This is a genomic window from Nocardia sp. NBC_01388 (assembly GCF_045040085.1).
In the GTDB taxonomy this organism is placed as follows: Bacteria; Actinomycetota; Actinomycetes; order Mycobacteriales; family Mycobacteriaceae; genus Nocardia.
Genome location: NZ_CP109553.1, coordinates 4,324,443 through 4,438,658, shown reverse-complemented (window position 1 = coordinate 4,438,658; position 114,216 = coordinate 4,324,443). Strand labels below are relative to the sequence as shown.

Sequence of the window (114,216 nt, the reverse complement as noted above, 5' to 3'; positions counted from 1 at the left end):
TGGACGAGCCCGCGGCGGGCCTGGACCTGGGCGGCCGCGAGGAACTGGTCGAGCGCCTGGGCGATCTGGCGGCTGATGCGGACGCCCCCGCGACCGTGCTGGTCACCCATCACGTGGAGGAGATCCCGCCCGGCTTCACGCACGGCCTGCTGCTCAATGAGGGCAGTGTGGTGGCGCAGGGTCTGCTCGAGGATGTCCTCACCGCCGAGAATCTGAGCGACGCGTTCCGGCAGTCGATTGCGCTGGATCGAATCGACGGCCGCTATTTCGCACGCCGCGCTCAGCGTTTCGGACGGCACCGCAACCGCTGACACCAATCTCGACTGCTGAATTTCCGTATCCGCGCACGACTTCCGCGTGCTGCCGTTGCATCGGTTGTATTCGACGGGCAAACTATCAGCAACGCTGTCAGTATCGAACTGATCTGGCATGGAAGCGCAATAGCTGATTATTTGTCGAATTCCGGCGAATATTCGGCATGGGGCGGTGGCGCGGGTGGTTCCACCGCGGACGGAGGGAGCAGGGGATGGGTCGCATATCCGGTGTCGTGGCGCTCGTGGCCGTCGCACTGTCCGCAGCCGGTTGTGTCGCCGATCCGGCGCCGCCGCACAAGGTTTCGGCCTCCGAATCCGCCGTGGGGATGAGCGCCACCGGTCTTCCGGCGGATCTGCACGGCAAAAGCGTGCTGCTGAGCTACGACAGCGGTTCGGGTGGGACCGCGACCTTCGCCGACGACGGCCGCACCATCACCTATATCGCCGCCGACACCGGCCGCAAGACCACCTCGCCCGTCGTGGTCGAGCCACTCGATACCGGCATCTTCCTGGTTACCTGGACCGATGAGGGGACAGGCGCGGTGGTCAGCCAGGTGCAGGACTATCGCACCGGCAAGGTGCAGGGCACCTGGTCCCGCCACTCCGATACCGCGGCGGCCCCGGCCATCGAAACCCGCACGGGTTCGGTCCACCTGGCGGACTGACACCGGACCGGGTTCTGTCCCTGTGCCCTAGCAACCGTTAGGGTGCGAAATGTGAGTGAGACAGTTGCCCAGCCCGATTCCCAGCCTGCCTTCGCGCCCGTGAAGGATGCCTCCACGGTCATGCTGGTGCGCGACGGAGCGCGTGGGCCCGAGGTGTTCCTGCAGCGCCGCGTGGTCGAAATGGCCTTCGCCGCCGGAATGACGGTCTTCCCCGGCGGCGGCGTGGACCGCTCCGACGCCGCCGTCACCCTCGACTGGGCCGGACCCGAACCCGCCTGGTGGGCCGAGCGTTTCGGCACCGATGCCGCGCGCGCCCAGACCCTGGTCTGCGCCGCTGTCCGGGAAACCTTCGAGGAGTGCGGCGTCCTGCTTGCCGGACCGACCGCCGATACCGTCGTCTCCGACACCTCGATCTACGCCGAGGCGCGCGGGCAGCTGGAACGCCGCGAACTGTCCTTCGCCGAATTCCTCACCCGCGAGAACCTGGTCCTGCGGGCCGATCTGCTGCGCCCGTGGGACAACTGGATCACCCCCGAGGTCGAGCCGCGCCGCTACGACACCCGCTTCTTCGTGGCGGTGCTCCCGGCGGGTCAGCTCGCCGACGGCGCCACCTCCGAGGCCGATGTGGTCACCTGGTCCACTCCCGCCGAGGCGATCGCCCGCTGGCAGCAGGGCCTGGACGTGCTGCTGCCGCCGACCTGGACCCAGCTCGACGCCCTCCGCGAATTCGGCTCGACCGCAGAGATTCTCGCGGCCACCCGCACCATCGACCCGATCATGCCCATCTACAACCCGGACGGGCATCCGGCCCTGGCCTTCCCCCTCGCGGACCGCTACTTCGCCGATCTCCCCAAGGACGCCCGGCTCCGCGGCTCCCAGCGCCCCGAGTAGCCGTCCACCGGCCTCGGTGATCACGCTGCCACCGAGTTCGGTGCACCCGCTCAGTTTCTGGCCGCCTGCAGGAGGGGCACCGTCGGCGCTCATTGCTATGCCGTCCGGGGTGCCGTCGCCTAGCGGATGAGAGAGCCGGGCCAGACCGGTGCTGTCCTCCTCAGCGGGTCGGCTGCTGCAGCAGGCTGTCTGACGGAATGCGCTCGAACCACGGCCGGGCGCTTTCGATTTCGGCCGCCAGCTGCAGGAGCAGGTATTCACTGGAGGGCGGGCCGACGAACTGGGTGCCCAGGGGCAGGCCTGTCTCGGTCCAGTAGCTGGGGATGCTCATCGCCGGACGGCCGGTGATATTGGCCAGCTGTGTGAACGGCACGGCCGACAGATTCGCGGTGATCAGGTCCACATAGAAGTCGGTGCGGGACAGCAGCTTTCCCGCGCCGAGCCGGAGCAGCGGCGGCAGCAGCGTGTCCGCGATGGCGGGCGTGCGGTTCTGGCCGATGCGCAGCGGCGGTTCCGCCAGGGTCGGGGTCAGCAGCAGGTCGTAGGCGGAGTGGAATTCGCCGAGGGATCGGGTGTAGGTGTTCCAGCGCCCGTGTGCGGTCATCAGATCCGTGGCGGAGACGGCACGGCCGACCGCCGCGAGCACCTGGGTATCGATATCGAAATCGCTGGGCGAGGCCCCCGTTATCCGGCAGGCCTGTGCCAGTTCGGCTGCCGCCGAGGCCGTCCAGACGGTCATGAAGTCCAGCGCCAGCTGCTTGCCGTCGATCACGGGTGCGGCGGGTTCGACTGTGTGGCCGAGGCTTTCGAGCAGGTGCGCCATATCCTCGACTGCCCGCACCGCGTCGGCGTCGACCGGTGTGCCCTGGGGCGATTCATGGGTGAAGCCGATGCGCAGCCGGCGCGGCGGTTCGCTGACGGCCTCGCGGAAGGGGCGATCGGGGCGCGCCACCGCGAAGGGACCGCCCGGATCCGGCGGGCTGAGGATGTCGAGCATGACCGCGGTATCGCGCACACTGCGGGAGATGACACCCTCCGACACCGCGCCGAACAGTGGATCGCCGGACAGCGGCCCGCTCGAGACCAGCCCGCGGCCCGCCTTGAGACCGAACAGGCCGGTGCAGCCCGCCGGGATTCGAATGGATCCGCCGCCATCGCTGGCGCCTGCCATGGGGACGATGCCCGCGGCGACGGCGGCCGCCGAACCGCCCGACGACCCGCCCGGGGTGCGGCTCGGATCCCACGGATTTCGAGTCGCCCCGAATGTCCGGGTCTCGGTGATCCCCTTGCTGCCGAATTCCGGTGTGGTCGTCTTGCCGAAGATCACCAGACCGGCCTCGAGCCAGCGCTGGACATTGATGCTGTGCCGCTCGGCGCGCACCGCGCGCAGCGGTCCGGTACCTCCGGAGGTCGGGTAACCGGCGTAATCCTGGCCGAGATCCTTGATGAGGAAGGGCACACCCGCGAGCGGTCCGGCGCCGGGCCGCTCGGCGAGCTCCTTGCCGACCTCCGGCATCAGCAGGCTCACCAGATCGAGTACCGGATCGACTTCGGCGCAGCGGTCGAGCGCGAGTTGCAGCAGTTCGGCCGCATGCACCTCGCCCCGGGCGACCAGCTCGGCCAATCCGACCGCGTCCTGGGCGCGGTACTCGTCGAACCTCATCATTGCCTCCTCACGCCGGGTCACCGATTCGACCCGCACCTTCGAAGAATAGCCGTACCAATCGGTTACGTAACCGCTCGGAACGGTAAAATTTCGCCATGCGTGTACCCGATAAGCTGCCTGCGGTGACCGCGAAGAAGATCGACGGCCGGACGCTGCGATTTCAGCATCGCCGTCCGGAGCTGCTGGCCGCCGCCACCGAATACGTGCTCGACAACGGCATTCACGATCTCTCCCTCCGCCCGGTCGCGCAGGCCCTCGGAGTCAGTCACGCCACCCTGATCCGGCACTTCGACACCAAGGATGCGCTGCTGGTCGAAATCCTGGACCGGATCCGGACCGATTTCGAGGAGCGACTGCTGTCGGAGGAGATTCGCCGCGTCGATTCGGCCGCCGACCTGTTGCGCGCGGCCTGGCGGCATCTGTGCCGGCCACGCGAACAGCGCCAGTTCCTGATCCTGTTCGAACTGGTCGCCACCGCCGCGCGCACTCCCGACCACCCGGCCTCCCGGCTGGTCACCGATTGGCTCACGGTGATCGAGCGCGAACTGGTGCGCTACCACTGGCCTGCCGAAACCACTTCCCGCACAGCTACTTTCATCCTCGCGCAGATCCGCGGTCTACAGCTGGATCTCATCACCACCGGCGATCGTGTCCGCGTGGACGAGGCCTTCGAGACCACCGTCGAATTGCTGACCGGCGGGTAGTACGGGCAGCAGAGGTGTAGCCCCCTGCCGCATCCCGCTAGGGTGACGCCCGTGGCCGAATTCGTAACCGTGGACCGGGGTGTGGCGGAGGGCGTTGCCGTTCTCCGGATCGCCCGCCCGCCGATGAATCTGATCGATCTGCAGGTGGCCCTGGAGGTTCAGGCTGCCGCGGTGGAGATCGCGGCGGACCCGGCCATCGCGGCCGTGGTCGTCTACGGCGATGAGCGGGTGTTCTCGGCCGGCGATGAAATGGCTGAATTGGCACGCTTCACGCCCGAGCAGGCGCAGGCCGTTGTCGCGGATCTGCAGGCGGCCCTGAGCAGTCTGGCCAAGCTGCCGCAGCCGACCGTCGCGGCCATCAGCGGTTATGCGCTGGGCGCGGGACTGGAACTGGCCCTGGGCGCGGACCGTCGCATTATCGGCGACAACGTGAAACTGGGCCTGCCGCAGATCGAGGCGGGACTGATTCCGGTCGCCGGAATCCGCCGGTTGAGTCTGCTCATCGGCCCCTCGCAGGCGAAGGACCTGGTCTACAGCGGTCGCTTCGTGGATGCGAAGGAAGCCGCGAAGATCGGTCTGGTCGACGAGGTGGTCGCACCCGACGATGTGTTGCAGGCGGCCCTGCGCTGGGCCCGGCAGTTCACCGGCGGTCCGGCTCTCGCGCTCGCCGCGGCCAAGCGCGTCTTCGAGGCCGGAACACACGGTCATGATCGCGCCCGTACCGAATGGGTTGCGCTGTTCGGCACCGAAGATCAGCAGGTTGGAACAAGTTCTTATTTGGCGGACGGCCCGGGCTCGGCCCGATTCGTGGGCCGATAAGCGGCCCCACCGGGGCGTTCATTAGGCTGCCCTGTTATGACCGTTCGTCCTGAAGACCCCGCGCCCAACCCGCACGCCACCGAGGCGCAGGTCCAGGCCGCGTATTCCGACAACAAGCTCGCGCAGGTCCTCTACCACGACTGGGAAGCGGAGACCTACGACGACAAATGGTCCATCTCCTATGACGAGCGTTGTATCGAGTACGCGCGCGGTCGCTTCGACGCGGTGGTGCCGGATGCGCAGCTGCCGTACGAGCGGGCCCTCGAACTCGGCTGCGGCACCGGCTTCTTCCTGCTGAATCTCATGCAGGGCGGCGTCGCCAAGCGGGGTTCCGTCACCGACCTGTCCCCGGGCATGGTCAAGGTCGCCACCCGCAATGGCCAGAACCTGGGCCTGGATGTGGACGGCCGGGTCGCCGACGCCGAGACCATCCCGTACGAGGACGACACCTTCGACCTTGTTGTCGGGCACGCGGTGCTGCACCACATTCCCGATGTGGAACTGGCGCTCAAGGAATGCCTGCGCGTGCTCAAGCCCGGCGGCCGTTTCGTCTTCGCCGGCGAGCCGACCACCATCGGCAATATCTACGCGCGCCGCCTGGGCCAGGCCACCTGGAAGGTGACCACCGAGATCACCAAGCTGCCGTTCCTGTCCGATTGGCGTCGCCCGCAGTCGGAGCTGGACGAGTCCTCCCGCGCCGCCGCGCTCGAGGCCGTCGTGGATCTGCACACCTTCGATCCCTCCGACCTGGAGTCGATGGCTCGCAGTGCGGGTGCGGTCGAGGTCAAGGCCGAGACCGAGGAATTCGCCGCCGCCCTCTGGGGCTGGCCGGTGCGCACTTTCGAGGCCGCCGTGCCCGAGGAGAAGCTGACCGTCCGCTACCGGATGGCGCAGTACAGGGCGTGGCTGGGTCTGAGCTGGCTGGACGAGAAGGTCATGCGCCATGTCGTGCCGCGCCAGTTCTTCTACAACGCCATGATCACCGGCGTGAAGCCCGGCAATTCCGCCAAGTAAGAGTGGGCTACGCCTTCTCACGTGACGATATCGCCTACCTGGGCAGCGCGGCCGCGACGGCCGCGCTGACCGAGGTCGGCGCCTTCGCTCTCACCCCCGCGTCGCTGCTGGCGGATCTGGACAAGGTCCGCCGCACGCACGGTGACCGGACCGCGGCCCTGGTCGAGACCGTCCGGCTGCGTCGCCGCGCCGCCGCCAAACTGGCGGGCGCGGGGGAGTGGCTGTTCACCGATGACGCGCTCCAGCAGGCGACACCCTCCGCCGTGGCCCGGCATCGCGCTACTCGTCTGGCCGGTCGGACCGTGCACGACGTAACCTGTTCCATCGGTGCGGAACTCGCGGAATTGGCGCGGGTCTGCCCGGCTGTCATCGGCAGCGACCTGGATGATGTTCGGCTCGCGATTGCCGCGCACAACCTCGGTGTGGCCGCGCTGGGTTCCGGCACCCGCACCGCCGTGCCGACTGATGCCGGTGGCCCACAGGGGCGAAATGTGTTGCTGGTCAAGGCGGATGCCCTGCGGCCGTGCAGTACCGCCGAAGTGGTCATCGCCGATCCCGCCCGCCGGGCCGACGGCCGCCGCACCCACGATCCGGCAAAACTGCAACCGCCGCTGCCGGATCTGCTGTCCGCCTATGCCGGTCGCGATCTGGCCGTGAAGTGCGCTCCCGGAGTGGATTTCGACAAGCTGGGCTGGGCGGGCGAGATCGAGGTGGCCTCGCTCGACGGTGCGGTGCGGGAGGCCTGCCTGTGGTCGCCCGGGCTGGCGGAGTCCGGCGTGACCCGCCGTGCCACGGTGCTGTCCTCCACTCGCGCACCCGAAATCCTCACCGATGCCGATCCCGGCGAGATTCCGGTGCGGGAGCCGGGTGAATTCATCGTCGACCCCGACGGTGCGATCGTCCGCGCCGGTCTGGTTCGGCACTACGCCGCGAAACACGGCCTGTGGCAACTGGATCCGCGCATCGCCTACCTGACCGGCGACACCGTCCCCGAAGGCGTCCGTGGCTTCCGCATCCTCGATCGTATGGAGTTCCGCGAGAAGCCGTTACGCGCCGAGCTGCACCGGCGCGAGTGTGGCCCGCTCGAAATCCTCACCCGTGGCGTAGATCTCGACCCGGATGCGCTGCGCGCCCGCCTCAAGCCCCGCGGTAAACAGCCGCACACGCTGGTTGTCACCCGCATCGGCAGCACAGCCACGGTCTTCCTCTGCGCCACACCCTGATTCGCCGCTAGATACCGTCCACAGCAGCCACGGTGAAGGGCGCGGGAGTCCCGGCGCCATAGGGCCCGTTCTTGTCGAACTGCGAGATGGACACCAGCGCATGGTCTCCCACGTGCACGATGGATGTGGGGATGTCCAGCGCCGGTAGACCGCGCCGTCGAGGAAGGAGCTGACATAGATCGCCCCGCTCCGCGCATCCGCCGCAATGCTTTCCGGGTATGCCTGCGTATCGGGCAGTTCATAGGCGGTGCCGATGCCGCCACCCGCCTCGACTCGACCCGCCCGGAGTAGTGGGGGTTACCGGGTCGGCGGTGCCGCGGTTCGCGTATCAGGGCAGTAGTTCCTGCACCATTTGCACGGCTTCGTGGAGTTCGCGGCGGTTTTGGTGGCGGCTGAAGTGGATGCCGTCGGGGGTGATGAGGGATTTTGCGCCGAGGTGGGTGGTGAAGAGGCGGACATGGTCGAGGGGGTCGGGGGTGAGGACCGGGTCGTCGATGGCTACGAGGACGCGGAATTGTTTGGCGGCATTGCGGATTCGGGGCCAGTCGAAGCCGTTGTCGAAGAAGGGGGCGAGGGCTTCGTAGCCGACCTCGTGTGCCATGGAGGCGACCAGGACGACGCCCGCGAAGGGGGCGCCCTCGTGCTGTTGCAGTAGGCGGAGCAGGTTGACGCCGCCGAGGCTGTGTCCGACGAGCACGGTGTCGGCGGGGGCGCTTACTTCCGCGGCGACCGCGCGCAGCCACGGCTCCGGTTCCGGTGCTTCGGGATTCGGCATCTGCGGTACTCGCACGTCGTGTGCGCCCAGTGCGGTGGCGAGGTGCTCGTACCAGGCCTGGTCGGGGCTGCTGGCGTATTCGTGCGAGACGACGACGGTGCTCATGACGTTCTCCAAACAATTCGATACGTTGCGTTTCGATTGAAAAGTAGGCTACCGTCATCGGCATGTCAACCGAGCGTCGTGGCGGACGCACCCGCAGCCCCGAAGCGCACGATGCCGTGCTTGCCGCCGCGGCGCAACTGCTGGAGGAGCACGGCTATCGCGATCTCACCATGGAGCGGATCGCGGCCCGCTCCGGTGTCGCCAAGAGCACCATCTATCGCTGGTGGCGCTCCCGCCCCGAACTGGTGATGGAGGCCTACGCCCGCACCGTCGCCCAGCGCATGCCGGAACCCGATACCGGCACGGCCGCAGGCGATCTCGTCGAATTCATCACCCGCCTCTACGGCGTGGTCGACCACCCGATCCGGGTGCGCTCACTGCGCGGCATGATGGCCGACGCTCAACTGGACCCCGACTTTCGCACCGCATTCCGCGGCTGGATCGATACCCGCCGTGCGGTCGTCGCCGACCTCCTTCGGCGCGGCATCGACCGTGGCGAACTCGACCCGGATCTGGATCTCGACCACGCCGTCGATCTGGTCTTCGGCCCGTTCTGGTACCGCCTGCTCACCGATCACGCTCCGTTGGGCCCGGACGAAGCGGGAAGCCACACTGCTCGCCTGCTCACAGGATTTCGGCTGCGCTAGAAGCAGTCTCGAACGGGCGGCTGGGGGCAGTCTCGAACGCACTGTCACCTGCCCGGCTTCGATCCGCCCGCAATAGCTCTCCCTGCAACGCAGTTCGGCCCCCGAGTTGCTCCGGGGGGCCGAATCTGCCGCTGTGCGTTTACTTCTTGGTGGGCTTGAAGACGAACAGTTCGCCGATGCGGGTGGCGACGACGATCTGGCCGTCGGGGCCGACGGTGGTGCCGGCGGTGCTGCCCTGGGCGCCGGGGAGTACGTGGGAGTCGACGGTTGCGCCGGATTGGGTGTCGAAGGTGACGAGGTTGAGGTTGTCGCCGATGGGGGCGACGGTGTAGCCGGTGCCGCCGGCGGTTTGGACGGGGTGGCCGCGGAGGGCGAGATCCTTGCGTTCCCAAGCGATTTCGGCACTGTCGCCCTTGTCGCGGATGGCCATCAGGTGGCCGTCGTCACCGGCGGGGATGAGCAGGCCGTCGGCGGCGGATATGGCGCCGCGGGCCGGGAAGCCGAGGTCCTGAACCCATTTGGTGCGGCCGTTCGAGGTGTCCACGGCCAGTAGACGGTTGGTGTTGTCGCCGACATAGAGGGTGGAGCCGTCGGGGGAGAGGGTGGGGCTGGTGGCGCTGCCTCCGGTGAGCATTTCGGCGCTCCAGTCGCGCCGGATCTCCTTACCACTGTAGGTCAGCGCGACCAGATCGGCGGTGCCCTCACCGGGACGCCAGACGGTGGCGTAGAACCGCCCCGACTTCTCGTCCACCGCCGAGACATTCGCGACCGGACACTGCGGTCCGCCGGTGGCGCAGTCGTCGAGGCCGGAGAAGTCCGGCGGCCGGGGCAGATCCGGGTGGGCCAGGAAATCGGGTTCGCCGAGCAGCTGGAAGGTGGAGACCTGGCGATTGCCGGTCTGCCGGCTCAGCACGTCGATCTGTCCGAACTGGGTCACCGACAGCACATTTCCGTCACCGGTGAACTGCACCGATACCGGCACCCCGGCGGCCTGGGTCCGCCAGCGCGGCTGTCCGAGATTATTGAACGCGTTCACACCGCCGTCGTCGCCGACGTAGATATTGGTGGCGCCGTCCACGGCCACCCCGCCCTGGATGGCGCTGATCCCCATGGGATTACAGAACCGCTTGCGCCCGGTCGGCATGAGGAACGAGAAGATATCGCAGGAATCGGTGCGGGTGGTGACCACCACCTGCCCCTCCGGGCCGACCATGGCCGGCTGGGCCAGCGGTCCGCCGACCGGTCGCGACCAGCTCAGCGTGAGCGCCCGGGATCCGGTGACCGGACTGGTCGCGCTATTGCGGGCATCGTGGAAGGCGACCGGCCAGCCCCGGCCCGATCCGACCTTGATGTCGTCGACCGTGGTGCTGCCACAGGCGCTCAGCGCGAGCGCTCCGGCCGCCGCCAGCGCGAAGACTCGCGACACCGAGCGCGGCCAGGACGGCGCGCGACGATCCCGGGTATGACCGATGCGCGGTCCCTGCTGGTCACGTCCGGTCTGCCGCCTGCCGCTTCGCACCTGCTGGTGTCCCTTCTGCCAGTACGGAGTCTCTCGTATGCCGTGGTGGCTGAGGCAGCCAAGTGGTGGGGCTGACGCAGCCGGAGCACAGCCTACTTTCGACGTCGGCGGCCGGGACCGATACCCCGTGCGGAGCATCGTTTCGCGGGTTGCGCCGGGCGGGCGCGCAGGGTGCCGAGCACGTCGGCGGGAGCACGCGCGGGGGCTTCGGGATGCGCTATCGCGGTGGGGTCCGGTCGGTTCGGTGCGCGTACACGGCGAGCCGCACGCGGTTGTCGCAACCGGTCTTCTCCATGAGATTGCCGATATGGGTTTTGACGGTGGTGACGCCCAGATGCAGGGCGCCGGCGATCTCCTGATTGCTGAGTCCGTCGCCGACCAGCGCCAGCACCTCCCGTTCGCGCGGCGTCAGATCCGCTTGCGCGGGAACGGGTTCCACCGCCTCCCGGGTGGTGACGACTCGATCGACCAGACGCCGCAGCAGCGGCGGGGAGAACAGCATGTCGCCCTCGGCGGTGCGCCGGATGGCGGTCAGCAGATCGGCCGGTTCGGTGTCCTTGACGAGGTATCCGGTCGCGCCCGCCGCCAGCGCGGGGAACAGATGATCATCGTCATCGAAGGTGGTGAGCACCAGGATGTTCGCGCGGGACCCGGCGCGCACAAGGGCCTCGGTCGCGGCGACACCGTCGAGACCGGGCATGCGCAAATCCATCAGGATCAGATCCGGCACGAGTTCGGCCGCGAGGCGAATGGCCTCGACACCATTGGCGGCCTCGCCGACCACGCTCAGATCCTCGGTGGATTCGATGAGCATGCGCAGTCCGGCGCGCACCAGCCGCTGATCGTCGACCAGCAATACGGTGATCATGCGCGATTCTCCCCGTTCGGCAGCCAGGCATCGACGATCCACTCCGAGCCGGTGGCGCCGGCGGTGACTCGGCCGCCTGCGAGCTGCGCCCGTTCCCGCATGCCGATGATGCCGTGCCCGGCCTGCGGATTCGCGGCTCGACCGGCTGCGGCGCTGCGCACCCGCACCGCGATGCCACCGTCCACGCTGTCGATGGTGAGCAGGACGGGCACGCCGGGCTGCGCGTGTTTCATTACATTGGTCAGCGATTCCTGCACCAGCCGCAGCAGCGTGAGCCGCCCGATGGCATCCAATCCGCCCACCCCGGTGCGGATTTCGGCCGTGACGTCGAACCCGGCCGCCCGCACCCGCTCCACCGCCGCCTCCATCTCGGTGCGCGCCGCGTCCGAATCCACCAGTGCGACTTCACCGAGCGCCGGATCCCGCAGCGCGGTCAGCAGCCGCCGAATATCGGCGAGCGCGTCCGAGGCGGTGCCGTGCACATCGTCCAGCACCGCCCGCACCCGCGGATCGGCCTCGGCCACCACATGCCGTGCGACGCCGATGCGCAGCACGATCGAGGCCATATGGTGCGCGACCAGATCATGCAGTTCCCGTGCCAGCGCACCGCGTTCGATGAGTCGGGTGCGCTGTTCGGCTTCGGCGCGCCGGGTTTCGGCATCGGCGGCGCGCAGGGCCAGATTGGCCGCCAGCTGCCGCTGCCCGCGCAGATACAACCCGAGCAGCAGCGGTAGCCCGACATAGGTGCTCACCTCGAGAACCAGCGAAGCCCGCGACAGCGTGGGATCGTGCTGACTCCAGCGCCCGAACCCCACCGCGCCCGCCCAGCACGCGGTGGCGAGCACCACCGCCGCGGTGCGATGCGTGCGGCGCACGACGTCCACCAGTGCGATCGCCCCGAGGAACGGCACCAGCCCCGACAGTCCCCACGCGGGAATCCGGAACATGGGCGTCGCCAGCGCCGACATCGCGAGCGACGTCGGCAGCGGCCACCTGGCGCCGAGCGCGAACACCAGGCTGGCGGCCATGGCCAATACCCAGTAAATCCAGGGCACCCGGTACTCGCCGGGAAAGGTGCTCGCCGCCAGCAGCAGTGGGACCAGAACCAGCGGCAGGCAGCGCACCACCGTCTCCAAGTGCTGCCGCGTCCGGATCTCGTTCACGCCCCAACGGTAGGGGACGAGGACTGCGGCACGGTCCGGGGGAGGGCGAGGCGCGCCGGTAAAACCGCTGGTTAGCACGTTTCGATCGGCTCCGCCTCCTCCGCTGGGAGGAGGCGGGCCGGATCGGTCTCGGACCTTTGGGAGGAGCGAAAGCAACCGGTCGGCAAACGAAGCTGGAGAGGTATCGATCGAAGGAGTGCGCTGTGGTCTCGAGACGAGGCTTTCTCACCGGATTCGCCGTGGCATCGGTGGCTCTCACCGCCGGGTGCACCCGGTCCGGGTCCTCGGCCCCCGCGACCGCCGGGGGCTCGCGACCGCTGCCGATCCCGCCGCTGGCCCCGTCCACGGTGGGCACCGACGGTGTTCGCCGCTTCAGCCTGCGGGCGCAGGCGGGCAAAACCGAGATCCTCGCCGGAAAGTCCACGCCCACCTGGGGATTCAACGGTTCCATACTGGGCCCGACCCTGCGTGCCAAGCGCGGCGAGACGGTGGCCTTCACCGTGCACAATGCGCTGCCGGAGGCGACCACCGTGCACTGGCACGGCATGCATGTCCCCGCGAGCTGCGATGGCGGCCCGCATCAGACGATCCAGCCCGGCGGCACCTGGCAGCCCAGCTGGACGGTGGATCAACCGGCCGCGACGCTCTGGTATCACCCGCATCCGCACGGGGCCACCGAGAAGCACGTCTATCGCGGGCTCGCGGGCATATTCCTCATCGACGACGAGTCCTCGGCCCTGGACCTGCCCGAAGACTATGGCGTGGACGATATCCCGCTCATCATCCAGGACCGTCGCCTCACTCCCGACGGCGCGCTCGACGAATCCGATCCCTCCGATATCGGCCTGCTCGGCAAGACCATTCTCACCAATGGCATTGCCGGAGCGCATCTTCCGGTCCGCACCGAGCGGGTGCGTCTGCGCATTCTCAACGGTTCCTCCGGTCGCATCTACCGCCTGGCGTTCTCCGACAGTCGGGAATTCCAGATGATCGCCAGCGACGGTGGCCTGCTCATCGCGCCGATCCCCTTGCGCACCATCCAGATCAGCCCCGGCGAGCGCGTCGAAATCGTCGTGAGCCTGCGCGGAGGAGACCCCGTCACCCTGCGTTCCCTGCCGATCGAACAGCGCGCGGGCATCAGCAAGGCCGCCGCCTTCGGCTTCGACGACACCTTCGACATCCTGAGTCTGGAACCGGACCAGAAGCTGAAACCCGCTGCACCCCTACCCGCTTCGCTGGCCGCCATCCCCGCCCTGGTAGCCCCCGGCACCCCCGCGACCCGCACCTTCGACCTGCGCTGGCACATGATCAACAACCAGCGCATGGACATGAACCGCATAGACATGACCATCCCCGTCGACACCACCGAAGTCTGGTCCGTCCGCAACAGCGACAACTGGCCCCACAACTTCCACGTCCACGACGTCCAATTCCAGATCACCTCCATCGACGGCCAAGCCCCACCCCCGGAACTCGCCGGCTGGAAAGACACCGTCTACACCACTCCCGGCCCCACCTACCTGCTGGCCATGCGCTTCGCCGGCCACACCGACCCCACCTACCCGTACATGTTCCATTGCCATCTGCTGCTTCATGAGGATCAGGGCATGATGGGGCAGTTTTTGGTCCTCGCCCCAGGTCAGCAACCCGCACCTATGCAGATGGATATGCCCGGCATGGAAGGTCACGGCGCACACGGTTCCTGAAGCACCATGCCCACCGCATCCCGGCAAGCCCCCACCGTCGATGAACTGCCCGCAGGTCGTGGTGACCGCGCAGGTCTCACGGAACATCTCGTAGCGGTCCGCGGCCAGGCACTCCGCCGGACTGCGCTGCCCGGTCTCGTCGATCCGAATGCGATACCCCTGCGTCCGGCTGCCCGGGCTCGAATCCCTCTCATGGATATCGAAGGCGATCCCGTGCCGTCGCAGCCCCTGACCCACACAGAGCCCGCCCAGCCCCGCACCGATGATGGCAATTCGCAACACAACCAAGGCCTCGATCTCCCCATGGGGCTCTACAGCAACACGAACCGTGCACCCTCACCCTGGTGGCGCGCGCTCGCACATGGCTTGCGCGCCGCTGTCGCACCCGCAAGCTCTGCGAGGTATTCCGGGCGGGTATCAATCCCCGCGTCGTCTGCCCTATGAGCGAAGTCATATGGTGGACGCTGAGATCGCCCGCCCCGCCCGATCGGAGCGGTGGGCCGACCAGCGAAAAACAGGAGTAGTTCGTGACGAGCATGTGGGGCGCGCCGTTGAGTGCGCGTTGGCGCGGGTCGCGTCGCCAGGATCCGGAGCAGGCGCGTTTCCTGACGGTGGCCTCGGCCAAGTGGGTGCTCGCCAATCGGGCCTACACGCCCTGGTACATCGTGCGGTACTACCGGCTGTGGAAGTTCAAGATGGCCAATCCGCATATCGTGCTGCGCGGCATGGTCTTCCTGGGTCGCAATGTCGAGGTGCACTGCACACCGGATCTGGCCCGCCTGGAAATCGGCCGCTGGGTGCACATCGGCGACGGCAATGCCATTCGCTGCCACGAGGGTTCGCTGCGCATCGGCGACAAGGTGGTGTTCGGCAAGGACAATGTCGTCAATACCTACCTCGATATCGAAATCGGCGAATCCACCCTGGTCGCGGACTGGTGCTACATCTGCGATTTCGACCATGTCACCGATGACATCAATCTGCCCATCAAGGATCAGGGCATTGTGAAGTCCCCGGTCCGCATCGGTCCCGACACCTGGATTGCCGCCAAGGTGACCGTCCTGCGCAGCACCCGCGTCGGCCGCGGCTGCGTGCTCGGCGCGCATGCCGTCGTCAAGGGCGACGTCCCCGACTACGGCATTGCCGTCGGCGCCCCCGCCCGTGTGGTCAAGAACCGCAAGGACGCCTGGGACGCCGCCGCCGAAGCCCGCGCCGCCCATATGGCCGCCCTCGCCGACATCGAACGCAAGAAGAACGGCGTCACCGCATAGCGCAGTGCCTGTGACAGGGCAGCGCCGCTGACGAATGGCCGGGCCCGGATGCCCGGCCACTGTCGTATCCGCCCGGTACGGTCGGCGGCATGAGTCGCTACGCCGCTTTCCTGCGCGGGATCATGCCGAGCAATCCGAATATGAAGAACGACAAGCTGCGCGGCGTATTCGAGGGGCTCGGATTCGACGAGGTGAGCCCGCTGCTCTCCAGCGGCAATCTGGTGTTCTCCAGCGATGAAACAGATATGCCCGCACTGGAAGACCGGATTCAGCAGGCGCTACAGGCCGAGCTCGGCATCGGCGGCGGGACCTTGATTCGCAGTCGTGAGCAGCTGCAGGCGCTGGTGGATCTCGACCCTTTCACCGGCCTGACCCATTGCCGCGAAACGTATTTGACGGTCACCTTCGTCAAGGACGCCGCAGCGGGCCCGCCCGGCGCGAATACGGAGGAGACCGTTCGCGTCCTCGGCTACGACAAGCCCGCCGCGGCCATCCTCTCGGTCATCGACAACACACATCCGAACACCACGAACTTCATGGCGTGGCTGGAGAAGAAATACGGCAAGGACATCACCACCCGCACCTTCCTGACCGTGCAGAAGACCTTGAAGAAGTTGGGCTGACTCACTCCCTGGCGTGCAAACCAATCCAGGAATGCGCGGTGCGTGCCCACGGCGGTCCGGCGGCGGCTGGAATCGACGATGAGCGCGGGGCGGGTGTATCCGCGTGCCAGGAAATGGCTCATGGCGCACTCCACCGCGCTGCCACGGTCCAGCGAAACCGTTGCCACATCCTGTCTTTCGGTGTCCCCACTGATCAGGACGACGGGGAGGCCGCGGTCGGCGAGTGCGGTGACCAGTCCGTCGTCGGGATCGGGATCGACGAGCAGAACACCGTCCACCGTGCGGTTCTGCACCCAATTCTGTTGATCCGAAGGCGGAACGAGGGTGAGTGCGTATCCCTGCGCGAGGCTCTCGGCGGCCGCGGCGACTGCGGTGCGCATGTACCAGTCGAGCCGGCTGTCACGATCGGCGCTCTCATCGGACATGAGCGAGGCGACAATGGCGAGGGTATTGCCCGCGCCGGTGCGCAGTGCGCGGGCTCGGGGGTCGGCCTGATAGCCGAGGTCAGCGGTCGCCGCTACCCGACTTCTACATCGGAGCGCATGCGGCGATTGCCGGTTATCGACTGCTCAACAGAGATGCCCGCCGATTTCGCACCTATTTTCCCACGCTGACCCTGATTGCGCCGGAGACGTGGGCCCGGTGCGGCCGATCGGACTCGACGTCGTTGTCAGACGCGAAGCGCCGCGACTGTTTCCGGTGGCTCGATTGTGGAGAGCTGCCTTGAATTAGAACACGTTCCAATTCAAGGCAGACGGGTGTCCCTCACGAACCGCTACCGGTTCGGCGTGTCGGTTCAGTACGGCTGGTTCGGATCCCGTTCCGGCAGTGGACGTTCCACGATGACCGGGCGGCCCATCGGGTTGCGGACGCCGCGTTTGGCGGACTGGTAGACCAGGGCGGTCTCCTGCGCCACCACATCCCAGGCGAAATCGGCGGTGAGGCGTTCGCGGGCGGCCCAGGCGCGATCCTGTGCGGCGGCGGGATCATCGAGGACGGTGCGGACCGCATCGACGATGCCGTTCACGTCGGCGGGCTCGAAGGAGGCGCCGGTGACGCCGTCGGTGACCAGATCGCCGAGACCACCGGCGGTGGAGGTGACCAGGGGAGTGCCCGCGGCGGCGGCTTCCAGGGCCACAATGCCGAAGGGCTCGTAGCGGCTGGGCAGCACGATCGCATCTGCGCTGTGCAACCAGCCGAGCAGATCCGTGTGGTCCAGGCGGCCGACAAAATTCACGGCCCGCGCGACGCGGTGAGCGCGGGCGCGCTCCCGCAGCCAGTCGATCTGGGTGCCGATACCGGCAATGGTGAGGGTCGCGCCCGGATGCGCCTTGCGAATGCGCGGCAGCGCGGCGATCGCGTCCTGCACACCCTTCTCGTATTCGAGCCTGCCGACATACAGCAGCCGCGGCGGACCCGAGCGGGGCGCGCGTTCGCGGAAGGTCCAGGAACTCACGTCGATGCCATTGCGAATCACCGTGACCGGCGTCCGCTCCGGCGTGTAGAGCCGCTCGACCTCATCCTTCATGGATGCCGAACAGGTGATGAGCGCATCGGAATCGTGCGCCAGCCACCACTCGACCGAATGCACCTGCTTGTTCACCCGGCCGGACACCCAGCCGCTGTGCCGTCCGGCCTCGGTGGCGTGAATGGTCGAGACCAGCGGAACGTCGTAGTGCTCGGCCAGCGTGATGCCCGGATGCGCGACCAGCCAGTCGTGCGCGTGCACCACATCCGGCGTCCAGCCCTCGCCGATGCCCGGCTTGTTGAGCGCGATTCCGGCCCGCACCATGGCGTGACCCATGGCCAGGGTCCAGGCCAGCATGTCCGCGCCGAAATCGAAGCACGGCGGGTCCTCGGCGACCGCGACCACCAGCACCCCGTCCTCGATGAACGAGTGCGTCGGGTGCGTGGTGGCATCGCTGCCCATGGGGCGCCGGGCCAGCACGACCACTTCGTGTCCGGCGGCGGCCAGTTCCGTGGCCAGGTGATGGACGTGGCGGCCCAGCCCACCGACTACGACGGGTGGGTACTCCCACGACACCATCAAGATCTTCATTGGGGTCCTTCTGTATCGATGCGGCGTCCGCGGGCCCCTACGTGGATACGCAAGCTGCCTCCTTCGGGTCCGTCGCGGCCGCCGTGGCAGGGCCGAGCCGGCGCGCATCGAGCGCTGGGAAGAATCCGTCGGCCGCGTACCATCCTGCCGCCAACTGCTCTGCTTTGGCGAGTTGTCCACCGGCGACCGCGGCTGCGATCTCGCGTACCGCATGGGCGTGTTCATGGGCTCGGTCACGGGCGTAGCCGGCGGCCGAATCCTTCGACACCATGAAGGCCCAGTCGCTGGAGACGGTCAGAATCGCCTCGCGCAGCAGCTGATCGGCGACTCGGTTGCGCAGCCCGCCGACCACGAATTCTCCACTGCCGGAACCGGTTTCGACATGCATCTTGTCCAGGGTGTCCAGCGCCAGCCGGACGATCTCGGCATTGAGCTCGACCAGATCGGACACCTGATCCCCGGCCCACACCCGCCAATCCTTGCCCGAACCCCAGGACGAGTCGCTGAGCTGCACGGATTCTCCGACATACCCATTGGCCCGGGCATCGGCGAGCGTGCCTACGGTGATGCCCGCCTCGGGCAGCGCACGCAGCACCTGCTCCAGCCACTGCGGTCCCTCGTGCCACCAGTGCCCGAAGAGTTCGGTGTCGAATGCCGCTACGACCAGGGCGCCCCGGCCGATTCGCGCGGACTCGGCGATGAGCCGCTCGCGCACGGTCGCCACGAAGTCGGCGACATCCTGCCGCACGGCCGCGGCGGCGAGCTGCGGATCGTAGGGCGCCTTGTCCGCACCCTCGACGGTCTTGCCGGTCACCCGCGACGGTTTGAGGCCCGTGGCGTGATCATAGTGATGGAAATCACGGTAGGCGGCATGCCCCGGATACCCGGATTTCGGCGACCACACCCGATAACTGACCTGCAGATCGCGTCCGAACGCCACCACATCGGAATCCCACACCGGCCGCCCGAGGGTGGTGTCGCCGCGCAGTGCCGGACCGTCCACCATGAAATGAGTCACACCGGCGGCGGCATAATCATGTTCCATTCCGGGCGTGAATCCGCATTCGGGCGCCCAGATTCCGGTGGGCGTGGTGCCCCAGCGCTGCTGCGCGTCGGCCAGTCCCTCGCGGAGCTGATAGCTGCGCAGCCGCTCGTCCAGCAGCGGCTGGAACGGATGCGCCAGCGGTCCGCCGAGCAATTCGATGGCCCCGGCATCGATGAGCTCACGCCACACCGGTGACGCACCGTGCCGCCATCGGGTTTCGAAGTCGCTGATTGCTTCACCGGCCAGCCGATGCTCGTGGCTGCCCAGCGCGACATTGCCCGACATGGAGGCCTCGTCGGCCCGCAGCTGCCAATTGCCCAGCCAGTGGTGCATGGCCGAGAGGCTGTGCGGATCATCCAGCTGCGCCGCGAGCACCGGCGTGATGCCCAGGCTCAGCAGGTGCGAACGTCCCTCGGCCGCAAGGGTTCTCAGCACCTTGGCTACGGGAAGGTATGACGCTGCCCAGGATTGGTAGAGCCACTCCTCACCGACCGGCCAGCGCCCGTGATGCGCCAGCCACGGCAGATGGGAGTGCAGGACCAGGGTGAACTGGCCTGGCACGGAGCTTGCGGAGTGCCCGTCGGGCGCAGCACCGGATTCCTTCCCACTCACGGTTTCACCGCGATGGCGACCAGATCGAGGCTGGCGTCGATATCGGATTCGCTGTCCGCGAGCAGTGCGAAATCATCGGTGCGCACGGCGGCGACATCGGCGGTCAGATCGGCGGGCCACGGCTCACCCGCGAGCGCGCGCTCGATCTGCGCGTCGATGATCGAGCCGCCCCACTTCTCGTCCAGCGCGACCAGTGCCGCGCCGTGGAAGACGCCGGCCATCAGTTCCACCTGGAAACCGGCCTCGACACAGAGTTCGGTGAGTTCGGCGGCATTGAGCTCGCGGGTGTGGAACGGGTTGAGCGGGGTGTCGCGGCCGGGGGAGAAGGTGATCCGGTTCGGCGTGCTGATCAGCAGCTTGCCGCCCGGCTTCAGCACCCGCAGGCATTCGCGAACGAACTGCGCCTGATCCCAAAGATGTTCGATGACCTGGAAATTCACCACGACATCGACGGATTCGTCGTCGAGCGGCAGCGCGGCCAGATTGCCCTGGATCATTTCCACGGCAGGGTACTTGGAGCGCACGTGTGCCACGGCGCTGTCGTCGTAGTCGAGGCCGATCACCCGCGCGGCGACACCGGCGATCATATTGGCGCCGTAGCCTTCTCCGGATCCGGCTTCCAGCACGGTCTTTCCGGCGCAGCGCTCCAGCAGGCGCACATAGGCGATCTCGTGCCGACGGAACCAGTAGTTCTCCTCGGCGATTCCGGGCACCGTCCGTTCACCGGTCAAAGGCAGGGGATCGGTGTGGTTTTCGGTGGGTATCACGGCCTCGCTCATTGGATCGACGTTAGCGGTTGCCCATATCACAGCAGCAGCCGGATCTGTCGATGGAGAAGATCACAGCCTAAGTTACCGGTGAGTAACTTAACGTAGGGTAATCTCCATCGCGAGCTACTTGTGGACGTACGGCCAGTCGATCGTGCGACCGCCACACCCGTGCCATCAGAACAGGAGGTCGACGAAGACCCATGCCTAACATCGTCGTACTGATCAAGCAGGTTCCTGACACCTGGTCCGAGCGCAAGCTGACCGATGGTGACTACACCCTGGACCGCGAGGCCGCCGATGCCATCCTCGACGAGATCAACGAGCGCGCTGTCGAAGAGGCGCTGCTGATCAAGGAGGCCCAGGGCGGCGAGGTGACCGTGCTGGCCATGGGCCCGCAGCGTGCCACCGAGGCCATTCGCAAGGCGCTGTCGATGGGTGCCGACAAGGCCATCCACATCAACGATGCCGCCATCCACGGCTCCGACGCCGTGCAGACCGCCTACGTGCTGGCCGCCGCTCTCGGCCAGATCGAGGGCATCGAACTGGTCATCGCCGGCAATGAGGCCACCGACGGTCGCTCCGGCGCCGTGCCGGCCATCATCGCCGAGTACCTCGGTCTGCCGCAGCTGACCCACCTGCGCAAGCTGGTTGTCGACGGCGAGCGCATCACCGGTGAGCGCGAGACCGACGAAGGCGTTTTCAAGCTCGAGGCCACGCTCCCGGCCATCGTCTCGGTCACCGAGAAGATCAACGAGCCGCGCTTCCCCTCCTTCAAGGGCATCATGGCCGCGAAGAAGAAGGAAGTTCAGACCTTCACGCTGGCCGATCTGGGCGTCGACCCGGAGACCGTCGGTGTTGCGAACGCCGGCACCCAGGTGACCGGTGTGACCCCGAAGCCGGCGCGCACAGCGGGCGAGAAGATCGTCGACGAGGGTGAGGGCGGCCAGCAGATCGCCACCTACCTGGTCGGCCAGAAGATCATCTAAAGCCTCTCGAGCCCAACTGCCGGGGCGCAGTGCTTGCAGCTCGCCCCCATGGACACAGCAGGAGAAAGAACAATGGCAGAAGTACTGGTGCTCGTGGAGCACGCTGACGGTGCACCCAAGAAGGTGACCACCGAACTCATCACCGCCGCCCGCGGCCTCGGCACCCCGGCCGCAGTCGTCGTTGCCACCCCCGGCACTGCCGACAAGCTGGCCGACGCGCTGGCCGCTGCCGGCGCCGAGAAGATCTACGTCGCGGAATCCGATGAGGCCGAAGGCTTCCTGGTGACCCCGAAGGTCGATGTGCTGGCCGCGCTGTCCGAGTCCGCGACTCCGGCCGCGATCCTGGTCGCCGCCACCGCCGACGGCAAGGAGGTGTCGGGCCGCCTTGCCGCCCGCATCGGCTCCGGCCTGCTCGTGGATGTCATCGCGATCGACGCCGATGGCACCGCGCAGCACTCCATCTTCGGTGGCGCGTTCACCGTGGCCGCCAAGTCCACCGGCGATGTGCCGGTCATCTCGGTGCGCCCCGGCGCCATCGAGGCGGCCCCGCAGGCCGGCGCCGGCGAGAAGGTCGTTGTCGAGGTGCCCGCCCAGGAAGAGGGCGTCACCAAGGTCGTCTCGCGGGAGCCGAACGCCGGCGGCGATCGTCCCGAGCTGACCGAGGCCGCGATCGTGGTCTCCGGTGGCCGTGGCGTCGGCTCGGCCGACAACTTCGGCAAGGTCATCGAGCCGCTGGCCGATGCGCTGGGTGCCGCTGTCGGCGCCTCGCGCGCCGCTGTCGACTCGGGTTACTACCCGGGCCAGTTCCAGGTCGGTCAGACCGGTAAGACGGTCTCCCCGCAGCTGTACCTCGCCCTCGGCATCTCGGGCGCGATCCAGCACCGCGCCGGCATGCAGACCTCGAAGACCATCGTCGCTGTCAACAAGGACGAGGAAGCCCCCATCTTCGAGATCAGCGATTACGGCATCGTCGGCGACCTGTTCAATGTCGCCCCGCAGCTGACCGAGGCGGTCAAGGCCCACAAGGGCTGAAACACCTCGCGCTGAGCGCAATTCGGTGGCCCCGGCTGGAAACAGCCGGGGCCACTGGCGTTCTGCCCCCACTGTCGGGGGCACCGGGTCGGTGACATGTGAAATGAATATGTTCTAGATTTGAGCGATCACGTACCCGGCGTGATTGATCGAAAGTCCTCTTATGCGTTCTCTGGTTGTCGCTGTCGGTACCGCGGGTCTGTTGATGTCCGGCGTCGGGGTGGCCGCTGCCGCACCCGTTTCGCTCGGTTCACCGGCTCTCGTCGCCGATTCCAACAGCTCCTCCTCCACCCCCGACAGCGGTTCCGCCACTTCGGTCCTCACCGGTTCGGGAGGTCTGCTCGCCGTGCCGATCTGGCTGCTGAGCTGCTCGCTTTCGGCGCAGTGCCAGTTGCCGATCTAGGCTCTCGGTGTGGGCCGATCGGCCCGCAGAAATCGAGATTGCCGGTATGTCTTCCATTCCCGACGTGACCGACGTGGTCGCCGCCCTGCACTGGGACCTGGCCGAGTGGCTGGGGTCCGATGCGCTGCCCAAGGTCTTCGACCGGATCGGCATCGCGCTGGACAACCAGTTCTCGTCGGTGGTGACCACCGGTCAGGCCGTGGACCGGGAGACCTTCCTGGCCGGTATCTGGTCGGCGCGAAATGTGCAGCCGGGGTTGGAGATCGAGGTCTCCGACGTGCAGGAGCTCGCGCGCAGCGGCAATCTCATCATCGTCCGATTCGTCGCCGAGAATGTGGTCGGCGAGGTGCGGTCCGGACGCCTCGTGACCGCCGTGCTGATGACGGACGGCCGTACCTATCAGTGGCGATCGGTGCACGAGACCGCAGCGCCGGCCGCCTCCTGACGTCCTCGTTCAGGAGGATTCGGGTACGCCCACGCAGGTCAGGGTGAAGTAGGAGTACGGGCTGGGGTGCCGCCAGGAGTCGTGGGTGACCTCGCCGGGTGATTCGAAACCGAAGTGCCGCAGGAAGATCGCGGTCAGTTGCGCGGCCTCGGTGATGGCGGTGGGGTCGGCGGTGTAGTCGCGGGCCTGGACACCGTCGCCATAGGGCTTGAAACCCTTGGCGGTCAGCTCGTCCTGCCAGTCGTCGCCATCGCTGACCAGCAGCAGCAGCGTGTCGGGGTACAGCACGATCTGCACCTTGAGATCGCTGTCGACGGTGCTCGCGTCCCGGTCCTCGTCGTCCTGTTCGTCTTCCTCGTCGAGGTCCGTATCGGCCTGCAGTGTGATCACCAGCCGATCGGGCCCGAGTTCGGGATCGGGATCGGCGGTGCCCAGCGCCCACATGCCCAATTGCACGTCGAGCAGGGTGTTCTTCAGTGCTTCGGCGACATCGTCCCAGTTCGAGACGACCTTCTCGCCCATGGCGAACCCGTCCATCCCGGGCCCGTCCTTATCGCCCATCCAGGTGAAGGGCACCTCGGTGAGGTCGTCCTCGAAATCCCAGGCGCGATAGTCCCATTCCTCGAACACCTCGGTGGAGGCCGCGCGCAGATTGATCTCGCCGGAGTGGTCCATGGACAGCTCGCGGAAGGTCACCTTGTCGCGCCACCGCACGAAGACATTGCGGCTGCCGCCGAACATCGACGGCTCACCCCACACCTCGATCGCGGCGGCCAGATAGGTCGGGAACTGATCGGGCTCGGCGTGTCCCACGTACATGCCGACCGCATCGTATTCGGGTGCGCCCGGATCGGTCCGGTGGTCGTTGTCCGACATCCAGCCGCCGCGTTCGGCCCCTGGGATATCGGCGATCTCGTCGTCATCGTCTACGGTCCAGCCCGCTGTGGTGCAGGCCGTGACCACGGCGGCGCGATCCCACGCGCCGAAGTCGGCGGCCAGCCCCGTCAGTGCGGCGTGAAACTGCTGATCTGTCATCCCTTGCACGGGCGGACCCTATCGCGTCGATCCGGCTGTGCCGCCGAGGCAGCGCCTTGTGTACAACACCGGATTGCTCGGCCGGTGCGTTTTCGGGCAGGCTGGTTCGATGTCGATCACACTGCCGCCGGAGGTCTCCGACAATATTGCCACGGCATTCGGGGCGCGCGGTCGTGAGTGGTTGCGGGACTTGCCCGCGGTTGTGGCGCAGCGATGTGCGGCTTGGGAGCTCGAGGTAGTGGGCGATGGATTCGGCGGCGGGACGCATTCCTATGTCGCGCCGGTCCGGCGGGCCGACGGATCGGTCGCGGTACTGAAGGTGCCGGTGGTGGACGAGGAGAACCTCGGCGAAGCGGCCGGAATGTTCTGCTATCGCGGTGCGGGTGCGGTCCGGTTGTACGAATTCGATTCCGCCAGTGGCTCTTTACTGCTGGAGTGGGCGCGGCCCGGCACACCGCTGCTCGAGCAGCCGGGGTTTCCGAGCCTGGAGGGCCGGGCCGAGAATATCGGGAAGGTCGAGTTCGCCTGCGAGCTGTACCGGCGATTGCGCCGGGAACCGGAAGCGGTCCCCGAAGGGTATCCCGCCCTGCCCACGGCGGCGGGCATGGTGCAGCAGTGGAGCGAAATGTTCATGGACCCCGAAGCCGCTGTATCGCAGGTGATTCCGGACCGGCTGCTGGCGCGGGCCGCTGAATGGTGCGGCGAGCTGGCGGCGCCCGACGGCCCGCTGCTCATCGTTAATCGGGATACCCATCTCGGCAATATCGTTGCGGCGGAACGTGAGCCGTGGTTGCTGATCGATCCCAAGGCCTATCTGGGTGAAGCCGCGTTCGATGCGGGATTCCTGGTGATGATCCAGGTGCAGAGCATCCCGGTGGCCGAACACGCACGCACGGTGCTGCACCGGACCGCAGCGGCCCTGGACGTCTCCGCGAACCGTGCACACGGCTGGGCCTTCATGCGGTCGATGGAGGAGATCGTCTGGGCCATCCAGGACGACGAGCCCGGGGACCTGCGCCTGCACCTGGCGGTAGCGACCGCCCTGGCGTAACCCTCAGTGCCGGTGCTGTTCCCGCGCCTGCTCGGTCCGGCTGTTGTCCCGCCCGACAACAATGCCGATGGTGCTCGGAATGAGCAGCGCCAGCCCCCACGGCACCGCCACCCAGAACGGCCAGAAATACCCCGCACCGGTCGCCAGCCAGATGACCAGGCACAGAATATTCACGAAGACCCACGGGATCCACATGATGATCACCCAGGTCGGCAGCCCACCCCTGCCGGTCCCGCCACTCGCACTCGACCGGGAAACCCGTTGCACGGGAAGGTCGGACAGCACCGGCGCCAGCTCGCCATAGGTCTTGGCGGCGTACACCTGCTGGAGTCGCTCATCGAATTCATGCAGATCGATCCTGCCGTCATCCATGGCCGTCCGTAACTTCGCGACGATCTGTTCCCGATCGGCATTCGACGCCCGCATGTGCTCCTGGCTCACGCCAGCCAGGGTAAGTCGCTTCCGGCTCCGCTGTCGGCTCAATGGCGCGTGATCTGATCGGCCTGCGCGATGTACTCGATCTCGGGGATGCGATGGAACAGATAGCCTGTGATCCCCTCGGGCGCGAAGTGCGCACCGCTGTGCGGGTCGTACGCGAGATGATCACGCCCGCAGTAGGCGAGCGTTTCCCACAGCGCCGCACGCTGTCCGGCGCGCTGCCATCCTTGCTGCGTCGGTGTATCCGCGGCGGTGGCGGCCTCGTCGAGTCTCTGGGCGATCAGCCTGGCGAGTGGAACCACCAGGACCCACGCGACCGTCGGCAGGAAAATCCAGGAGACCAGAAAGTCGAGGGATCCGCCGTCCGTGGTCGCATAACTCAGCAGCCCGACGAGGACGGGTATCGCCCAAGCACCCAAAACCAAAAGCGTACTGGCCCGACGGCGGGTCAATCCGGCATGTCGTGAGTCGAGGAACATGGTTCCGGCGAGAGTTCCGGCCAGCACGCTGCCCTCGATTCCGTGCTGAACGATCGAACCGCGCACCGACGTCGTGGCGCGCCCGTGCTGGCTGGGGAACAGGTCACCGGCTCGTGTCACGGTGAAGCGCTGTCCGGCACGGAGATTGACACTTCCCACCGACGTGCTGTGCCGGATGTCGTTCTGCAGAATCGCGCGTAGACCGCGCACTTGATCGAGCATGCCGCAGCGCGGACACGGTCTCATGGCTCCCCCTACCTCCGGGCCACTCCCCGCGGCCCGTTCCGACGGAACGACGATAGCCGACGAATGCTGTTCCGCCGCTCCGTTTTCAGGCGCTCCGTTTCAGGCGCAGTGCAGGGCGGCGAGGAGGGTGGTGAGGATGGGGGAGGGGCGGAGGTCGCTGCGGATGACGGCGGAGACCGGGATGCGGAGGGGGTTGCCGGTGAGGCGGAGGATGGCTATGCCTTCGGTTTGGCTGTCGGCGTAGAGGATGGTCCAGGCGTCCGGGCGGTTGATGAGCTCCATGGTGGCGGTGTGGTCCGGGGGGATGGGGGGACCGTAGGCGGGGCCGGTGGGTAGATCGGCGAAGGCGGCGCGGACGACATTGTGCAGCAGCACCTGATCGAGTTCGGGCGGTAGTAGTAATGGGTACGCGCCGAGATCGGCGAGGGTGGCGTCGGCGCGACCGGCGAGGGGGTGCGCGGTGGAGGTGGCGATGACCAAGTCCTCCACCCAGAGCTTCTCCACGGTCAGTCCGGGCTGATCCACGCTGCCCCGGATGAGAGCGAGATCACAGTCACCGTCGGCTACCGCCTGAATGCGCTGGCGGAAGGGCTTGATGACGAATTCGATCTCCGCACCCGGATGCGCCTCGCGTGCTCCGGCGATGGCGGACAGCGATCTTGTTGCGAAGGACATATTGGCTGCCAGGCGAATCCGCGGCCCGGAGGCCCTTACAGCTGCGCGAATGGCGGATTCCAGGCTCAGCATTTGCTTCGCAAGGGGAAGTAGCCGAGTGGTCGCGTCGGTCGGTACGACCGACCGGGTGGACCGCTCGAAGAGGGGCACGCCGAGGTCGCGTTCCAGCCGCGCGATCTGGTGGCTGATGGCCGACTGCGAAATGAAGCAGCGCGTGGCCGCGCGGCTGAAGCTGAGCTCCTCGCAGACGGCGACGAAGTAGGCCAGCTGTCGCAGCTCCACGGCATTTCTCCCATTCATGATCGATCTAGATAAGAGTCATATTGATTATGCGCCCTGACCCCTGGAACAACTGCGTTCCGAATTACGGTTAGTCATGAGAGAAGGAGGCTGTCATGCAGAGTGTGGACGCGGGTATCGAGACCGTCGAGGTCGTCATTGTTGGTTCGGGGTTCGGTGGGCTGTCTGCCGCCAAGCAACTCAATAAGTCGGGAGTTCCGTACGTCCTTATTTCGAGTACCCCCGAACACCTCTTCCAGCCTCTGCTCTACCAAGTTGCGACGGGTGTGCTGGCCTCCGATGAGATCGCGCCGCCCATCAAGAACATCCTGAAACACCACAAGAACGGTCAGACCCGCGTCGGCAAGGTGGTCGCCATCGACGCCGAGGCCGCGGTGCTGACCTACGAAACCGCCGAGGGACAGCGCAAGATCCGCTACGGCTCGCTGATCGCGGCGACCGGCGCCAGCCAGTCCTATTTCGGCCGTGACGATTTCGCCGAGAAGACGTATTCGCTCAAGACCATCGACGATGCCCGGGACCTGCGCGCACAGATCGACCGCGTGTTCACCGAGGCCAAGGACGCCGATCCGGAAACCCGCCGCCGGCTGCTCAGCTTTGTCGTGGTCGGCGCCGGCGCCACCGGTGTCGAGGTCGCCGGTCAGCTCAAGGAACTCGCGAAAAGGTACTACCACCAGGATGATTCGGTCATCCTGGTCGAGGGCGCCGGTGTGGTGCTGCCCCCGTTCGGCGGCGGCCTGTCGGAGTACACCAAGAAGTCGCTCACCAAGAGCGGCGTCGAGGTGCTGGTCGATACCTTCGTCACCGATATCGACGAGGGCAAGGTGACCGTCAAGAGCAAGGACGGTGTGGAGCGCGGCATTGCCGCCGAGACCGTGGTGTGGTCGGCGGGTGTCGCGGTGGGTGGATTCGCGCAGCTGCTGGCCGAGGCCACCGGTTGCGAAACCGACAGGGCCGGACGCCTTCTCATCAATCCGGACTGCACCGTCGGCGGACATGCCGATATCTACGCCATCGGCGATATGACCTCCCTCAAGGGCTACCCCGGTCAGTCGCCGGTCGCCATGCAGGAGGGCCGCCACGTCGCGGACATCATTCGCGGCAAGAAGCACGCCGCCACCGAGTTCAATTACTGGGACAAGGGCAGCATGGCGGTGATCAGCCGTTTCAGCGCCGTCACCAAGCTGAACGACAAGATCAAGTTCACCGGCGCCCTCGCCTGGTTCACCTGGCTGGCGGTGCACCTGTTCTACCTCGTCGGCTTCCGCAACCGCTTCGCGGCCGTCTTCTCCTGGCTGGTCGCCTTCATCGGCACCGGCCGCCCCGGCTTCAACGAGGTCCAGAAGACCTCGGCGGCAAAGGATCAGGCCCAGCCCCGAGCCGCCTGACCCAGCCTCGAAATGAGCCGCCCGGCAGTCCCCGCCGGGCGGCTCGTTCGTGTCGGCCCCGTTGGTCTTCTTGACCTGAACTGAGGTTCAGGTTTCACGATGGAGTCATGACGAAGAACAGAAGAGCCCTGATCACGGGCGCCTCGGCGGGATTCGGCCGCGCCGTCGCGCTCGCCCTCGCCGAACAGGGGTGGGAATTGATCCTCACCGCGCGCGGCGGCGATGCGCTGGACAAGGTCCGCGCAGCAACGGGAGCCCGCGTCGTGGTGGGCGATATCGCCGATCCCGCGCGCCGGGACGAACTGGCCGCCGCGCTCGGCTCCGCCCCGCTGGACCTGCTGATCAACAATGCCAGCGCCCTCGGCCCCAGTCCGCTGCCGCCGCTGGACCGCTATCCGATCGATGAGCTCGCGGCCGTGCTGAACACCAATGTGGTCGCGCCCCTGGCAGTGCTGCAATGTGCGCTTCCTGCGGTGCGCGCCGCGGACGGCACCGTGGTGAACATCAGCTCCGATGCCGCGGTGGGCGCATATCCGGGCTGGGGTGGCTACGGCGCCTCCAAGGCCGCCCTGGATCAGCTCACGGCCGTACTGGCCGCCGAGAATCCGGACCTGCGGATCTACGCCTTCGATCCGGGGGATATGCGCACCGCCATGCATCAGGCCGCATTCCCCGGTACGGACATCTCCGACCGGCCCGAGCCGGAAACCGTTGTGCCCGCACTGCTCCACCTCCTCGGGACCAGGCCGCCGAGCGGCCGCTATCTGGCCTCGGAACTACCGGTGGCGTCATGACGGTGGGGGCGGAGGCGGTGGAGTTCCTGCTGCCCGACGAGCTGTCGGCGACCAGTCCGCCGGAGGCGCGCGGACTGGCACGGGACGAGGTGCGGCTCATGGTGTGCGAGGACGGTGCGGTGACCCACGCCCGATTCCGGGAACTACCGGGCTTCCTGCACCCCGGAGACCTTGTGGTGGTGAACAATTCGGCCATGGTCACTGCGGCCGTACCGGCTCGGTACGGCAGGCAGGAAGCGGTGCTGCACTTCTCGGCGCCGCTCGACGACGGCCGCTGGGTGGTCGAGCTGCGCGATCCGGACGGCACGCCCTGGCGGGGAACCGACCTGGAACCCGGTGCCCACGTGCGGCTTGCGGACGGACACAGCGCAGTTCTGCGCGCGCCGTGGCTGCCGGACGCCGAGCGCCTGTGGACCGCCGATATCGATACCGACGTGCCGCGACTGCTGGCCGAGCGTGGGCGCCCGATCACGTATTCGTATGTCCGCGAACGCTGGTCTGCCTCCTACTATCACACCGTCTTCGGCAAGGAACCGGGCAGTGCGGAAATGCCCAGCGCCGGAAGGCCGTTCACCGATGCCCTGGTGACCGAGTTGGTCGCGAGCGGTGTAGGCCTGACGTCGATCACCCTGCACACGGGTGTTTCCTCACCGGAATCGGGTGAGCCGCCGAGTCCGGAGCGCTTCGCGGTTCCCGAGTTGACCGCCCGGCTGGCGAATCTCACCCGGGATGCGGGTGGACGCGTGGTGGCGGTGGGCACCACGGTGACGCGGGCCCTCGAATCCGCTGTCGGCGCTGATGATCTGGTCCATCCGGTATCGGGCTGGACCGATCTGGTGCTCGGTGGTGACCGCCGGACCCGCGTGGTCGACGGACTGATCACCGGCTGGCATGCGCCGGGTGCCTCGCATCTGCATCTGCTCGAGGCGGTGGCCGGGGCCGAGGTGGTGCGGCAGGCGTATCGAGCCGCGCTCGACGGCGGTTATCTCTGGCACGAATTCGGCGATACGGCCCTGCTTCTGCGTTCCCGACCCGGCGCGAACACGGGGCGCGCGGTGGCGTAGCCTTCCGTAATTCGCCCTGTGCGGCGGGCTCGCCCGGTGCCTCGGAAGGGCGATCCGCGGTGGCGAAAACCCCGCCTGTACCCAGTCAGGATACGAGCGTTTATCCTGGTAGAGAACGTTCAGCGGCCCCGCGATGAACTCCGGGTGTGGTGTGCGTCGCGTTCACCGGACTGGCATCGAGCCGCCATCTGACCGTCGCTCCAGCGCATTCTGAGCCTCGTTTGATCAACCGTATGACCACCATGGCAGCGTCGAGCTCCAGCCGGCTCACACCCGCGTCATATGTCACTCCGGAGCCGCTGCGCACGTCGGGCCGCTCCCAGTACTCACTGGTTGTGTCCTCCGATGCGGAGCATCGCGAGGCCGCGCAGCGCCTGCGCTACCAGGTCTTCGCCAATGAGCCGGGATTCACCATCCCGGTCAACGAGAACGGTCTGGACGCAGACCGTTTCGACGACCACTGCGACCACCTGCTGGTGCGAGACGATCTCACCGATCAGTTCGTCGGCTGCTACCGGATGCTGCCGCCCGATAAGGTGACCGCCGCCGGCGGTTACTACACCGCCACCGAATTCGACCTCACCGCAATGGATCCCGCCGGGAACCGGATGGTCGAAATGGGTCGTGCCTGCGTGGTGCCCGATCACCGCAACGGTTCCACGCTGACCCTCATGTGGGCGGGCATCCTGCACTACATCCAGCTCACCGGTTACGAATGGATCATGGGCTGCGTTTCGGTGCCCATGCAGACCACTCCCGAGGAAGCACCCGGCCGGAATGTGCGGGCCGTGCGTGACCAGCTGCTCAGCAGGTACGCGCTGGAGCCGGAACGTCATGTGCGCCCGTACAACCCGGTGGTCGTCGACGGTCTGCCCCTCGACGAGCTGGACGCCCCGGCCCGCCCGAAGCTCCCGCCGCTCATGAGCGGCTACCTGCGCCTGGGTGCGCAGATCTGTGGCGAGCCCGCACACGATCCCGACTTCGCAGTAGCCGACTTCGTTGCGCTGCTGGGCCTTTCGACCATCAACACTCGCTACCTGGAGCGCCTGCAGGGCGCGGTGGCCACTCTCGAGCGGTGATGAATCATGATGCCTGCCTTCCTTTCCCCCGGCGTGGGTTCGCTGCCGTGTCCCCCGGCCGCACCCGCCGCCCATGCCTGGATGCCGTCCAGCCCGTGCGGCCCGGACTGCGTCGAAACCGCCCCTGAGGCCGGAAACCTGCTGGTCGCCGCCCGCGCCCTCGGCGTGGGTGCGGTGCTGGTGAGTTTTCCCGTCGCGCACCTGGCCACACCGCGTCGCTGGCGGACCGCCCTGCACAAGCGGTACGCCCGAACGCTGCTGCACTGCTGCGGAATTCGCCTGCGCATCGTCGACAATCGCGAGGCGGGCGTTGTCATCACCGAGCAGGCTGTGCCTGATTCTGCTGTGGCACAGGGTGATACCGCTGTGCCCGCCCCGCCGGGCCGCCTCATGGTGGCCGGGCATATCGGCTGGACCGATATCTTCGCGCTGTCCGCCGTCGAGTCCATGGGTTTCGTGGCCCGTGCCGATATGGTCGATTGGCCGCTGGTCGGCGATATCGCGCGACTGGTGCGGGTGATCCCCATCGAGCGGGAGCGGCTGCGCGCCCTTCCCGGCGTTGTGAACCAGATTGCCGAGCGGCTGGCGGCAGGCGAGCGGGTCGGCCTCTTCCCGGAGGGCACCACCTGGTGCGGCCGTGCCCGTGGTCGCCTGCGCCCCGCGCTCTTCCAGGCGGCCATCGATACCGGCACCCCCGTGCAGCCGATCCGGCTGCGCTACCTGGACGCGCACGGCCGGGTATCCACCGTCCCGGGTTTCGTGGGTGTCGACACCATGGGCGATTCGGTTCGCCGCGTGCTGCGTTCGCGCGGGATCGTCGCGGAGATCGTGCTGCAACCGCTCGAACCTCCCGGCGCCGATCGCCGTGAACTGGCCCGCCGCTGTGAGCGCGCCATCCACGGTGACGCCGTGGACCGCGCCTTCGCCGGCATCGTCCGCCGCGCGGAAGAGGGTGCCGTCCTGCTGGATTCGGACCGGCACCCCGAACTCCATACCGAGGTAAAGCTCCCCGCCCGCGTGTGAATTCACGTCGGCAGCGCCGATCCGCCGTCTTCCCCCGGCGGGTCGGCGCTGTTGTCTGTCCGGCGGCGCGTGGCGTCTACGCGGGTGGGCCTGCGATGCGGGACAGGTAGTCGTTGAGCTGTTCGGCGATATCGCCCTCTGTCGTGAGACCGATGTTGCCGTCCGGGCGCACCAGAAAGACGACTTTGTCGTCGGCAGTCACGTCGTATGTGGACCGCAGGATATCCATGGTCGCCGGTGAATCCCGGCCGGTGTCGCGATCGGCCGGCGCTCCTGCCCGACCGGCGGGGTCCGAGTGGCCCGTTCGGTCCGGACTACAGCATCCAGACCGAGATCGACGACCTTGTCGCCCTGCTGTCGGTGTTCTCCACGCTGCTCTGCGACGCCCTGCTGCTCGGTGGCAGCCGGAGCGCCCGGTTATCTGCGTGTCGCATTGCGGAGGCTTGCGTCAAACCTTCCGAATGCCCGATCTGTCACGCTGCCCGGTGTCGGCCACACCGCGACCTTCAATGACGAAAAACCCCAGCTCGTCGCCGCCGAACTTCGCGAGTTCTGCTGAGCGGCCACGGTGTTGATAGGAGGTCTGCATGAAACCCTCCGGTCCTGGCGCGTGGCGGGCTAGCCTGTCCACGTAGGTGTGTGGCCGGTCGATCGAAGTGGTGATGGGATGGAAAAGGTTATGCCACTGGATCTGCCGCACACTTCGCGCATATACGACTATTTCCTCGGCGGTAAAGACAACTACGAGGCCGATCGCAAGGCCGCACAGGAGATCTTGAAGGCGTGGCCCGATATTCGGACCGCGGCGCGGGTGAATCGGCAGTTCATGCAGCGCAGTACGCGGTTCCTGGCCGAGGCCGGGATCAGGCAGTTCCTCGATATCGGGACCGGGATTCCGACCGAGCCGAATCTGCATCAGATCGCCCAGCGGGCCGCCCCCGATGCGCGGGTGGTCTACGTGGACAACGATCCGGTGGTGCTGGCGCACGCGCGGGCGTTGATGCCCGGAGGAACGGCGGGGGCGACGACCTACATCCAAGGCGATGTCACCGATCCGCTGTCGATCCTGGCGGCCATGTCCAGGGTGCTGGATCTGTCGGAGCCGGTCGGTTTGAGCATGATCGCATTGCTGCATTTCGTGGAGGCGAGCATCCCGCTGATCGTCTCGACGTTCCTGGACGCGCTGGCGCCGGGGTCGTTCCTGGTAATCTGCACGATCACCGCTGACTTCGCCCCGGAGCAGGTGGTCGCCGCGCAGGATGTGTACCGGGTGCGGAAGTTGCCGGCGCAGGTGCGCACCCGTGATGAGGTGACCGGGTGGTTCTCGGGTTTGGAGTTGGTCGAGCCGGGTGTGGTGCCGCCGCATCGGTGGGGTTTGGCGGAGACGACGGAGATCTCCGCGTCCTTCGATGCCAAGGTGTCCTGCTACTGCGGTGTAGGCCGCAAACCCTGATCGCACGCGGCGCGCCGACCGAGGGAATAACCGACAGCCATCGGCCTGTTGCCGAAACCGTGCGCAGAATCGTTGGGAAATCGTAGACCGCCCGGGGATACCCCAAGGAAGCGCAGGTCAACGATGGGATAGGCTTTGTCGGTCATGAAGTCGGTTTTCCCGGGTCCGGTCGGTGCCCAGACGGTCTACCTCGATCACGCGGCCACAACACCCATGTTCCCGGTCGCTGTCGAGGCGATGAGTGCCGTCCTGGGGTCGGCGGGCAATGCCTCGTCGCTGCATGCCTCCGGGCGCGCCGCACGGCGGCTGCTCGAGGAGGCTCGGGAGTCGATCGCGGCGGGGCTGGGGGCGCGGCCCTCCGAGGTCATCTTCACCTCCGGCGGGACCGAGAGCGACAATCTCGCCGTCAAGGGCATCTACTGGGCGCGCCGTGACGCCGATCCGAAGCGTACCCGGATTCTGGTGAGCTCGGTCGAGCATCATGCGGTGCTCGATGCCGTCGAGTGGCTCGAGCAGCACGAGGGTGCGCAGATCACCTGGCTGGATCCGGATGCCGAAGGTGTCATTTCGCCCCGCACTCTGCGCGACGCGCTGGCCGCACATGCCGGCGATACCGCGCTGGTGAGCGTCATGTGGGCCAATAACGAGGTCGGCGCCATCCAGCCCATTGCCGAATTGGCCGCGGTGGCACAGGAATTCGATGTGCCCATGCACAGTGATGCGGTGCAGGCGGGTGCGCAGCTGCCCATCGCCTTCGGCCGGAGTGGTTTGGCGGCAGCGAGTTTCGCGGGCCACAAGGTCGGCGGGCCGCACGGTGTCGGCGTACTGCTGCTGGGTCGTCAGGTGCCCGCGGTGCCCATGCTGCACGGCGGCGGGCACGAGCGGGATCTGCGCTCCGGTACCTCGGATGTGCCCGGCGCGGCCGGTCTGGCCGCCGCCATCCGCGAGACCGTCGCCGGAATGCATACGCGCACACTCGAATTGAACAGACTGCGGGATCGTCTCATCGACGGCGTATTCGCCGAGGTGCCGGAGGCGATCCTCAACGGACCCACCGGCGACCGACGGCTGCCCGGCAATGTCCACTTCACGTTTCCCGGTTGTGAGGGCGATTCGCTGCTCATGCTGCTCGACGCCGCCGGGATCGAATGCTCGACCGGATCGGCCTGCAATGCCGGTGTCGCCGGACCCAGCCATGTGCTGCTCGCCATGGGTGTGGATCCGGGACTGGCACGCGGGTCGCTGCGATTCACCCTGGGACACAACTCGACCGACGCCGATGTCGATGCCCTGCTGGCAGTGTTGCCGCAGGTGGTCGAGCGTGCGAAGGCGGCCGGAATGGCCGGCGCGAAAGGAGGCTTCTAGATGCGAGTACTTGCCGCGATGAGTGGTGGTGTGGATTCCGCGGTAGCGGCCGCGCGCGCCGTTGCCGCCGGACACGATGTGGTCGGGGTGCACCTGGCGCTGTCCGCGTCACCGGGCACGCTGCGCACCGGATCGCGCGGTTGCTGCTCCAAGGAGGACGCCGGTGATGCCCGGCGCGCCGCGGACATGCTCGGAATCCCGTTCTACGTCTGGGATTTCGCCGATCGCTTCAAGGAAGACGTGATCGACGACTTCGTCGCCGCATACGCCGCGGGGGAAACGCCCAATCCGTGCCTGCGCTGCAACGAGAAGATCAAGTTCTCGGCGCTCGCGGATCGCGCGGTGGCACTGGGCTTCGACGCCGTGGCCACCGGCCACTACGCGCGCCTCGAGGACGGCGTGCTGCGCCGTGCCGTGGACGCCGACAAGGATCAGTCCTATGTGCTCGCGGTGCTCACCGCCGAGCAGCTCTCGCGCGCCATGTTCCCCATCGGCGACACCCCGAAGCCGCAGATTCGCGAGGAGGCCGCCGAGCGCGGCCTGGCCGTCGCGGATAAGCCGGACAGCCACGACATCTGCTTCATCCCCTCCGGTGACACTCAGGCCTTCCTGGGCGCCAGGATCGGTATCCGCCCGGGTGCGCTGCGCGATGCCGACGGCACCAAGCTCGGCGATCACAAGGGTGTGCACGAGTTCACCATCGGCCAGCGCAAGGGCCTCGGCCTGCCCGGCCCGGCGGCCGACGGCAAGCCCCGCTACGTCACCGGCATCGATCCCGACTCGGGCGATGTCCACGTCGGCTCCGCCAAGGACCTCGAGGTGTGGACGGTCCTGGCCGCCCGCGCCATCTGGACCTCCGGCGCAACCCCCGACGGCCCGATCGAATGCGTGGCCCAGGTCCGCGCCCACGGCGGCACCGCCCCCGCGGTCGCCGAGGCCGTAGGCGACGGCCTCATCGTCCGCCTCCGCGAACCCCTCACCGGCGTGGCCCGCGGCCAGGCCGTGGTCCTCTACCGCCCGGACACCGCCGGCGACGAGGTCATCGGCAGCGGCACCATCTCCGGCACCGAACGCGAACCCCACTCCTACGCAAACGAATTGGTCGCGGACACCGCGCAGTGACACTGGCTCGGTCGTCCTTCGGCCCGTCACCCGGCCCCGTCATTCCGGCGCGCCCTCGGCCGGAATCCACTGGCACAGCCCGGGCGCTGTGCCAGTGGACCTCGGCCAAAACATGCCGGGACGACGGTTGATGACGGTTAGCGAGATCTCTCGGTGGCGTATTGGGGTGACGGTTAGCGAGATTCATCGGTGGGTGCTGGTATGACGGATGGCGAGGTTCCTCCGTAGGGTGCCGGGGAGACGGTTAGCGATCTCTCGGTGGCGTGCCGGGACGGTGGATGGCGGGGGCCGTGGTGATAGCCGTGGGCGGCGGGTTGACGGGGCGTCGGTGGAAGTCGAGCGCCGGTGTAGCCTCCGGCGTGCCGCGATGTCGTCCAGTTCCGGTGGGCGGTGCGGAGTGGTTGTGTGAGTGCGGGATCTGGATGGCCGAGTGATGCGGAGTGGCGCGGATGAGTGACATCGAGACTGGTGCCGGGGTTTTGCGCGGCGGGATCGCGACGGGGGTCGGGTCGTGGCCCGGTACCGAGTCGCGGGAGGCTGCGGCGACCGTGGTGGGGGAGCTGGGGGAGCTGCCGCATCTGGTGGAATTGCCGGGGCGCGGGGTGGGTGCGGACATGGTCGGGCGGGTGTCGGCGCTGCTGGTCGATATGCGGTTCGACAGCACCACGCGCGGGTATCGGCTGGCCGTGCGACCGGGGGCGGTGGCGCGGCGGGCGCGCGATTTCCTGCACGCGGATCTCGATGCGCTCGAAGAGGCTTGGGAGACAGCCGGTCTCATGGGATCCGGTCGGCCGATCAAGGTTCAGGTCACCGGGCCGCTGACGCTCGCCGCCGAGGTGGAATTGCCGCTCGGGCACCGGGTGATCACCGATTCCGGTGCGCTGCGCGATCTTTCGGAATCCCTCGCCGAGGGGCTGGCGACCCATGTGGCCGAGGTCGGTAAGCGGCTGGCCACAGACGTGCTGGTGCAGTTGGACGAACCACTGCTGACCGATGTGCTGGAGGGCTCGCTGAGCGGTGTCAGCATGCTCAATACCGTGCGCGCCATGCCGGAGCCGGAAGCGCTGCACGTACTCGATACGGTGATCGGCGCGCAGTCGGGGCCGGTGCTGGTGCACAGTTGCGCCGCCAAGCCCCCGCTCGGCTTCCTGCGCCGGAGTGGCGCTGCCGCAGTCGGTTTCGACATCTCCACCATTCATACGGCAGATCTCGATCGCATCGGCGAATTGCTGGACGACGGCAGGTATCTGGTACTCGGGCTGGTGCCGACCGCAGCTCCGGACAAGCCCGTCACCTGGCGTGAGATCGCCGAACCCGGTGTGCGGCTGATCGATCGGCTGGGTTTCCGGCGCCGCCTGCTGGCCGAGCAGATTCTGGTCTCCCCGGCCTGCGGCCTGGCGGGCGCACCGCTGTCCTGGGCACGGCAGGCGCTGAGCCTCGCGGCCGAGACCGCGCGTGTCTATGCGGACGAGCCGGAGTCGATCAACTTCGAATAATCCGGCACGGCACCGGTATTCACATATCGGCGAGAATGCCCGAGGCGATGCGGGCGGCGGCCGCATTGCACTGCTCGTCGGTGAGTTCGAGGTCGCTCATCATGGTGATGCTCCAGCTGATGGCCAGCAGCGCCTGGCGAGCGTGGAATACGGCCAGTGCCGCATCGTCCGGGGCGGCCATCAGATCTGCCAGCACCCGGAACTGATAGCGCAGGCCGACCCCGAACCCTAGTTGCCGGAAGGCGGGCTGGTTTTCGTGCCAGAACCGCATCATGTCCTTGCCCAGGCTGTGCAGCAGCGTGCCGTAGCGGGTGAGGATTTCCTGCGCCCGTTCCCGGCCGGGCGGCGCGGCCTCGGCCCAGGTGACGATGTCGTCGATGCCGCTGCGCAGATCGTCGGACAGACTGGCGACAATGTCTTCCTTGGTCCGGAAGTGGTAGTACAGCGCGGCTTTGGTGACGCCGAGCTGTTCGGCGATCTCGCGCAGTGAGGTCTTCTCGTATCCGTGCTCGCCGAACAGCTCCATGGCCACGGCGCGGATGCGCTCCCGCGTATCGCTGCGACGCCCGTCCATGGGTCCCTCCAGTCGTATTCGGCTTCCGGTGGCTTGACGACCGGCAAGGGAGCAGCCTAGCGTCGTCGGCAAGCTCGAATAACTAGTCGGGCGGCAAGCTAATGGTACGGGGAGATTCGATATGACCGAGGCAGGGCAAGTACCCGTTGCCGGCGTGGCCATGACCGCGATCGGGGTCGCCGTCATCCGGGCCAGGGAGTCGCAGCGACCGGATCGGCTCTACGACGATCCTTTCGCACAGCTTTTCGCCGACGCCGCGAAACCGTTCTTCGGACAGCGCTGGGATCGGCTGCTGCCGCTGGTCGACATGTTCTTCGACGGACGCACCATCGGGGTGCGGCTGGTCGACGATCATGTCGAAGATGCTGTCCGCCAGGGTAATCGGCAGGTTGTCATCGTGGGCGCCGGGCTCGATACCCGGGCGTTCCGAATGGATCTGCCCGCGGAAACCCGCTTCTTCGAACTCGATCTCCCGGTCACCTTCGACTTCAAGGAACCGGTGCTCGAACGCGCCGGTGTGACCCCGCGCTACGAAAGACATGTACTGCCGGTCGATCTCCGCGAGGAGTGGGCCGAACCGCTACTGGCACAGGGCTTCCGGCCCGAGGAGCCGACGCACTGGGTGGACGAGGGCGTACTCGGCTACCTGACTCGCCCCGATGCGCAGCGGGTGGTCGAGAAGATCACCGAATTGTCCGCGCCGGGAAGTCGATTCGGCGTCGCGAAGTTCGCGGTGGACGCGGATACCGGGCCATATCCGGAACTGCGCCGACTCGTCTCGGGCGATGACGCCGCTCCCGGCGAGCTGGGCGGCTTGGGCCCCGATATCGGGGACTGGCTGATCGCCAACGGCTGGGACACCGAATTCCGCGCCTGGGACGATATGGTCGCCGGATACGACCGCCCCGGCGTCACGGGCGACCCCACCAACGGCACCATCTTCGCCGTCCGTCGCTGACCGATTCGCGCACGAGCCTGCCCGCCGCGCTGAGCTTGTTCGTCGCGCTGAGCTTGTTCGTCGCGTCGAGCTTGTCTGTCGCGTCGAGCTTGTCTGTCGCGTCGAGCTTGTCTGTCGCGCCGAGCCTGCCCGTCGCGCCAAGCTTGCCCGTCGCGCCAAGCTTGCCCGCTGTGCCTGGGCTTGCCCGTGCGCGGACGAGATTGCGCGGGGCGCGAATACGTGCGCGGCGACGCCGTCAGTTGCGCTGGTCGCGCTGGCGGGAGCCGAAGTAGGGGCGTGCGCCGGGGTGCCCGAGCTGCCAGCGGTCGGGCTTGCCCGCGGGGTAGGCCACAGGGATCTGCTCGCCGATGGATGGCCACTGGTTCACATCCCAGGCGAAGCGGCCGTAGACCTCGTGTGCGACCACCGACGGCCCGGAGATGCTGCCGCTGAGTGTCACGTACTGCTCGCCGGTAGCGTCCGGGCGCGGGCTGACCCCGGTCACGTACAGCGTGCCGGATTCCGGAGCGACCATCTGACCGCCGCCGCCCCGGCCCCGCCGGAAGGCCATGATGGTCGCCACCAGCGCGCCGCCGATCAATACGATGAACGTGAGCTGCATGAGCATGACCCCATGCTAGGCGGGCCGCGCGCACAGTGGGTCGATGTGGATGCTGACAAGTTGCTATCGGCTTGCCGCGCGGCCGTTCGGGTGACAGCGCGGTGCTGCCCGGATGCTTCGGGGTCGGGGATATGGCTGGTTCTACCCCAGCGACGGGTTTGGCCCGGTCCGGCCCACGGTGATGGGTTTGGCCCGGTCCGGCCCACGGTGATGGGTTTGGCCCGGTCCAGCTCACGGTGATGGGTTTGGCCGGTTCAGCCCGCGGTGATCGCCGCGATGGCCCCCGCCGGTAGCGATGTGGTGGTGCCCGCCGGCAGTGCGGGGCGATCGGCGGGGGTGAGCTCCGAGGTCCCGGCCAGGGTGCGCCGCACCCCCCAGACGATGGTGCGCTTGGACTGCGACCGCCCGTTGCCGCGATCGATCAGCATGCGGTTGGCGGTGGTGAAGACCAATTGCGCACCGTGCGTATTGGTTTCGGGGTTCTGGAAGAGCTGGATCAGGCTGTCGGCCGTCTCCGGGGCGAGATGTTCGTCGATATCGTCGACCATGAGCACACCGCCGGCGTCGAGCGCGTCCAGCATGGGCGGGAGCAGTCGCAGCATGGCCAGGGTGGCGCTGGACTCGTCGGTGATATCGAAGGCGGTGTCGATGCCCTCGTGCGCCAGCCCGAGGCCGACGCCCCGCCGCGCGACCATGCGGGAGTAGAGGGCATCACGCGCACCGAACAGATTCGACAGCTCACGCTGCAGCAGGGTGATGGTGATGCCGTGCTCGAGGAACAGCTCCTCCGCATAGCTGGAGGAGGTGGTGCAGGACTCGATTTCCTTTGTGGTGCTGGCGATATCGGTGTCGAGGTCGTGCAGGTAGTCGGCGTACATGGGATCGTCGCTGGGCAGCAGCAGATCGGTGATGCCCAGATCGGCCGAGCGCAGCACCGTCAGCAGGCGTACCGCATGCTCGGTGGAGCGGGAGATGTGACTGCCCACCCGCTGTGCGATATCGGCCGGATCCGGTTGTCCACACTGCACTTCCAGCAGCGACTGGAACCAGCGGTAGGCCGGCACCAGGGGTTCGGCGTACAGCTGCCCGGACAGGCTGAGCAGCAGGGCATTCGGGCGTACCAGCGGCACCACCGCGCCGAGTCCGTAGCGAGCGGCTTCGAACATCGGCCCGATGCGAATATCCTCCCCCGCGCGCTCGAACACGATGCGCTTGCGATTGTGCGGGTACGAATGCAGCCATTCGGCGCTCACATCGGCATTGTCGAGCCGGAACCCGTAGGTGTACGGGCACCCCTCGGCGACGAAGTGCGCCACGAATGTCGAAGGGCGGTCCGCGAATCCGAGGTGCGGAGTGCGCACCGGTCCGGAGAAGGGATCCCAGCCGGTGACCGAGTTCAGTACCGCGTCACGCATGCGGTCCAGTGCACCGACAAGACTGGATTTGCCCGAGGCGGCGGCGCCGTACACCGCGGTGACCGGAGCAGCGACAGGACCATTGCCGCGGGTGAGCCGCAACTCCTGCGGCTCGGCGAGGGATCGGTGGTTCGCCACCTGAAAACTGCGCAACACCCTGGTCATCCTGCCGGTCGGCGCGCGTTAAAGCCATCCGCCCGTATCGGACACGTGTCGCGCGAACCGATTTCATCGACGCCGCGGTCGACGCGAGCATTGACAGGCAACCGAACGGCTGCCTATTCTGGTAGTGCAACCAATAGGTTGCATATGGTGAGAAAATAGACAGAGGTGCAGGTGGACGAGGTTTTCAAGGCACTGGCCGACCCCAGTCGCCGCCGCCTGCTCGACAGCCTGAACGAGCGCACCGGCCAGACCCTGCGGGAGTTGTGCACCGGCCTGGAATTGTCCCGGCAGGCGGTCAGTAAGCATCTGGCCGTCCTGGAGGCGGCCAACCTGGTCACCACCCTGTGGCGCGGCCGCGAAAAGCTGCACTACCTCAATGCCGCACCCGTCAACGCCATCGCCGAGCGCTGGATCAATCGATACGACCGCGGCCGGGTGCACGCCCTCGCCGACCTCAAAACCGCATTGGAGAGCGCCACCATGAGTGAGGAATTCGTCTACACCACCTACATCAGGACCACGCCCGAGAAACTCTGGCAGGCCCTGACCGACCCCGCCTTCACCAAGCGCTACTGGGGCGCCACCTTCGAAACCGATTGGCAGCCCGGCTCGCCCATGGTCTGGGAGCAATCCGGCTGGATCGGCAAGGACCCCGAACAAGTCGTAGTAACCGCCGACCTATACCGCACCCTGTCCTACACCTGGCACACCGTAGACCAGGCTTTCGCCGACCAGTTCGGCTTCAGCCCAGAGGATTTCGCCCAACTGGCCGGCGAACCCCGCTCCACCGTCACCTTCGACCTCGCCCCCCTGCGAGAAATGGTCAAACTAACCGTCATCCACAACGGCTTCGGCCCCGAAAGCCTCATGCTCTCCGGCATCCGCGAAGGCTGGCCCGCCATCCTCGCCAACCTCAAAACCTTGCTCGAGACCGGAGAAACATTGCCCGAGCCCGAGCTCGCGCCATAACTGGAGCCAGTGATCAGGAGAAGTCCTCGTCTTTTCGTGTCTTGTTCTCGAGAACGGGACCACAGCCGGTCGACCCCGCCGGTACCGCAGGTACCTCTACCCACTGCGGAAGGTCAACCGGGTACCCCTCCCCACGTGCCCAGCACGGCCCTCTCGGGCTTTGCCCGCACCCCCTGCCAGATCAACCCTGCCCGGGAGGCAAGAAACCCAGGTGGACCGACCGTTTCGGCATAGAAGCCGTCGGCTCCTGGGGACTGAACGGCGGGTGTCTCAGCGGCACAGCGGTTATCGGGTTTGTGCCGTGTGGACGCCTGCTGTGCGGCCGTCGAGAAGGGGTGTGTGGTGCCCGCTCCGGGTGGATTCGAGGCCGAGATGAGCCGGTGTACCTGGGTTGTTTCCGTCGAGGGGCGGTGTTGGATCCCGGGGTGCGGGCAGGGCCCGAGATGGCCGTGCTGGTGGCGTCAGGAGGGGTACCCGGTTGACCTTCCGCGGTCACGAGGGAAGCTGCGGTACCGGCCGGAAGACTGGTTGTGGTCCGGTTTCAGAGATAAAACACGAAAAGACAAAACCCGAAAGACCAAGGGCCGCCTGGAGAGAAGGGATCGAAGAGAAAGAGCCTGAAAGACCCGGGCTGGCAACGTTCGTGGTGTTCGTCGGATCGGCGCTGGTGGTGGTGGTGGGGTAGCGCGAGGTTCCGGAGCGGGCGGTGGGCGATGGCACGGGGTGCGCGGTGATTCGGCACGAGTGTCGCATCGGCATGATCAATGTGATGGTGTTTGCGGTGTGAGGCCTGCTGTGTGGGTGGGGTTTTGGGTGGAGGGTGGACTCACGGGGGCGCGAGCCACGCCTGCTGCTGGTCCATCCGGTGCGGGTTCCGTTGTGGTCGTTCACGGCGGCGGCCTGCGTCTGTGGAAACGGGTGGGCAGTATCTTTGGCACCGCTGGTATACGCTGCTGCGGTCTGCGGTTGTCGAGTCGGTGGGGAGGGTGAGGATCGGCCCGGGCTGCCGCTGTTGTCGCCGTTCCCGGTTCTGGATGGTAGGGGTCGGCGGCCATGAAACCTTGGTGGACAAGGGCCTTGTCGTGGCACCGTCAGGATCGACTTGACGATGTCTGCGCCGGTGGCCAGGTTTTCAAGGGGCGCTGACAGGGGTTCCGCTATTCGCGGGTGGGATGGCGTGTGGGCATCGCGTCCCCGCCTGCCGTCCCCGCCTGCCGTCCCCGCCTATTGTTGGCGCCTGCAGCTCCGCTCGGCACGGGTTCCGCTGTGCTCGTTCGCCTCTCGAGGCCCACTGCCCGCGGAGCCTTGGTAGGCAGCGGGTTGTGACACCGTCAGGATCAGCCTGACGGTGTCAACAAGGGGGTGTGGTCCGCTATTCGCGGGTGGGGGTGGTTGTGCTGCCGCTCCGCACGGTCCGGGTTCGGTTGCGCTTGTTCGTCTCGGCGGCGCCCGTGCAACCTTGGTGGGCAACGGGTTGTGACACCGTCAGGACCGGCCTGACGGTGTCAACAAGGGGGTGTGGTCCGCTATTCGCGGGTGGGGTGGTTGTGCTGCCGCTCCGCACGGTCCGGGTTCCGCTGTGCTCGTTCGCCTCTCGAGGCCCACTGCCCGTGGAACCTTGGTAGGCAACGGGTTGTGACACCGTCAGGACCAACCTGACGGTGTCAACAAGGGGCGCGGTCCCACTATTCGCGGGTGGGGGTGGTTGTGCGGGCATCGAGCCATGCCCGCCGTCGCTCGCGTTGCGACCGTTCCCGGGCCCGGATCTCGTTCAGGGCACCGGCCATCAGCTCACCGGTGTGGTGCAGGTGATTGACCTGCGGGGTGCCGGTGGGGTCGATGTGGGGTGGGGCGATCCACCCGGTCCGGCCCGGGAACTGGGTATCCTCGCCCATGACAATGGTTTTCCAGCCCCCGGGCCCGTCGTGGATCATCGCGTGGCACCCATCGCAGGCGAGGGTGAGGTTGTCGATGTCGGTGGGGCCGCCTTCTGCCCATCCGGTGACGTGATGGGCCGCCGCCAGGCTCGCGGGCGCACTGCACCCGGGTCGGGTACACCCCTTGTCGGAAGCGATCAACGCCAGTCGTTGTGCGGGCGTGGCCAACCGGTCTCGCCCGCGCCCCAAATACAGGGGCAGCCCGGCCTTGTTCAACACCACCAACAACGGTCGGGTTCCGGCGGCCAGTTCCAGGGCTTGCGGGATGGTCAGGGTGCCCCCGGTCGCGGTGGTCGCGATCCCCGCACCCCGCTCGAGGTCCTCCACACGCATGGTGATGATCGCTTCCACGGGCAAACCCCGGTGGGAGCCGAGCTTGGGGCGGTCGAGCTGAAACCGCAGCACCGCCAACACCGCATCATGGTTGCGTTGCGCGGGCGAGCGGGTATCACGTTCGGCGGCGGCTTTCAGTTTCTGGCGGTCGAGGGTGCGGTCGGCGACCTTCGGGCTGTGCGGATCGGCGGGGTTGCACATGCCGGGGCGGGCGAATTTGGCCAGCAACGGCTCCAGGACTTCCCGCAACGGCTCGGTGATCTCCCCGATCAGCGGCGACATCCCGTCCGCACGCTTGCGCCCGAGGGTGAGCCCGCGCATGCGTTCGCGGTCTTTGTCCTGGGTGAGGGTGCCGTCGGGGTCGATGTTCGCCAGGATGACCTCCCCCAGATCGACCAGTTTGTCGGGGCTGCCGGTGCGGGCGTAGGTGGTCAAAACGTCTTGGGCCAGGTCTTTCTGGCCGGGGTCGGCGGCACACGGGATGCGCTTGAGGACCTGCGTGATCCGCCGCACATGATCGACGGAGATGTCTCCGGCGCGTTGGGCTTCGGCGACATACGCCAATTCAGGTTCCAGGTCCCCGCCGAGCGCCGGTTGCGGGCTCAACTGTTTGGCGGCGTTGACCCGCGAGACCGCATCAGCGTGGCTCAATCGCAGGGTCTGTTCCAAGAATTTGACCGGGGACGCCGATCCGGCACGCGCGGCGAGGGAGCGGGTGCAGGTTTCGGTGACGAACCGGTGTTTGACGGCTTCGAGTTTGCGCATGCTGGTCTCGACTTCACGCATCACTGCGATGAATTCCTCGTCCAGCAAGGGTGTGAGGGAGGCATCGAGGAGGTTTTCCACGGCGGTATCGAGTGCGTGTGCACTCGATGCGATGGTGGTTGCTCCCCCCGGATTCATGCCTCTATTCTACCGCCGCAGAAGAACCCCGGAAAGGCGAATCACGTTGTGATATAAGGATATTCAGACTGGCGGACCGTCCAGCCTCTTTCGCATCCTAGTTCTTTGCCGGTTTCTCCCTTCTTGTCCAGGCGTCCTTTTCTTTCTTCCTTTTGTCGCCTATTTCCAAGACCGCAGTGTGCGAAAATTCCTACAGTCGAGGAACCAACCAATGGGAGAATCCAATGACTGGATACGTAGCTACCGCAGAAACCGACATCAACGCCTCTCCTAAGCAGGTATGGGCCGTCTTGACCGATCCCGAGCAGATCCGCAAATTCATGTTCGGGGCCGACGTGAGCACTGACTGGCAGGTGAACAGCCCCATTACTTGGAAGGGTGTCTACGAGGGGCGCCAGTACGAGGACAAGGGCGAGTTGCTCGCGGTCGAGCCTGATCTGCTCCTGAAGATGACCCACTACAGCCCGCTCAGCGGCCAGCCGGATGTTCCGGAGAACTATCACACGCTCACCTACGAGCTGACCGGCAATGGCGAGACGACGCACCTGTCGCTGAGTCAGGACAACAATGCCAGTGAGGCCGAGGCCGAGCACTCCCGCGGCATGTGGCAGATGCTCGTAACCGGTGTCAAGGAAGCCGCTGAAAACGGCTAACCCGCTGCGAGATCGGCGAATTCGTCGATGAGCGGGCTGCGGCGGACACTGTCCCAGACCAGGTTCACCTCGCCGGGGGACAGGTCCGAGACCGCGATGTAGGTGATGTCCGGGCGGGTGTAGAAGGTGGCCACCGAGAGGGGTAGGAAGGCGATGCCTCGGCCTACCGCGACATGTTCGAGCTTCTCTTCGACACTGTGGAAGACCGGGACGGGTCGGCTCTGTGCGCGCGGATCTGTTGCGGCAGCACGCCATTCGGGGAACATGTCCGGATCTTGCAGTAGATGATCGTCCGCCAGATCGGCCAGCGCGACGGATTCCTTGCCGGCCAGCGGGTGGTCGGTGGACACCAGGACGACTCGGGGCTCGGTGTAGAGCGGACGGGTGCGCAGGCCCTCCGAATCGATCGGCGGGCGGACGAAGCTGATGTCGACGCGGCCGTCGCGCACGACGGTGGTCTGATCGTCCCAGGTTGTGCGCACCAGTTCGACAGTGAGTTCAGGGTGCCGGGCGGCCATGGCGCGTACGGGGGCGGACACGATGAGGCCGGGCATGAAGCCGACCGTGAAGGTGTCGGTGCCGTGGGCGGCGCGAACGGCCCTGCGGTGCAACGCTTGTGCGCCTTCCAGCAGCGGCCGGGCATCGAGCAGCAATTGCTCGCCCGCGGCGGTGAGGGCGGTGCCGCGGCGATCACGTTCGAACAGCTGTACCCCGAGCTCGTCCTCCAGCGCCCGAATCTGCCGGGACAGCACCGGCTGGGCGATGTAGAGCTGTTCGGCTGCCCGCCCGAAATGCATGTGCTCGGCCACGGCGACGAAGTATCGCAACTTGCGGAGATCGAGATCGGTCATGATGCCCTCAGGGTATTACAGCGGACGGTTTAGGTCTTGGACGTGTGTGACCTGCGGAAGCGAAAGTAGGAGAGCAGTTTCCGACAGCACGAAAGGCTCTCCAATGTCCCTCGCAGGCCAGCATGTAGTAGTTCTCGGTGGCACCTCCGGCATCGGTTTCGCGGTCGCGGCATCCGCCGCGGAGCGGGGTGCGAAGGTCACCGTGGTTTCCAGCAGTCGCGCCAATATCGATCGCACTTTGGCCGAATTGCCCTCGGGCAGTACCGGTTACGTCGTCGATCTGACTGACGGCGATCGGGTGCGCGCATTGTTCGAGGAAATCGGCGCACTCGATCACCTGGTGTACACCGCCGGTGAGGCGCTGCTGCTGTCGCCGCTCGCCGATCTGGATCTCGCCGAGGCGCGAAAGTTCTTCGAGCTCCGCTACTTCGGCGTTCTTGCGGCGGTTCAGGCGGCTGTGCCACAGCTGCGGCCGGACGGTTCGATCACGCTGACCACCGGTACCGCCGGCCCGCGTCCGGTGCCGGGTTCCACGGTCACCTCCAGCCTCTGCGGCGCGGTGGAGACGCTGTCCCGTGCGCTCGCCGTCGAGCTCGCGCCGATCCGGGTCAATGCCGTCATGCCGGGCGTGGTCCGGTCCCCGCTCTGGGCTTTCCCCGAAGACGTGCGCGAGCAGTTCTACGCTGATACCGCCGCTGGCACGCCGCTGCGGCGGATCGCCGAGGTCGAGGACATCGCGCAGGCGTTCCTGTTCTTCCTCACGCAGCCGCATGCGACCGGCACCGTGCTGACGCTGGACGGCGGGGCCGTGCTCGCCTGATCAACGCACCAATCCATAGGCGTGCGAGGGCCTGATCCGGACGACCGCGCGGCGGTCGGCGACCATGGCCCGGCGGTAATCGTTCCAATCGGGATGCTCGCCGGTGAGTGTGCGGTAGTAGGACACCAGTTCCTCCACCGTCGCATCGCCCGGATCGGCCGCCACCGGCGAGACCTCGGCCGTACCTTCGAGCACCGCATAGGACCAGAAATCGGCACTGCTCACATGCAGGGCCGCCCACGGCTCCCGGAGCAGATTGAAATATTTGGCCCGATCGGCCGTGATCGAGATGCGAATGATCCCGTCATCGCCGGTCCAGTGCAGCACATTCGAGAGCTGCGGGCGACCGTCCTTGCGGATGGTGGTGAGCACCGACTTGCTGTGCGAGCGCGCGAATTCGACCGCTGTGGCGATGTCCATGACCGGTCCAACCCGCACTGCGGCGGTGATGTTCCCCGGGGTGGATCGATCCGGCGGTGATCGCCGCGCAACCCGCGCGACGTGCGGGAATGTCGCACGAAGGTGTCGGCCGGACCCGCTAATGTGCCTGTTGTGAGCGAATCGGGTATCGAAATCACCCCGGCGGATGGGGACGAGCGCACCGCGGCGAGTGGGGACGAACGGGTCGAGTGGCAGCAACTGGCCGAGCTCGTGCGCGACCACCAGTTCCGGTACTACGTGCGGGACGCGGCGATCATCACCGACGGTGAGTTCGATGAGCTGTTCCAGCGGCTGGTGGCGCTGGAGGAGGCGCATCCGGACCTACGCACGCCCGATTCACCGACCCAGGTGGTCGGCGGTGGGTTCACCACCGAATTCGCGCCGGTCGATCATCTGGAGCGGATGTACTCGCTCGACAATGTGTTCAACGAGGAGGAGATGCGGGTCTGGATCAGCCGCATCGAAACCGAGACGGGGGCGGATACGTACTTCGTCTGCGAGGTCAAGATCGACGGTGTCGCGCTCAATCTCGTCTACGAGGACGGGAAGCTGGTACGCGGCGCCACCCGCGGCGACGGGCGCACCGGTGAGAACGTCACCCTCAATGCCCGCACCATCGACGATATCCCGCACGAGCTGATCGGCACCGACGAGTTCCCGGTGCCGAAGCTGCTCGAGGTGCGCGGTGAGGCGTATATGACCCTCGCCGATTTCGAGGCGCTCAATGCCTCGATCGTCGCGGAAGGTAAAGCGCCGTACGCGAATCCGCGTAATACCGCGGCTGGTTCACTGCGGCAGAAGGATCCGGCGGTCACCGCGCGGCGCAGGCTGCACATGATCTGCCACGGCTTCGGCCGAACCGAAGGCTTCAGCGCCGCATCACAATACGAGGCATACCGGGCCCTGGCCGCCTGGGGACTGCCGGTGTCCGCGCACACCGTGCGGGTGCAGGGTGTGCAGGCCGTGCTCGATCGTGTCGCCTACTGGGGCGAGCACCGCCACGATATCGAGCACGAGATCGACGGCCAGGTGATCAAGGTCGACGATTTCGCGCTGCAGCGCCGGCTGGGCGCCACCTCCCGAGCCCCGCGCTGGGCCATCGCCTACAAGTATCCGCCCGAGGAAGCCACCACCAAGCTGCTCGATATCCAGGTGAATGTCGGTCGTACCGGCCGGGTTACGCCGTTCGCGGTCATGGCGCCGGTCAGTATCGCGGGCTCCACGGTCGCGATGGCCACCCTGCACAATGCGTCCGAGGTGAAGCGCAAGGGTGTGCTCATCGGCGATACCGTCACCATTCGCAAGGCCGGTGATGTCATTCCCGAGGTGCTCGGTCCCGTGGTAGACGCCCGCACCGGCGAGGAACGCGAGTTCGTCATGCCGACCCACTGCCCGGAATGCGGCACCGAGCTGGCGCCCGCCAAGGAGGGCGACGCCGATATTCGCTGCCCCAATCAGCAGTACTGCCCGGCGCAGTTGCGGGAGCGGGTCTTTCACGTCGCGGGGCGGGGCGCCTTCGATATCGAAGCGCTCGGCTACGAGGCGGCCATCGACTTGCTCAAGTCCGGCGCCATCAGCGATGAGGGCGAACTGTTCGCCCTCGACGAGGACACGCTGCTCACCACCACACTTTTCACGAACAAGGACGGCACCCTCTCCGCCAATGGCAAACGCCTGCTGCAGAATCTGGACGCCGCCAAGGATCGCCCGCTCTGGCGGGTGCTGGTGGCATTGTCCATCCGGCACGTAGGCCCCACGGCCGCACGGGCTTTGGCCACCGCCTTCGGCAGTATGGACCGGATTCGGGAAGCCTCCGATGACGAATTGGCCGCCGTCGACGGTGTCGGCCCGACCATTGCCGCCGCACTGCGGGAATGGTTCACCGTGCCGTGGCATATCGACATCGTCGACCGGTGGGCCGCGGCCGGAGTGCGCATGGAGGACGAGCGGGACGAATCCATCGAGCGCAATCTCGAGGGTCTCTCGATCGTGGTAACCGGCTCGCTGCAAAGGTTTACCCGCGACGGCGCCAAGGAGGCCATCCTGATCCGGGGCGGCAAGGCGGCCGGATCGGTCTCCAAGAAGACGGCCTTCGTGGTCATCGGCGAGTCTCCCGGTTCCAAGGCGGAGAAGGCCGAGGAGCTCGGGGTCCCGATCCTGGACGAGGATGCCTTCGAGCGGCTGCTGGAGGGCGGGCCGGACGCCGTCTCCTGACGGAGTACGGGCCGGTGCGGACGCCGGACGTCCGCACCGGCTCGTGGGGAAGGGCCACCGATTGTGCTGGGGGACCGTTGCTGAGGATGGAGTTGTGGTGATGAGTGATGTGCGGATCCGGGATGCCGAGCCCGGTGATTACGCGGCGATCGGCGCATTGACGGTCGACGTCTATGTGGGTGAGGGCTATGTGATGCCCGAAAGCCCCTATGTGGCAGAGCTTGCCGATACCGTGACCCGTGCCGCGGCGGCCGAGATTCTGGTGGCCGTGCAGGACGATACGGTCATCGGCTCGCTGACCATGGCGCGACCCGGGACGCCGTTCGCCGATATCGCCCGGCCGGGCGAACTGGAATTCCGCATGCTCGCCACGGCCAAGCAGGCCCGCGGATCCGGTGTCGGTACGGCACTGGTGCGCTATGTCGTCGAGGCCGCGCGCACCGAGGGATTTGCGGCCGTGGTGCTCACCACCATGCCCGATATGGTCGACGCCCGGCGGATGTACGAGCGACTGGGCTTCATCCCGGTGCCCGAACGCGGCTGGAACACCATGGCGGGCCTGCCCTTGACCGTCATGCGGCTGCCTCTGACCTAGCACGCAGCCGCGCCGGATCGACCCGCGCTCGGATCTGCGAGGCCGGGCAACTTACATCAAACTGCCGTCGTAGCAGAGGCTTCCGGTACGCCAGGTGGGGTCCGGCCGCGCGGAATCGAACTGCCACTGCGAGATCGGTGCGGCGGCCTTCCACATCATCGTGCCGTCGCCCGCCCGGACGACCTGGTACACATCGTCGGTGCCGGGGATGAGCTGATTGGTGACGCAGTAGTCGTTGTAGCTGGTGCCGGGTTGCCGTGCGCCCGTGCTGAATTGACCGGCGGGCGCGGTGACGGCCCCGGGGTTGCGCACGGTGCTCGCCTTGCCGGTGGAGCCCTCGGCGAACCAGTGCGGCGCATTCCGATCGGTGCCGCAGCGGTAGGCGCCGCCGCCCGCGATGACCGTGGCGCCGGACGGATAGGCGTCCCCGGCCCACAGGCAGGCCGCGCCGGGGCGCGTCTTACGCTCCTCGGCCTCCGCGATGCCCGCGCCGAAAGTCATTCCGGCAGTGGCTAATACGGCGACAGCGACCGGTGTGAACGCGGTGCGGCGCAGGTTACGAGTGGTCGGGGTATCGGTCACGGTAGTCATCAGCACCAACTTGCTCGAGGGCGGCAGACGGACCAGCCGGCGCCGTCCGGATTGTCGATTGCGTTCCAGGTGCTATTGGTATTACCGCCGCCGTTGCCGGTCCGCGGGGGAGTCTGCGGCAATGAGCCGAGCTCGCGCCGATTCTGCCAATGTTCGTTCTGCCGTTGCGGATTCGCATCGGTGTGGTGGTAGCCGAGCGGATCGCCGTGATGGGCGCCGGAGGTATCACCCTGGGAGTTGGAGCGGCCCGGTCCCGGCGATTCGCCGCGCGAATAGGATTCCGCGGCAGCGGGTCCCGCCGCGATGGTGGCGGCAGCGGTGGCGCCGACCAGTTGCGCCACTGTGACGGATATCCGCCGGGCCCGTGATTTCGGTGTCGATCGGTAATTGAGCAAGGCGACTCTGCCTCTCTGTTCGCAGGTGCGCCGCGTGATCGGCGGCTTTTCTACGTAGCTACATAGTAGATGACCTACTGAGCTGAACAGTAGATAAAACCTGAGAATATGAGGCAGAGCAGGGGTGACGGCAGGAAAACCCCTGCCCGGCAAACGATTCGCGCCGGTGCGAGAGAGCTCACACCGGCGCGAAAGAGTAGAAAATCAGCCCAGGACGGTGGCGACTATCCCCGCCAGATAACCCAGGCGCGCCACCTCGGAGGGGCGGAAATCCGGGCCGCCCGGGCGGCCCAGCATGAGCACCTTGCCGGTATTGCCCAGCGGTGCGGCGGCCAGCTTGGTGTCCATGTCCTTCCACAGCTCAGGCACCCAATCGCCCTCACCGTCCAGGATGGCCGGCTTCTCGAGCGGCATCCACGGCGCGGAGGACGCCTGCGTGGACGGGGCGCTCTGGCTGCCCACCACGCGGTAGGCGCCCTGCGGGCCCATATCCAGAACCGTGCTCCAGCCGACCCGTAGCACCCGCGGTACGCCGTCGACCAGCACCTGCAGCCGGTCGTCGCGTGCATTGGCGACCTGGTCGATGAGCTCGAGTTCGCGATGGGTGTCGAGCATGCCCGAGTACGGGCGCAGCGAATCGACCTGTACGTCGTGTACGGATTCCGCTGCGGTGATGAGGGTGTCCGGAAGTGCGCCCGTCGGAACCTCGACCACTATGTCGTCGATCGCAAAACCGTCACCGCGGTCGACGACATCCAGCGAGAGGATATCGGCGCCTACGGAACCGAGCGCGAGAGCGAGCGAACCGAGACTGCCTGGACGATCCGGAAGTTGCACGCGAAGCAGGTATGACACGTGCCTTCCTTTCTTTCCTGTGCGACCGAGACTTTCGGACGGGTACCCGAGTCCCGCAATATTTACACCCTCCGGTGCGGGTTATCGAATCGAAGCCGTGGGTGTGACCTAGGCCACTTACCGGTCGGTCACGTATCTATGCGAGTGGGTGTCCAACCAAGGTATCGCGGGCGCTGATTCGGCGCCCGATGGCACCTGCCACGGCGGTCCCGGTGCACCCCGCTAGGCTGTCGGATGCCGAATCTTCATGCTCGAACCAGCCGAAAGGGGTCCCGCGGTGCCCGCCATCTCCAGGGACGAGGTCGCACATCTCGCCCGGTTGTCCCGGCTCGCTTTGACCGATGACGAACTCGATCTGTACGCCGGTCAGTTGGATTCCATCCTGACCTACGTCGCGCAGATTTCCGAGGTCGCCGCGGCCGATGTCCCCGCCACCGCCTCCCCGAACCCCGCGACCAATGTGACGCGCCCGGATGTGGAGCAGCCCTGCCTCACGCCTGAGCAGGCGCTCTCCGGCGCGCCCGCGGCCGAGGACCAGCGGTTCCTGGTTCCGCAGATTCTGGGAGAGGGTGCATGAGCGAGCGTAGCGAGCGAACAATGGGCGCAGCCGACCTGACCAAGCTTTCCGCCGCGGAGCTCGCCGACAAGATCCACGCCCGCGAGGTTTCCTCGGTTGAGGTCACCGAGGCGCACATTCAGCGCATCGGCGAGGTCGACGGTGAGATCAATGCCTTCCTGCACGTCGCGGGTGAGCAGGCGCTGCTGACCGCCGCCGAGGTGGATCGCGCGATCGCCGCCGGCACCGTCGCCTCGCCGCTGGCCGGTGTTCCCTTGGCGCTCAAGGACGTTTTCACCACCACCGATATGCCGACCACCTGTGGATCGAAGATCCTCGAGGGCTGGGTCTCGCCGTACGACGCGACGCTGACCACGCGGCTGCGGCAGGCGGGCATCCCGATTCTGGGCAAGACGAATATGGACGAGTTCGCCATGGGCTCCTCCACCGAGAACTCGGCGTACGGCCCGACCCGGAACCCGTGGGATACCACCAGGATTCCGGGCGGTTCCGGCGGTGGTTCGGCGGCGGCGCTCGCCTCGTATCAGGCCCCGCTGGCCATCGGCACCGATACCGGCGGTTCCATTCGCCAGCCCGCCGCGGTCACCGCGACCGTGGGCACCAAGCCCACCTACGGCACCGTCTCCCGGTACGGCCTGATCGCCTGTGCGTCGTCGCTGGATCAGGGTGGGCCGTGTGGTCGCACGGTGCTGGATACCGCGCTGCTGCACGAGGTTATCGCCGGGTACGACCCGCGCGATTCCACCTCGCGCAATGTGCCGGTGCCGCCGGTGGTCGCCGCCGCCCGCGAGGGCGCCAAGGGCGATCTGACCGGTGTGAAGGTCGGTGTGGTGCGGGAACTGCACTCCGACAGCTACCAGCCGGGTGTCATCAATTCCTTCGATGCCGCTGTGGCGCAGTTGAAGGAGCTCGGCGCCGAGGTGCTGGAGGTGTCCTGCCCGAACTTCGTGCACGCGCTGGCCGCCTACTACCTCATCCTGCCGTCCGAGGTGTCCTCGAACCTGGCGCGCTTCGATTCCATGCGGTACGGGGTGCGCGTCGGTGACGACGGGTCGCACAGTGCGGATCAGGTCATGTCGCTCAGCCGTGCGGCCGGATTCGGCCCGGAGGTCAAGCGCCGCATCATGATCGGCACCTATGCGCTGTCGGCCGGTTACTACGACGCCTACTACGGGCAGGCGCTGAAGGTCCGCACGCTCATCGCGCGCGACTTCGACCGGGCGTATGAGTCGGTCGATGTGCTGGTCTCGCCGACCAGTCCGTTCACGCCCTGGAAGCTGGGCGAGAAGGTCAACGATCCGCTGGCCATGTACCTCTCCGATCTGTGCACGCTGCCGACCAACCTGGCCGGGCACTGCGGTATGTCGGTGCCGTCCGGGCTGAGCAAGGACGACGGTATGCCGGTGGGCTTGCAGATCATGGCACCGGCGCTGGCCGACGACCGGCTCTACCGTGTCGGCGCGGCCTACGAGGCGGCGCGCGGCCCGGTCGCTTGAGATCGAGTCCGATCATCTGATCGGACAGGCTGATTCGGCTCCCGGCTGGTTGTAACCGGCCGGGAGCTGTTTCTTTTTGCGCTGAGCCGCTCCGGGTCAGCAGCTGCCCAGCGCCGTACCTTGATCGGTGCCGTAGCGGTGGCCGTGGCCGGAGGGGGCGTCGAGGGCGCCGAGGAGGTCCGCGCTGGTCTGGATGAAGCTGACGAACGGAATCCATTCGGGGACAGGGGCATCCGGGCGGGTGCCGGTGAGATTCGGTGCGCGCCACAGCAGGGCCGGAGACCAGCGGACCACGGGATCGGAGGCATTCGCGAGAATTGTTGCGCCGCTGCGGTGTACCGCACCGGCAGGTGGTCCGGCCCACAGCACCGCGCAGGTGCGGCGTGCCTGGTCAGCATCGTCGGTGAAGATCGCGCTGCCGCCCAGTGCGCCGAGGCTCTGACCGTAGACGTACAACTTCGGCGGGTACGGCAGCGTCGAAATCCGTTGTTCGACAGCGTCGAACAGGGCGCGGGCAGACTGTTCGGCGGCCTTGCGGCCGAAGACGAAGGTCGCCCAGCTGGGCGCCTCCGAATACTGCAGTCCGACCAGCGCCACATCGCCGCCGAAGCGCTGATCGAGACCGGCGGCCGCTTCACCGTCGATCCAGCCGGATCCGGTCGGCACGGTGACCACCAGATTGCCGCGCTGCAGTCCGCCCGAACGTTCCAGCTCTCGAATGACAAGCGCCACCCGCGCATTCAGATCCGGCGCGGAGTTCAACCCCACATACACCCGCACCGCCTGCGCCGGAGCCCCGGTCACGAACTTGCGGCCCTGCGCACCCAGTGACGGCCAGCTCGCCGCCGACACCGGGCTACCCGACCTCGACGACGAAATCGGTTGTGACAGGCCCGGATCGACAAACGCATTCGCCGACGCGTAGGCGGCTTTCCGCCAGTCGACAACGGTGGGCACCACCACGAACTGTGCCGCCACCCCGGCCCCCAGCAGTAGCGCGAGGCTGCGCACCCGACCCAATCGCCGCACCACCCAGCGGATTCCGAGAACGCCGCCGCCGACCACCCCGGTGATCAGCGCCGACCCGATCGCCCACTGCGCCCAGTACCAGGGTCCGACAGCCGACACCCCCATCGCACCCCGCAGCCGGTTCTGCCAATCCTGCGCCTGCGCCATCGCGACGAGCACCGCCGCCCCGGCCATCACCAGCGCCGCTCCCCGCCACCGCGCCGGCACCCCACCGAACCCCTTCCGCCGCACCACAACCCGCCCGAGCCCCACCGCGGTCAGTCCGAGCAACACCAGCACCGCGGTCACCACCGCCTGCGCAGTCGGAGTCCGCGGCAACAACCCCGGCGCCAGCGAAGCCAGCACCCCGAACCCCACCCCCACCGTGGTCCCCACCCGAGGCAGCCCGACTCTCACACGCGTACCCCTGGATTTGTGCGCCCCGTCAGCGTCGCCATCCGCACCGATGCGGCCCGGCGCAGATCGGGGAGCGGCGGTCGGCCCGCCCTGAAAGGCCGTGTGGTTGCCGCGCAGGCGCTTCGAGCGCGCCCTCGGCGCAGTGGTCACGTCCGAGTTCGGACGCTCGGCGACGGTCGGGTTATCGCGTTGAGGCGAAGCAGCTCGCGGGCCAGGTTCCGCGCGTGGGGGTGCGGCCACCGGTTCCCGGAATTCGTCACGGTGTTCTTCGGCGATGGCGGGGGGCGAGATCCGAGGTCCGAGATCTGTTGTGCCGCTCGTGGTTGCCGCACAGTCGAACTCGTCGCCCCGCCCGTTCGCGGGGCTCGTCGGCGCAGGGCTGTGATTGTTCATTACGCCACCGCCATCACGCGCGGGCGGCCGGTGGAGGTGCGGGCTGCACGGCGGAATGTCACTGCGGCTGCGATGGATCCGATTGTCAGGACGGCGATTCCGGCGGGGAGGAGGGAGTGGGAGGGGCCGAAGGCGTTGTCGAGGGCCGGTTCGTGGACGGGGACGCCGTAGTGCTGGCGGATGGAGTTGAGGTCTACGAAGGTGCTGGCTACGCCTGCCATTATCTGGCATTCGGCGCGGGATACGGGGTTGGTGCGGGAATCGCAGGAGGCGAACATGCGCTGTTCCAGTGCGGCGTCGGCGGTTTGGCGGGCCCAGGGGCCGAGGGGGTGGCCCCGGTTGTCGGCGTAGCGGAGCAGGTCGTAGCCGAGATCGTGGGCCTTGCAGGCGAGGTCGAACTCCCGGGGGAGGGGGATGGGGGAGGAGCAGTCGCCGTGCGGATCGACCAGCATGCCTGCCTCGATGACCGGGCGGTATCCGGCTTCGGCGACAAAGGTCTCGGGGATATCGGACGGGTTGGGTTGTGCGGCAGCTGATTCGAGGATTCCGGCGCGTGCACCGGCATCTTCCGCGATGACCGGTGCGTCTGCGGCGGCGCTCGCCGAAGGCGCGAAAGCCACTGCGACAGAGAACAGTACGGACACGGCCGTCGCGAGCATGCCGTAGCGGTGCAGGCGACCTGCCGTCGACGGTGCACTCGGCACGAGCGGCGGGTCCTGGTCGGTGCGAGTGGATACCGGCTCTGTCGCGCGGTGACTGGATACCGGCTCTGTCGCGCGATGATCGGATACCGACGCTGCCGTGCGGTGGTCGTCGTGGGAGGTCCGATTGTTGATGCGGCCACTGCGATCGGCACCGGTCGCCAGGGGCGGGGACACGGTGTCGGCGGGCAGGGCCCGGGGGGCGTCACTCGCGAGCGGAGTGGAGTGGGGCGCGGTGACCGGGTCGGACGGGAACGCTCTCATGTGGAATGACGCTAGAAATCAGGGCGATATCCGGGCTTCACGCTGGGGGGCTGTTCCCGCATGGGCGGGGTGGGGGAGCCGCGCGGGGACCGGCAGTACTGCGGTATGGGGTGCTAGATCACTCGGGGGTATGACGTGCCGGGCCGCGGAGTTCTCTACCGTCGAGAGCATGGTCGGTAAATTGGCGAAGAGTGGGCGCTCGCCGGCGTCACGGCAGCGGGCGCGGCAGTGGTTCGACGGATTCACGGTGCTTGTCGCGATCATCTTCATCGCGGTCGCCTGGCCGACGCTGCACATCACCCATCAGGTGCCAGCGGCGGCGCAGCCCTTCATCGCCGGGTTCGCGGCCTTCCCGATTCTGCTCATGCGGGTGAATCCCGCTCTGGGATGGGCGGTTTCGGCCGGATCTGCGCTGCTCATCTCGCTCGCCGTGCCGCATCAGCACGGGAACGATCTGCCGATCCAGGTGGTGCACATCCTGTGCCTGTTCGCGCTGGTGTTCGCGGTGGCGGTGCGCTCACCTATGCAGATCGTAGGTGTGGCGTGGCTGGCCACCTCGCTGCTGTTCGCCACCACCATGGCGGCCACCGGGGACAGTTTCGCGCAGGCCGGGCTGGGCTGGCCGATCGCCATCACCGGCCTGGTGGTGCTGGGTCTGCTGGTGCGCTGGGTGGTGGTGTCCCGGCAGGCGCTGCTCAAGCAGGCCGAGGAGACGGATCTGGAGCGGGCCCGCCGCGCCATCCTCGAGGAGAAGGCGCGCATCGCCCGTGACCTGCACGATGTGGTCGCGCACCATATGTCCATGGTGGTGGTGCAGGCGCAGACCGCGCCCTACCGCATCGACGGGCTGTCGCCCGAGGCGCGCGAGGAGTTCGAATCCATCGGTTCGGGAGCCCGAGCCGCGCTCAACGAGATTCGCGGACTGCTGGGTGTGCTGCGCAGCGACGGCCAGCTGCCCGAGCACGCACCGCAGCCCGCCGCCGCCGATGTGCTGACTCTGCTGGAGGGCGCCCGCCGCGCCGGAGTGCCGCTCACCTGGACCATCGACGGCAGTCTCGACCTGGTCCCGGCGACCACCGGGCTCGCGCTGTACCGCATTGCGCAGGAGTCGCTGGCCAATGCGTCGCGGCACGCACCAGGTGCGCCGGTGTGGGTGCGGATCGCCGGCACCACCGCGCTGACCTTGTCGATCACCAATGACCGCCCGCACGGTCCGGGCCACGGCGATCAGTCCGGTGGCAGCGGCATCGCCGGGATGCAAGCCCGAGCCCTCGCGGTCGGCGGCACACTCACTGCCGCACCGCGTCCCGACGGCGGATTCGAGGTGCGCGCCGAACTGCCGTTGAGTCCTGTTGCCGGCGACGGACGTGCGACGGCTGTGCTGGGATCCGATGCGCTGGCCGGAATGTAGGCGCGGCAATCGCTGCCGCCATCGCGACGCTTGTGGCCGGGATCCGTTGTGGATCACGGCCACAAGCATGCCGGGAAGACGGGGGTCCAGCATCGCCGTATGAGAGAAGGGGCACCCTCGCGCGAGGGCGATCGGAACGGCGTGGGGAGAGGATCGGCGTAGTCGTATCAGGGGCATCAGCACGGCGTGCGGCCCGCTTGATGATTGGGGCGGGCGTGTTGGGGTGCGAGGTTGCGGGGGTGGGGGCTGATGGGTGGGGGACGTGGCAAACTCGGTGGGGTGTGCGAGGTGGGATTGTGGCGATAACGGTATTGATCGCTGACGACCAGGCGATGGTTCGGCAGGGATTCGGTGCGCTGCTGTCCGCGCAACCCGATATCAGCGTGATCGGGGATGCGCCCGACGGCAAAACCGCTGTGGCCGAGGCGAAACGATTGCGCCCGGATGTGGTGCTCATGGATGTGCGCATGCCGGAGATGAACGGGCTCGACGCGGCCCGGGCGATTCTCTCGGCGGGCTTCGATCCGCCGGTGCGGGTGCTCATGCTCACCACCTTCGATATCGACGACTATGTGTACGAGGCACTGGGTATCGGTGCGAGCGGCTTCCTGCTCAAGGACGCACCCGCGGAAGAACTGGTGCGCGCGGTGCGCGTGGTCGCCGCCGGTGATGCGCTGCTCGCGCCGACCGTGACGCGCCGGCTCATCGCCGATGTCACCAAGCGCCGCAATCGCCGTACCCCGGCGCCCGCGCTCTCGGTGCTCACACCGCGCGAGCGGGAGGTGCTGGAGTTGGTCGCACGCGGCCTGTCCAATGCCGAGATCGCCGATAATCTTTTCGTCGCCGAACAGACCGTGAAGACCCATGTATCGAAGGTTTTCGCCAAACTGAATCTGCGTGATCGCGCGCAGGCGGTGGTACTGGCCTACGAGTCCGGGCTGGTGACACCGGGCTGAGACGGCCGGTGCTCCGGGCTGTTCCCAGCCCAGGTCAGGCAGCGCTGGGCGCGGTAGGCTCACGGACTTGTACGTCACCGGAAGGGGGTCGGGCAGTGTTGAACAGCGGTGACGTGTTCGCCGGTTTCACCATTGAGCGGCTGCTCGGGCAGGGCGGGATGGGATCGGTGTATCTCGCCCGCCATCCACGGCTGGGCCGGCTCACCGCCTTGAAGCTGCTGAATCGGGAGCTCTTCGCGGACAGGGAGATCCGCATTCGCTTCAATCGCGAGGCGGATCTGGTGGCGCAGCTGGATCACCCCAATATCGTCGAGGTGTACGACCGCGGCACCGAGGACGAACAGCTCTGGATCTCCATGCAGTACATCGACGGTGTGGATGCCGCCGGGGTGGACGTCACCATGTTGCCACCGGAGCGGGCCGTGCAGATCATCGAAGGTGTCGCCGCCGCACTGGATTACGCGCACACCATGGGTGTGCTGCACCGGGATGTGAAGCCCGCCAATATCATTCTGGCGCGCGCCGTCGGCGGGCACGGTGAACGGGTGTTCCTCACCGACTTCGGCATCGCCCGCCTGCGGGAGGATTCCACCCATCTCACCCAGCGTGGAATGTTCACCGCCACTCTGGCTTACGCCTCGCCGGAGCAGATGACCGGCGCACACCTCGATCACACCACCGATCAATACTCCCTGGCGTGCGCCCTGTACTGGCTGCTCATAGGCGCAGGCCCCTTCGACTCCCCGGACCCGTCCGAACTCATTCGCGGCCACCTGCAACTGCTGCCCCCACCGGTCAGCCTCCGCCGCCCCGGCCTCACCCCCGCCATGGACGCGGTCATCACCAAGGGTATGGCCAAACGCCCCATGGACCGTTTCCCCTCCTGCAGCGAATTCGCCAAAGCCGCCCGCCGCGCCCTCACCGCCGCCCCGGGTCAGCCCGTCTTCCCGAATCAGCCTGCCCCCCAACTGTCTTCCCCACCCGGCTACGCCCCCGCCGCGCCCGCTTATGCCCCGCCCGCCGGTTACCCCGCCGCGCCCCAGAGCTACCCGCCCGCCGCTCCGCCGCAGAACTACCCGCCCGCTCCCGCTCCGCCGCAGGGCTACCCAGCCGCCTATCCGATGCCGCCGCAGGGCTATCCCGCCGGTTACCCCGCCCCGCAACAACCGGCACTCGCCCCACAGCAGCAACCGATCCCCGCTGCCGTGCCGCCGCATCCACCGGGCCCCTCGGCGCCCACCTCGCATCCCAATACCCCCGTACCGCAACGGATCACGCCACCACCCTCCTCCGATCTGTCTTCGAACCCGGCGAATCCAGAAGTGCCGCCTACGGATTCATCCGGTCAGCTGACGGATGTCGTACCCCACCCAGTAGCTTCGCCGACACCGCAGGAAGCTCTGTACTCCCAACCCACTGATTCGTTCCCGACCCCAAGGGTTCCCCCGCACCCCGAATCCGCCCCGTCCCTCTCCGGCACCGCTGAGCGGCAGCCCGCGAGTGATGGTGCGCAGCACCAGGAGCCCGCTCCGGGTTCGAAGCCCGAAACGCAGATGGCAGGCGCTGACACACGTCTGTCGTGCGCCACCGACCAGGAGTCTTCCTCCGCCGCTGCATCGCAGTACATACTGCCCAGGACTGCCCCCGGCGCCGCCGAGTTACCGCCCACGAGCCTCGGGGCACAACCCGCAGATCCCGGCGCGCGTCCGAAACATGCGGCGCAGGTATCGGACAGCGGCCCATCGAACGCCGCTGATTCGGTGCAGCAGCCGGACATTCCGCCGCAACCCGGAAGCTCGGAGTACGGAGCAGCGCAATCGCAACCTGGTGTGCCGCCCCAGCCCGAGGGTTCGGAAGGAGCAGTTGCGCAGCCGAGTGGGCTGCCCGAGGCCGTGAATTCCGAGCGTGGAGAAGGGCATTCGTCGCGGCAGGCGGCCGAACCGGTATCCCGAGCACCCGGCATCTCGGACGAACCGGCCCAGCCCGCTTCTGAACCCGACACGGCGACTTCGACCGCCGGCGGAGCGTCCAGGAGTGCCTCCGGCGCTGTGGATCCGGACAGTGTCTTGACGGCCGATAGTCCGATTGTGGCGGCGGGTGCGGAGTCTGCTGCGGAATCGGCCGGAACCCCTGGTGCGGAGGTGTATCCGGGGCCGGGGCTGCGGAATCCGATGTCTGGGGCGTTTGTGCCTGCGGCGGAAGGTGGGTCCGCGGTGAGGGGTTCGGCGGCGGAACCAGGATGGGCGCGCGGTGGGGTGCCGGCGGGCAGTGCGGCGGCGGGTGTGGAGTCGACCGGCTCTGGGATGCCAGGGGAGAGTGCATCGCAATTCCCGGCTGCGGCGGTCGGGGGGTCGGGGCCGCAGTTTGCCGGGGTGGAGAACACCGGGCGGGGGTTCGGTCCGGCAGCGGGGTATCCGATGAATTCTGTTCCACAGCAACCGGTTCTGGGGGCCGGCGGGGCGGAGCGGTCGCAGGTTGCGGCGCTGGTGGTGTTGGGGTTGGCGGCGGTGGCGCTGCTTGTGCTGTTGGCGATTGTGGTGATGCAGATAGTCGGATAGGGGTGGAGAGGCTGCCGCGTAGGGGTGAAGGAGACTGCCGCGCTTGGTGGTAGGAGGTTGGCGCGGCGGTAGGAGGTTGGCGCGCCCGGCACGGGGACGAGGGGGACCAGGAGAGAGCTCCGGCTCTTGCCGGGCGCGGATTCAAGTCCAGCATTGTCGGAACCGGTGGGCAACCGGATTCGCGCGTCCCGGGAAAGTTTGCGAAAGCGCCAGGTCGGCATTCATACCGCATGGGAGCATCGTTCATAGTGGCCGAAAACTGCCTTCGTGGGGGGAGCACTCGATGTCCGAGCATGGTTCTACACTGCCGCGCCGTCAACTGGGGCGATATCTGCGTGAGGGGCGAATGCAATGCAATGTGACCATTGCCGAAGCAGCGGCCCTGATGGAGTGGAGCGAGTCGAAACTCCAGCGCCTGGAAACCGGTAACGCGGAAAAGATTCGCGTACTGGACATTAGGGAATTATGTCGCATATACGACTTCGATGAGGAATTCACCACCGCTGTGGTCGGAATCGCCCAGCAGGCGAGTGTCAAGTCCTGGTGGCACGAATACGACGACCTCATTCCCGAGGGTTTCAATGTGTATGTGGGCCTGGAGGCTTCGGCCCGCGGCCTGATCTCCTACCAGCCCGATCTGATCCCGGGCCTGCTGCAGACCGCCGACTACGCGCGCGTCCTGATCAGTGATTACTGGCCGGATGCTGCGCGCGATGAGATTGACCGCAGAGTGCAATTGAAGATCCGCCGGCAGTCCCTTTTGACCCGAAAGCGAAGTGCCGCAAGCCTCGATATCGTGCTGCACGAATCGGCATTACGCCGGGTCGTAGGCAGTCGGCGCACCATGGCCGCGCAATTGCGACGCGTCGCGGATATGTCGACACTCCCGACGATTGCTGTGCGTGTACTACCCTTCTCAGCGGGTGTCCCGATCGGGCATACCGTCGGGCCCTTCGTGATTCTGGATTTCGGCCGGGACAGCGGCAACAAGCCGGTCGAACCCACCGTGGTGTACCTGGAGAACTTCCTGGGCGATCTGTACCTGGAGAAGCAGGCCGCAGTCGACCGGTATCTCGAGGCGTACCAGGCTCTTCAGCGCTCTGCGCTGGACGATGCCACCAGTAGGGATCTCTTGCGGAAGGCAGCGAAGGAGTACGAGACGTGAACGTCGAACCGTCCGGCGTGAGGTGGTTCAAGAGCGCGCGCAGTACCGGCGCGAAGGAATGTGTTGAGATCGCTTTTCTCGATAGCGGTGTGGGAGTGCGGGACAGCAAGAACCCGGCAGGTCCGAAACTGGTATTCGGACCGGCCGAATGGGACAACTTCACCGCCGCACTGGTAACCGGCTGTTTCGATACCGCCTCCCCGAACCTTTAGCGCACGGCTTGGGAGCCGTTGAAAGTTGGGGACGCGTAGTGCGGTTGGGAGCCGCGACGATTTTGGGGGTACCCCAGGAGTTACCCCGAGCATGCGAAATCAGTTGTCACCCTTTATGGGATCGGGGCCCTGCACTCCTGAGCGGGGCCCCGATTCTCAGCCGAAGAAGGCCGCGGCTTCCCGGTAGCGGTCCTGCGGAACGAGTTTGAGCTGCTTGGTGGCTTCCGAGAGCGGAACCAGGTCGACCTCGGTCCCGTGCAATGCCACCATCTGCCCGAAGTTCCCGGCGTGCACGGCTTCCGCCGCATGCACCCCGAAGCGGGTGGCGAGCACGCGGTCGTACGGCGTCGGTGTCCCGCCGCGCTGCACATGGCCGAGCACGGTCACCCGCACCTCTTTTCCGATGCGCCGCTCGATCTCCGGAGCCAGCTGCTGTGCCACGCCGGTGAACTTCACATGCCCGAATTCGTCGATTCCGCCGTCGCGCAGCGACATCGAGTCGGGAGCCGGATGCGCGCCCTCGGCGACCACGCAGATGAAGTGCGAATCACCGCGCTGGAAGCGGCGTTTCACCATGGCGCAGACCTCGTCCACATCGAACGGCACCTCGGGCACCAGGGTCAGGTGCGCACCGGAGGCGATACCGCAGTTCATGGCGATCCAGCCGGCATGCCGTCCCATCACCTCGACCAGCATGACGCGCTGATGCGATTCCGCGGTGGTGTGCAGCCGGTCGATGGCCTCGGTGGCAATGGCGACCGCGGTGTCGTGGCCGAAGGTGGTGTCGGTGCAGTCGATGTCATTGTCGATGGTCTTGGGCACGCCGACCACCGGCACGCCCTCTTCGGCCAGCCAGCTGGCCGCTGTCAGCGTGCCCTCGCCGCCGATGGGGATGAGGGCGTCGATGCCGTTGTCGTCGAGAGTCTGCTTGATACGCGGCAATCCGGCGCGCAGCACATCGGGATTGGTGCGTGCGGTGCCGAGGATGGTGCCGCCCTTGGTGAGCAGCCGGTCGGTGCGGTCATTGTTCAGGATCTGGATCTTTCGATCCTCGAGTAGCCCGCGCCACCCGTCCTGGAAGCCGATGATCGCATCACCCCAGCGGCCGTTCGAGGTGCGAACGACAGCACGGATCACCGCGTTCAGCCCTGGGCAGTCTCCGCCTCCGGTCAAGACTCCGATGCGCATATGCCCTATCTTGCCCCGAGTACGGCGCCCTGTGGGTCGCGCCCCCGTGAACCGCTGGTTACGCCTGGTTTTTCCGGAATCCGCTCAGCAGGCGCCGCCACGTAGTTCGCCCAGATGCTTACCGATGAGCGCCGCGATCTTGGTGAGCATGGTGGTGCCCTCGTCGAAGGAACCCGAAGTGGGCTGCGCGGCAATCGCGATGGCGATTTGCCCGCCGTCGACCTGCACCAGCCCGAATTGCCGGACCAGGTAGTTTCCGCTCGGATCGGGCCCCCACCCGCCCTTGAATTCGGCGCCGTCCAGCGAGCCGAGTCCCCAGCGCTGCCCGTAGACGATCTTGCCCATGAGCGCGGTGACGGGATCGGATTGCGGCAGGCAGGGTAGTCGCGCGGCGAATTTCAGCTGATCGGCAATGGACCAGTCGGCCTGGCCGAAGGCCGAGTATTCGGCGCGGGCCCGGGTGGCGGGCACCGTGGTGACGGTGTCGCCGCCCTCCCGCAGCACCGCCTGCACCGTTGCCGCGGCGGTGGGCGCGGCGCCCAGCGACTGCCACAGCACGTCGGCGGCCGCATTGTCGGATTCGGTGATGGCCTCGCTCGCGGCGGTGGTGTACCCGCTCGGATTCTGGCGCAGCGCGGCCAGGGTGAGCGGCACCTTCATGGTCGACCAAGCCGCTCCGGTGGTCCAATCGCCCAGCGCCACCACTCGATCGCTGCCGACGGGCATGAGGGCCAATCCGACCTTGCCGCTCAGCGTGGGTTGCAGCGTATTGGCGAAATCCCATGCGAGCGTGCCGGGCAGTGCGAGGTTGACCGCGGAGGTGGTGGTGGTCGCTCCGGCTGCGGCGGTGGTGGCATCGGGGACCAGGACCGGCTTGCTGGTGCAGCCGGTCAGGAGCGTCACCAGCAGGACCGCCGCACCACCGCCCGCGACACGTGCGAAGCGGCGACGTAGCGAATACGGTGCGTCCACCCGGTTACCTCCAACGTCTGCGGTGAGTCCCTGTTTCCTAGCGGACTCACCGGTATGCGTCAATCTCGAGGATTGCCGTGTGCCCCGGGGGATTCCATATGCTACTAGTGCGTGCAGAGGCCCCCGGGCAGATCAGGCAGGTGATCGCCGACCAGCAGCGCGAGCTTGTCCATCATGTCGGTGGCGTCGTCGAAGGAGCCGGAGGTGGGCTCGGCGGCCATGGCCACCGCGATCGGCCCGGCGAGTGTCGGCACCAGACCGAATTGCCGCACAGTGTATTTGCCGGTGTCGTCGTCCGGACCCCAGCCGCCCTTGAATTCCGCGCCGATCAGCCGGCCCAGACCCCAGCTCTGACTCGGCGTGATGTCACTCATCAGCGAGACAACCGAATTGGCTCGCGGCAGGCAGGGCAGTCTGGACGCGAAGCGCACCTGATCGGTCAGCGACCAATCGGTGGCGCCGAAGGCAAGCTGGTCATCGGCCCCCATCATGGCCAGGCGGGTGTGCCGGGCCGCGACATCGGTGAATCCGTCGCCGGCTTCGCGCAGGATCGATTCGACCGCGTCGGCGGCCTCGGCACCGTTCCCGAGCGAGTTCCAGAGTTCCTGCGCCGCATCATTATCGGAGAAGGTGATGGCCGCCTCTGCGGTGGAGCGCAATCCGGTCGGATCCCGGCGCAGCGCGGCGAGCGCGAGCGGCACCTTGATGGTCGACCAGGCGACTCCGGAGCTCCAGTTCCCCAGCACCGTCATATCCCCGCCGCCGACCGGCATGACCGCGAGACCGATGCGGCCGTCCAGCCCGGACTGCAGATCCGCGAAATCGGCTGCGAACGTAATGGATTTCGGCAGCCCGGACAGGCCCGGCAAGTTCGGCGCGACCATCGAGAGACCCGGCGCCGCAGCCGTTTCGGCGGCAGGCGCCACACTCGCGGACCCCGCTGTGGGCGAACCCGCCGAGCTGACATGCACCGCGCATGCGGACGCCGCCAGTAACGTCGCCAAGGTAAAGCCCCGAGCAATGGCCTTGCGACAGGCCGGAATCGGGTCAGTAGACATACACCACCGCGTTCTCACCACCGATGCAGGTGACCAATTTCCCTGTCGCCGTGCAGTTCATCGTGTACGCCCGATTTGTTACCGGGCTGACAACCACCACACTACTTGCCGAACCCGGCCGGCCCGCAGTCGCCTCGGCATATGCCTGGCGAACCTGTTCCGCGAAAGGGCAACTGGTAACAGTGGATCCGATAGCGGAGCCGGTGAAACCGTTGAGCGCCGGATAAACCAGCGGGCAGGGAGTCGAACCGGCCGGCAACTGGACGGTGGTCTGCGCCGGGGGAGCGGTTGACGCCTTCGGTCCCGTCAGCGGCACGGTGATGCTCGGATCGCCCTGTGCCACGGTCGTACTCGGCGATTCGCTACGGGAGTGGTCCAGGACCTGCCAGCCCACCGCACCGGCGATGGCGGCAATGGCGACCACCAGAACGCCGATCGATATCGGCGCCGCCATCGATTTGCGGCGCGGCCGGTAGGACGGCGCGGGCTCCGGATCCTGCCGGGGATGATCCGAGGTCGGGTACAGCGAGGGATCGGGCGTCGGCGCATACGGGAAATCCGGTTGCTGCGGCGCCCCGTGGCCCCAGACCGGCTGCTTCGGCTGCGCCTGAGGCTGTTGCGCGCTCTGCGGCAGCGGCTGATAGTGGAAATCGCTGACACGCACCCGGGTCGGGTCCGACGGCAGGATGACCGGCAGATCGGAGGTGCCCGGCCCCTCCTCGGACGGCGGGAACGCGCCGGTGGTGTATATCGGGTAGCCGCCGGAATTCGGTTGCACCACGGTCGGATCCGAGCTGCGGACGGTGGGCAGCACGGTGGTGGGCGCGGCGGGCGGCGGTGTGGGGGTCAGCGTGCCGGGTGCTGCGGGCGGCACCATCCGGCCGGGCTGCAGGATCTCGGTCGGCGCGGCCGGTACCGGACCTCCCGCGAGGGCGGTGCGGGCGGCCCGGGCGAATTCGCCCGCTGTGAGATACCGGCTACCCGGATCCTTGGCCAGCGCCCGCGCCAGCACATCGTCGAGCGCGGCCGGAATCCCGGAGTGCTGCAGGCTCGGTCGCGGCGGCGCTTCGGAAAGATGGCCGCGGATCAGCACACTCATATTGGTCGCCGGGAACGGCTTGTTGCCGGTGAGGCATTCGTGCAGCACACAGCCGAGCGAGTACAGATCGGCGCGCCCGGTCACCGGCCCGGAGTCGTCGAAACGCTCCGGGGCCATATATGCGTACGAGCCGACGGCGGTGCCCGCCATGGTGATACCGGTCTCACCCTCGGTGCGGGCGATGCCGAAGTCGGCGAGATATGCGAAATCCGCATCGGTCACCAGAATATTGGCCGGCTTCACATCGCGGTGCACCAGACCCGAGTAGTGCGCGGCGTCCAGGGCCGCGGCGATCTGCTCGACAATGCCCACCGCGCGCACCGGTGTCATCGCGCCCCGGCTGTTCAGCAGGCTGCGCAGATCCTGTCCGCGCACCAGCCGCATATCGATATAGAGCTGGCCGTCGTACTCGCCCCAATCGTGGATCGGGATGATGTGCGGTTCGGCCAGCCGTGCCGCCGCCTGTGATTCACGACGGAAACGTTCCTGGTAGGAGGGGTCTTTCGCGAGTTCGGCGGGTAGCAGCTTGACGGCGACGACACGATCCTTGGAGGTGTCGTAGGCCTCGTAGACCTCACCCATGCCGCCCTTGCCCAGCAACGAGCGCAACTCGTACGGCCCGAACCTGCTGCCGGCCCGCGATGGCGGTGCTTGCACGCCGTCCAACCTCCAACTCCATGGGCGGTATGCGATGACTGTTTCCGCACCTCACCCCTCAAGAGTTGGATTCTCCGGGTGCAACCACACCGTGGTCAAACGCGAACACGATCGCCGCGGCCCGATCGCGCAGGCCCAGCTTCCCGAAAATGTGCCCCACGTGGCTTTTTACGGTTACCTCCGAGATACCGAGGGCGCGCGCGATCTCCGTGTTGACACGCCCCTTGGCAATGAGTTCCAGCACCTCGAGTTCGCGCGCGGTCAGTTCGGTGAGGCGGCTGTCGGCCGGCGCCGGTGTCGGACGTGCCGACCGGTATGCCGTCAGCACTCGCGGAGTAACCGACGGATCCAGCCAGGAGCCGCCCAGCGCCACCGTGCGCACCGCGCGGATCAGATCCTCGGCGGGAGAATCCTTGAGCAGGAATCCCGCCGCGCCCGCGCGTAATGCGCCTGAGAGCAATTGATCATCGTCGAAGGTGGTGAGCACCAGCACCGGCGGTGCGTCGGCGCGGCCGCGCAGTGTGCGGGTGGCCTCGATGCCGCCGATGCGTTTCATCCGCAGATCCATCAGCACCACGTCCGGGCGGTGCGCGCTGACGGCGGCCGGTACCTCATCACCGTCGGCGCATTCGCTCACCGCGAAACCGTCACGGCGGCGCAGGATTCGGCGCAGACCGCCGCGCACCAGCTCCTGATCGTCGACCACCAGCACGTCGATGAGCTGCTCGTCCGGCTGGGAAGTCACACACTCTCCTGAATATCGTTGGACGCCAGTGGATTCGGGCGATCGTAGATCTTGCGGGTCACCGAATGCAGCGCGGTGCGCAGCGAATCCTCCGCTGCCACAGCCATACACGCCACGGCCCCGGCCATAGGGATGTGCGCGATCACCTGCCAGCCCTCCTCGGCCGGTCCGGAGGAGAGCGTGCCGCCGAGCAGATCGACCCGCTGGCGCATACCGGAAATCCCCATCCCGCGCCCCGGGCGCACGGCGGCGCCCGCGGGCAGCGTATTGGTCACCGTCACGGTGATATCCCTGGTGCGCAGCCTGATTCGCAGCCGAGCCGTCGCGCCCGGCGCATGCTTGGCGATATTGGCCAGCGATTCCTGGCTGATGCGGTACAGCGCCAGACCCACACCTGCCGAGATTCCGGACCGATCACCGTCGATGCTGTACTCCACCGGCATGCCGGCACGGACGAAATCTGCTACCAGATCGTCGATATCTTCCAGATCGGGTTCCGGAGCCTGCGGCGTCGGCAACTGGCCGAGCAGTCCCACGGTGCGCCGAATATCGGCCATGGCCTGGCGGCCCAGGCGCTCGGCATCGGTGAGCGCCTCCACCGCATCGTCCACATCGCGATCGGTTTGCAGCGCATGGCGGGCGGCGGTCACGTGTAGCAGGGTGATGCTGAGCGAATGCGCGATGACATCGTGCACCTCACGGGCGATGCGGCGGCGCTCCTCGTCGGCGGCCCGCACCGCGCGTATCTCCTGCGATTCACGCTCCTGGTACAGGTAGCGGCGCTGATAGTTCAACATCTGGCCGGTCATCCAACCGCAGGTCACCGCGAAGATCCAGATCGGCGCGCCGATATCCAGATGGCCGATGGACTCGAAGAAGAGCAGTTCCGCGATCATCGCGCAGGCCACCGGGATACTGGCGATCAGCGGCGCGATGGCGGCGATCTCCCCGGCTGCGGCGATCACCACGAACGGCGCGGAATCGGTCGGTACGGGCTGAGCCAGGAACAGCGCCTCGGCGGTCATGGTGAAAGCGGCGATCAGCAGCGGTTTCGGCACCACGCCGAAGAAGGCGTACAGCGGTCCGGTGACGTACGTCAGGGCGAGCGCCAGTATCGGAACCAGGCTCGGCCAATAGCCGTGCCCGTATCGCTGTATGACCGATATGGCGGCGACGGTGAGCAGCACGATATCGATGAGCACGACCACATTGGCCGGATAGCCGAACTGCTCGGCATTGCGCCGGAACTCGGCAACCGGATTGCGCGCGAAGGCCCGGATTCGCTGTCCGCTGGCTCGCGCCCAGTCCCGCGTATCCCGCAGCGTCTGCCCGACCGCCGCAGGGGTGGCGCTGGTCACGTTCATTCTGCAAGGCTAGTGGCCGAATTGGACGGCGTACATCGTTCGGCGGCAGGGGCCCGGCTCCTACCGGGGTAGGAGGTCAAGTCGCGTCCGCGGCACGAAGACAGGGCAGCGCGGGCTCTCGTAGCGTCTGGAGTAACTGGTACCGGACCCGTACACCACCGGCCGGGCCACTACGAAAGGTTGGGGGCCATGTCCTGGGCAGACCTGCATGCTCGCACCGACATCCTGCACACCGTCCTGGATCGGGCGGCGCGGAATCCCGCTGATGCCAAGCTCTTCGACGAGCTACCCGAGATGGAGCGGCTCTTCGGCAGCCGGGACGGCGTCCTGCTCGCGCTGCGCAATCGCTGGGAGAACCATTTGAACGTGAAGCTGGACAACGCACTGGCACAGGGCAAGTCGGCGGTCGAGGTGTACCTCGAGCTCGCCGGTGAACAGCCCGCGCTGCGCGCGATCCTGGACACCTACGACACCGATCACCTCTATATCCGTCCGCGTCCGCGGGCACTGGCTCGCTGATCCACGAGGGGAACCACCATGCTGGAATTGACCGACGTCACGAAGGAATACCGGGTAGGCAAGCAGAGCGTGCGGGCGCTGGACGGCATCAGCCTGCGCATCGAACCGGGGGAGTTCACCGCCATCATCGGGCCCTCCGGGTCGGGCAAATCCACGCTGCTGCATTTGCTCGGGGCGCTGGACTCTCCGGACACCGGGTCGATTCGGTTCCAGGACAGGGAGATCGGCGATCTGGATGACGACAGTCAATCCGAATTCCGGCGGCATCAGGTGGGTTTCATCTTCCAGTTCTTCAATCTGCTGCCGACCCTGACGGCCTGGGAGAACGTCGCCATTCCGAAGCTGTTGGACGGCAACGGATTGCGCAAGGCCAAGCCACGGGCGCTGGAGCTGCTCGACCTGGTCGGCCTGGCCGATCGCGCCGAGCACCGGCCTGCGGAACTTTCCGGCGGTCAGATGCAGCGGGTCGCGGTGGCGCGGGCGCTCATTATGGGTCCGCCGCTCATCCTCGCCGACGAGCCCACCGGCAATCTCGATTCCAAGACCGGCGCCGCGATTCTGCAGCTGCTCGGCGATATCACCCGCGCGGGTAATTCTGTGGTCATGGTGACCCACGATATGGGCGCGGTGCGCTACTGCGATCGCGTGATCACCCTGCGGGACGGGCAGATCGGCTCCATCGAGAAGGTGGAACGCGATGACAACGGCGAGGTGCGGACCACGCCGGTGGGCTTCGGTCCCGCCGCGGACAGCGAAGCAGCCGAGGACAGCGCCGATGACGCCGGTGTGGTGCGCGCATGATCCAGGCGGGCTGGGATCGACTGCGGCTGTTCAATATCGGTGAGCTGCTCGCACACCGCGGGCGCACCATCATGTCCATGGTCGTGATGGGAATCTCCGCGGGACTGCTGGTTTCGGTATTCAGCATCTCCGGCTCCATCACCGGTTCGGTGGACAAGCTCACACACAGCCTCGGCGGGAATGCGGCGCTGGAGGTCAGCGGCATCACCGATGCCGGATTCGATCAGGCGCTGCTGCCGCAGATCAGAGCCGTCCCGGGGATCGGCACCGCGGTGCCCATGCTGCGCGAATCCATTGGCGCGGACGCTGATCGGGCGATGCTCATCGGCGCGGACGCCAGTGTGTCGAAACTCGGCAGTGATCTCGGCGGTGCGCTGCAGGATCAGGCGAGCACGTTGCTCAACGTGCCCAACGGCGTACTCATCGGCTCCGCCATGGGGCACAGGGAAGGTGAGCAGATCCAGCTCGGGTCCATCACCGCGACGGTGGCCGGGGTGCTCGACGAATCCACCTCCAAGCGACTCAATTCCGGGCATATCGTCATCGCCCTGCTGCCGGTGGCGCAGAAGATCGCCGATCGGCCCGGACGGCTGGACTCCATCCAGATCATTCCCGCCGCGAAAACCGATGTGGAGCAATTGCGTTCGGACCTGACGAAGCTGGTCGCGGGCCACGCGGTGGTCGCCGATCCGGACCTGCGCACCGCGCAGGCGGGCGGATCCCTGCAGCTGGTGAAGTATTCGACGCTGGCCTCGTCCGCGGCGGCGCTCATCGTCTCGTCGTTCCTCATCTACAACGCCATGAGTATGGCTGTGGCGCAACGCCGTCCGATGCTGTCGCTACTGCGCGCCATCGGCGGCCGGCGCGGACCCGTGGTGCGCGGGCTACTCGCCGAGGCGGCGATACTCGGCCTGTTCGGCGGATTCGTGGGTTCGCTCGTCGGAATAGTCATGGGCCGCATCGCCATCGGCAAGCTCCCGGCCGCCATCGTGCAATCGGTGGAGGCGCGCACCGAATACGAGGTGCCCGGTTATGCGATTCCGGTGGCCGTGGCCGCCTGTGTGCTGGCCAGTGTCATCGCCGCGGCCATCGCGGCCCGGCAGGTGTACAAGGTCGCACCCATCGAGGCGCTGGCTCCGGTGGGGACCTCCACCTCCGATGAGGTGAGCCGGCTGCTCAAATGGGGTTCGCTGGTGGTCGGCGCGGTGATGGTCGGTGCGGGGGTCGTGGTCGCCGATGCCGATCTCGGGCGCCTGTCGCTGGTCTCCATCTCGCTGGCCATTGCCGGCGCGGTGGTGCTTTGCTTCTCCGCCACCGGTCCCATCGTGCGGGTAATCGCCGCGGTGGCACGACTTTTCGGTGCACCGGGTGCGCTCGGCGCGACCACCATCGAACGCGCGCCGCGCCGGGTGTGGGCCACCACCATGACCGTCATGATCGGCATCGCCGCCATCGTGGCCATGGGCAATGCTTCCCGCAATATGGTCGACGCGGCGGCGCAGACCTTCCAAGGCCTAGGCCGCACAGACGTTTTCGTCAGCGCGACCGCGATGGAGCAGTTCCCCACCGGCCCGCTGCTGCCTTCGGATCTGAAGGACAAGCTGCGCGGTATTCCGGGCATCAGCGATATCGGTTCGGCCCAAATGGCTTTCGCCACCCTGGGGCGCGGCCGCGTCATGCTGCAGGGCTACGAGGGCGGGGTGGCCCGCAGTTCGGCCCTGGACGGTACGAGCCAGCAGGACCTGGACCGCATGGCAGCCGGTCAGGGCATTGTCGTTTCTCGCGATGTGGCCCGCTCGCTCGGAGTGAGCGAGGGTTCCGGCGTGGATCTGCCGACACCGACCGGCGTGCACCACGTGACGGTCTTGCGGGTGGTGCCGTACTTCTCCGCCATCGCGGGCGTGGTCGTCCTGGATCTGAACATTCTGCGGCAGTGGTATCAGCGGCCCGGCGAGACCATTATCGGTATCGACTTCGCGCCGAACGCCGATCACGAGGCCGTCTTCAATGCCATCCGCGCGGCCGTCCCCGCGCAACTGCATGTCGTCACCGGTGAGCAGGCGGTGACCGCCATCTCCAGCAGCGTCAGGCAGGGGATGTCCATCAGCAGTGCGATTCTCTGGATCGTGGTGCTGGTCTCCACGGTCGCGCTGCTGAACACCCTGATGCTCTCGGTGCTGGAACGCCGCCGGGAACTCGGCGTCCTGCGCGCCATGGGCACGAGCCGCCGCTTCCTGCTGCGCACCGTCCTCACCGAGGCGGCCGGTATCGGAGTGACCGGCGCCGCACTGGGTCTCGCGGTGGGTTCCGCCACGCACTACCTGGCCACGGTCGCCCTCGGGCACGCGATCTCCATCGATATCCACTACCAGGCCAGTCCGCTGCTGCTGGTCTACGCCATCGTGGCGCTGGCATTGTCGCTGCTCGGCTCCATCCCGCCCGCGCTGCGCGCCGCCCACCTCCCCATCGTGGAGGCCATTGCCGCCGACTGAATAGGATGGTGGCCATGAGCGCAGCCACGGTCGACTTGATGGACTACACCGACGTCATCAGCCGGTACGAGCCGGTGCTGGGTATGGAGGTGCACGTCGAGCTGGGTACCGCGACCAAGATGTTCTGCGGCTGCCCGACCGAATTCGGCGCCGAGCCCAACACCCAGGTGTGTCCGGTGTGTTTGGGCCTGCCCGGATCGCTGCCGGTGGTGAACGAGAAGGCCGTCGAATCGGCCATTCGGATCGGCCTCGCGCTGAACTGCTCGATCACTCCGTGGGGGCGGTTCGCGCGCAAGAACTACTTCTACCCGGACCAGCCGAAGAACTACCAGATCAGCCAGTACGACGAGCCGATCGCCACCGACGGCTACCTCGATGTGATCCTCGACGACGGTGCGGTCTTCCGGGTGGAGATCGAGCGCGCGCATATGGAGGAGGACACCGGTAAGTCGCTGCACGTGGGCGGCGCGACCGGTCGTATCGTCGGCGCCTCGCATTCGCTGCTGGACTACAACCGCGCGGGTGTGCCGCTCATCGAGATCGTCACCAAGACGATCACGGGTGCGGGGGAGCGGGCGCCGGAGGTGGCGCGCGCCTATGTCACCGCGCTGCGCGAGGTGCTCAAATCGCTGAACGTCTCCGATGTGAAGATGGAGCAGGGCTCGCTGCGCTGTGATGCCAATGTTTCGCTGATGCTCAAGGGCGCCAAGGTATTCGGCACCCGCACCGAGACCAAGAACGTGAACTCGCTCAAGAGCGTCGAGGTCGCGGTGCGCTACGAGATGCGCCGCCAGGCCGCGGTGCTGACCGCCGGCGGCGAGATCATCCAGGAGACCCGGCACTTCCACGAGGCCGACGGCTCCACCTCCTCCGGCCGGGTCAAGGAGACCGCCGAGGACTACCGCTACTTCCCGGAGCCGGACCTCGAGCCCGTCGCGCCGGACGCCGCCTGGGTCGAAGAGCTGCGCGGCACCATTCCGGAGTACCCGTGGCTGCGCCGGGCGCGCATCCAGGCCGATTGGGAACTCTCCGATGAGGTGTTCCGCGATCTGGTCAATGCCGGTGCGCTGGACCTGATCATCGCGACGGTCGATGCCGGGGCCTCCGTCAACGAGGCCCGTTCCTGGTGGGTGTCCTACCTGACCGAGAAGGCCAAGGAGCGCGAGATCGCGCTCGACGAACTGCCGATCACTCCGAAGCAGGTCGCCGAGGTGGCGGGACTGGTCGAGGCCAAGACCATCAACAACAAGAGCGCCAAGCAGGTTGTCGACCTCGTGCTCGCCGGTGAGGGCGAGCCCGCCGCAATCGTCGAGGCCAAGGGCCTGGGCATGGTCAGCGACGATTCCGCGCTGCAGAGCGAGGTCGACAAGGCGCTCGAGGCCAATGCGGCCATCGCCGACAAGATCCGCTCCGGCAAGATCCAGGCTGCGGGCAAGATCGTCGGCGACGTCATGAAGGCCACCCGGGGCCAGGCCGACGCCGCGCGCGTGCGCGAACTCGTGCTGGCAGCCTGCGGCGTCTCCGAATAGGCGCTGTAGCAACGTAAATGGCGCACGGCTGATGCCGTGCGCCACTTCAGTTCGGTCCGATCACTTCAGTTCGCCGAAGAATTGGCGGACGTCGGTGGTGAACAGGCCGGGCGCCTCCATGGCCGCGAAGTGGCCGCCGCGGTCGAATTCCGACCAGTGCACGATATTGTTGCCGTACTCGCCGAAACGGCGAATCGCGATGTCCTGTGCGAAGACCGCGACGCCGACGGGGGTCGGTGAGCGTTCCGCCTTCCAGCCCTGGACGTGCATGTTCTCGTAGTAGAGGCGCGCGGCCGAGCCCGCGGTGCCGGTGAGCCAGTACAGCATCACATTGGTCAGCAACCGATCCCGGTCGATGGCCTGCTCCGGCAGGTCGTGCGAGGGGAAGGTCCACTCCTTGAACTTCTCCATGATCCAGGCCAGCTGTCCGATGGGGGAGTCCACCAGGCTGTAGGCGATGGTCTGCGGCTTGGTCGCCTGAATCTTGAAGTAGCCGTTGTCATCACCGTTGAAGTGGGCGAGCCGCACCAGCCGCGCCTGCTCGGATTCGGTGAGGGTGGCGCGCTCCTCATCGGATACCTTGCCGAACGGGATGAATCCGAAGGTCGCCGCGTTGAGGTGAACTCCCGCAACGTGTTCGGCGTCGATCTTGCCGAGCTCGGCCGAGACGAACGCGCCCATATCGCCCCCCTGCACGCCGTAGCGCTCATAACCCAGGCGTCGCATCAACTCTGCCCACGCCGCCGCGATACGGGCTGTGTTCCAACCCTTTTCGGTGGTGGGGCCGGAGAAGCCGAAACCGGGCAGTGCGGGAATCACCACGTGAAAGGCGCTCGCCGGATCGCCGCCGTGCGCCGCCGGATCGGTGAGTGGGCCGATCACATCGAGGAATTCGACCATCGAACCCGGCCAGCCGTGCGTGAGAATGAGCGGCATCGCGTCCGGCTCCGCCGAGCGGATGTGCACGAAATGCACGTTCTGGCCGTCGATTTCTGTGGTGAACTGCGGCAGTTCGTTCAGCTCCGCCTCATGGCGGCGCCAGTCGTAACCGGTGCGCCAGTACTCGGCGAGTTCCCGGACGTAGTCGAGCGGAATCCCGTACTCCCAGCCGACGCCGGGCAGTTCGTCGGGCCAGCGGGCGCCGGCCAGCCGGTTGCGCAGGTCATCCAGATCGGACTGGGCGATATCGATACGGAAGGGGGTGATGGCCTCGTTGTTCATAGGGATAACAGTAGAAGGACTATAGGACATCTTCAGTCCTATAGTCCTGGCAGACTGCCGGATATGAAAGAAACTTCCGGGCGACTGCTGCGGCTGCTCGGCCTACTGCAGATGCGGCGCGAATGGTCCGGGCAGGAGCTGGCCGACCGGCTGGAGATCACCACGCGCACGGTGCGGCGCGATATCGACAAGCTGCGCGAGCTCGACTATCCGGTACAGGCTGCCAAGGGGATCACCGGCGGCTACTGGCTCGGCGCGGGCGCGCAGCTGCCGCCGCTACTGCTCGATGACGAGGAGGCGGTGGCCATTGCCATCGCGCTGCGCACCGCCACAGGGAGCGGTGTCGCCGGGCAGGGCGAGACGGCCTTGCGCGCGCTCGTGAAGCTGGAGCAGGTCCTGCCCACTCGATTGCGTAATCGCCTGGAGGCCTTGCAGATTGCCACCGTGTACGCGCCGGGCAGAGGTCCGACGGTGGACCCCGAAACGCTCAGCGTGATCGCCACGGCCTGCCGTGACGAGCAGCAGCTGCGATTCCGCTACGGCGACTCGGAGATCGTCCGCACCGTCGAACCGCATCAGGTGGTGACCTGGGGCCGCCGCTGGTATCTGGTGGCCTGGGACCTCGGCCGCGACGACTGGCGCACCTTCCGGGTGGATCGCATGCAGCCGAAAGTGCCTGCGGGACCGCGCTTCACATCCCGCGAACTCCCCGGCGGCGATGCCGCCGCCTTCGTCGCAGGTGGCATCGCCCAGCGCTGGCCCTATCAGGCCACGGTCCGGCTGCACACCCCCGCCGATTCCGAACCGGCACGCCTGTCGGCGACCTACGGCCGCATCGAACCCGTCGACAACCGCACCTGCCTATTGCACATCGGCGCGGACGACGCGCGGGCACTCGTCTTCCTGCTGGGCGCCCTCACCGTCGATTTCGAGGTGGTCGACGCCCCCGCCCTGTCCCGCGAACTCCGCGCCGTCGCAGCACGTTTCAGCGCCGCGGCGGGCACCGATGAATGAGCTTGTGATCGGCTCGCAGTCACGCGGTCGGGCCCTGCGCCGGGGTGATGTGTGCCCTATTCGGCTGTCACACCGACGAATTCGTCATACCGGCGCCCTTTCGGCGGGGATCCACGGAAACTCGTTGGCGCACTGCCGATGTGGATTCGGGCAAAAGCATGCAGGGATGGCGGGGGATGCCGATCTAGTCGTGTCCGCCGCCTTGGCCGGCGGACGGCGGCGGGATGCGGACGACACGATCGTCGTACTGATTGGGCTGGCCGCCGTCGGATTTGTTCACCGTCGAGGACCAGATGCTGCCGTCGCCGCCGATCGAGGCGCCGTCGAGCCGCCCGTACTTGTCCTGCGCCAGCAATGTCGGGGAGGCGGTGACGGCGTGAGTTGTTTTGTCGGCCTTCGCGATTGCCAGGGCCTTCTGGTTGGTGAGGGCAATGGCCACGCCGTCGGTGGCGGCGGCGCAACCGGCCACACCCGGATGATCGGGCCAGCTCCAGGCCTTGGTGGCGGTGCCGTCGGGTGCGACGCGCTGCAGACGATCCTCGGTGGCGGTGCGATCGGTGACCCAGATGGAATCCTGATGGTCCGAACACACGCCGCCCGCGACGCCGATACCGGCGAGCATGACCTGCGCGGTGGCGCCCGGCGCGGGCGAGTTGACGCTCAGCAGCTTCCCGGCCCAGGAACCATTGTCGGCCGCCGACGAGGGGTTGCCCGCATCGCCGGTGAGCACCAGCATCTTATCGGCGGTGTGGAAGTCGATGGCGCCGCGATTGCCATTGGCGCCCTTCGGAATTCCGGTGAGAATCGGCTTGGGTGCGCCGCCGTCGGTGGAGACGCGCACCACCCGGTTATCGCTGCCGGTGGTGATGTACGCGTAGATCAGGCCGTCCTCGGCGAAACTGGGGGACAGCGCCAGCGCGGTGAGACCGCCGTCGCCCGTCGCGTCCACATCGAGATGGGCGACCTCCACCGGCGCGGGCGGAACACCCTCATCGGTGGCGACCACCTTCAGAATTCGCCCGGTCAGCCGTTCGGCGACCAGTCCGCTGGTGCCGTCCGGCAGCGTGACCACACCGCCGGTGGTGTCCAGGCATGAGATGACCACTGCCGGATCGGGATCCACACACGGCAGATCCGGCCGCTTCGCCGAACTGCTCGGCGCATTCGGCTTGGTACTGCCCTGATCGGCATCCTGCCAGTTCGGCTCGGTGGTGAACGGCGTCGAAGCACGATCGTCGAACCGTGCACAACCGGAGAGCAGCATGACGCCGAGCATCGCGCCCACCACGATTCTCCGTGCGCCCACCCCGAACCGGCCCGCGGCAACCCAACTCATGGTGCAGACGTTACGGAAAACCCGGCGCGGATGTGCGGACGGGGTCGCTGACCACCCCGGCGCACCGCGAACTGGACATCGGACACGCCCGCGACTGTCGTGTGTCCGGCGCTCTCGCCGCATACTCTGACCCGCGTGACCGAGAAGCCGAACGAGCACTCCGCCGACGCGCCGGGCAGCATCCCGCCCGGATCGCCACGGACCACGGGCGAGCCGGTGCGCAGCCCCTACGATTCGCCGACCGAGCAGTTCCAGACCTCGAGTGTGAAGGCAGATCTCACCAAGGATCTGCCGCGCACCGACGAGGAACTCGGCCTGGATCCGGAAGTGCCGCTGTACACGGAGGTGAAGGAGGCCATCAGTGCCGGCCCGACGCCCCCGGCAGTCGGCGACGGCGTGCCTGCCGCCGCCGACACTGCGCCCACCTACGCCTTCGCCAGCATTCCGCCCGCACCCAACGGCGGCGCGGAGCCCACCACCCGTATCCGCCGGCGCGACGACCGCCGCGGCACGCTGGACCTCGGACTGCTGCTGTTGCGCTTGGTCATCGGCGGCACCTTCGTCTACCACGGACTGCAGAAGGTGGCGGGCTGGTTCCACGGCCCCGGCTACGACGGCATCCGTACGTCCATGGAGAACGGCGGCTGGAAGCATGCCGATTTCGCCGCGCCCATGCTGATCGCCGGTGAACTCGGCGGCGGCATTCTGGTGGCTGTCGGCCTGGCGACGCCGCTGGCCGCCGGCGCGGTGCTGGCGGTCATCCTGGATGCCTGGATGTGGAAGCAGGGCATGGTCGCCGGGTTCCAGTACAAAGCGGGCACGGGCGTCGAGCTGGAATCCATTCTGGCGGGCGGCGCGGCCGCCATCATGCTCACCGGCCCCGGCCGCCTCTCGCTCGATCGCAATCGCGGCTGGGCCACCAGACCGTTCCTCGGCTCGCTCGCAGCGCTGGTCGCCGCGGTCGCCGCCGCGATCCTCACCTACATCTACCTGCACGGCGGCAATCCGCTGGAAGGCATCCGCCCCTTCAACTGACCTCGCCCGAAAAGCCAGGTGGCCCGGAACGATCCACTGGATCGCCCGGGCCACTTGCTGTTTGCGCAGACTTGCGTGGATTCGCTTCTCCGGTAGGAGCGGACTAGGCGAATCCCTTCCCGCGGTGGGCGGGAGCCACGCCCCCGCCGATCTTCACCACTGGGTGGCGTTGAAGCGCTCCCACTCCTGGAAGGTCTCCTGGTGTAGTCGCAATACCTGCCCGGACTTCGCATCGATCTGCTCGTTCAAGAAGGAACGGTGAGCGGCGATCGCGGCGGCGTCGGCGGGCGAGGCCATGAACTCCGTGCTGCCCAGTTCGCGAGATTGGGCGGCGAGTTCCTCGGCCTCGGCCAGCAGCACCTTCGCCTGGGCCTTGCGGTAATCGCAACGCTCCAGCATCGAGGAGTACTCGGCCAGCATCGTGTCGGCCTTGCCGACATATTCGATTGTCATGCCCTCTGATCTTTCTTACGGCACCCGCCGCACAGCACCCTTGTCGGCCGAGGTCGCCAGCGCGGCATACGCGCGCAGCGCGGTGGTTACCGTGCGCTCGCGATTCACGGGCTGCCAAGGCCGTTCTGACGCTTCCATTTTCACGCGTCGCTCCGCGAGAACCTCATCGGGGACCAGCAATTCGAGCGCGCGGGTGTGCACATCGATGCGAATGCGGTCACCGTTCTCGATCAGGCCGATACCGCCGCCACTGGCCGCCTCCGGCGAAATATGGCCGATGGACAGGCCCGATGTGCCGCCGGAGAAGCGGCCGTCGGTGATGAGCGCACAGACCTTGCCCAGACCCGTGCCCTTCAGGAACGAGGTGGGGTGCAGCATTTCCTGCATGCCGGGACCGCCCGAGGGACCCTCGTAGCGGATCACGATCACATCGCCCGGCTGGATCTTCTTATTGAGAATCAGCGAGACCGCCTCCTCCTGGGATTCGACCACTACGGCCGGACCCTCGAAGGTGTACAGATCCTCGTCGATGCCCGCGGTCTTCAGGATCGCGCCGTCCGGTGCGATATTGCCGCGCAGCACACACAGCCCGCCCTCGACGGTGTAGGCGTGCGCCAGATCGCGGATGCAGCCGCCCTCGGCATCGGTATCGAGGGAGGACCAGCGATTCTCGGTGGAGAACGGCTCGATGGTGCGCACTCCGCCGGGCGCGGCGTGGAACAGCTCGATGGCCTCGTCGGAAGCCGTGCCGGAGCGGATATCCCAGGTGTCGAGCCAGTCCTCGAAGGAGGCGCTGTGCACATTGGTGACATCGGTTTCCAGCAGCCCCGCGCGGCGCAGTTCGCCCATGATGGCCGGAATGCCACCGGCGCGGTGCACATCCTCCATGTGGTAATCAGAGTTGGGGGAGACCTTCGACAGACAGGGCACCCGGCGGGAGATCTCGTCGATGGTCTGCAGATCGAAGTCGATCTCACCCTCCTGCGCGGCGGCGAGGGTGTGCAGCACGGTATTGGTGGAACCGCCCATGGCCACGTCCAGCGCCATCGCATTGCGGAAAGCCTTGGCGGTGGCCACATTCCGCGGCAGCACCGAGGCGTCGTCATCGCGGTACCAGCGGGTGGCGATATCCACGATGACCTGCCCGGCGCGGGTGAACAGCGCCCGGCGCGCGGCATGGGTGGCCAGCGTGGAGCCATTGCCCGGCAGCGCCAGACCCAGTGCCTCGGTGAGGCAGTTCATGGAGTTCGCGGTGAACATGCCGGAGCAGGAACCACAGGTCGGACAGGCGCTGCGCTCGACCTCGTCCAGGCCCGCATCGCTGACGGCCTGCGAGGCGCTGGCGGAGATGGCGGTGATGAGGTCGGTCGGCGCCTGCGCCACACCGCCCACCACGACGGCCTTACCGGCCTCCATCGGACCGCCGGAGACGAAGACGGCCGGGATGTTCAGCCGCATGGCGGCATTGAGCATGCCGGGAGTGATCTTGTCGCAGTTGGAGATACACACCAGTGCGTCGGCGGTGTGCGCATTCGCCATGTACTCGACCGAATCGGCGATGATCTCGCGCGAGGGCAGCGAGTAGAGCATGCCGCCGTGACCCATGGCGATGCCGTCGTCCACCGCGATGGTGTGGAACTCGCGCGGTACGCCGCCCGCCGCCCAAATCGCCTCGGCCACAATCTCGCCGACGTTCTTCAGATGAACATGGCCGGGTACGAACTGCGTGTACGAGTTCGCGATGGCGATGATCGGCTTACCGAAATCGGAGTCGGTCATACCGGTCGCCCGCCAGAGGGCGCGAGCGCCCGCGGCATTGCGTCCGGCGGTGGTGGTGCGTGAGCGAAGCGGTGGCATGGGGTCCTCGGGGTCTCGTCGCAGGGGGCTGGTCGGCGACTTCGCCGATTACTTTCGGCGGGTCCCAACGTTACTCCCGCGCCTGCTGATCGCCGTCAGCGGCCGAAACCTCGCACCCCGACACGCGGGAGGCCGGAGCCCGCGGCCCTCAGGGCTTCGGGTTCTCGGGCTTCGCCGACTCGGACTCGGTTGCCACAGCTGCGGTCTCGGGCGCTGTGTTCCCCTCAGTGGCGGCGCTCACATCGGCGGCAGCCTCGTCGGCCTCGCTGTCGCCGGCCGCATCCGCGTCCTCGGGTCCGATGAACGGATCCGGAATTCGCCCGCCGGATGCCGCGACCAGATCGGCCAGCCGGTCATAGCTGACCGCGGGCAGCCGCACATCCGAATCATCGGCGAGATGCAGCTGCAGGTACCCGCGCTTCGGTATGCGCAGACCCTTAACTTCGGACCAGTCGATGTGCCGGCTGGAGAACATGCTGCGCGCATCGATCCCCGACTCCGACACCGTGGTCCGGGTGCGTTCGATCCATACGGCCACGGCAACCGGTATGGCGAACAACACCCATAGTCCCGCGGGCCACCCGAAGAACGGGAAAGCAGCGCAGAACAGCAGGAGGAACACCCCGATGTGCGCGAGCCGGGGGATTCGGATCACGCGACCCGTGTCCGATCCGGAGTCGGGCGTGTGGGACGATCGAGCTGGTGGCACGGACTGATGCGGTGATGACACACCCCCATCCTCGCATTGTGTTGAACGAACCCGAACAACCGCTCTGTCTCACATAATGAGACACACATGGTCAGATGTTTGACTCAGCGGCTCATGCGCACTTACCGTCGGACGCGTGAATCGAATCGAGTTGCTCGTAATCGGCCGGCGCGTCCAGCGCTGAGCCGACGACTATAGGTCAATTACGTCAGCTCGCAGCTGCGACGCGCCACCCTCGAACAGCCATGGCTGTCGAGGGCTTTTTTGTGTTCAGGCAAGTCCATGAACTGGAACGACAAGCAGTAAGGAACCAAGACGGTGAGCGCACCTACCGCCCGACCCGGGCCTTCGGCCCGCAGGCCCGCGCCCTCGGCCACACCGGCCGTGGCTCCGGCCACCACTCCGAACCGCCGCCAGGTCCCGCCCGAGCGGGTCACCGGCGCGCAGTCTGTTGTCCGTTCGCTCGAGGAGCTCGGCGTCGACACGGTTTTCGGTATTCCGGGCGGCGCGATCCTTCCCGTCTACGACCCGCTCTTCGATTCCACCAAGGTCCGCCACGTGCTGGTGCGGCATGAGCAGGGCGGCGGCCACGCGGCCACCGGCTATGCGCAGGCCACCGGCAAGGTCGGTGTGTGCATGGCCACTTCCGGTCCCGGCGCGACCAACCTGGTGACCCCGATCGCGGACGCCCAGATGGATTCGGTGCCGCTGGTGGCCATCACCGGCCAGGTCGGGCGCAGCCTGATCGGCACCGACGCTTTCCAGGAAGCTGATATCTCGGGCATCACCATGGCGTGCACCAAGCACAACTTCCTGGTCACCGACCCGATCGATATCCCGCGCATGCTGGCCGAGGCCTTCCACCTGGCTTCCTCCGGTCGCCCGGGCGCGGTCCTGGTCGATATCCCGAAGGATGTGCTGCAGGCGCAGACCACCTTCAGCTGGCCGCCGGAGATGCGCCTGCCCGGCTACCGTCCGGTGACCAAGCCGCACGGCAAGCAGGTGCGCGAGGCCGCCCGCATGATCCTCGAGGCCAAGTCCCCGGTGCTCTACGTCGGCGGCGGCGTCATCAAGTCCGACGCCTCCCCGGAACTGCTGGAGCTGGCCGAGCTGACCGGTATCCCGGTCGTCACCACGCTGATGGCCCGCGGCGCGTTCCCCGACACGCACACCCTGAACATGGGCATGCCCGGTATGCACGGCACCGTGGGAGCTGTTGCGGCACTGCAGAAGTCGGACCTCATGGTCGTGCTCGGCGCGCGTTTCGACGACCGTGTCACCGGCCAGCTGGACTCCTTCGCGCCCAATGCCAAGGTCATCCACGCCGATATCGACCCGGCCGAGATCGGCAAGAACCGGCACGCGGACGTCCCGATCGTGGGCGACTGCCGTGAGGTCATCACCGAGCTCATCGAAACCCTCAAGGCCGATCCGGCCGTCGGCGAAGCGCCGCTGCTGGAGCTCGGCGCCTGGTGGACCTACCTCGACGGGATCCGCAAGGCATACCCGCTGGGCTGGAAGACCCCGAGCGACGGGTCGCTGTCCCCGGAGTTCGTCATCGAGACGCTGGGCCGGCTCGCCGGACCGGACGCCATCTACTGCGCCGGCGTCGGCCAGCACCAGATGTGGGCCGCGCAGTTCATCAAGTACGAGAAGCCGCGCACCTGGCTGAACTCCGGTGGCCTCGGCACCATGGGCTACGCGGTTCCCGCGGCCATGGGCGCCAAGATGGGCCTGCCGGACCGCGAGGTCTGGGCCATCGACGGTGACGGCTGCTTCCAGATGACCAATCAGGAACTGGCCACCTGTGCCGTCGAGGGTGTGCCGATCAAGGTCGCGCTCATCAACAACGGCAATCTCGGCATGGTCCGCCAGTGGCAGACCCTGTTCTACGAGAAGCGCTACTCGAACACCGATCTGGGCACCCACACCCTGCGCATTCCCGATTTCGTGAAGCTCGCGGAAGCCCTTGGCTGCCACGGCATCCGGGTCGAGAAGGAAGAGGACGTGGAGGCCGCGATCCTCGAGGCGCAGTCCATCAACGACCGTCCCGTGGTGATCGATTTCATCGTCGGCAAGGACGCGCAGGTGTGGCCGATGGTCGCCGCCGGCACCTCCAATGACGAGATCATGGCCGCGCGCGGCATCCGCCCGCTGTTCGATGACGATGAGGCCGTGGACGAGCCCGCCGTGATCCACGAGGCGATGCTGCACGAGAAGGCCACCCTGACTGCCCACGAAAAGGCCGCCCAGAAGGGGACCGAGGCATAATGAGCACGACCCATACCCTCTCCGTGCTGGTGGAGGACAAGCCCGGCGTGCTCGCGCGCGTCGCCAGCCTGTTCTCCCGCCGCGGCTTCAATATCGAGTCGCTGGCGGTCGGCGGCACCGAGATCCCCGAGATCTCGCGCATGACCATCGTCGTGACGGTCGAGGACCTGCCGCTCGAGCAGGTCACCAAGCAGCTCAACAAGCTGATCAATGTCATCAAGATCGTGGAGCAGGACGACGACAGTTCCGTTGCCCGCGAACTGATCCTGGTGAAGGTGCGCGCCGACGCCAGCGTCCGCACCCAGGTCATCGAAGCAGTGAACCTGTTCCGTGCCAAGGTGATCGACGTGTCACCCGATGCGCTGACCATCGAGGCGACCGGCACCCGGTCCAAGCTCGACGCACTGCTGCGCATGATGGAGCCGTACGGCATCCGTGAGATCGTGCAGTCCGGAGTTGTCGCAGTGGGCCGTGGACCCAAGTCCATCACCGCGACTCGCTAGTAACCGGCCGCCCCGGCGGCCATTGGCACGTCCTCCCGGCATGCTTTTCGCCGGGACCTATAACTCAGACACAGAATCCAGAAGGAGAAACCCAAAGTGGCAGTCGAGATGTTCTACGACGACGACGCTGACCTGTCGATCATCCAGGGCAAGAAGGTCGCGGTCATCGGCTACGGCAGCCAGGGCCACGCCCACTCGCTGAGCCTGCGCGACTCGGGCGTCGACGTCCGCGTCGGCCTGGCCGAGGGTTCGAAGTCCCGCCCGAAGGCCGAAGAGGCCGGACTGACCGTCGGCACCCCCGCCGAGGTTTCCGCCTGGGCCGACGTGATCATGGTGCTCGCGCCCGACACCGCGCAGGCGTCGATCTTCACCAATGACATCGAGCCCAACCTCAAGGACGGCGACGCGCTGTTCTTCGGCCACGGCCTGAACATTCACTTCGGTCTGATCAAGGCTCCGGCCAATGTCACCGTCGCCATGGTCGCCCCCAAGGGTCCCGGCCACCTGGTGCGCCGCCAGTTCGTCGACGGCAAGGGCGTTCCGGCTCTGATCGCGGTCGATCAGGACCCGACCGGCGAGGGCCAGGCCCTGGCGCTGTCCTACGCCAAGGGCATCGGCGGCACCCGAGCGGGCGTCATCAAGACCACCTTCAAGGAAGAGACCGAGACCGACCTCTTCGGTGAGCAGGCCGTGCTCTGCGGTGGCACCGAGGAACTGGTCAAGACCGGTTTCGAGGTCATGGTCGAGGCCGGCTACGCGCCCGAGATGGCGTACTTCGAGGTGCTGCACGAGCTCAAGCTGATCGTCGACCTCATGTACGAGGGTGGCATCGCCCGCATGAACTACTCGGTCTCCGACACCGCCGAATTCGGTGGCTACCTGTCGGGCCCGCGTGTCATCGACGCCGGCACCAAGGAGCGCATGAAGGCGATCCTGTCCGACATCCAGGACGGCACCTTCGTCAAGCGCCTCGTCGCGAACGTCGAGGGCGGCAACAAGGAGCTCGAGGGCCTCCGCAAGGAGAACGCCGAGCACCCGATCGAGGTCACCGGCGCCAAGCTGCGCGGCCTGATGAGCTGGGTCGATCGCCCGATCACCGAAACCGCGTAATTTTCGCGAACGCGTAATTTCCACGCGCACCACAGTTTTCGTGCGCTGAACGCAACGGCCCGGCACCTTTCGGGGGTGCCGGGCCGTTCGTATTCTCGTGGGGTTTCAGCTGCTTCCGAATGCGCCGCGCGGCAGCGTGTTCCGGAGCCAGCCGTCATTGTCGTCCCAGCGATCGTGGCGATTGTGATCGCGCCACCAGTCGGACTAGTTGTAATTGCGCCACCAGTCGTGGTTGTTGTTCCAGGGATCGTTGTCCCAGGGATTCCGATCCCAGTGCGGCCGTGACACATCGGAGACGGCGGCCTGGGTGGTGTCCGCCGAAGCCGTAGCGGTCAGCACCGTGATCGGGGCTACGGCGAGCGCACCCACCACGGCGATTCGAGCGAACATTCCCTGTGCGGAAGCGAATTTCGAGCTCATGGATCCGAGTGTGCTGACTTTCCGGCCGGAAAGATATTGATACGGACGAGATTCCGTGAGAGATCAGGGTCCCGGTCGTCCTGAAGGATGACCCGCACCCGGGTGATGTCCCCCTTGATACGACAACGGCCCCGCAATTGCGGGGCCGTTCGCGACTTCTCGTATTCGACTGCGCCGTAATTCGACTCAGTAGTGCGTGCCGCCGTCGATGCGGATCTCGGTGCCGGTGATGAACGCGCCGTCATCGGAGGCGAGCATGGCGACCACGCCGGCCACGGTGTCCGGGGACGCGAAGCCCTGTCCGATGCCCGGCATCAGTTTCATGAACAGACTCAGATCGGCATCCTCGGGCAGGCCCGGGCCCTTGCCGTCGGTCATATCGCTGGAAATGGACCCCGGTGCAACGGCAACCACGCGCAGGCCCTGCTTGCTGTATTCGGCAGCCAGCGCATGCGTCATGGACATGATGCCGCCCTTGGACGCGGCATAGGCGGCCATGTACGGGTGCGCGAAGAACGCCGACGTCGAGGTGAAGTTCACGATGACGCCCTTGCTCGACGCGAGCAGCGCCGGCAGCGACTCACGAATCATCAGGAACGTGCCCGTGAGGTTCACCGTGATGATCTTGTTGAAATCAGCCAGCGGCATGGTCTCGGTATGCGCCGACCGCAGAATGCCCGCCGCATTGATGAGCGCATCCAGCCCGCCGAGGGTCTCGACGGCACTCGCAACGCCGGCCTTCACCGAATCCTCATTGCCGATATCAACGGTGACAGTGCTCAGCCGCTCACCATGGCCCTGCTCAGCAGCCTGCTTCGCAGTCTCGGCCAGCCCGGCCTCATTGATATCCGCGGCAACAACCTGCCCGCCCTCATTGAGAACCCGATGCACAGTAGCCCGGCCGATACCCGAGCCCGCGCCGGTGATCAGTACTCGGCGATCGGTAAAACGCTCCATTGCGAACTTCTCCTCTGATGTCTTCTTCCCCCGTATCTGACACGCTACGCCCGAATGGCACACCATGCCACACTGACATCCAAAGACTAGGATGACTCTTGCCACCCCAACGACAAGGACGTCCAATGCCCGCCCCCGCCCCGCAGCGCCCCACCCTGGCCGAGCGCCGCAAGGCCGAAACCCGCCTGGACATAGCCCGCACCGCAGCCCGCCTCTTCGCCGAACACGGGACAGCCGACGTCACCGCCGAGCAGATAGCGGAGGCCAGCGGCATAGCCCTCCGCACCTTCTACCGCTACTCGCGCACGAAGGAAGACGCCGTCGAGCCGATGCTCACGACTGGCGCCCAACGCTGGTTCGAAGCCATAGCCTCCGGCCCCCGCCGGCTGCCCACGCTGGCCGACCTCGAAGCCGCCGCAGTCCAATCCCTGACCATCGACGGCGGCGAAGATTTCGACCTCACCCGCGGCTTGCTGCAGGCGATGGAAACCGACCCCGCTCTCCGCGCGGTGTGGCACCGCATCAATATGGAGGGCGAGCGCGAATTACGCAGAGTCCTCACCGAATTGGCAGGCTCAGACGCCGACATTCTGCACCTACGACTCCTTGCCGCAGTCGCGGCCGGCTCGATCCGTATCGCCTTGGAGCAGTGGGCCGCTGCTGGTGATCAGGGAGAACTGCCCTCGTCCCTGGTCGTTCGTTGCATTCGTGTGCTCGGAGCTGGCATCTAGCCGCGTTCACGACCGCCCAGTGGTAGCGATTGCGCGGCGGTCAGGTACTCCACTGTGCGCATCGGCGGCTGCTCACGTGCCTGGCGCACGGGCTCGCTGCATGCGTGAACTAAGTCTTGGCTGCTGCACTAGAAGCGGCGGCAACAGCCGAAGCAATCCTCGTAGATGTCGGACCTGGTCGCTAGGGTTAAACGATGATCAAGTCGACTCAGGGGGGGCAATCGATCGTCAAGGCCCGCCTGCGTCAGTGTCGGCTTCGGCTGCACTCGACGAAATCATGACACGTCGCTGTCCGTGGCGTGAAAGAGGTGACGGCGCAACAGGAGCTCAGCCATGGCCCGCATTCGCGAGATCGTTCCAAGTACGCAGAATGTCCGAGCACACAAGCTCGAGGATGCCGTCAGCTGCCAGTACAAGGTCATCGAAGATTCCGCAGGCACAACGTTGGTACACCTGTCGACGTTCGGCTCGGATCAGCGCCAGTCTGCTCCGAAGAGCAGTCAGTCCATCCAACTGGACAGGCAGAACGCGGCCGAGTTGATCTCGATCTTGAGCAAGGCTTTCGGGTTTGCTTGGCGACCCCGGCATGCGGCTATTCCGGAGGAGCCACCAGCACAGGATCTATCTCCAAGACCGGAACCGCAGTTCGCTTCTGCGACAGATGATCTAGCAGAGAAGCTGTATCTCTCGAAAGACTGGTTGCAGGGGTGCATTGACCTACTACGCGATCGACCACAGTTGATCTTCTACGGTCCTCCGGGAACTGGAAAGACGTACCTCGCGAAAGCGCTTGCGAACCATCTGTGTGGTCCGGAGCATGTAAAAATAGTCCAGTTTCACCCAACCTACTCATATGAGGACTTCTTCGAGGGGTTCCGTCCTGTCGAGACCGAAAACGGTCAGATCGCTTACGACCTGCACCGTGGCCCTTTACGGCAGCTTGCCGACGAGGCGCGAAAGGATCCTGAAAACCTGTACGCGCTGATTCTCGATGAGACGAACCGTGGGAATATTTCCAAAATTTTTGGCGAGCTCTACTATCTTCTTGAATATAGAGAGGAAAGTATAAATCTTCTGTACTCGGACAAGGTGGAGATGTTTAGTCTGCCTAAGAATGTAATTATCATTGGCACGATGAACGGAGCTGACCGCTCCGTTACTTCCATTGATACGGCAATGCGGCGCCGGTTCAGATTTATTCACCTCCACCCATCTAAAGAACCTGTCAGAGGAATGCTTCGAACCTGGCTGAAGCGAAATGGCGAATCTGTGTTGATCGCTGATCTTGCCGAGGAATTGAACGATATGATTAGCGATGAGGACTTTAAAATAGGTCCTTCGTATTTCATGCGTCCGTACGCTGTATCGAAATCTGGGCTAGACATTGTGTGGAATACGGAAATCCTCCCTTTGTTGGAGGACTATCACTTCGGAGACGCGAGCATAGATGTGCACGATGCGTACGGGCTGGAGAACCTCCGGAGGCGAGTGGGTGACGGGAACTCCGAATCGGAGGCATAGGCATGACATCACTCGACCTTATTGAACATGGTGAGGCCAGGACAGTGGATCTCTCGAGTGACCAATTCGAGGCACTGCGGGCGCTCAAATGTGCCGAATTGACGCGTGTGTCGGGGTCCGTTGGTCGGTATCGCATCAAGCCCATGCGCAAAGTTGGTTCCGTTCGGTTGGGATCTCTACAAATAAATATTCGACCGAAGGTTGCAGAGCTGCAAAGGATCCTGTTCTTCATCGGATATAATTCGAATCCTGCTATTTGGCGGGATGAGTTCGTACGACTGGGGCAAGCTGACGGTCTGTATCCCGCCGTCGCCGAGTCGTTCGTGCGCTTGGTGAATAAGGCGCTGGAACGTGGCGTGATGCGTGGATACATTCCCGCGAGCGAGTCAATTTCTGTGATCCGCGGCAGAATCAGATTTCAGGAGCAGATTACACGAAATTATGGTCGACCTGTGCCTATTGCGGTTGAGTATGACGACTACAGCATGGACGTCGCGGAGAATAGAACGCTGTTGCTGGCCACGCTGAGGCTGCTGGGTTTGCCTGATATCGGTATCGAAGCGCGCAGGCAACTTACCAGGATTCGTGCAATTCTCGACAGTATTACGGTCGTATCCAAAAGAAATGCTCGACCTAAGATTACATTTACCAAATTGAATATGCGGTACCACGATGCGCTCCGACTTTCGGCGGTGATCCTCGATAATAGCTCTTTCGATCAAAAAGCCGGCCCGCTGGCTGTGTCGGGATTCTTGTTCGACATGTGGAAAGTTTACGAAGATTTCGTAACTGGAGCCATGAGTATGGCGATGATGCGCCATGGTGGTAAGCCTAAGGTTCAAGTCGATCACTATATGGATGCTGCATCTACTATCAGGTTCATCCCTGACCTGGTCTGGTACGACGATAGTGGTCGACCGATCGCTGTTGTGGACGCCAAGTATAAAGTGGAGAAATTGAAAGGATATCCTGAGTCTGATCTATATCAGATGCTAGCCTACTGTTCCGCTTTAGGCATTAAAGAGGGGCACCTTGTCTATGCTAAGGGTAACGGACCTGTAAGTGTTCACGTGATAAGATCGTGCGGGATAGTAATTCATTGCCATTCGCTCGATCTCGCACTAGCGCCGAATCAATTGCTGGCCGAAATAGATTCGCTGGCCGCAGCTATCCTTCGGAAGCCCTCACCGTTTTGAATGCAAGCAATGGCTTTACCCAAGCCATCCGTGGCCACCTCGTCCCGCTATTCCCTCACCGCCGGGTGGGTCGGCGTACACCTTGAGCAGCACCTTCCCTGCGGCCGGTGAGGCGGCCGACAAGTTGGTGTCCCGTGCGGTTGCCCAGTCTTCCCAGGTCCATCCGGCACCGGCGTCGATAGTGAAGTTGGTGGCCTGCGCCTCGACGCCGTCTATAAACACTCGAACCGCGGTCGGGCCGTCAGGGTCCCGGACGATGACCGTCTCGACATCGGCCGCGCCCGGGCCGCTGTTTGTGCTCAGGGCGGCAGTCATCTCACTCAGCGACTTTGCTCCCTGGGAGACGATCTGCGTGAGAGTTGCAGTGTCCAAAGAGATTTCGACCTCTCGCTGCATATCGCCGAGTATCAGGGTTGTGAACTGCCCGCCTTCGTCGATCACGAAACGAACCGAGCAGCCTGGTGTGGTGATGGCCCAAGCTCCGATAGTCAGTCGCTCGAACATCTTCCGCTCCTTTCGTGCTTTGCCTGTCTGCTAGAAAGCACACCACGTGTGACCTGGCGCAACCTACGCTTTACTGGGTAACCCAGTTCTATCGATCTGAATGCCCAGGGCCGCTGTCAGTTCGGGGGCCGAGTTGACCCAGTACGGGTGGTTGTCGACGAGGGGGTTGTCATGTTGGAGAGCGGTTCGACCTTGCCCAGGCGTCAGCTCGGGCGGTATCTGAGGGAAGCGCGGTCGGCGCTGGGGATGTCGCAGGAGCAGGTTGCGCGGGTGGCGGATGTGAGTTCGTCTGTGCTGCAGCGGTTGGAGAGGGGGATACCTACTCGGCTGAAAGTGCGGGATCTTCAAGCAATTTGCGAGGTTTTGGAAATGTCGGGGGATATGGCGACGGCCATGGTTGGGTTGCTTCGGCAGGCGGCCGAGAAGAGTTGGTGGCATGAGTACGGGAGCTTGATACCGGCCAATTTCGATGTCTATGTTGGGCTGGAGACTGCTGCGCGGAAGTTGACTACGTATCAGCCTGCGCTGGTTCCTGGGCTGCTGCAGACTCCCGACTATGCGCGTGCACTCATTCGTGCGGCCAAGCCGGAGGAGTCGGCAGTAGAGCACGAGCGGCGGGTGGAGCTCCGCACGAAACGTCAGGCAACGGTGACTCGCAGGTACCAACCGGTCACCCTGGACGTAGTGCTGCACGAGTCTGTGTTGCGCAGCTCTGTCGGCGGGCCCGAGGTCATGGCTGCGCAGCTTCGTCATCTGGCGGAGATCGGAAAGCTGCCGAAGGTTTCGGTGCGGGTACTGCCGTTCTCGGCCGGGGCTCCGGTCGGTGATCCGGTGGGGCAGTTCGCGATTCTGGAATTCGGTGAGGACGCGAAGGGCGAGCCGGTGTGGCCTGCGGTCGTATATCTGGAGACCTTTATCGGGTGTATGTACCTCGAGAAGGACGAAGACTTGGAGCGGTACGATCGGGTTCTCGAGACTCTCCGGCGTGCTTCGCTGGATGAGGCGACCAGCCGTAGTCTGCTGCGGCAGGTGACGAAGGAGTTCTCAACGTGACTGGCGAGCTAGACGGGACCCAGTGGTTCAAGAGCAGCTATAGCGGTGACAAGGCCGACTGCATTGAAGTGGCTTTCGTGGGTGATCTTGTGGGCGTGCGTGACTCGAAGGATATGGCTGGTCCTTCGTTGATCTTCGCTCCAGCTGAGTGGCATGCGTTTACCGGCGCAGTGGTGGCCGGGAAGCTCTGAGGGGGACACCTGCACCTGCACCTGCGGCGACCAGACGAGCGTGATTGGGCTCTGGGGCTGAAGTTTTCGTGCAAACCGTAGGCGAGTGTGCGGGAAGTCGACGGGGACGGTTGGAAGTTGCAGGGAAACTTCAGTGGGGTGGTCGGTTGTGGCGGCGGCGTCGGATGACCGTGGCTGCCTCATCGGCACAGGCGTCGAGGTTGGCGTAGATGTCGGCTGCGGCGTAGCGCAGGACGAGCCAGCCGGCGAGGACGAGGGCGTTCTGGCGGCGGCGGTCAGTGCGGAATGTCCGGGGGTCGCTGTGGAATTCGCGGCCGTCGATTTCGATGATGGTGTGGGAGCGGGTGTCTGCGAAGTCGGCGTAATAGGGTCCGACAGGGTGATTGGCGAGGAGGTGCACGCCGCGGTGGGCGAGGGCGCGGGCGAAGAGGCGCTCGGGGTCGGAGGCGGCGTCGAATGCTGCGGTGCGGAGTTGTCGGCGGAGGGCCGGGGAACCTCGCAGGTGGGTGCGCAGTTCGAGGAGTTGTGGCCAGCTGGTGCGGGCATGCTCGTCGATGAGGCGGTCTGCGTCGTGTTGGGGGAGGACGGTCAAGCAGTCCAGGAGGGACCGGGCGGGAGTCGTGGCGGGCAGGTCCCAGGCTTCGTCGATCCAATCGGGGAGCAGGTCGCGGCGGTACAAGTGCAGCCAGGATGGGGTTTGGCGGTAGATGGAAAGCGGCGTGGTGGCTTCGATCGGTGCGGGTTCGGGGAGCATGTTCCACAGCCACGCGGCGGTGCGGTGGCTGAACACCGCTTCCGGGAGCCACGCTGTGACGGCCTGGCATTTCGCGTAAGCGGACGGTGCGCCGATGGAGTAGATGCCGGGCAGTAGGCGGGTGTACTCGCCGCGCTGGCAGCGGTTGGTGATGGTGGCGGAGGAAACTTCTGTCAGCAGGTCTTTGCGGGTTCGGATCACGAGAATCGACCATCCAGGATCGGCGGCCGATGCGCGGGGCGGTGTGCTGCGAAAACAGCGGAGCTGTGGATAGTTCGACGCGCTGTGGATAACGGAGTTCGAGCCGGGCTGAGGTTATTTGGCGGCCGACGCAGGTTCGGGATCTGAGTCGCCGTCCGAGTACTGCTCGGAGTGCTGACGGTACTGCTGCATTCCAGCCCAGGTGTCGGGGATGTAGCGGAGGCGTTCGGGGGTGAGGGTCCAGGTCGCGCGGACTGCGCGGCGGAAGAGGTCGAAGGCTAGTTGGTCGGCTCGGGACCAGTTCCAGCCGAGGATCTTTCGGGCTTCTGGAGGCATTGTGGCGTTGGAGATCCAGACGCCGATGGCCATGACGGGGTAGCGAATCAGGGGCCAAAGGGGAGATGGGATGAAGGGTGGGGCGAGGACTTTGGCGGTGTGGATGTTGGCGGCGAAGTCTGTGGTGGTGTTGGATTCCAGGACTTCTTGCCACATGTGGGTCCAGTAGGCGCGGTAGCTTTCGTAGTCGCCGAAGGCTGGGCGGTCGGACATGCCGTAGAGGCGCCACCAGGTTAGGCCCTCGGCTATCAATTGGGCCTTCTCATCCTCTGTGAAGGGGGTGCCGAAGAATTCTTGGGTGGCGATGATGGATTCGTAGAAGGTTACGTGGGTCCACCAGAAGACTTCTGGGTCTAGCGCGTGGTAGCGGTTGCCCTGAGGGGCAACGCCTTTGATGGGTTTGTGGAAGTCTCGGACCGTTGTTGCCCTGGCTTCGGCGTCGGGCTGGTAGATCATGGCTTGGATGGGGGCTACCGAGCGGTCGAAGCGGTCCATGGGGTCGGTGAAGAAGTTGGAATGCTGTTGGAGGGCTGCGTCCAGGACTGGGTGCATGTTTTGCAAGGTGCCGGCTCGGCCGAGGATCAGCATGGAGCGGATGTCGCCGAAGTGCTTCCAGGTCAGGGAGTTTGGGCCGAGCGGGAGGGAGACGTTCCAGCCTGGGTGCTTTTCGAACATCGCGGGTCCTAACGGGGTGGTTCGGTCAGGGTGGTCAGGCCCGGGGTGATCAGGGTGAGGGTGGTGTCGACCAGGGTGCGCAGGGGGACTTCGGGGTGGGTGAGCCACCAATTCGCCACGGCGACTACGGAAGATACGAGGATCGCCGACGCGATCTCGAGCTTGTGGGAGTCGTCCTTGCGCGTCGGCGGAGGACTCGCTGCAGCTGACTTCGGCGCGCTGGCGGCGGTGGACTCGGGTAAGCCCGCAGCCCTAGACCGGGCCGCGCTGGTCGCAGCTGTCTCCGGCTTGCCTGCCGGAGTTGACCGGGGTTCGCTGGCCGCGGTGAGCTGGGGTGTGCGGGCTGCAATGGGCCGAGATGTGCTGGCCTGGGCGCGTTGAAGGGTATCGGCCGCCGTGGGCTCGGGAGCGCTGGCTACGAGTGACCCGGGCGCGCTGGGTGGGGCTGGTTCGAGTGCCAGGAGGGTTCGTACACCCTGTTCGGCCAGTTCGCGCAGGTGGGCGCTCACCTCGGCTACGTCCGGATCCGTCGCGGGGGTGAGGATCAGGCGGGAGGTAAGGGGGCGGTCGATCATGAACTCGAAATATGCGCGGAGTGCTGCGGACATGCGGTCGAGCGGGGTGGCATCGCCGCGGACGGCAACGGTAATGCGGGCTATCAGGGCCTCGGTCTCCGCGGTGAGCAGGTCTAGGACGAGTGCCTTTTTCGAGGCGAAGTGGTCGTAGAGGACTGGGCGGGTGATGCCGGCGGAAACGGCTATGTCGCGCATGGAGATTGCGTCATAGCCGTTCGCGGAGAAGAGGGTTCGGGCGGCTTCCAGGATCAGGATGCGGCGCTCGTGGCCTTTCAGGCGGCGGACTGGACCTTGATTAACCGACACGTGTGTAGGTTAACGTGGCGAACTCCGGTCTGAGGAGGAATCAGTGCCAGATAGCTCCGAATGAGTGGCGGGCCTCCTGGATCAATGGCGGATCGCCCAGATGGGTGGCGGGTCGCCAGGGATCAGTGCCAGGTGACTACGTTGTCGAGATCCTCACGGGTGGTGCGGAATCCGTTCACGGCGTGGTCGGGGTCCGCGTAGCCGAAGGAGATGCCGGCGATGATTTGGCGGTGCTCCGGGATGTTGAAGTGGTCGTGCAGGAAGGGGGAGTAGGAGGCTAGGGCGGCTTGGGGGGCGGTGGCTATGCCGAGGCTTTGGGCTGCCAGGAGGAAGGAGGTGAGGTAGAGGCCGCAGTCGACGGCGCCGTAGATGCCTAGGTCGGCTTCGGTGGTGAGGATGGCTACGTGGGGGGCGTCGAAAAGTTCGAAGTTGCGGACCATTTGGCGCATGGAGCCCTCGTGGTCGCCTCGGGCTACGCCGACGGCGGTGTACAAGGCTGCACCGCATTCGCGGCGGCGGTCGCGGAAGACGCCGTTGTAGGCGGCGGGGAAGGGGAGGTCGGATTGTGTTGGGGTGCCGTTGATGTGGGCGAGCAGGGCTTTGCGGAATCGGTCGGTGGAATCGGCTTCGGTGATGGCGAGCTGCCACGGTTGGGTGTTGCACCAGGAGGGGGTGCGCTGCGCCAGGGTGAGGATCTGCTCGATGGTGGTTCGGGGGACCGGGTCGGGGCTGAATGCGCGGCAGGTATGGCGGTCGTCGAGAAGTGATTGCAGGGTGGTGTAGCGGTCGGTCTGGGCTGGATCGGTGGTGGCGCGGTTCGTCATGGAATCCCCTTCGGATCTGGTCTCTTTTCGAGACCGGTGCAACTTGGTCTCATATTAAGACCAGTTGGGTAGGATTGGAAGATGCGATACGAGGAGTTGGCCGACGAACCCTGTTCGATCACGCGGTCGCTGGTCGTACTCGGCGACCGGTGGACTCTGCTGGTCATGAAGGCGGCCTTCTCCGGAGTGCGGCGGTTCAATGGGTTTCAGGCCTACCTCGGGATTTCCCGCAGTCGGTTGCAGGATCGGCTGGATCGCCTGGTCGAGCACGGGATTCTGGTCAAACAGCCGGCCGCGGTGGGTGCGTACGAGGAGTACCGGCTCACGCCCAAGGGGCATGACGTTTACCCGATCCTGATGGCCTTCAAAGATTGGGGCGACGCCTACATGTCCCCGGACGGTCCGCCCGTGCACTACCGGCACCGTGATTGCAGCGGCGAGGCGCACGTGCGGCTGACGTGTGATCACTGCGCGGCCGAGATCACCGCCCGCGAGGTGACGCCGGAGGCGGGGCCGGGGATGTTGGCGGGAACCGTATAGTCGCTGCGGTGTCCAGCGTGATTGTGCGTCCGGCCGAGGTGGCGGACGAGAAGTTTCTGTGGTCGATGCTGTTCGAGGCCTCGTACTCCCATGAGCAGGGGAGGGTGTCGCCCGAGGAATTGCGGGCGGTGCCGTCACTCGCGCATTACGTCGAAGGTTGGGGCGCCGCAGGCGATCTCGGCGTCATCGGCGAGGAGGACGGGGTGCCGCGAGGCGCCGCATGGCTGCGACTCTTCCGCGGTGACAATGCCGCGTACGGATATGTGGACGATGGCACACCGGAACTGGCCATCGGCGTCGCGCCTGGAATGCGTGGCAGCGGGTTGGGCACGGCCCTGCTCATCGCGCTGCTCGATGCTGCCCGACCGGTATATGACGCCGTGAGTCTGAGTGTGCGAGAAGAGAATCCGGCCCTGCGGCTCTACGAGCGACTGGGATTTGTCGCCGTGCCGAGCTCCGCGCATACGAACCCGGCCGGCAGCACCAGCGTGACGATGGTGTTGCGCTTCCGCTGATTACCCGCCGAGCTTGAACGCCAAGCGCCCCGGTGCGACGTAGTCGTCCGGGTCGAGCAGCATACGCAGCTCCGGCCCGTCCGGAATACGTGCCAGCTCGGCTTCCAGCGGCGTGCGAAAGGCCTCACCACGCGCGGTGATCAGCGGGAACCAATTGTCATGATGGTTGGGTACGAACACCTTCGGGCGCAGCGCCTCGATATAACTCCGGGGATCGCGCAGCCCATTGGTGAACTGGTTGTAGCCCTGCACCGCGCCGACATGTACATCGGACGCGGGCAGCGTGCGTAGCTCCTCCAGCACTTCCGGAGCGTTGTCCAGCAGCGGACCGGACGAGTCGTGCCATGTGAGAGTGAAGCTTTCGGTGCGGAACTGGTAGAGCAGTACTCCGCCCTCCCGATCGCCGAGCCGTCGCGCCAGCTGCGCGGCATCGGTGAGAGTTGTTGGGTACCTGAGCATATCGCGGACACCGGGGGCCGGTATCACGCGCGCACAGGCATCGGGGCCCTCGTGCCGCGCGGTGCGGGCCGAATGAATGTGCCGAACCGCTGTCACCGAAAGTCCCTCGGCGAGCTCGAAATCGTAGCGATCACCCGGCTTCGAGGACTCGGAACCCAGTTCCACGCACTCGAATTCAGCCGAGTTGGTCTGACTGCGTGCCGTGGCGCAGTGCTCCGCCGTCCCGTACAGCACCGCACCACTGGCCTGTGTGATCGGCCCGGCATCCGCCGCATGGTCGAAATGCCCGTGGCCGATGAAGATTGCGGCCGGCCGGAGCGCCGCGACCTCCGCGGGGGTGGTCGGCACATAGCCGGAGGTGGCGCCACGCGGCACCCACGCATCCAGTAGGAAGACCGTGCCGCCCAGGGCGACTGCGAAACTCGCGCAGCCGAACCAGGTGAGGATCGCCTGGTCCGCGCGTACCGCGCCGGTGTCGGGATCCACCGCCTCGCCGCCGAAGAAGCGCTGCCGGGCGGCGATGGTGTCGGCCAGGGTGGGCCGGGACAGGCCGGGGGTCGCGAACCGTTCGGCGAGCCCGCTCAGGCCCCGAGTAATGGGATTGTTCGGCACCCGTATTCCTCACTTCGCGAAGGGGGCGGGACTGCCCGCCGACCCGCATTCTTCCCGGCCCGGACAGCGCTGTCACCTACCTCGACCGCACCGCTCGGGTGCTGATCCCCGTGACCAGGCGTTCCAGTGGCCCACGGCCGAAAGTCGAGACCCAGATGGTCGCCGCCGCGACTGTGAGCACCAGGAAGACGGCCAGCAGCGTATCGCCCTCGGACTCCGGCACGGAATCACCCAGGATCCGGATGGCCACGATATGCGCCGCGTAGACGGTCAGCGGCATGGAACCCACCGCCGCAATCGGAAACATCAATGGCCGCAGGCGATCGGCGATAAGCAGCAGCACGGCGAGCAGCGTCAGCCCGAATCCGAGCGACCCGGCGATCTCGAAGGTCGTCCCGGAATGCGGTTCGGCCGTGCGCAGTTGCGCCCAATCCGACGCCGTGACATCGCCGAAAGAACTCGCCAGCCGAGCGCCGCCGTAGCCGAGGAGCATGAGCGGCACACCGGCCGCGAGCATCCGAACGCGTACCGCAGTCGAGCCGAGATCGCTGCGGCCGACCGCGAGCCCGGTGAGAGCGAAGGTCATCCACACCACGCCGGGATAATCGCCGAGCACGGCGAGATCGGTTATCTGTGCGCCGGAACAGGTTTCGGCGTTCCAATCGCAGCCGCCCGGAATCACCTGCGCCAGCCACACGGTCAGCACCGGGGCAACAACCGCCCATCCCGCGGCCAGGAGCAGCAGCCTGCGCGGTGTCCACGTCAGGAACGGCAGGCAGCACGCGAACAGCAGCGCATAGGTCTGCAGAATCACCGAGACATCGGTGCCGAGCGCGGTCAGCAGTCCGCCGATCACGAACAATACGAAGGCGCGCACCAGGATTCGCAGTCGCACCGCCACCAGCTGCTGCCCGGCCGGTGGTCGCTCCCGCCCACTCATCAAAGCGATGGATATCCCCGCGAGCGTGGCGAACAGTATCGAGGAGCGGCCGTTCGCAATCGACAGCCAGCCGCCCGGATCGCCCCACGACAGCTCTCGGGTGACACCGACGTGGACCACGATCATGCCGAGCACCGCCAGCCCGCGCGCGGCATCGAGAGCCACCAGCCTGGATGCCGCCGGTGCGGCCGACTCCGTTGGTGACATGGCGAGCGTCGAGGTCATTCCCGCATGGTGCCCACCCGACTATGAGGAGATCATGAGGCCGATCAGCGACCCGAGTGAACATCACGCTGGCGACGGTCCAGGAGGTAGCTCGCCGACCGTCCGCATGCGGATCTGCCGCATCGCGCGTCTCGCAGCGCGTGCACGCGACAGTGTGTTCGGGCCCCCGTGATCACTCGCTGCCGCAACGGTTCAGTGTGCGCCGGAGCACGATTCGGGCGCGTAACCGGTTGCCGAGACCTTGCCGTTGCAATGGGCAACCGGTCGGTGAATGTCGGAACGCGAACGTGACTAACTGGTAGGTGAATGTTCAGCCCTTTGTTAATCGCGTGGCGTTGCATCGATATCAGTGGTAGCTGAACGGAGGCTATCGAGAGGGCAATTGGGGGCCCACCATGTACACGGACGTGCATGCGGCCACGCAGGAATGCGGCGACCACAAATACACGATGCGGATCAGCAGGCTTGCCATCGACAAGCTCGGAATCCGGCTCTACGACCGGGTTTCGGCGGTGCTCGCCGAGCTCATCGCCAACTCCTACGATGCCGATGCCACCGAGGTGGAGGTTTCGCTACCGTGGGGCGTCACGCTGGCCGGCACCGTCCGCGCAGCGGACGAGCCCGCCTACGAGATTGTGGTGTCCGACAACGGACACGGGATGACTACGGATGAGATCAATGCGCACTATTTGATGGTCGGCTCGGATCGGCGCATTCGCACCGGTTCCGATCTTTCCCGGGAGCGGCGGCGACCGGTTATGGGGCGCAAGGGAATCGGGAAGCTCGCGGCCTTCGGCATCTGCAGCACCATCGAGGTGATCACCGCGGGCAGCCATCCGGACGACCACACGACGCTGGGCTGGCCGGTATCGCATCTGGTGATGGATCTCGGTGAGATGCTCTCCGACACCGAACGCGACTACTACCCGCAACCGGGCGCCCTGGACGGCTCGTTCATGAGTAAGCGAGGCACTACCGTCATTCTGCGAAACTTCTTCCGCAAGAGAGTGAACAGCGGTACCGAGCTCAGTCGGCAGCTGGCCTCACGCTTCGGCATCGAGCGCTCGGACTGGCGGGTGGAGGTCCGCAATTGCATCGGACAGGAGAGCTTCACGCTCAGTGATCTGCCGATCGATGTCATGGAGGACACCCGCATCGATCTGAGCCGGGTGCCGGTGCGCTTCGGGCACAAGTTCTTACCGGTCAGCGGCTGGATCGCGTACTCCAAACAGCCGTACCGCGATGAGGCGATGGCGGGCGTGCGCATCTACGCGCGCGGCAAGATCGTCGCCCAGACAAGGGATTTCGGCATTCCCGCCGGATTCACCGGTGAGTTCAAGCTGCGCTCCTATCTCGTCGGCGCCGTGCATGTGGACTGGCTCGACGATGAGGAGGATCTCGTTCGCTCCGACCGCCAGGACATTATGTGGAACTCCCCGCGCGGTGAGGCGCTCGCGCAATGGGGTCAGGCCCTGATCAAGGAGATCGGCCGGGTCGGTGAGAAATCCATTCGCCGCCGGGTGTGGGAGGAGTTCGTCGAACGCTCCCGCATTCGCGAGACGCTGGAGGCGATCGCGCCGGGGGACAGGCAGTTTCGCGATTCGGTGATCGAGGCCGCGCGAATCCTGGTGACGCACAAGGATCGTGCCTCGCTCGACGATCCGGCGCATATCGAGAATATGGTGCGCCTGGCATTGTCTCTGGGTCCGCAGCGCAGTCTCCTGGAAACGCTCAGGGAGATCGCGGAGGACGTCGAACCGGAGATGGATGTTGTTGTGGCACTGTTCGAACGGGCTCGGGTCGCCGAGGTCTACTCGCTCGGCCAGATCGCCAGTGAACGTGTCGCCGTGGTGAAACGGCTGAGCGCCCTCATCGACGATCGTCGCTCTCTGGAACGCCCCTTCCAAGAGCTGATCGAGCGGGCGCCCTGGCTGCTCGCGCCGGAGTGGACGCCACTGGGCATGAACGAATCGCTCAAACGCGTCCGCGCCAGTTTCGAACGCTGGTACGCACAGAAATTCGGGACCACACTGCTCACCTCCGCCATCGGCAGTGAGCGGCGTGAACCGGATTTCGTACTGCTGCACGATTCGGGCGAACTCTGGATCGTGGAGATCAAGCGCATGGACTATCACCTCACCGACGAGGAGTACAACCGCGCCGTCAACTACCTCTACGAACTGGACCGCTTCCTCGAAGAGAATCCGCGCATCGGCACCCAATTCCCGCGCCGCAGACTGACTTTCATCGTGGATCACATCGACAGGCTCGGCCCAGCCGCGCTCTCGTCACTGATGAGCGACCAGCGCGTGGACCGCCGCACCTGGCGCGAACTCCTGGACGCCACCCTCCGCGCCCACCGCGACTTCCTCGACCGCGTCTACTCCATGCGCGGCTCCGACGAGGACAGCGGCACCGCCCGGGCCGGATGACCTTGTCCCACCCCGCACAGCGCGTGTCGGCGCTTCACAGCCCGTGCGGGCGCTGTGCGGCATCGACCAGGGCTGTGCGGTGCCGGACGCCGACGAGGAGAACGGTTCCGCCCGGGCCGGATGACTTTGTCCCGCACCGCACAGCGCGTGTCGGCGCTTCACAGCTTGTGCAGGGACTGTTGGGGGTGCCGACCTAGGCTGTGCGGTGCTGGCGCCGACGCGGGGCGGCGGCGCCGGGCGTTCGTGTCGTGGGCGCTGGTGCGCGGGTGCCTGCGCGCGGCAATGGTTGCCGTGACACCATGGACGGCGGCGCGCGTGGGGACGTCGCCCAGGTTGTCCCGGCGGTCGACGAGGTTTGGGGATATTGGTGCACGGCACTGTGAAATGGTTCGACAGCGAGAAGGGCTTCGGCTTCATCAGCCCCGACGACGGTGGTCCCGATGTGTTCGTGGAGTACACCGCCGTCGAAGGCGCCGGTTTCCGCTCGCTGCTGGAGGGTCAGCGGGTCGAGTTCGAGGTGCGCCGGACCAAGCCGGGGCCCGAGGCCGTGGTCGTGCGGGTCATCGCAGCAACTGGCTTCTGAAGAAGTCGGCGGCCAGCGCCTGGGCGCGCTCGCGGTACGCCGGCTCGTTCCCGGTGAACTCCGCGGCGGCCCGCTCGAACTCGGCTGCGATGAACTCGGCGATCGGCGCCGGGACACCTCCGCTCCCCATTTCGCGAGTGCGCGATTTCAACTCCGTCAGTTCGGCAACCGATTCGACGAATTCGGTTGGCAATTCGCATTCGTCGAGCAGGGTTGGCAAATGCATCGGTGCCACTGCTTTATCGGGGTGTTCGTGCAGCCAGCGCAATGCCATGGCCGGGCGCAGCGAATAGAACACCTTCTTCAGCGACCGGCTCTCATCGAATAGTCGCCACTGCCGTCCACCCAGGTGCAGATAGTGCCGTGCGACCCGATCACGGTCGGCGACAGCGCCCGCGAGTTCGCGCAATTCCGTGAGGAATTGCGGATCTCCGCTGTAGACGATGGGTGACATGACCCATTCGATCAGCACCGCGTTCCCGCGCACCAGCAGGCGCAGCGCCTTCACCAGATCCCAGCCGTTGACGTCCAGCAGGCCGATCAGCGGGGTCTCGATGACATCGCGGCCCGGCCAGGGCGTCAGGTAGTCGTCCAGGTGACCGAGGTAGACGAACCGGCAGTCGTAGTCGGAGTCGGGAGACGGGAAACCCCAGGCCCGGCTGCCACTTTCGATGGCGAGCCGCACGGTGACGCGGTGTTCGCGCTCGATCCGGGCCAGTTCGCCGTCGATCGTCGCGACCACTGCCGGGTCCATGGAGGAGGGGATCGAGCGCAAGGTCATGGACGGTGACGTTAGCGGCGGAAGCCGCGCTGGTCCACGAGGTTTCGGGCCCGTCATGCCCCCGGAAATAGGGGCGTGATTTGCCCGTTATAGGTGAGAATTTGCCGCACATGTGATCTGGACCACTGACCAGTTGATCGGTGACCCCCATCACATACTGCTTATCCCCCGTAACGGGCGTGAAATGGCCGCCGATATGGTCAGCGTTCGAAGTTAATTTGAGATTCACGAGAGGTTATTCCATGATCCCCGTTATCATCGACACCGGTTCCGCTGCTCTCGACGGCCTGCTCAGCACCGGCTCCGCCGCGCTGCACGGCATCCTGAACACGCTGTTCACCGGCTCTTTCGGCGCGTAATTCCGCCGTCTCACAGCTAAAAGGCCGACCTCGGGTTTCGCAGCCCTGAGGTCGGCCTTTGTCATTTGTCGAACGACCCGCTCGCCGACCCGCTGCCGAGGATGCACAGCGGATTGTTCACCATCACTGCCTCGGCGGAACCGGACGATGAACCGGTGACCGCCGACTCGATCGCGGGGGTGTTCGGCACGGGCGCCGCGGGCTCACCCGAACCTCCGAGCCGGGGGGGGTGTGGACAGCGCGACGGCGGCGAGTATCCGATGAGTCCGAGACATGCGGGGCAACAGAGTCACAGGCGAGGCCGCGTGAGAGTGGAATTGGACAATTGACCACAACGGTTCTGGTGGCCAGGAGGACGCCCATGTCACCCGTGTGATGGCAGCTGCCCGCCAGGCGGTAAAGCAAGCGGAAACCTCGCCCACTAAGCTTGCGCCCGTAAATCCCGGATCCCTTTCCCGCAGGAGTACCCCACAGTGAGCCAAGCAGGCCGTCCTGTAGTTCTGATCGCCGACAAGCTCGCCCAGTCGACCGTCGACGCACTCGGTGACGGCGTCGAGGTTCGTTGGGTCGATGGACCCAACCGCCCCGAGCTGCTCGCCGCTGTGCCCGAAGCCGATGCGCTGCTTGTGCGTTCCGCCACCACCGTCGATGCCGAGGTGCTCGAGGCCGGCAAGAACCTGAAGATCGTCGCCCGCGCGGGCGTCGGCCTCGACAATGTCGATGTGCCGGCCGCCACCGAGCGTGGCGTCATGGTCGTCAACGCCCCCACCTCGAATATCCACACCGCTGCCGAACACGCCGTCACGTTGCTGCTGGCCGCCGCGCGCCAGATTCCGGCCGCCGACGCCACGCTGCGCGAGCACACCTGGCAGCGCAGCAAGTTCAACGGTGTCGAGATCTTCGGCAAGACCGTCGGCGTCATCGGCCTGGGCCGCATCGGCCAGCTGTTCGCGCAGCGCCTCGCCGCCTTCGAGACCAAGATCGTCGCGTACGACCCCTACACCTCGCCGGCCCGCGCCGCCCAGCTCGGCATCGAACTGCTGACCCTGGACGAGGTGCTCGAGCGCGCCGACTTCATCTCCATCCACCTGCCGAAGACGCCCGAGACCAAGGGCATGCTGAACGCGGAGACGCTCGCCAAGACCAAGAAGGGCGTCATCATCGTCAATGCCGCCCGTGGCGGTCTGATCGATGAGCAGGCGCTCGCCGATGCCATCACCTCCGGCCACGTGCGCGCCGCCGGTCTGGACGTGTTCGAGACCGAACCCTGCACCGACAGCCCGCTTTTCGAGCTGCCGCAGGTTGTGGTGACCCCGCACCTGGGCGCCTCGACCTCCGAGGCGCAGGATCGCGCCGGCACCGATGTCGCCAAGTCCGTGCAGCTGGCCCTCGCGGGTGAGTTCGTGCCCGGCGCCGTGAACGTCACCGGCGGTTCGGTGACCGAAGAGGTCGCCCCGTGGCTGGAGATCGTCCGCAAGCAGGGCGCCCTGCTGGGCGCGCTCGCCTCCGAGCTGCCGGTCAGCCTCGAGGTCCAGGTGCGCGGTGAGCTGACTGCCAATGATGTTGCGGTGCTGGAGCTTTCGGCCCTGCGCGGCGTCTTCTCGGCCCTCATCGAAACTGTGTCCGATGGCGGGCAGGGCCCGGCGGTGACCTTCGTCAACGCCCCGTCGCTGGCCAAGGAGCGCGGCCTCGAGGCCACCGTCACCACCGTGTCGGAGAGCCCCACCCACCGCAGCCTCGTCGACCTGCGCGCCGTATTCGGCGACGGCAGCACCCTGAATGTGGCAGGCACCCTGACCGAGCCGCACCAGGTCCAGAAGATCGTGAACATCAACGGCCGCAATTACGATATGCGCGCCGAGGGCCTGAACCTGGCCGTGCTGGCGTACGACGACAAGCCGGGTCAGCTCGGCCGTCTCGCCACCAAGCTCGGCGAGGCCGGCATCGACATCCTGGCCGCGCAGCTGACCCAGGACCTCGATCAGGACGGCGCGACCGTCGTCCTGCGCGTGAACAAGGAGGTCCCCGCGGACGTCCAGGCCGCGATCGCCGAGGCCGTCGGCGCCGCGAAGGTCGCCCAGGTCGACCTGAGCTAGCCCGCCTCCCCGGACCTTCAGCGCCCGGCAAAGAGCCGTTACCGGGCGCGCATGCGTGCCGGCGGTTGGGTGCCGAGCCGATTTTGGGGGTACCCGGGGAGTTACCCGGGCCTCGCGAAATCAGTTGTCGCCGTTGTCACTGCGTCCCCTCCCGCGGTTGTGGAAGGGGACGCAGTGCTGTGTGCCGCCGATTTCGCCGTGCCGGCGCGAAGAGCGGGGTTTCCTCGGATCATTGATGAATGCGAGGGAAGACACCGCCTACGGACCCGCTCACAGCGCGCGAGCGGCGCCGCCTTTTGATCGGGACCGTGGTGGTCGCCGTGGTACTTGCGGCGGGAGTAGTGGCATGGGTGCTGCTGGATCGTTCGCCCGATTACAGCCGTTCCGAGAATGGTTGTGTCACAGTGCAGTCCGCCGGTCCGATGGGTGGTCAGCAGCAGCGGGCCTGCGGTGATCAGGCGCGGGTCTGGTGCCGGTCGGAGTACGCCGAGCAGGATGCCGCCGCCGCGCGGGTGCAGCAGCAGTGCAGGCTCGCCGGAATCCTGCCGTCCCAGTAGCTGAGAGCGGTTCGCCCTGGTGACAGGGGTTGTGGGGCCACCCGCTATCGTGGCGGGCGGGCTCCTAGCGAGCCGCGGAAAGTGTCACGGGCGCATATTCGAACGGAGCAATGTTTCATGAAACTCGCTGTCATCCCGGGCGACGGAATCGGTCCCGAGGTCATTGCCGAGGCACTCAAGGTGCTCGATGTGGTGGTCCCCGGTGTAGAGAAGACCGAATACGACCTGGGCGCCAAGCGGTTCCATGCGACCGGTGAGATCCTGCCGGACAATGTGCTGCCGGAGCTGAAGCAGCACGACGCGATCCTGCTCGGCGCGATCGGCGATCCCTCGGTGCAGAGCGGTCTGCTCGAGCGCGGTCTGCTGTTGCGCACCCGGTTCGAGCTCGATCACCATGTGAACCTGCGCCCGTCCAAGCTGTACCCGGGTGTCACCAGCCCGCTGAGCGGCAATCCGGCGATCGACTTCGTCGTCGTTCGTGAAGGCACCGAGGGTCCGTACACCGGTACCGGCGGCGCGATTCGCGTGAACACCCCGCACGAGGTCGCCACCGAGGTCTCCACCAATACGCGTTTCGGCGTCGAGCGCGTGGTGCGCTACGCCTTCGAGACCGCGCGTCAGCGTCGCAAGCACCTGACCCTGGTGCACAAGAACAATGTGCTGTCCTTCGCCGGTTCGCTGTGGACGCGCACCGTCAACGAGGTCGCCACCGAGTACCCGGACATCGAAACCGCTTACCAGCACATCGATGCCGCGACCATTCATATGGTCACCGATCCGGGCCGCTTCGACGTGATTGTCACCGACAACCTGTTCGGCGACATCATCACCGACCTCGCCGCCGCGGTTTCCGGCGGCATCGGCCTGGCCGCGTCCGGCAATATCGACGCCTCGGGCGCCAATCCGTCGATGTTCGAGCCGGTGCACGGCAGTGCCCCGGATATCGCGGGCCAGTCCAAGGCCGACCCGACCGCCGCCATCCTGTCGGTCTCGCTGCTGCTGAACCACCTGGGCAAGACCGAGGAGGCCGCCCGCATCGAAGCCGCCGTCGCCAAGGATCTGGCCTCGCGCACCGCCCCCGCCTCGACCGTGGAGGTCGGCGACCGCATCGCCGCCGCACTCTGATCCGACGTTTCAGCTTCGACGTTTCAGCTTCGACGTTTCAGCTTCGACGTTTCAGCGGCCCCGCACCCCTTCCGGGATGCGGGGCCGCTGTCGTGTGAGGCCGCCGGGAACGCCGCTCAATCACCGAGGTGCACACCGTAATTACCGCCGAGTACGGTACTGACAGGGCGATTCGGACTGTCGATCATCGAAACCAACTGGGGCAGTGAGACATATCGCATTCATGCATTCGGATGCGAAAACGTAACGGGTGCAGCTCTTCCGGATTTGCCGGATATCTGCGGTTCGTTCTGCTCAGCGGGATTCCCTGGGCACCAAGGGGACTGCGGCCGCCGCGACCACCGCCGCCAGCAGGTAGGTGATCGAGAAACCGGAGACGGTGATGAGCGCGCCGAAGGCCGGGGCGACCGCGGCCATGGCCAGATTCTGACCCGTGTTCTGGATGCCCAGGCCACGGCCGGACCAGTACGGGCCCGCGATCTCGGCCACCGCCGTGAAGGCCAGGCCGTTATCGGTGACGGTGATGACCGAGGCGGCCACCAGAATCGGGATGGCGGCCCACCACCACTGCGCCCAGGACGCTAAGGCCAAGGCGGCCATGGAGATTGCGGCCGCGATGGCCACGGTGCGCAGCGGGCCCAGCCGGCTCGCGACCCGATCGGACCAGATGCCCGCGCCGATACGCCCTCCCGCGCCCAGGATTTGGGTCAGGGTGACCAGCACCCCGGCCGCCGCCAGCGACCAGCCGACATCGCGATGCAGCCACAGCAGCGCGAAGGTCCACAGGGCGGCCTGCGGAATGCACAGCAGCACCGAGACGGCGTGAATGCGCCACAGCGTGGAATCGCCGCGATAGGGATTCACGGGACGGCCTGTGTCCCCGGTGGATTCGGGCCGGGGCGGGTCGATGATGCCGAACAGGCAGGCGACGGCGGCGACCCCCGCCATCACCGCGGGCACCAGGATGGCGGTCGAGAAGCCGTGTGCCGCAGCGACGGCCGGAATGGTCAGTGCGCCGATCGCGACGCCCAGCGGCTGTGCGGTCTGCCGGATGCCCATGGCCAAGCCGCGCTGATCCTTCGCGAACCAGCCCACGATGACCCGGCCACTGGCGCCGTTCGTGCTGGCTGCGCCCATGCCGCCGAGGAACAGCAGCGCGCCCAGCGCGACGTAGTTCGTGACGGTGGCGGCGGCAACGCCCGCGATCAGCATCAGCGCGGGACCGGCGACCAGCACCTTGTGCTCACCGATGCGGTCGACCACGTATCCCCACGCGATCAGCGTGCACACCAGGCCCAGTGTGGGCATGGCGACCAGCAGACCCGCGGTGGCCAGTGACAAACCGCGATCGGTCAAGGCGGGCAGCAGGAATGGCGTGCCGTTGATGAAAACCGCGCTCGAGCCCTGCGCGAACACGCCGAGGCCCAGCATGCGCCACCGTTTGGCCGATCCGTTGTGTGTCACGGTGGTCATGGTATTCACCTCGTGTCTCAGTATATGGAACGCAATTCCTACTCTTTGAAATCGGATCATACGGTACATCTGAGGCGCAGGACTACTTCCGAGGGGAGCTGTCTATTTGCTCACACCCGCTTCGGGTATCCGCGGTGGTCTGATTCGTGCCCGAGTTGTCTTGCGTACAAGGGCTTTCCACATATTCGGCGGGGCGATGCGGGGACGAATGCCGCACCCGCTCGGCGTGCTGTCCGATGGGGCGCCCGGCGCCGTGCCTGCCGGCCCCCGCGCCCCGCGGTCGGGCGCGTTCGGGCAGGTGGAAGCCGGTCGATAGGATGCCAGCCATGCGCCTAGGTCGAGTTGCCAGCCCAGATGGGGTCGCTTTCGTCAGTATCGAAGGAGATGGCGGTGACGCCGTGGTCCGCGAGATCGCCGAACATCCGTTCGGCAATCCGACGTTCACCGGCCGCAGCTGGCCGCTCGCGGACGTGCGGCTGCTCGCGCCGATTCTTGCCAGCAAAGTGATCTGCATCGGCAAGAATTACGCGGCGCACGCCGCCGAAATGGGCGGACCGGCCCCGGCCGATCCGGTCATCTTCATGAAGCCGAATACCTCCATCATCGGCCCGAACGTGCCGATCATGTTGCCGCCCAGCTCCTCTCAGGTGGACTACGAGGGCGAGCTGGCCATCGTCATCGGCCGCCCCTGCAAGGATGTGCCCGCCGCCCGCGCGCACGAGGTGATCCTCGGTTATACGGTCGCCAACGATGTCACCGCGCGTGATCAGCAGCGCCACGACGGCCAGTGGACCCGCGCCAAGGGCTACGACACCTTCTGCCCGCTCGGCCCGTGGATCGAGACCTCGCTGGACGCTTCGGATCTGGAGATCGTCACCGAGCTCGACGGCGAGGTCAAACAGCGCAGCCGCACTTCACTTCTGCTGCACGATATTCCGAAGCTGATCGAATGGGTGACCACCGTGATGACGCTGCTGCCCGGCGATGTCATCCTCACCGGCACCCCCGAGGGTGTCGGCCCGATCCAGGCCGGCCAGAACGTGTCGGTGACCGTCGAGGGCATCGGCACCCTCACCAATCCCGTTGCCGCCAAGCGCTGATCGAGAGAGAGACATGACTGAAGTTCGGGTCCGATTCTGCCCGTCTCCCACCGGCACACCGCATGTCGGCCTGGTCCGGACCGCGCTGTTCAATTGGGCGTACGCCCGCCACACCGGCGGCAAATTCGTCTTCCGTATCGAAGACACCGATGCCGCACGGGATTCCGAAGAGTCTTATCAGGCAATCCTGGATGCGCTGCGCTGGCTCGGCTTGACATGGGACGAGGGCCCGGAAGTCGGCGGCCCGTACGGCCCGTACCGGCAATCACAGCGGCGTGACATTCATCTCGATGTGGTGGCGCGGCTATTGGCGGCGGGGGAGGCCTACGAATCCTTCTCCACCCCTGAGGAAGTCGAGGCCCGGCACAAGGCGGTAGGACGCGATCCCAAACTCGGCTATGACAATTTCGATCGCGATCTGACGCCCGAGCGGATTGCCGCCTACAAGGCGGAGGGGCGACCGGCGGTCATCCGGCTGCGCATGCCCGCTCACGACCTCACCTGGCACGACCTGGTCCGCGGTGAGACCACCTTCCGGGCCGGCACGGTTCCGGACTTCGCGCTCACCCGCGGTAATGGCGATCCGCTCTATACGCTGGTTAACCCCGTAGACGACGCACTGATGAAGATCACCCACGTGTTGCGGGGCGAGGATCTTTTGTCCTCCACGCCGCGGCAAATCGCGCTCTATGAAGCCATGCAGCGTATCGGTGTAGCCGAGCGCACGCCGGAGTTCGGGCATCTTCCGTTTGTCATGGGACAGGGCAACAAGAAGCTCTCGAAGCGTGATCCGGAGTCGAATCTCTTCCATCACCGCGACCGCGGGTTCATTCCCGAGGGTTTGCTGAATTATCTGGCGCTGCTCGGCTGGAGCATCGCCGATGATCATGACGTCTTCTCCATGGCGGAGATGGTGGCGGCGTTCGATATCTCGAAAGTTAATTCGAACCCGGCTCGTTTCGACCAGAAGAAGGCCGATGCGCTGAACGCCGAACATATTCGGTTGCTGGAGTCGGGTGATTTCGCTCACCGACTGCGTGAGTACCTCACCGAAAACGGCCATATCGGCGCGGAGATCGATGAGAAGCTCTTCGCAACAGCCGCAGATTTGGTGCAGACCCGCATCGTGGTTCTGGGTGATTCATGGGATCTCTTGAAGTTCCTGTTCGTTCCCGCGGAAGAGTTCGAGATCGACCCGGCGGCACGGGAAAAGAATCTCGGTTCCGATGCGGTTCCGGTATTACAGGCGGCCGTGGCGGCGCTGGACGGCATTTCCGAATGGACGGCCGCCGCACTCGAGGAGTCGCTCAAGACCGCGCTCATCGATGAGCTCGGCCTCAAGCCGCGCAAGGCATTCGCACCCGTGCGGGTGGCGGTCACCGGATCGCACATCAGCCCGCCGCTGTACGAGTCGCTGGAACTGCTGGGCCGCCAGGTGTCCATGGATCGGCTGCGCAGTGCCCTGGCGGCTGCGTCTGCCT

General features: G+C 66.4%; 108 protein-coding genes and 1 pseudogene (2 of these 109 running past the window's edge). 61 read left to right on the top strand and 48 right to left on the bottom strand.

What is annotated here, in order from left to right; genetic code table 11:
* From OG716_RS21890 to OG716_RS21880, 3 genes are all read left to right on the top strand, one after another.
* On the top strand, nt 1-311 hold the 3' portion of the coding sequence (locus OG716_RS21890) for an ABC transporter ATP-binding protein (protein ID WP_405132658.1). Its footprint begins 523 nt before the window's first position; 311 of the gene's 834 nt are visible here — the last part of the coding sequence; its start codon lies off the left edge, out of view; it ends in the stop codon at nt 309-311.
* A gap of 215 nt (nt 312-526) precedes the next feature.
* On the top strand, nt 527-979 hold the full coding sequence (locus tag OG716_RS21885; protein ID WP_405132657.1) for a MoaF-related domain-containing protein: 453 nt from the start codon (nt 527-529) through the stop codon (nt 977-979).
* Nucleotides 980-1,099: 120 nt separating this feature from the next.
* Nucleotides 1,100-1,870 carry an NUDIX hydrolase gene (locus OG716_RS21880; protein WP_355123844.1) on the top strand — a complete coding sequence of 257 codons (771 nt, stop codon included), beginning with the start codon at nt 1,100-1,102 and terminating at the stop codon, nt 1,868-1,870.
* Nucleotides 1,871-2,030: 160 nt separating this feature from the next.
* Here the strand turns inward: OG716_RS21880 and OG716_RS21875 are convergent, their stop codons facing one another.
* Nucleotides 2,031-3,533, bottom strand: coding sequence for an amidase (locus OG716_RS21875; protein ID WP_405132656.1), 1,503 nt, complete (start codon nt 3,531-3,533; stop codon nt 2,031-2,033).
* 98 nt (nt 3,534-3,631) lie between these two features.
* Between OG716_RS21875 and OG716_RS21870 the strand changes: the two genes are divergently transcribed.
* The 4 genes from OG716_RS21870 to OG716_RS21855 are packed head-to-tail and all read left to right on the top strand — an operon-like array spanning nt 3,632 to nt 7,296.
* Entirely contained in the window at nt 3,632-4,240 is a 609-nt protein-coding gene (locus OG716_RS21870) for a TetR/AcrR family transcriptional regulator (RefSeq protein WP_355123532.1), read from the top strand.
* Between the two features lie 51 nt (nt 4,241-4,291).
* Nucleotides 4,292-5,059 carry an enoyl-CoA hydratase-related protein gene (locus OG716_RS21865; RefSeq protein WP_405132655.1) on the top strand — a complete coding sequence of 256 codons (768 nt, stop codon included), beginning with the start codon at nt 4,292-4,294 and terminating at the stop codon, nt 5,057-5,059.
* Between the two features lie 36 nt (nt 5,060-5,095).
* The gene (locus tag OG716_RS21860; RefSeq protein WP_405132654.1) at nt 5,096-6,073 is read left to right on the top strand and encodes a class I SAM-dependent methyltransferase; all 978 of its coding nucleotides are present in this window, start codon (nt 5,096-5,098) and stop codon (nt 6,071-6,073) included.
* 2 nt (nt 6,074-6,075) lie between these two features.
* Nucleotides 6,076-7,296, top strand: a complete 1,221-nt coding sequence (locus tag OG716_RS21855; protein WP_405132653.1) for a THUMP-like domain-containing protein — start codon at nt 6,076-6,078, stop codon at nt 7,294-7,296.
* A 328-nt stretch (nt 7,297-7,624) separates the two neighbouring features.
* On the opposite strand, the gene OG716_RS21850 is transcribed toward OG716_RS21855, so the two are convergent.
* Nucleotides 7,625-8,176 carry an alpha/beta fold hydrolase gene (locus tag OG716_RS21850; protein WP_405132652.1) on the bottom strand — a complete coding sequence of 184 codons (552 nt, stop codon included), beginning with the start codon at nt 8,174-8,176 and terminating at the stop codon, nt 7,625-7,627.
* Between the two features lie 62 nt (nt 8,177-8,238).
* On the opposite strand from OG716_RS21850, the gene OG716_RS21845 reads away from it, so the two are divergent.
* Nucleotides 8,239-8,823, top strand: a complete 585-nt coding sequence (locus OG716_RS21845) for a TetR/AcrR family transcriptional regulator (protein ID WP_405132651.1) — start codon at nt 8,239-8,241, stop codon at nt 8,821-8,823.
* A 139-nt stretch (nt 8,824-8,962) separates the two neighbouring features.
* Here the strand turns inward: OG716_RS21845 and OG716_RS21840 are convergent, their stop codons facing one another.
* The 3 genes from OG716_RS21840 to OG716_RS21830 all read right to left on the bottom strand — a co-directional run bounded on the left by OG716_RS21840 (nt 8,963) and on the right by OG716_RS21830 (nt 12,373).
* Nucleotides 8,963-10,342 carry a PQQ-binding-like beta-propeller repeat protein gene (locus OG716_RS21840; protein ID WP_405132650.1) on the bottom strand — a complete coding sequence of 460 codons (1,380 nt, stop codon included), beginning with the start codon at nt 10,340-10,342 and terminating at the stop codon, nt 8,963-8,965.
* Between the two features lie 217 nt (nt 10,343-10,559).
* On the bottom strand, nt 10,560-11,210 hold the full coding sequence (locus OG716_RS21835) for a response regulator (protein ID WP_405139420.1): 651 nt from the start codon (nt 11,208-11,210) through the stop codon (nt 10,560-10,562).
* Nucleotides 11,207-12,373: a sensor histidine kinase gene (locus tag OG716_RS21830; RefSeq protein ID WP_405139418.1), complete on the bottom strand. Its 1,167-nt coding sequence runs from the start codon at nt 12,371-12,373 to the stop codon at nt 11,207-11,209. The genes OG716_RS21835 and OG716_RS21830 overlap by 4 nt, the downstream gene beginning before the upstream one ends.
* Before the next feature lie 203 nt (nt 12,374-12,576).
* Between OG716_RS21830 and OG716_RS21825 the strand changes: the two genes are divergently transcribed.
* Entirely contained in the window at nt 12,577-14,079 is a 1,503-nt protein-coding gene (locus tag OG716_RS21825) for a multicopper oxidase domain-containing protein (RefSeq protein WP_405139416.1), read from the top strand.
* A 159-nt stretch (nt 14,080-14,238) separates the two neighbouring features.
* Here the strand turns inward: OG716_RS21825 and OG716_RS21820 are convergent.
* Nucleotides 14,239-14,361, bottom strand: a pseudogene (locus OG716_RS21820) (NAD(P)-binding protein); the annotation flags it as partial.
* 245 nt (nt 14,362-14,606) lie between these two features.
* Between OG716_RS21820 and OG716_RS21815 the strand changes: the two are divergent.
* Both OG716_RS21815 and OG716_RS21810 read left to right on the top strand, forming a co-directional pair.
* The gene (locus tag OG716_RS21815) at nt 14,607-15,350 is read left to right on the top strand and encodes an acyltransferase (RefSeq protein ID WP_327144613.1); all 744 of its coding nucleotides are present in this window, start codon (nt 14,607-14,609) and stop codon (nt 15,348-15,350) included.
* 89 nt (nt 15,351-15,439) lie between these two features.
* Nucleotides 15,440-15,973, top strand: coding sequence for a DUF1697 domain-containing protein (locus tag OG716_RS21810; RefSeq protein ID WP_405139413.1), 534 nt, complete (start codon nt 15,440-15,442; stop codon nt 15,971-15,973).
* 796 nt (nt 15,974-16,769) lie between these two features.
* Here OG716_RS21810 and OG716_RS21805 read toward each other — a convergent pair.
* The 3 genes from OG716_RS21805 to OG716_RS21795 are packed head-to-tail and all read right to left on the bottom strand — an operon-like array spanning nt 16,770 to nt 20,468.
* On the bottom strand, nt 16,770-18,032 hold the full coding sequence (locus OG716_RS21805) for a glycosyltransferase family 4 protein (RefSeq protein ID WP_405139411.1): 1,263 nt from the start codon (nt 18,030-18,032) through the stop codon (nt 16,770-16,772).
* A gap of 37 nt (nt 18,033-18,069) precedes the next feature.
* Nucleotides 18,070-19,689, bottom strand: coding sequence for a 1,4-alpha-glucan branching protein domain-containing protein (locus tag OG716_RS21800; protein WP_405139409.1), 1,620 nt, complete (start codon nt 19,687-19,689; stop codon nt 18,070-18,072).
* Entirely contained in the window at nt 19,686-20,468 is a 783-nt protein-coding gene (locus OG716_RS21795) for a class I SAM-dependent methyltransferase (RefSeq protein WP_405139407.1), read from the bottom strand. The genes OG716_RS21800 and OG716_RS21795 overlap by 4 nt, the downstream gene beginning before the upstream one ends.
* Before the next feature lie 191 nt (nt 20,469-20,659).
* On the opposite strand from OG716_RS21795, the gene OG716_RS21790 reads away from it, so the two are divergent.
* From OG716_RS21790 to OG716_RS21775, 4 genes are all read left to right on the top strand, one after another.
* On the top strand, nt 20,660-21,445 hold the full coding sequence (locus OG716_RS21790; protein ID WP_327144625.1) for an electron transfer flavoprotein subunit beta/FixA family protein: 786 nt from the start codon (nt 20,660-20,662) through the stop codon (nt 21,443-21,445).
* Nucleotides 21,446-21,517: 72 nt separating this feature from the next.
* Nucleotides 21,518-22,477, top strand: a complete 960-nt coding sequence (locus tag OG716_RS21785) for an electron transfer flavoprotein subunit alpha/FixB family protein (protein ID WP_405139404.1) — start codon at nt 21,518-21,520, stop codon at nt 22,475-22,477.
* A gap of 163 nt (nt 22,478-22,640) precedes the next feature.
* Complete coding sequence (locus tag OG716_RS21780) at nt 22,641-22,880, top strand: hypothetical protein (protein WP_405139402.1); 240 nt, start codon at nt 22,641-22,643, stop codon at nt 22,878-22,880.
* Nucleotides 22,881-22,926: 46 nt separating this feature from the next.
* Nucleotides 22,927-23,325 (top strand): hypothetical protein, encoded by a 399-nt coding sequence (locus tag OG716_RS21775; protein ID WP_405139400.1) that lies wholly within the window; start codon nt 22,927-22,929, stop codon nt 23,323-23,325.
* 9 nt (nt 23,326-23,334) lie between these two features.
* Here OG716_RS21775 and OG716_RS21770 read toward each other — a convergent pair whose 3' ends face one another.
* The gene (locus OG716_RS21770; RefSeq protein ID WP_405139398.1) at nt 23,335-24,369 is read right to left on the bottom strand and encodes a hypothetical protein; all 1,035 of its coding nucleotides are present in this window, start codon (nt 24,367-24,369) and stop codon (nt 23,335-23,337) included.
* A 100-nt stretch (nt 24,370-24,469) separates the two neighbouring features.
* On the opposite strand from OG716_RS21770, the gene OG716_RS21765 reads away from it, so the two are divergent.
* Entirely contained in the window at nt 24,470-25,411 is a 942-nt protein-coding gene (locus tag OG716_RS21765) for an aminoglycoside phosphotransferase family protein (protein ID WP_405139396.1), read from the top strand.
* A gap of 3 nt (nt 25,412-25,414) precedes the next feature.
* Here OG716_RS21765 and OG716_RS21760 read toward each other — a convergent pair whose 3' ends face one another.
* The 3 genes from OG716_RS21760 to OG716_RS21750 form a co-directional block, all read right to left on the bottom strand.
* Nucleotides 25,415-25,852 (bottom strand): DUF1707 domain-containing protein, encoded by a 438-nt coding sequence (locus OG716_RS21760; RefSeq protein ID WP_405139394.1) that lies wholly within the window; start codon nt 25,850-25,852, stop codon nt 25,415-25,417.
* 38 nt (nt 25,853-25,890) lie between these two features.
* Nucleotides 25,891-26,538: a hypothetical protein gene (locus OG716_RS21755; RefSeq protein ID WP_405139392.1), complete on the bottom strand. Its 648-nt coding sequence runs from the start codon at nt 26,536-26,538 to the stop codon at nt 25,891-25,893.
* A gap of 135 nt (nt 26,539-26,673) precedes the next feature.
* Nucleotides 26,674-27,531 (bottom strand): LysR family transcriptional regulator, encoded by an 858-nt coding sequence (locus OG716_RS21750; protein WP_355123580.1) that lies wholly within the window; start codon nt 27,529-27,531, stop codon nt 26,674-26,676.
* 113 nt (nt 27,532-27,644) lie between these two features.
* Between OG716_RS21750 and OG716_RS21745 the strand changes: the two genes are divergently transcribed.
* The 5 genes from OG716_RS21745 (at nt 27,645) to OG716_RS21725 (ending at nt 32,897) form a co-directional block, all read left to right on the top strand.
* Nucleotides 27,645-28,937, top strand: a complete 1,293-nt coding sequence (locus tag OG716_RS21745; RefSeq protein ID WP_405139390.1) for an NAD(P)/FAD-dependent oxidoreductase — start codon at nt 27,645-27,647, stop codon at nt 28,935-28,937.
* A 107-nt stretch (nt 28,938-29,044) separates the two neighbouring features.
* Nucleotides 29,045-29,731, top strand: a complete 687-nt coding sequence (locus OG716_RS21740) for an SDR family NAD(P)-dependent oxidoreductase (protein WP_405139388.1) — start codon at nt 29,045-29,047, stop codon at nt 29,729-29,731.
* On the top strand, nt 29,728-30,795 hold the full coding sequence (locus OG716_RS21735; protein WP_405139386.1) for an S-adenosylmethionine:tRNA ribosyltransferase-isomerase: 1,068 nt from the start codon (nt 29,728-29,730) through the stop codon (nt 30,793-30,795). Before OG716_RS21740 ends, OG716_RS21735 begins: the two co-directional genes overlap by 4 nt.
* A 233-nt stretch (nt 30,796-31,028) precedes the next feature.
* Nucleotides 31,029-31,874, top strand: a complete 846-nt coding sequence (locus tag OG716_RS21730; RefSeq protein WP_405139384.1) for a GNAT family N-acetyltransferase — start codon at nt 31,029-31,031, stop codon at nt 31,872-31,874.
* A 9-nt stretch (nt 31,875-31,883) separates the two neighbouring features.
* The gene (locus OG716_RS21725) at nt 31,884-32,897 is read left to right on the top strand and encodes a lysophospholipid acyltransferase family protein (protein WP_405139382.1); all 1,014 of its coding nucleotides are present in this window, start codon (nt 31,884-31,886) and stop codon (nt 32,895-32,897) included.
* A 76-nt stretch (nt 32,898-32,973) separates the two neighbouring features.
* Here the strand turns inward: OG716_RS21725 and OG716_RS21720 are convergent, their stop codons facing one another.
* Both OG716_RS21720 and OG716_RS21715 read right to left on the bottom strand, forming a co-directional pair.
* Nucleotides 32,974-33,126, bottom strand: a complete 153-nt coding sequence (locus tag OG716_RS21720) for a hypothetical protein (RefSeq protein ID WP_405139380.1) — start codon at nt 33,124-33,126, stop codon at nt 32,974-32,976.
* Nucleotides 33,127-33,345: 219 nt separating this feature from the next.
* On the bottom strand, nt 33,346-33,486 hold the full coding sequence (locus OG716_RS21715; RefSeq protein WP_405139378.1) for a hypothetical protein: 141 nt from the start codon (nt 33,484-33,486) through the stop codon (nt 33,346-33,348).
* 90 nt (nt 33,487-33,576) lie between these two features.
* Between OG716_RS21715 and OG716_RS21710 the strand changes: the two genes are divergently transcribed.
* From OG716_RS21710 to OG716_RS21695, 4 genes are all read left to right on the top strand, one after another.
* A complete protein-coding gene (locus tag OG716_RS21710; RefSeq protein ID WP_405139376.1) occupies nt 33,577-34,350 on the top strand; it encodes an SAM-dependent methyltransferase in 774 nt (257 codons plus the stop codon).
* A gap of 144 nt (nt 34,351-34,494) precedes the next feature.
* The gene (locus OG716_RS21705; protein WP_405139374.1) at nt 34,495-35,715 is read left to right on the top strand and encodes a cysteine desulfurase family protein; all 1,221 of its coding nucleotides are present in this window, start codon (nt 34,495-34,497) and stop codon (nt 35,713-35,715) included.
* Nucleotides 35,716-36,837 carry a tRNA 2-thiouridine(34) synthase MnmA gene (mnmA, locus tag OG716_RS21700; RefSeq protein ID WP_405139372.1) on the top strand — a complete coding sequence of 374 codons (1,122 nt, stop codon included), beginning with the start codon at nt 35,716-35,718 and terminating at the stop codon, nt 36,835-36,837. It begins immediately after the preceding gene.
* 449 nt (nt 36,838-37,286) lie between these two features.
* Nucleotides 37,287-38,333 (top strand): methionine synthase, encoded by a 1,047-nt coding sequence (locus tag OG716_RS21695; RefSeq protein ID WP_405139370.1) that lies wholly within the window; start codon nt 37,287-37,289, stop codon nt 38,331-38,333.
* Between the two features lie 19 nt (nt 38,334-38,352).
* Here the strand turns inward: OG716_RS21695 and OG716_RS21690 are convergent, their stop codons facing one another.
* Nucleotides 38,353-38,907, bottom strand: a complete 555-nt coding sequence (locus tag OG716_RS21690; protein WP_355123612.1) for a helix-turn-helix domain-containing protein — start codon at nt 38,905-38,907, stop codon at nt 38,353-38,355.
* A 121-nt stretch (nt 38,908-39,028) separates the two neighbouring features.
* Between OG716_RS21690 and OG716_RS21685 the strand changes: the two genes are divergently transcribed.
* On the top strand, nt 39,029-39,865 hold the full coding sequence (locus tag OG716_RS21685) for an SAM-dependent methyltransferase (protein ID WP_405139368.1): 837 nt from the start codon (nt 39,029-39,031) through the stop codon (nt 39,863-39,865).
* A gap of 235 nt (nt 39,866-40,100) precedes the next feature.
* On the opposite strand, the gene OG716_RS21680 is transcribed toward OG716_RS21685, so the two are convergent.
* Together OG716_RS21680 and OG716_RS21675 are read right to left on the bottom strand one after the other, a co-directional pair.
* Nucleotides 40,101-40,472 (bottom strand): hypothetical protein, encoded by a 372-nt coding sequence (locus tag OG716_RS21680; protein ID WP_405139366.1) that lies wholly within the window; start codon nt 40,470-40,472, stop codon nt 40,101-40,103.
* Between the two features lie 248 nt (nt 40,473-40,720).
* The gene (locus tag OG716_RS21675) at nt 40,721-42,046 is read right to left on the bottom strand and encodes an ATP-binding protein (protein ID WP_355123616.1); all 1,326 of its coding nucleotides are present in this window, start codon (nt 42,044-42,046) and stop codon (nt 40,721-40,723) included.
* Nucleotides 42,047-42,217: 171 nt separating this feature from the next.
* Here OG716_RS21675 and OG716_RS21670 point away from each other — a divergent pair, with 171 nt between their 5' ends.
* Nucleotides 42,218-43,015, top strand: coding sequence for an ArsR/SmtB family transcription factor (locus OG716_RS21670; protein ID WP_405139363.1), 798 nt, complete (start codon nt 42,218-42,220; stop codon nt 43,013-43,015).
* A 1,685-nt stretch (nt 43,016-44,700) separates the two neighbouring features.
* On the opposite strand, the gene OG716_RS21665 is transcribed toward OG716_RS21670, so the two are convergent.
* The gene (locus OG716_RS21665) at nt 44,701-46,188 is read right to left on the bottom strand and encodes a DUF222 domain-containing protein (protein ID WP_405139361.1); all 1,488 of its coding nucleotides are present in this window, start codon (nt 46,186-46,188) and stop codon (nt 44,701-44,703) included.
* Between the two features lie 224 nt (nt 46,189-46,412).
* On the opposite strand from OG716_RS21665, the gene OG716_RS21660 reads away from it, so the two are divergent.
* Complete coding sequence (locus tag OG716_RS21660) at nt 46,413-46,841, top strand: SRPBCC domain-containing protein (protein ID WP_405139359.1); 429 nt, start codon at nt 46,413-46,415, stop codon at nt 46,839-46,841.
* Here the strand turns inward: OG716_RS21660 and OG716_RS21655 are convergent.
* The gene (locus OG716_RS21655) at nt 46,838-47,692 is read right to left on the bottom strand and encodes a LysR family transcriptional regulator (RefSeq protein ID WP_405139357.1); all 855 of its coding nucleotides are present in this window, start codon (nt 47,690-47,692) and stop codon (nt 46,838-46,840) included. The two genes, OG716_RS21660 and OG716_RS21655, sit on opposite strands and share 4 nt — an antisense overlap.
* Nucleotides 47,693-47,795: 103 nt before the next feature.
* Here OG716_RS21655 and OG716_RS21650 point away from each other — a divergent pair, with 103 nt between their 5' ends.
* Nucleotides 47,796-48,512, top strand: coding sequence for an SDR family oxidoreductase (locus OG716_RS21650; protein ID WP_405139355.1), 717 nt, complete (start codon nt 47,796-47,798; stop codon nt 48,510-48,512).
* Here the strand turns inward: OG716_RS21650 and OG716_RS21645 are convergent, their stop codons facing one another.
* Nucleotides 48,513-48,932, bottom strand: coding sequence for a PPOX class F420-dependent oxidoreductase (locus tag OG716_RS21645; RefSeq protein WP_405139353.1), 420 nt, complete (start codon nt 48,930-48,932; stop codon nt 48,513-48,515).
* A gap of 153 nt (nt 48,933-49,085) precedes the next feature.
* On the opposite strand from OG716_RS21645, the gene ligA reads away from it, so the two are divergent.
* Together ligA and OG716_RS21635 are read left to right on the top strand one after the other, a co-directional pair.
* Entirely contained in the window at nt 49,086-51,167 is a 2,082-nt protein-coding gene (gene ligA, locus OG716_RS21640) for an NAD-dependent DNA ligase LigA (RefSeq protein ID WP_405139821.1), read from the top strand.
* Between the two features lie 100 nt (nt 51,168-51,267).
* Entirely contained in the window at nt 51,268-51,762 is a 495-nt protein-coding gene (locus OG716_RS21635; RefSeq protein WP_405139351.1) for a GNAT family N-acetyltransferase, read from the top strand.
* A gap of 51 nt (nt 51,763-51,813) precedes the next feature.
* Here the strand turns inward: OG716_RS21635 and OG716_RS21630 are convergent, their stop codons facing one another.
* The 3 genes from OG716_RS21630 to OG716_RS21620 form a co-directional block, all read right to left on the bottom strand.
* Nucleotides 51,814-52,353, bottom strand: coding sequence for a hypothetical protein (locus tag OG716_RS21630; RefSeq protein ID WP_405139349.1), 540 nt, complete (start codon nt 52,351-52,353; stop codon nt 51,814-51,816).
* Nucleotides 52,353-52,694 (bottom strand): hypothetical protein, encoded by a 342-nt coding sequence (locus OG716_RS21625; protein WP_405139347.1) that lies wholly within the window; start codon nt 52,692-52,694, stop codon nt 52,353-52,355. Before OG716_RS21625 ends, OG716_RS21630 begins: the two co-directional genes overlap by 1 nt.
* A 258-nt stretch (nt 52,695-52,952) precedes the next feature.
* Nucleotides 52,953-53,603 carry an amino acid-binding protein gene (locus tag OG716_RS21620; protein WP_355123635.1) on the bottom strand — a complete coding sequence of 217 codons (651 nt, stop codon included), beginning with the start codon at nt 53,601-53,603 and terminating at the stop codon, nt 52,953-52,955.
* A 277-nt stretch (nt 53,604-53,880) separates the two neighbouring features.
* Here OG716_RS21620 and gatC point away from each other — a divergent pair, with 277 nt between their 5' ends.
* On the top strand, nt 53,881-54,180 hold the full coding sequence (gatC, locus tag OG716_RS21615) for an Asp-tRNA(Asn)/Glu-tRNA(Gln) amidotransferase subunit GatC (protein WP_297611537.1): 300 nt from the start codon (nt 53,881-53,883) through the stop codon (nt 54,178-54,180).
* A complete protein-coding gene (gene gatA / locus OG716_RS21610) occupies nt 54,177-55,676 on the top strand; it encodes an Asp-tRNA(Asn)/Glu-tRNA(Gln) amidotransferase subunit GatA (protein WP_405139344.1) in 1,500 nt (499 codons plus the stop codon). The genes gatC and gatA overlap by 4 nt, the downstream gene beginning before the upstream one ends.
* Nucleotides 55,677-55,772: 96 nt before the next feature.
* Here gatA and OG716_RS21605 read toward each other — a convergent pair whose 3' ends face one another.
* Nucleotides 55,773-57,101, bottom strand: coding sequence for an alpha/beta-hydrolase family protein (locus tag OG716_RS21605; RefSeq protein WP_405139342.1), 1,329 nt, complete (start codon nt 57,099-57,101; stop codon nt 55,773-55,775).
* A gap of 392 nt (nt 57,102-57,493) precedes the next feature.
* Nucleotides 57,494-58,459 (bottom strand): hypothetical protein, encoded by a 966-nt coding sequence (locus tag OG716_RS21600; RefSeq protein ID WP_405139340.1) that lies wholly within the window; start codon nt 58,457-58,459, stop codon nt 57,494-57,496.
* A 169-nt stretch (nt 58,460-58,628) separates the two neighbouring features.
* Here OG716_RS21600 and OG716_RS21595 point away from each other — a divergent pair, with 169 nt between their 5' ends.
* The 5 genes from OG716_RS21595 to OG716_RS21575 all read left to right on the top strand — a co-directional run bounded on the left by OG716_RS21595 (nt 58,629) and on the right by OG716_RS21575 (nt 64,761).
* Complete coding sequence (locus OG716_RS21595; protein WP_405139338.1) at nt 58,629-59,870, top strand: sensor histidine kinase; 1,242 nt, start codon at nt 58,629-58,631, stop codon at nt 59,868-59,870.
* 296 nt (nt 59,871-60,166) lie between these two features.
* Nucleotides 60,167-60,826 carry a response regulator gene (locus OG716_RS21590; protein WP_405139336.1) on the top strand — a complete coding sequence of 220 codons (660 nt, stop codon included), beginning with the start codon at nt 60,167-60,169 and terminating at the stop codon, nt 60,824-60,826.
* A 95-nt stretch (nt 60,827-60,921) separates the two neighbouring features.
* Nucleotides 60,922-63,384 carry a protein kinase domain-containing protein gene (locus OG716_RS21585; RefSeq protein WP_405139334.1) on the top strand — a complete coding sequence of 821 codons (2,463 nt, stop codon included), beginning with the start codon at nt 60,922-60,924 and terminating at the stop codon, nt 63,382-63,384.
* Nucleotides 63,385-63,667: 283 nt separating this feature from the next.
* Complete coding sequence (locus OG716_RS21580) at nt 63,668-64,549, top strand: helix-turn-helix domain-containing protein (RefSeq protein WP_405139332.1); 882 nt, start codon at nt 63,668-63,670, stop codon at nt 64,547-64,549.
* A complete protein-coding gene (locus OG716_RS21575; protein ID WP_405139330.1) occupies nt 64,546-64,761 on the top strand; it encodes a DUF397 domain-containing protein in 216 nt (71 codons plus the stop codon). The genes OG716_RS21580 and OG716_RS21575 overlap by 4 nt, the downstream gene beginning before the upstream one ends.
* Nucleotides 64,762-64,917: 156 nt before the next feature.
* On the opposite strand, the gene OG716_RS21570 is transcribed toward OG716_RS21575, so the two are convergent.
* From OG716_RS21570 to OG716_RS21545, 6 genes are all read right to left on the bottom strand, one after another.
* On the bottom strand, nt 64,918-65,949 hold the full coding sequence (locus tag OG716_RS21570; RefSeq protein WP_297611418.1) for an ATP-dependent 6-phosphofructokinase: 1,032 nt from the start codon (nt 65,947-65,949) through the stop codon (nt 64,918-64,920).
* An 84-nt stretch (nt 65,950-66,033) separates the two neighbouring features.
* Nucleotides 66,034-66,921 carry a hypothetical protein gene (locus tag OG716_RS21565; protein WP_405139328.1) on the bottom strand — a complete coding sequence of 296 codons (888 nt, stop codon included), beginning with the start codon at nt 66,919-66,921 and terminating at the stop codon, nt 66,034-66,036.
* Nucleotides 66,922-67,025: 104 nt separating this feature from the next.
* The gene (locus OG716_RS21560; protein WP_405139326.1) at nt 67,026-67,805 is read right to left on the bottom strand and encodes a hypothetical protein; all 780 of its coding nucleotides are present in this window, start codon (nt 67,803-67,805) and stop codon (nt 67,026-67,028) included.
* Between the two features lie 163 nt (nt 67,806-67,968).
* Nucleotides 67,969-69,735, bottom strand: a complete 1,767-nt coding sequence (locus tag OG716_RS21555; RefSeq protein ID WP_405139324.1) for a protein kinase domain-containing protein — start codon at nt 69,733-69,735, stop codon at nt 67,969-67,971.
* Nucleotides 69,736-69,793: 58 nt separating this feature from the next.
* Nucleotides 69,794-70,447 (bottom strand): response regulator transcription factor, encoded by a 654-nt coding sequence (locus OG716_RS21550; protein ID WP_355123857.1) that lies wholly within the window; start codon nt 70,445-70,447, stop codon nt 69,794-69,796.
* A 29-nt stretch (nt 70,448-70,476) separates the two neighbouring features.
* Nucleotides 70,477-71,844 carry a sensor histidine kinase gene (locus tag OG716_RS21545; protein ID WP_405139322.1) on the bottom strand — a complete coding sequence of 456 codons (1,368 nt, stop codon included), beginning with the start codon at nt 71,842-71,844 and terminating at the stop codon, nt 70,477-70,479.
* Between the two features lie 189 nt (nt 71,845-72,033).
* Between OG716_RS21545 and OG716_RS21540 the strand changes: the two genes are divergently transcribed.
* Genes OG716_RS21540 through gatB form a run of 4 tightly spaced genes read left to right on the top strand, consistent with a single transcriptional unit; the run spans nt 72,034 to nt 77,185 of the window.
* On the top strand, nt 72,034-72,363 hold the full coding sequence (locus tag OG716_RS21540) for a hypothetical protein (RefSeq protein ID WP_405139320.1): 330 nt from the start codon (nt 72,034-72,036) through the stop codon (nt 72,361-72,363).
* Between the two features lie 18 nt (nt 72,364-72,381).
* A complete protein-coding gene (locus OG716_RS21535; protein WP_405139318.1) occupies nt 72,382-73,164 on the top strand; it encodes an ABC transporter ATP-binding protein in 783 nt (260 codons plus the stop codon).
* Entirely contained in the window at nt 73,161-75,656 is a 2,496-nt protein-coding gene (locus tag OG716_RS21530; RefSeq protein ID WP_405139316.1) for an FtsX-like permease family protein, read from the top strand. Before OG716_RS21535 ends, OG716_RS21530 begins: the two co-directional genes overlap by 4 nt.
* Before the next feature lie 14 nt (nt 75,657-75,670).
* Nucleotides 75,671-77,185, top strand: a complete 1,515-nt coding sequence (gene gatB / locus OG716_RS21525; RefSeq protein WP_405139314.1) for an Asp-tRNA(Asn)/Glu-tRNA(Gln) amidotransferase subunit GatB — start codon at nt 75,671-75,673, stop codon at nt 77,183-77,185.
* Between the two features lie 60 nt (nt 77,186-77,245).
* Here gatB and OG716_RS21520 read toward each other — a convergent pair whose 3' ends face one another.
* Nucleotides 77,246-78,406 (bottom strand): epoxide hydrolase family protein, encoded by a 1,161-nt coding sequence (locus OG716_RS21520; protein WP_405139312.1) that lies wholly within the window; start codon nt 78,404-78,406, stop codon nt 77,246-77,248.
* 63 nt (nt 78,407-78,469) lie between these two features.
* Between OG716_RS21520 and OG716_RS21515 the strand changes: the two genes are divergently transcribed.
* Nucleotides 78,470-79,420, top strand: coding sequence for a helix-turn-helix transcriptional regulator (locus tag OG716_RS21515; RefSeq protein ID WP_405139310.1), 951 nt, complete (start codon nt 78,470-78,472; stop codon nt 79,418-79,420).
* Between the two features lie 184 nt (nt 79,421-79,604).
* On the opposite strand, the gene OG716_RS21510 is transcribed toward OG716_RS21515, so the two are convergent.
* The gene (locus OG716_RS21510; protein ID WP_405139308.1) at nt 79,605-80,756 is read right to left on the bottom strand and encodes a PQQ-dependent sugar dehydrogenase; all 1,152 of its coding nucleotides are present in this window, start codon (nt 80,754-80,756) and stop codon (nt 79,605-79,607) included.
* Nucleotides 80,757-80,891: 135 nt separating this feature from the next.
* Between OG716_RS21510 and OG716_RS21505 the strand changes: the two genes are divergently transcribed.
* Nucleotides 80,892-81,791: a DoxX family protein gene (locus OG716_RS21505; RefSeq protein ID WP_405139306.1), complete on the top strand. Its 900-nt coding sequence runs from the start codon at nt 80,892-80,894 to the stop codon at nt 81,789-81,791.
* A gap of 153 nt (nt 81,792-81,944) precedes the next feature.
* Here OG716_RS21505 and OG716_RS21500 read toward each other — a convergent pair whose 3' ends face one another.
* From OG716_RS21500 to OG716_RS21490, 3 genes are all read right to left on the bottom strand, one after another.
* Nucleotides 81,945-82,244, bottom strand: coding sequence for a hypothetical protein (locus OG716_RS21500; RefSeq protein WP_327144687.1), 300 nt, complete (start codon nt 82,242-82,244; stop codon nt 81,945-81,947).
* A 15-nt stretch (nt 82,245-82,259) separates the two neighbouring features.
* Nucleotides 82,260-84,101 carry a dihydroxy-acid dehydratase gene (gene ilvD, locus OG716_RS21495; RefSeq protein WP_405139304.1) on the bottom strand — a complete coding sequence of 614 codons (1,842 nt, stop codon included), beginning with the start codon at nt 84,099-84,101 and terminating at the stop codon, nt 82,260-82,262.
* A gap of 148 nt (nt 84,102-84,249) precedes the next feature.
* Entirely contained in the window at nt 84,250-84,756 is a 507-nt protein-coding gene (locus OG716_RS21490; RefSeq protein ID WP_405139302.1) for a PH domain-containing protein, read from the bottom strand.
* A gap of 372 nt (nt 84,757-85,128) precedes the next feature.
* Here OG716_RS21490 and OG716_RS21485 point away from each other — a divergent pair, with 372 nt between their 5' ends.
* From OG716_RS21485 to ilvC, 3 genes are all read left to right on the top strand, one after another.
* The gene (locus tag OG716_RS21485; protein WP_405139300.1) at nt 85,129-87,081 is read left to right on the top strand and encodes an acetolactate synthase large subunit; all 1,953 of its coding nucleotides are present in this window, start codon (nt 85,129-85,131) and stop codon (nt 87,079-87,081) included.
* Complete coding sequence (ilvN, locus tag OG716_RS21480) at nt 87,081-87,584, top strand: acetolactate synthase small subunit (protein ID WP_297611378.1); 504 nt, start codon at nt 87,081-87,083, stop codon at nt 87,582-87,584. The genes OG716_RS21485 and ilvN overlap by 1 nt, the downstream gene beginning before the upstream one ends.
* Nucleotides 87,585-87,692: 108 nt before the next feature.
* Nucleotides 87,693-88,694 (top strand): ketol-acid reductoisomerase, encoded by a 1,002-nt coding sequence (gene ilvC, locus OG716_RS21475; protein ID WP_355123859.1) that lies wholly within the window; start codon nt 87,693-87,695, stop codon nt 88,692-88,694.
* Between the two features lie 204 nt (nt 88,695-88,898).
* Here ilvC and OG716_RS21470 read toward each other — a convergent pair whose 3' ends face one another.
* Together OG716_RS21470 and OG716_RS21465 are read right to left on the bottom strand one after the other, a co-directional pair.
* The gene (locus OG716_RS21470) at nt 88,899-89,114 is read right to left on the bottom strand and encodes a hypothetical protein (RefSeq protein WP_405139297.1); all 216 of its coding nucleotides are present in this window, start codon (nt 89,112-89,114) and stop codon (nt 88,899-88,901) included.
* Between the two features lie 186 nt (nt 89,115-89,300).
* Nucleotides 89,301-90,071 carry an SDR family NAD(P)-dependent oxidoreductase gene (locus tag OG716_RS21465; RefSeq protein ID WP_405139295.1) on the bottom strand — a complete coding sequence of 257 codons (771 nt, stop codon included), beginning with the start codon at nt 90,069-90,071 and terminating at the stop codon, nt 89,301-89,303.
* A gap of 125 nt (nt 90,072-90,196) precedes the next feature.
* Here OG716_RS21465 and OG716_RS21460 point away from each other — a divergent pair, with 125 nt between their 5' ends.
* From OG716_RS21460 to OG716_RS21450, 3 genes are all read left to right on the top strand, one after another.
* Nucleotides 90,197-90,802 carry a TetR/AcrR family transcriptional regulator gene (locus OG716_RS21460; RefSeq protein ID WP_405139293.1) on the top strand — a complete coding sequence of 202 codons (606 nt, stop codon included), beginning with the start codon at nt 90,197-90,199 and terminating at the stop codon, nt 90,800-90,802.
* A 333-nt stretch (nt 90,803-91,135) separates the two neighbouring features.
* Nucleotides 91,136-92,323, top strand: coding sequence for an McrB family protein (locus OG716_RS21455; protein WP_405139291.1), 1,188 nt, complete (start codon nt 91,136-91,138; stop codon nt 92,321-92,323).
* A 2-nt stretch (nt 92,324-92,325) separates the two neighbouring features.
* Complete coding sequence (locus tag OG716_RS21450) at nt 92,326-93,519, top strand: McrC family protein (protein WP_405139289.1); 1,194 nt, start codon at nt 92,326-92,328, stop codon at nt 93,517-93,519.
* Between the two features lie 15 nt (nt 93,520-93,534).
* On the opposite strand, the gene OG716_RS21445 is transcribed toward OG716_RS21450, so the two are convergent.
* Nucleotides 93,535-94,023 (bottom strand): hypothetical protein, encoded by a 489-nt coding sequence (locus OG716_RS21445; RefSeq protein ID WP_405139287.1) that lies wholly within the window; start codon nt 94,021-94,023, stop codon nt 93,535-93,537.
* Between the two features lie 171 nt (nt 94,024-94,194).
* Between OG716_RS21445 and OG716_RS21440 the strand changes: the two genes are divergently transcribed.
* Nucleotides 94,195-95,076: a helix-turn-helix domain-containing protein gene (locus OG716_RS21440; RefSeq protein WP_405139285.1), complete on the top strand. Its 882-nt coding sequence runs from the start codon at nt 94,195-94,197 to the stop codon at nt 95,074-95,076.
* Complete coding sequence (locus OG716_RS21435) at nt 95,073-95,267, top strand: DUF397 domain-containing protein (protein WP_405139283.1); 195 nt, start codon at nt 95,073-95,075, stop codon at nt 95,265-95,267. The genes OG716_RS21440 and OG716_RS21435 overlap by 4 nt, the downstream gene beginning before the upstream one ends.
* 130 nt (nt 95,268-95,397) lie before the next feature.
* Here the strand turns inward: OG716_RS21435 and OG716_RS21430 are convergent, their stop codons facing one another.
* The 4 genes from OG716_RS21430 to OG716_RS21415 form a co-directional block, all read right to left on the bottom strand.
* Nucleotides 95,398-96,222, bottom strand: a complete 825-nt coding sequence (locus OG716_RS21430; RefSeq protein WP_405139281.1) for a DUF559 domain-containing protein — start codon at nt 96,220-96,222, stop codon at nt 95,398-95,400.
* A gap of 114 nt (nt 96,223-96,336) precedes the next feature.
* Nucleotides 96,337-97,233, bottom strand: coding sequence for an oxygenase MpaB family protein (locus OG716_RS21425; RefSeq protein WP_405139279.1), 897 nt, complete (start codon nt 97,231-97,233; stop codon nt 96,337-96,339).
* 8 nt (nt 97,234-97,241) lie between these two features.
* Nucleotides 97,242-98,114 carry a TetR/AcrR family transcriptional regulator gene (locus OG716_RS21420; protein ID WP_405139277.1) on the bottom strand — a complete coding sequence of 291 codons (873 nt, stop codon included), beginning with the start codon at nt 98,112-98,114 and terminating at the stop codon, nt 97,242-97,244.
* Nucleotides 98,115-98,236: 122 nt separating this feature from the next.
* Complete coding sequence (locus tag OG716_RS21415; protein ID WP_405139275.1) at nt 98,237-98,938, bottom strand: nitroreductase; 702 nt, start codon at nt 98,936-98,938, stop codon at nt 98,237-98,239.
* An 81-nt stretch (nt 98,939-99,019) separates the two neighbouring features.
* Between OG716_RS21415 and OG716_RS21410 the strand changes: the two genes are divergently transcribed.
* Both OG716_RS21410 and OG716_RS21405 read left to right on the top strand, forming a co-directional pair.
* Nucleotides 99,020-99,478 carry a winged helix-turn-helix transcriptional regulator gene (locus tag OG716_RS21410; RefSeq protein ID WP_405139273.1) on the top strand — a complete coding sequence of 153 codons (459 nt, stop codon included), beginning with the start codon at nt 99,020-99,022 and terminating at the stop codon, nt 99,476-99,478.
* Nucleotides 99,479-99,486: 8 nt separating this feature from the next.
* Nucleotides 99,487-99,993, top strand: coding sequence for a GNAT family N-acetyltransferase (locus OG716_RS21405; protein ID WP_405139271.1), 507 nt, complete (start codon nt 99,487-99,489; stop codon nt 99,991-99,993).
* On the opposite strand, the gene OG716_RS21400 is transcribed toward OG716_RS21405, so the two are convergent.
* Entirely contained in the window at nt 99,994-101,064 is a 1,071-nt protein-coding gene (locus OG716_RS21400; RefSeq protein ID WP_405139269.1) for an MBL fold metallo-hydrolase, read from the bottom strand.
* A gap of 76 nt (nt 101,065-101,140) precedes the next feature.
* Entirely contained in the window at nt 101,141-102,229 is a 1,089-nt protein-coding gene (locus OG716_RS21395) for a DUF418 domain-containing protein (protein WP_405139267.1), read from the bottom strand.
* A 395-nt stretch (nt 102,230-102,624) separates the two neighbouring features.
* On the opposite strand from OG716_RS21395, the gene OG716_RS21390 reads away from it, so the two are divergent.
* Both OG716_RS21390 and OG716_RS21385 read left to right on the top strand, forming a co-directional pair.
* Complete coding sequence (locus tag OG716_RS21390; protein WP_405139265.1) at nt 102,625-104,661, top strand: ATP-binding protein; 2,037 nt, start codon at nt 102,625-102,627, stop codon at nt 104,659-104,661.
* Nucleotides 104,662-105,025: 364 nt separating this feature from the next.
* Nucleotides 105,026-105,244 (top strand): cold-shock protein, encoded by a 219-nt coding sequence (locus OG716_RS21385; RefSeq protein ID WP_405139263.1) that lies wholly within the window; start codon nt 105,026-105,028, stop codon nt 105,242-105,244.
* Here OG716_RS21385 and OG716_RS21380 read toward each other — a convergent pair.
* A complete protein-coding gene (locus OG716_RS21380; protein WP_405139261.1) occupies nt 105,222-106,025 on the bottom strand; it encodes a DNA polymerase beta superfamily protein in 804 nt (267 codons plus the stop codon). The genes OG716_RS21385 and OG716_RS21380 overlap by 23 nt on opposite strands.
* An 832-nt stretch (nt 106,026-106,857) precedes the next feature.
* On the opposite strand from OG716_RS21380, the gene serA reads away from it, so the two are divergent.
* The 3 genes from serA to OG716_RS21365 all read left to right on the top strand — a co-directional run bounded on the left by serA (nt 106,858) and on the right by OG716_RS21365 (nt 110,162).
* A complete protein-coding gene (serA, locus tag OG716_RS21375) occupies nt 106,858-108,480 on the top strand; it encodes a phosphoglycerate dehydrogenase (protein ID WP_405139259.1) in 1,623 nt (540 codons plus the stop codon).
* 239 nt (nt 108,481-108,719) lie between these two features.
* Entirely contained in the window at nt 108,720-109,037 is a 318-nt protein-coding gene (locus tag OG716_RS21370) for a hypothetical protein (protein WP_405139257.1), read from the top strand.
* A 117-nt stretch (nt 109,038-109,154) separates the two neighbouring features.
* A complete protein-coding gene (locus tag OG716_RS21365; RefSeq protein WP_355123722.1) occupies nt 109,155-110,162 on the top strand; it encodes a 3-isopropylmalate dehydrogenase in 1,008 nt (335 codons plus the stop codon).
* A 294-nt stretch (nt 110,163-110,456) separates the two neighbouring features.
* Here the strand turns inward: OG716_RS21365 and OG716_RS21360 are convergent, their stop codons facing one another.
* Nucleotides 110,457-111,635: an MFS transporter gene (locus OG716_RS21360; protein WP_405139255.1), complete on the bottom strand. Its 1,179-nt coding sequence runs from the start codon at nt 111,633-111,635 to the stop codon at nt 110,457-110,459.
* 326 nt (nt 111,636-111,961) lie between these two features.
* Here OG716_RS21360 and OG716_RS21355 point away from each other — a divergent pair, with 326 nt between their 5' ends.
* Together OG716_RS21355 and gltX are read left to right on the top strand one after the other, a co-directional pair.
* Complete coding sequence (locus OG716_RS21355) at nt 111,962-112,735, top strand: fumarylacetoacetate hydrolase family protein (RefSeq protein WP_297611278.1); 774 nt, start codon at nt 111,962-111,964, stop codon at nt 112,733-112,735.
* A 13-nt stretch (nt 112,736-112,748) separates the two neighbouring features.
* A protein-coding gene (gene gltX, locus OG716_RS21350) for a glutamate--tRNA ligase (protein WP_405139252.1) crosses the window boundary here: on the top strand, nt 112,749-114,216 show its 5' portion. 5 nt of this gene lie beyond the right edge of the window; the window shows 1,468 of its 1,473 coding nt (coding positions 1-1,468); its start codon is at nt 112,749-112,751; the stop codon falls past the right edge of the window.

Coding starts and splice junctions, on each gene's coding strand:
- OG716_RS21515 (WP_405139310.1), top strand. CDS start 78,470: ATGAAAGAAACTTCCGGGCGACTGCTGCGGCTGCTCGGCCTACTGCAG.
- OG716_RS21875 (WP_405132656.1), bottom strand. CDS start 3,533: ATGAGGTTCGACGAGTACCGCGCCCAGGACGCGGTCGGATTGGCCGAG.
- OG716_RS21450 (WP_405139289.1), top strand. CDS start 92,326: ATGACATCACTCGACCTTATTGAACATGGTGAGGCCAGGACAGTGGAT.
- OG716_RS21660 (WP_405139359.1), top strand. CDS start 46,413: ATGACTGGATACGTAGCTACCGCAGAAACCGACATCAACGCCTCTCCT.
- ilvD (WP_405139304.1), bottom strand. CDS start 84,101: ATGCCACCGCTTCGCTCACGCACCACCACCGCCGGACGCAATGCCGCG.
- ilvN (WP_297611378.1), top strand. CDS start 87,081: ATGAGCACGACCCATACCCTCTCCGTGCTGGTGGAGGACAAGCCCGGC.
- OG716_RS21410 (WP_405139273.1), top strand. CDS start 99,020: ATGCGATACGAGGAGTTGGCCGACGAACCCTGTTCGATCACGCGGTCG.
- OG716_RS21425 (WP_405139279.1), bottom strand. CDS start 97,233: ATGTTCGAAAAGCACCCAGGCTGGAACGTCTCCCTCCCGCTCGGCCCA.
- OG716_RS21675 (WP_355123616.1), bottom strand. CDS start 42,046: ATGACCAGGGTGTTGCGCAGTTTTCAGGTGGCGAACCACCGATCCCTC.
- OG716_RS21805 (WP_405139411.1), bottom strand. CDS start 18,032: ATGAAGATCTTGATGGTGTCGTGGGAGTACCCACCCGTCGTAGTCGGT.
- gatA (WP_405139344.1), top strand. CDS start 54,177: ATGAGCGAGCGTAGCGAGCGAACAATGGGCGCAGCCGACCTGACCAAG.
- OG716_RS21390 (WP_405139265.1), top strand. CDS start 102,625: ATGTACACGGACGTGCATGCGGCCACGCAGGAATGCGGCGACCACAAA.
- OG716_RS21470 (WP_405139297.1), bottom strand. CDS start 89,114: ATGAGCTCGAAATTCGCTTCCGCACAGGGAATGTTCGCTCGAATCGCC.
- OG716_RS21355 (WP_297611278.1), top strand. CDS start 111,962: ATGCGCCTAGGTCGAGTTGCCAGCCCAGATGGGGTCGCTTTCGTCAGT.
- OG716_RS21810 (WP_405139413.1), top strand. CDS start 15,440: ATGAGTCGCTACGCCGCTTTCCTGCGCGGGATCATGCCGAGCAATCCG.
- OG716_RS21835 (WP_405139420.1), bottom strand. CDS start 11,210: ATGATCACCGTATTGCTGGTCGACGATCAGCGGCTGGTGCGCGCCGGA.
- OG716_RS21530 (WP_405139316.1), top strand. CDS start 73,161: ATGATCCAGGCGGGCTGGGATCGACTGCGGCTGTTCAATATCGGTGAG.
- OG716_RS21445 (WP_405139287.1), bottom strand. CDS start 94,023: ATGTTCGAGCGACTGACTATCGGAGCTTGGGCCATCACCACACCAGGC.
- OG716_RS21860 (WP_405132654.1), top strand. CDS start 5,096: ATGACCGTTCGTCCTGAAGACCCCGCGCCCAACCCGCACGCCACCGAG.
- OG716_RS21655 (WP_405139357.1), bottom strand. CDS start 47,692: ATGACCGATCTCGATCTCCGCAAGTTGCGATACTTCGTCGCCGTGGCC.
- OG716_RS21360 (WP_405139255.1), bottom strand. CDS start 111,635: ATGACCACCGTGACACACAACGGATCGGCCAAACGGTGGCGCATGCTG.
- OG716_RS21790 (WP_327144625.1), top strand. CDS start 20,660: ATGCCTAACATCGTCGTACTGATCAAGCAGGTTCCTGACACCTGGTCC.
- OG716_RS21710 (WP_405139376.1), top strand. CDS start 33,577: ATGCCACTGGATCTGCCGCACACTTCGCGCATATACGACTATTTCCTC.
- OG716_RS21845 (WP_405132651.1), top strand. CDS start 8,239: ATGTCAACCGAGCGTCGTGGCGGACGCACCCGCAGCCCCGAAGCGCAC.
- OG716_RS21665 (WP_405139361.1), bottom strand. CDS start 46,188: ATGAATCCGGGGGGAGCAACCACCATCGCATCGAGTGCACACGCACTC.
- OG716_RS21380 (WP_405139261.1), bottom strand. CDS start 106,025: ATGACCTTGCGCTCGATCCCCTCCTCCATGGACCCGGCAGTGGTCGCG.
- OG716_RS21370 (WP_405139257.1), top strand. CDS start 108,720: ATGCGAGGGAAGACACCGCCTACGGACCCGCTCACAGCGCGCGAGCGG.
- OG716_RS21465 (WP_405139295.1), bottom strand. CDS start 90,071: ATGGAGCGTTTTACCGATCGCCGAGTACTGATCACCGGCGCGGGCTCG.
- OG716_RS21545 (WP_405139322.1), bottom strand. CDS start 71,844: ATGAACGTGACCAGCGCCACCCCTGCGGCGGTCGGGCAGACGCTGCGG.
- OG716_RS21580 (WP_405139332.1), top strand. CDS start 63,668: ATGTCCGAGCATGGTTCTACACTGCCGCGCCGTCAACTGGGGCGATAT.
- OG716_RS21520 (WP_405139312.1), bottom strand. CDS start 78,406: ATGAACAACGAGGCCATCACCCCCTTCCGTATCGATATCGCCCAGTCC.
- OG716_RS21365 (WP_355123722.1), top strand. CDS start 109,155: ATGAAACTCGCTGTCATCCCGGGCGACGGAATCGGTCCCGAGGTCATT.
- OG716_RS21795 (WP_405139407.1), bottom strand. CDS start 20,468: ATGAGCGAGGCCGTGATACCCACCGAAAACCACACCGATCCCCTGCCT.
- OG716_RS21455 (WP_405139291.1), top strand. CDS start 91,136: ATGGCCCGCATTCGCGAGATCGTTCCAAGTACGCAGAATGTCCGAGCA.
- OG716_RS21715 (WP_405139378.1), bottom strand. CDS start 33,486: ATGCAGACCTCCTATCAACACCGTGGCCGCTCAGCAGAACTCGCGAAG.
- OG716_RS21650 (WP_405139355.1), top strand. CDS start 47,796: ATGTCCCTCGCAGGCCAGCATGTAGTAGTTCTCGGTGGCACCTCCGGC.
- OG716_RS21690 (WP_355123612.1), bottom strand. CDS start 38,907: ATGGACGGGCGTCGCAGCGATACGCGGGAGCGCATCCGCGCCGTGGCC.
- OG716_RS21740 (WP_405139388.1), top strand. CDS start 29,045: ATGACGAAGAACAGAAGAGCCCTGATCACGGGCGCCTCGGCGGGATTC.
- OG716_RS21595 (WP_405139338.1), top strand. CDS start 58,629: ATGGTCGGTAAATTGGCGAAGAGTGGGCGCTCGCCGGCGTCACGGCAG.
- OG716_RS21570 (WP_297611418.1), bottom strand. CDS start 65,949: ATGCGCATCGGAGTCTTGACCGGAGGCGGAGACTGCCCAGGGCTGAAC.
- OG716_RS21745 (WP_405139390.1), top strand. CDS start 27,645: ATGCAGAGTGTGGACGCGGGTATCGAGACCGTCGAGGTCGTCATTGTT.
- OG716_RS21850 (WP_405132652.1), bottom strand. CDS start 8,176: ATGAGCACCGTCGTCGTCTCGCACGAATACGCCAGCAGCCCCGACCAG.
- OG716_RS21685 (WP_405139368.1), top strand. CDS start 39,029: ATGACCGAGGCAGGGCAAGTACCCGTTGCCGGCGTGGCCATGACCGCG.
- OG716_RS21695 (WP_405139370.1), top strand. CDS start 37,287: ATGAGTGACATCGAGACTGGTGCCGGGGTTTTGCGCGGCGGGATCGCG.
- gatB (WP_405139314.1), top strand. CDS start 75,671: ATGAGCGCAGCCACGGTCGACTTGATGGACTACACCGACGTCATCAGC.
- OG716_RS21415 (WP_405139275.1), bottom strand. CDS start 98,938: ATGACGAACCGCGCCACCACCGATCCAGCCCAGACCGACCGCTACACC.
- mnmA (WP_405139372.1), top strand. CDS start 35,716: ATGCGAGTACTTGCCGCGATGAGTGGTGGTGTGGATTCCGCGGTAGCG.
- OG716_RS21460 (WP_405139293.1), top strand. CDS start 90,197: ATGCCCGCCCCCGCCCCGCAGCGCCCCACCCTGGCCGAGCGCCGCAAG.
- OG716_RS21600 (WP_405139340.1), bottom strand. CDS start 58,459: ATGAGAGCGTTCCCGTCCGACCCGGTCACCGCGCCCCACTCCACTCCG.
- OG716_RS21560 (WP_405139326.1), bottom strand. CDS start 67,805: ATGGTCGCGCCGAACTTGCCGGGCCTGTCCGGGCTGCCGAAATCCATT.
- OG716_RS21775 (WP_405139400.1), top strand. CDS start 22,927: ATGTCTTCCATTCCCGACGTGACCGACGTGGTCGCCGCCCTGCACTGG.
- OG716_RS21885 (WP_405132657.1), top strand. CDS start 527: ATGGGTCGCATATCCGGTGTCGTGGCGCTCGTGGCCGTCGCACTGTCC.
- OG716_RS21510 (WP_405139308.1), bottom strand. CDS start 80,756: ATGAGTTGGGTTGCCGCGGGCCGGTTCGGGGTGGGCGCACGGAGAATC.
- OG716_RS21540 (WP_405139320.1), top strand. CDS start 72,034: ATGTCCTGGGCAGACCTGCATGCTCGCACCGACATCCTGCACACCGTC.
- OG716_RS21395 (WP_405139267.1), bottom strand. CDS start 102,229: ATGACCTCGACGCTCGCCATGTCACCAACGGAGTCGGCCGCACCGGCG.
- OG716_RS21705 (WP_405139374.1), top strand. CDS start 34,495: ATGAAGTCGGTTTTCCCGGGTCCGGTCGGTGCCCAGACGGTCTACCTC.
- OG716_RS21535 (WP_405139318.1), top strand. CDS start 72,382: ATGCTGGAATTGACCGACGTCACGAAGGAATACCGGGTAGGCAAGCAG.
- OG716_RS21870 (WP_355123532.1), top strand. CDS start 3,632: ATGCGTGTACCCGATAAGCTGCCTGCGGTGACCGCGAAGAAGATCGAC.
- OG716_RS21630 (WP_405139349.1), bottom strand. CDS start 52,353: ATGACTACCGTGACCGATACCCCGACCACTCGTAACCTGCGCCGCACC.
- OG716_RS21635 (WP_405139351.1), top strand. CDS start 51,268: ATGAGTGATGTGCGGATCCGGGATGCCGAGCCCGGTGATTACGCGGCG.
- ilvC (WP_355123859.1), top strand. CDS start 87,693: ATGTTCTACGACGACGACGCTGACCTGTCGATCATCCAGGGCAAGAAG.
- OG716_RS21730 (WP_405139384.1), top strand. CDS start 31,029: ATGACCACCATGGCAGCGTCGAGCTCCAGCCGGCTCACACCCGCGTCA.
- OG716_RS21720 (WP_405139380.1), bottom strand. CDS start 33,126: ATGGATATCCTGCGGTCCACATACGACGTGACTGCCGACGACAAAGTC.
- OG716_RS21735 (WP_405139386.1), top strand. CDS start 29,728: ATGACGGTGGGGGCGGAGGCGGTGGAGTTCCTGCTGCCCGACGAGCTG.
- OG716_RS21500 (WP_327144687.1), bottom strand. CDS start 82,244: ATGACAATCGAATATGTCGGCAAGGCCGACACGATGCTGGCCGAGTAC.
- OG716_RS21645 (WP_405139353.1), bottom strand. CDS start 48,932: ATGGACATCGCCACAGCGGTCGAATTCGCGCGCTCGCACAGCAAGTCG.
- OG716_RS21680 (WP_405139366.1), bottom strand. CDS start 40,472: ATGCTCATGCAGCTCACGTTCATCGTATTGATCGGCGGCGCGCTGGTG.
- OG716_RS21785 (WP_405139404.1), top strand. CDS start 21,518: ATGGCAGAAGTACTGGTGCTCGTGGAGCACGCTGACGGTGCACCCAAG.
- OG716_RS21725 (WP_405139382.1), top strand. CDS start 31,884: ATGCCTGCCTTCCTTTCCCCCGGCGTGGGTTCGCTGCCGTGTCCCCCG.
- OG716_RS21765 (WP_405139396.1), top strand. CDS start 24,470: ATGTCGATCACACTGCCGCCGGAGGTCTCCGACAATATTGCCACGGCA.
- OG716_RS21440 (WP_405139285.1), top strand. CDS start 94,195: ATGTTGGAGAGCGGTTCGACCTTGCCCAGGCGTCAGCTCGGGCGGTAT.
- OG716_RS21780 (WP_405139402.1), top strand. CDS start 22,641: ATGCGTTCTCTGGTTGTCGCTGTCGGTACCGCGGGTCTGTTGATGTCC.
- OG716_RS21880 (WP_355123844.1), top strand. CDS start 1,100: ATGCTGGTGCGCGACGGAGCGCGTGGGCCCGAGGTGTTCCTGCAGCGC.